This window comes from Streptomyces sp. 2P-4 (assembly GCF_030167965.1).
In the GTDB taxonomy this organism is placed as follows: domain Bacteria; phylum Actinomycetota; class Actinomycetes; order Streptomycetales; family Streptomycetaceae; genus Streptomyces; species Streptomyces globosus_A.
In genome coordinates this window covers 4,449,941-4,561,738 of record NZ_CP095011.1, presented here as the reverse complement: position 1 = coordinate 4,561,738, position 111,798 = coordinate 4,449,941, and the positions used below count along the sequence as shown (strand labels likewise).

Annotated in this window: 100 protein-coding genes, 2 tRNA genes, 1 other RNA gene and 1 riboswitch (2 of these 104 only partly in view); of the genes, 36 read left to right on the top strand and 67 right to left on the bottom strand. The window is 73.8% G+C overall.

Going from position 1 to position 111,798, the window contains the following annotated elements; all coding sequences use genetic code 11:
• Window positions 1-277 carry the 5' portion of a DUF6412 domain-containing protein gene (locus MUK52_RS20155; RefSeq protein ID WP_428985501.1) on the bottom strand. 71 nt of this gene lie to the left of the window's left edge, so the window shows 277 of its 348 coding nt (coding positions 1-277); it begins with the start codon at window positions 275-277; its stop codon lies off the left edge, out of view.
• A 57-nt stretch (window positions 278-334) separates the two neighbouring features.
• The gene (locus tag MUK52_RS20150) at window positions 335-1,150 is read right to left on the bottom strand and encodes a class E sortase (RefSeq protein ID WP_284581739.1); all 816 of its coding nucleotides are present in this window, start codon (window positions 1,148-1,150) and stop codon (window positions 335-337) included.
• A 68-nt stretch (window positions 1,151-1,218) separates the two neighbouring features.
• On the opposite strand from MUK52_RS20150, the gene MUK52_RS20145 reads away from it, so the two are divergent.
• Window positions 1,219-2,217, top strand: a complete 999-nt coding sequence (locus MUK52_RS20145; RefSeq protein WP_284578858.1) for an SEC-C domain-containing protein — start codon at window positions 1,219-1,221, stop codon at window positions 2,215-2,217.
• Between the two features lie 22 nt (window positions 2,218-2,239).
• Here MUK52_RS20145 and MUK52_RS20140 read toward each other — a convergent pair whose 3' ends face one another.
• The 3 genes from MUK52_RS20140 to MUK52_RS20130 form a co-directional block, all read right to left on the bottom strand.
• Complete coding sequence (locus tag MUK52_RS20140) at window positions 2,240-3,421, bottom strand: MrcB family domain-containing protein (protein ID WP_114057690.1); 1,182 nt, start codon at window positions 3,419-3,421, stop codon at window positions 2,240-2,242.
• Between the two features lie 49 nt (window positions 3,422-3,470).
• Entirely contained in the window at window positions 3,471-4,589 is a 1,119-nt protein-coding gene (locus MUK52_RS20135; protein WP_284578853.1) for a hypothetical protein, read from the bottom strand.
• A 142-nt stretch (window positions 4,590-4,731) separates the two neighbouring features.
• Window positions 4,732-5,283 carry a GNAT family N-acetyltransferase gene (locus MUK52_RS20130; RefSeq protein ID WP_246042700.1) on the bottom strand — a complete coding sequence of 184 codons (552 nt, stop codon included), beginning with the start codon at window positions 5,281-5,283 and terminating at the stop codon, window positions 4,732-4,734.
• 148 nt (window positions 5,284-5,431) lie between these two features.
• Here MUK52_RS20130 and MUK52_RS20125 point away from each other — a divergent pair, with 148 nt between their 5' ends.
• Entirely contained in the window at window positions 5,432-5,608 is a 177-nt protein-coding gene (locus MUK52_RS20125; protein WP_162793082.1) for a hypothetical protein, read from the top strand.
• A 96-nt stretch (window positions 5,609-5,704) separates the two neighbouring features.
• Window positions 5,705-6,010, top strand: coding sequence for a hypothetical protein (locus MUK52_RS20120; RefSeq protein ID WP_114057692.1), 306 nt, complete (start codon window positions 5,705-5,707; stop codon window positions 6,008-6,010).
• A 323-nt stretch (window positions 6,011-6,333) separates the two neighbouring features.
• On the opposite strand, the gene MUK52_RS20115 is transcribed toward MUK52_RS20120, so the two are convergent.
• From MUK52_RS20115 to MUK52_RS20095, 5 genes are all read right to left on the bottom strand, one after another.
• Window positions 6,334-7,644 carry a DUF445 domain-containing protein gene (locus tag MUK52_RS20115; RefSeq protein WP_246042899.1) on the bottom strand — a complete coding sequence of 437 codons (1,311 nt, stop codon included), beginning with the start codon at window positions 7,642-7,644 and terminating at the stop codon, window positions 6,334-6,336.
• 173 nt (window positions 7,645-7,817) lie between these two features.
• Window positions 7,818-8,513: a DUF1707 SHOCT-like domain-containing protein gene (locus MUK52_RS20110; protein ID WP_114057694.1), complete on the bottom strand. Its 696-nt coding sequence runs from the start codon at window positions 8,511-8,513 to the stop codon at window positions 7,818-7,820.
• A 165-nt stretch (window positions 8,514-8,678) separates the two neighbouring features.
• Window positions 8,679-9,698: an ABC transporter ATP-binding protein gene (locus MUK52_RS20105; protein WP_502963628.1), complete on the bottom strand. Its 1,020-nt coding sequence runs from the start codon at window positions 9,696-9,698 to the stop codon at window positions 8,679-8,681.
• A 12-nt stretch (window positions 9,699-9,710) separates the two neighbouring features.
• Window positions 9,711-10,616 carry an ABC transporter permease gene (locus tag MUK52_RS20100; protein WP_428985461.1) on the bottom strand — a complete coding sequence of 302 codons (906 nt, stop codon included), beginning with the start codon at window positions 10,614-10,616 and terminating at the stop codon, window positions 9,711-9,713.
• Window positions 10,609-11,436 (bottom strand): ABC transporter permease, encoded by an 828-nt coding sequence (locus MUK52_RS20095; protein WP_246042701.1) that lies wholly within the window; start codon window positions 11,434-11,436, stop codon window positions 10,609-10,611. Before MUK52_RS20095 ends, MUK52_RS20100 begins: the two co-directional genes overlap by 8 nt.
• Before the next feature lie 190 nt (window positions 11,437-11,626).
• Between MUK52_RS20095 and MUK52_RS20090 the strand changes: the two genes are divergently transcribed.
• Entirely contained in the window at window positions 11,627-14,041 is a 2,415-nt protein-coding gene (locus MUK52_RS20090) for a transglycosylase domain-containing protein (RefSeq protein ID WP_284578848.1), read from the top strand.
• A 31-nt stretch (window positions 14,042-14,072) separates the two neighbouring features.
• Here the strand turns inward: MUK52_RS20090 and MUK52_RS20085 are convergent, their stop codons facing one another.
• The 3 genes from MUK52_RS20085 to MUK52_RS20075 form a co-directional block, all read right to left on the bottom strand.
• The gene (locus tag MUK52_RS20085; RefSeq protein ID WP_114057697.1) at window positions 14,073-14,393 is read right to left on the bottom strand and encodes a DMT family transporter; all 321 of its coding nucleotides are present in this window, start codon (window positions 14,391-14,393) and stop codon (window positions 14,073-14,075) included.
• A 31-nt stretch (window positions 14,394-14,424) separates the two neighbouring features.
• A riboswitch (guanidine-III (ykkC-III) riboswitch) is annotated at window positions 14,425-14,491 on the bottom strand.
• A 61-nt stretch (window positions 14,492-14,552) separates the two neighbouring features.
• Window positions 14,553-14,855: a GroES family chaperonin gene (locus MUK52_RS20080; RefSeq protein ID WP_114058937.1), complete on the bottom strand. Its 303-nt coding sequence runs from the start codon at window positions 14,853-14,855 to the stop codon at window positions 14,553-14,555.
• Window positions 14,856-14,951: 96 nt separating this feature from the next.
• Window positions 14,952-15,269 carry a DUF3618 domain-containing protein gene (locus MUK52_RS20075; protein ID WP_114058938.1) on the bottom strand — a complete coding sequence of 106 codons (318 nt, stop codon included), beginning with the start codon at window positions 15,267-15,269 and terminating at the stop codon, window positions 14,952-14,954.
• A gap of 111 nt (window positions 15,270-15,380) precedes the next feature.
• Here MUK52_RS20075 and bcp point away from each other — a divergent pair, with 111 nt between their 5' ends.
• Entirely contained in the window at window positions 15,381-15,848 is a 468-nt protein-coding gene (gene bcp / locus MUK52_RS20070) for a thioredoxin-dependent thiol peroxidase (RefSeq protein ID WP_114057698.1), read from the top strand.
• Between the two features lie 251 nt (window positions 15,849-16,099).
• Window positions 16,100-16,183, top strand: a tRNA-Leu gene (locus MUK52_RS20065).
• 59 nt (window positions 16,184-16,242) lie between these two features.
• Here MUK52_RS20065 and rdgB read toward each other — a convergent pair.
• The 4 genes from rdgB to MUK52_RS20045 form a co-directional block, all read right to left on the bottom strand.
• Window positions 16,243-16,857, bottom strand: a complete 615-nt coding sequence (rdgB, locus tag MUK52_RS20060; RefSeq protein ID WP_284578844.1) for an RdgB/HAM1 family non-canonical purine NTP pyrophosphatase — start codon at window positions 16,855-16,857, stop codon at window positions 16,243-16,245.
• Window positions 16,858-16,898: 41 nt separating this feature from the next.
• Window positions 16,899-17,279 carry a hypothetical protein gene (locus MUK52_RS20055; RefSeq protein WP_114057699.1) on the bottom strand — a complete coding sequence of 127 codons (381 nt, stop codon included), beginning with the start codon at window positions 17,277-17,279 and terminating at the stop codon, window positions 16,899-16,901.
• A 137-nt stretch (window positions 17,280-17,416) separates the two neighbouring features.
• Window positions 17,417-18,142 (bottom strand): ribonuclease PH, encoded by a 726-nt coding sequence (gene rph / locus MUK52_RS20050; protein WP_114057700.1) that lies wholly within the window; start codon window positions 18,140-18,142, stop codon window positions 17,417-17,419.
• 97 nt (window positions 18,143-18,239) lie between these two features.
• The gene (locus MUK52_RS20045; protein WP_281277958.1) at window positions 18,240-18,551 is read right to left on the bottom strand and encodes a PTS sugar transporter subunit IIB; all 312 of its coding nucleotides are present in this window, start codon (window positions 18,549-18,551) and stop codon (window positions 18,240-18,242) included.
• Between the two features lie 162 nt (window positions 18,552-18,713).
• Here MUK52_RS20045 and MUK52_RS20040 point away from each other — a divergent pair, with 162 nt between their 5' ends.
• Window positions 18,714-20,021 (top strand): PTS transporter subunit EIIC, encoded by a 1,308-nt coding sequence (locus tag MUK52_RS20040; RefSeq protein ID WP_114057702.1) that lies wholly within the window; start codon window positions 18,714-18,716, stop codon window positions 20,019-20,021.
• 366 nt (window positions 20,022-20,387) lie between these two features.
• On the top strand, window positions 20,388-21,599 hold the full coding sequence (locus tag MUK52_RS20035) for a PTS transporter subunit EIIC (RefSeq protein ID WP_284581737.1): 1,212 nt from the start codon (window positions 20,388-20,390) through the stop codon (window positions 21,597-21,599).
• 96 nt (window positions 21,600-21,695) lie between these two features.
• Here the strand turns inward: MUK52_RS20035 and MUK52_RS20030 are convergent, their stop codons facing one another.
• Window positions 21,696-22,448 (bottom strand): MBL fold metallo-hydrolase, encoded by a 753-nt coding sequence (locus MUK52_RS20030; RefSeq protein WP_284578840.1) that lies wholly within the window; start codon window positions 22,446-22,448, stop codon window positions 21,696-21,698.
• A 227-nt stretch (window positions 22,449-22,675) separates the two neighbouring features.
• On the opposite strand from MUK52_RS20030, the gene MUK52_RS20025 reads away from it, so the two are divergent.
• Both MUK52_RS20025 and MUK52_RS20020 read left to right on the top strand, forming a co-directional pair.
• Window positions 22,676-23,098: a hypothetical protein gene (locus MUK52_RS20025; protein ID WP_114057704.1), complete on the top strand. Its 423-nt coding sequence runs from the start codon at window positions 22,676-22,678 to the stop codon at window positions 23,096-23,098.
• The gene (locus MUK52_RS20020; protein WP_114057705.1) at window positions 23,098-23,460 is read left to right on the top strand and encodes a DUF488 domain-containing protein; all 363 of its coding nucleotides are present in this window, start codon (window positions 23,098-23,100) and stop codon (window positions 23,458-23,460) included. Before MUK52_RS20025 ends, MUK52_RS20020 begins: the two co-directional genes overlap by 1 nt.
• Window positions 23,461-23,593: 133 nt before the next feature.
• On the opposite strand, the gene MUK52_RS20015 is transcribed toward MUK52_RS20020, so the two are convergent.
• The 7 genes from MUK52_RS20015 to clpS form a co-directional block, all read right to left on the bottom strand.
• Window positions 23,594-24,544: a PLP-dependent cysteine synthase family protein gene (locus tag MUK52_RS20015; RefSeq protein WP_114057706.1), complete on the bottom strand. Its 951-nt coding sequence runs from the start codon at window positions 24,542-24,544 to the stop codon at window positions 23,594-23,596.
• Window positions 24,544-24,822 (bottom strand): MoaD/ThiS family protein, encoded by a 279-nt coding sequence (locus tag MUK52_RS20010; protein WP_114057707.1) that lies wholly within the window; start codon window positions 24,820-24,822, stop codon window positions 24,544-24,546. Before MUK52_RS20010 ends, MUK52_RS20015 begins: the two co-directional genes overlap by 1 nt.
• Before the next feature lie 79 nt (window positions 24,823-24,901).
• Window positions 24,902-25,009, bottom strand: a complete 108-nt coding sequence (locus tag MUK52_RS33190; protein WP_312845931.1) for a putative leader peptide — start codon at window positions 25,007-25,009, stop codon at window positions 24,902-24,904.
• Window positions 25,010-25,086: 77 nt separating this feature from the next.
• Window positions 25,087-25,509, bottom strand: coding sequence for a M67 family metallopeptidase (locus MUK52_RS20005; protein WP_114057708.1), 423 nt, complete (start codon window positions 25,507-25,509; stop codon window positions 25,087-25,089).
• Window positions 25,510-25,618: 109 nt separating this feature from the next.
• Window positions 25,619-27,082, bottom strand: a complete 1,464-nt coding sequence (locus MUK52_RS20000; protein WP_246042702.1) for an amino acid permease — start codon at window positions 27,080-27,082, stop codon at window positions 25,619-25,621.
• A 288-nt stretch (window positions 27,083-27,370) separates the two neighbouring features.
• On the bottom strand, window positions 27,371-27,988 hold the full coding sequence (locus tag MUK52_RS19995) for a DUF2017 domain-containing protein (protein WP_114057709.1): 618 nt from the start codon (window positions 27,986-27,988) through the stop codon (window positions 27,371-27,373).
• Window positions 27,988-28,302, bottom strand: coding sequence for an ATP-dependent Clp protease adapter ClpS (gene clpS / locus MUK52_RS19990; protein WP_114057710.1), 315 nt, complete (start codon window positions 28,300-28,302; stop codon window positions 27,988-27,990). Before clpS ends, MUK52_RS19995 begins: the two co-directional genes overlap by 1 nt.
• Before the next feature lie 80 nt (window positions 28,303-28,382).
• On the opposite strand from clpS, the gene MUK52_RS19985 reads away from it, so the two are divergent.
• Together MUK52_RS19985 and MUK52_RS19980 are read left to right on the top strand one after the other, a co-directional pair.
• Entirely contained in the window at window positions 28,383-29,711 is a 1,329-nt protein-coding gene (locus tag MUK52_RS19985; protein WP_114057711.1) for a nicotinate phosphoribosyltransferase, read from the top strand.
• A gap of 163 nt (window positions 29,712-29,874) precedes the next feature.
• On the top strand, window positions 29,875-30,477 hold the full coding sequence (locus MUK52_RS19980) for an isochorismatase family protein (protein WP_114057712.1): 603 nt from the start codon (window positions 29,875-29,877) through the stop codon (window positions 30,475-30,477).
• Between the two features lie 17 nt (window positions 30,478-30,494).
• On the opposite strand, the gene MUK52_RS19975 is transcribed toward MUK52_RS19980, so the two are convergent.
• Both MUK52_RS19975 and MUK52_RS19970 read right to left on the bottom strand, forming a co-directional pair.
• Window positions 30,495-30,803 carry a hypothetical protein gene (locus tag MUK52_RS19975; RefSeq protein WP_114058941.1) on the bottom strand — a complete coding sequence of 103 codons (309 nt, stop codon included), beginning with the start codon at window positions 30,801-30,803 and terminating at the stop codon, window positions 30,495-30,497.
• Window positions 30,804-30,927: 124 nt separating this feature from the next.
• Window positions 30,928-33,342, bottom strand: coding sequence for an immune inhibitor A domain-containing protein (locus MUK52_RS19970; protein WP_246042703.1), 2,415 nt, complete (start codon window positions 33,340-33,342; stop codon window positions 30,928-30,930).
• A 382-nt stretch (window positions 33,343-33,724) separates the two neighbouring features.
• Here MUK52_RS19970 and MUK52_RS19965 point away from each other — a divergent pair, with 382 nt between their 5' ends.
• Window positions 33,725-33,982, top strand: a complete 258-nt coding sequence (locus MUK52_RS19965) for a hypothetical protein (protein ID WP_114057713.1) — start codon at window positions 33,725-33,727, stop codon at window positions 33,980-33,982.
• A gap of 34 nt (window positions 33,983-34,016) precedes the next feature.
• Here the strand turns inward: MUK52_RS19965 and MUK52_RS19960 are convergent, their stop codons facing one another.
• Together MUK52_RS19960 and MUK52_RS19955 are read right to left on the bottom strand one after the other, a co-directional pair.
• Window positions 34,017-34,772, bottom strand: a complete 756-nt coding sequence (locus MUK52_RS19960) for an RDD family protein (RefSeq protein WP_114057714.1) — start codon at window positions 34,770-34,772, stop codon at window positions 34,017-34,019.
• Between the two features lie 98 nt (window positions 34,773-34,870).
• Window positions 34,871-36,313: an RDD family protein gene (locus MUK52_RS19955; protein ID WP_284578825.1), complete on the bottom strand. Its 1,443-nt coding sequence runs from the start codon at window positions 36,311-36,313 to the stop codon at window positions 34,871-34,873.
• Window positions 36,314-36,571: 258 nt separating this feature from the next.
• Between MUK52_RS19955 and MUK52_RS19950 the strand changes: the two genes are divergently transcribed.
• Window positions 36,572-37,051 carry an SsgA family sporulation/cell division regulator gene (locus tag MUK52_RS19950; protein ID WP_114057716.1) on the top strand — a complete coding sequence of 160 codons (480 nt, stop codon included), beginning with the start codon at window positions 36,572-36,574 and terminating at the stop codon, window positions 37,049-37,051.
• 80 nt (window positions 37,052-37,131) lie between these two features.
• On the opposite strand, the gene MUK52_RS19945 is transcribed toward MUK52_RS19950, so the two are convergent.
• A complete protein-coding gene (locus MUK52_RS19945) occupies window positions 37,132-38,526 on the bottom strand; it encodes an FAD-binding oxidoreductase (RefSeq protein ID WP_284578822.1) in 1,395 nt (464 codons plus the stop codon).
• Between the two features lie 96 nt (window positions 38,527-38,622).
• Here MUK52_RS19945 and MUK52_RS19940 point away from each other — a divergent pair, with 96 nt between their 5' ends.
• Window positions 38,623-40,185: a tetratricopeptide repeat protein gene (locus tag MUK52_RS19940; protein WP_284578820.1), complete on the top strand. Its 1,563-nt coding sequence runs from the start codon at window positions 38,623-38,625 to the stop codon at window positions 40,183-40,185.
• Between the two features lie 93 nt (window positions 40,186-40,278).
• Here MUK52_RS19940 and hppD read toward each other — a convergent pair whose 3' ends face one another.
• A complete protein-coding gene (hppD, locus tag MUK52_RS19935; protein WP_114057718.1) occupies window positions 40,279-41,433 on the bottom strand; it encodes a 4-hydroxyphenylpyruvate dioxygenase in 1,155 nt (384 codons plus the stop codon).
• Between the two features lie 142 nt (window positions 41,434-41,575).
• Here hppD and MUK52_RS19930 point away from each other — a divergent pair, with 142 nt between their 5' ends.
• From MUK52_RS19930 to MUK52_RS19915, 4 genes are all read left to right on the top strand, one after another.
• Entirely contained in the window at window positions 41,576-42,046 is a 471-nt protein-coding gene (locus MUK52_RS19930) for an Lrp/AsnC family transcriptional regulator (RefSeq protein ID WP_114057719.1), read from the top strand.
• Between the two features lie 78 nt (window positions 42,047-42,124).
• Window positions 42,125-42,712, top strand: a complete 588-nt coding sequence (locus tag MUK52_RS19925) for an ArsR/SmtB family transcription factor (RefSeq protein WP_114057720.1) — start codon at window positions 42,125-42,127, stop codon at window positions 42,710-42,712.
• A gap of 136 nt (window positions 42,713-42,848) precedes the next feature.
• Window positions 42,849-43,085 carry a hypothetical protein gene (locus MUK52_RS19920; protein WP_284578817.1) on the top strand — a complete coding sequence of 79 codons (237 nt, stop codon included), beginning with the start codon at window positions 42,849-42,851 and terminating at the stop codon, window positions 43,083-43,085.
• The gene (locus tag MUK52_RS19915; protein WP_114057722.1) at window positions 43,085-44,410 is read left to right on the top strand and encodes an MFS transporter; all 1,326 of its coding nucleotides are present in this window, start codon (window positions 43,085-43,087) and stop codon (window positions 44,408-44,410) included. The genes MUK52_RS19920 and MUK52_RS19915 overlap by 1 nt, the downstream gene beginning before the upstream one ends.
• Here the strand turns inward: MUK52_RS19915 and MUK52_RS19910 are convergent.
• From MUK52_RS19910 to MUK52_RS19885, 6 genes are all read right to left on the bottom strand, one after another.
• Window positions 44,340-45,137 carry a YlbL family protein gene (locus MUK52_RS19910; RefSeq protein ID WP_246042705.1) on the bottom strand — a complete coding sequence of 266 codons (798 nt, stop codon included), beginning with the start codon at window positions 45,135-45,137 and terminating at the stop codon, window positions 44,340-44,342. The genes MUK52_RS19915 and MUK52_RS19910 overlap by 71 nt on opposite strands.
• A 100-nt stretch (window positions 45,138-45,237) precedes the next feature.
• Entirely contained in the window at window positions 45,238-45,879 is a 642-nt protein-coding gene (locus tag MUK52_RS19905) for an IclR family transcriptional regulator (protein ID WP_114057723.1), read from the bottom strand.
• Window positions 45,880-46,285: 406 nt separating this feature from the next.
• The gene (locus MUK52_RS19900) at window positions 46,286-48,073 is read right to left on the bottom strand and encodes a DEAD/DEAH box helicase (protein WP_114057724.1); all 1,788 of its coding nucleotides are present in this window, start codon (window positions 48,071-48,073) and stop codon (window positions 46,286-46,288) included.
• A 1,237-nt stretch (window positions 48,074-49,310) separates the two neighbouring features.
• Window positions 49,311-49,715, bottom strand: a complete 405-nt coding sequence (locus tag MUK52_RS19895) for a type II toxin-antitoxin system death-on-curing family toxin (protein WP_284581736.1) — start codon at window positions 49,713-49,715, stop codon at window positions 49,311-49,313.
• A gap of 23 nt (window positions 49,716-49,738) precedes the next feature.
• Window positions 49,739-49,939, bottom strand: coding sequence for a hypothetical protein (locus MUK52_RS19890; protein WP_114057725.1), 201 nt, complete (start codon window positions 49,937-49,939; stop codon window positions 49,739-49,741).
• 31 nt (window positions 49,940-49,970) lie between these two features.
• Window positions 49,971-51,455 (bottom strand): MFS transporter, encoded by a 1,485-nt coding sequence (locus tag MUK52_RS19885; RefSeq protein ID WP_284578811.1) that lies wholly within the window; start codon window positions 51,453-51,455, stop codon window positions 49,971-49,973.
• A 190-nt stretch (window positions 51,456-51,645) separates the two neighbouring features.
• Between MUK52_RS19885 and MUK52_RS19880 the strand changes: the two genes are divergently transcribed.
• A tRNA-Cys gene (locus MUK52_RS19880) sits at window positions 51,646-51,717 on the top strand.
• Between the two features lie 72 nt (window positions 51,718-51,789).
• On the opposite strand, the gene mycP is transcribed toward MUK52_RS19880, so the two are convergent.
• The 9 genes from mycP to MUK52_RS19835 all read right to left on the bottom strand — a co-directional run bounded on the left by mycP (window position 51,790) and on the right by MUK52_RS19835 (window position 64,141).
• Window positions 51,790-52,950: a type VII secretion-associated serine protease mycosin gene (gene mycP / locus MUK52_RS19875; RefSeq protein ID WP_284578809.1), complete on the bottom strand. Its 1,161-nt coding sequence runs from the start codon at window positions 52,948-52,950 to the stop codon at window positions 51,790-51,792.
• Between the two features lie 20 nt (window positions 52,951-52,970).
• The gene (locus MUK52_RS19870; protein WP_284578807.1) at window positions 52,971-54,440 is read right to left on the bottom strand and encodes a WXG100 family type VII secretion target; all 1,470 of its coding nucleotides are present in this window, start codon (window positions 54,438-54,440) and stop codon (window positions 52,971-52,973) included.
• Entirely contained in the window at window positions 54,440-54,910 is a 471-nt protein-coding gene (locus tag MUK52_RS19865; protein WP_284578805.1) for a DUF2563 family protein, read from the bottom strand. Before MUK52_RS19865 ends, MUK52_RS19870 begins: the two co-directional genes overlap by 1 nt.
• A gap of 217 nt (window positions 54,911-55,127) precedes the next feature.
• On the bottom strand, window positions 55,128-57,512 hold the full coding sequence (locus MUK52_RS19860) for a xanthine dehydrogenase family protein molybdopterin-binding subunit (protein ID WP_472914149.1): 2,385 nt from the start codon (window positions 57,510-57,512) through the stop codon (window positions 55,128-55,130).
• Window positions 57,509-59,884: a (2Fe-2S)-binding protein gene (locus MUK52_RS19855; RefSeq protein WP_284578802.1), complete on the bottom strand. Its 2,376-nt coding sequence runs from the start codon at window positions 59,882-59,884 to the stop codon at window positions 57,509-57,511. Before MUK52_RS19855 ends, MUK52_RS19860 begins: the two co-directional genes overlap by 4 nt.
• 14 nt (window positions 59,885-59,898) lie before the next feature.
• Entirely contained in the window at window positions 59,899-60,783 is an 885-nt protein-coding gene (locus tag MUK52_RS19850; protein ID WP_114057729.1) for an FAD binding domain-containing protein, read from the bottom strand.
• Window positions 60,784-61,201: 418 nt separating this feature from the next.
• Entirely contained in the window at window positions 61,202-62,851 is a 1,650-nt protein-coding gene (locus tag MUK52_RS19845) for a beta-N-acetylhexosaminidase (protein ID WP_284578800.1), read from the bottom strand.
• 416 nt (window positions 62,852-63,267) lie between these two features.
• Window positions 63,268-63,552, bottom strand: a complete 285-nt coding sequence (locus tag MUK52_RS19840; RefSeq protein ID WP_114057731.1) for a DUF3039 domain-containing protein — start codon at window positions 63,550-63,552, stop codon at window positions 63,268-63,270.
• A gap of 28 nt (window positions 63,553-63,580) precedes the next feature.
• Window positions 63,581-64,141 (bottom strand): YqgE/AlgH family protein, encoded by a 561-nt coding sequence (locus MUK52_RS19835; RefSeq protein WP_114057732.1) that lies wholly within the window; start codon window positions 64,139-64,141, stop codon window positions 63,581-63,583.
• 318 nt (window positions 64,142-64,459) lie between these two features.
• Here MUK52_RS19835 and murA point away from each other — a divergent pair, with 318 nt between their 5' ends.
• The gene (murA, locus tag MUK52_RS19830) at window positions 64,460-65,800 is read left to right on the top strand and encodes a UDP-N-acetylglucosamine 1-carboxyvinyltransferase (protein WP_114057733.1); all 1,341 of its coding nucleotides are present in this window, start codon (window positions 64,460-64,462) and stop codon (window positions 65,798-65,800) included.
• A gap of 169 nt (window positions 65,801-65,969) precedes the next feature.
• On the opposite strand, the gene MUK52_RS19825 is transcribed toward murA, so the two are convergent.
• The 8 genes from MUK52_RS19825 to MUK52_RS19790 form a co-directional block, all read right to left on the bottom strand.
• A complete protein-coding gene (locus MUK52_RS19825; RefSeq protein WP_007264399.1) occupies window positions 65,970-66,251 on the bottom strand; it encodes an HU family DNA-binding protein in 282 nt (93 codons plus the stop codon).
• 306 nt (window positions 66,252-66,557) lie between these two features.
• Window positions 66,558-67,991: an NAD-dependent malic enzyme gene (locus MUK52_RS19820; RefSeq protein ID WP_114057734.1), complete on the bottom strand. Its 1,434-nt coding sequence runs from the start codon at window positions 67,989-67,991 to the stop codon at window positions 66,558-66,560.
• Window positions 67,992-68,441: 450 nt separating this feature from the next.
• A complete protein-coding gene (locus MUK52_RS19815) occupies window positions 68,442-70,778 on the bottom strand; it encodes a HelD family protein (RefSeq protein ID WP_284578764.1) in 2,337 nt (778 codons plus the stop codon).
• A 90-nt stretch (window positions 70,779-70,868) separates the two neighbouring features.
• A complete protein-coding gene (locus tag MUK52_RS19810) occupies window positions 70,869-71,441 on the bottom strand; it encodes a CGNR zinc finger domain-containing protein (RefSeq protein WP_114057736.1) in 573 nt (190 codons plus the stop codon).
• 97 nt (window positions 71,442-71,538) lie between these two features.
• Window positions 71,539-72,084: a GNAT family N-acetyltransferase gene (locus MUK52_RS19805; RefSeq protein ID WP_284578761.1), complete on the bottom strand. Its 546-nt coding sequence runs from the start codon at window positions 72,082-72,084 to the stop codon at window positions 71,539-71,541.
• Between the two features lie 59 nt (window positions 72,085-72,143).
• Complete coding sequence (locus MUK52_RS19800; RefSeq protein ID WP_284578759.1) at window positions 72,144-73,379, bottom strand: uroporphyrinogen-III synthase; 1,236 nt, start codon at window positions 73,377-73,379, stop codon at window positions 72,144-72,146.
• 124 nt (window positions 73,380-73,503) lie between these two features.
• A complete protein-coding gene (locus MUK52_RS19795; RefSeq protein ID WP_114057738.1) occupies window positions 73,504-74,874 on the bottom strand; it encodes a nitrate/nitrite transporter in 1,371 nt (456 codons plus the stop codon).
• Window positions 74,875-74,970: 96 nt separating this feature from the next.
• The gene (locus tag MUK52_RS19790) at window positions 74,971-75,945 is read right to left on the bottom strand and encodes a LysR family transcriptional regulator (protein ID WP_284578756.1); all 975 of its coding nucleotides are present in this window, start codon (window positions 75,943-75,945) and stop codon (window positions 74,971-74,973) included.
• A gap of 84 nt (window positions 75,946-76,029) precedes the next feature.
• Between MUK52_RS19790 and MUK52_RS19785 the strand changes: the two genes are divergently transcribed.
• Genes MUK52_RS19785 through MUK52_RS19775 form a run of 3 tightly spaced genes read left to right on the top strand, consistent with a single transcriptional unit; the run spans window position 76,030 to window position 77,987 of the window.
• The gene (locus MUK52_RS19785; RefSeq protein WP_284578754.1) at window positions 76,030-77,400 is read left to right on the top strand and encodes an MFS transporter; all 1,371 of its coding nucleotides are present in this window, start codon (window positions 76,030-76,032) and stop codon (window positions 77,398-77,400) included.
• A 54-nt stretch (window positions 77,401-77,454) separates the two neighbouring features.
• Window positions 77,455-77,727 (top strand): type II toxin-antitoxin system Phd/YefM family antitoxin, encoded by a 273-nt coding sequence (locus MUK52_RS19780; protein ID WP_284578752.1) that lies wholly within the window; start codon window positions 77,455-77,457, stop codon window positions 77,725-77,727.
• Window positions 77,724-77,987, top strand: a complete 264-nt coding sequence (locus tag MUK52_RS19775) for a Txe/YoeB family addiction module toxin (RefSeq protein ID WP_284578750.1) — start codon at window positions 77,724-77,726, stop codon at window positions 77,985-77,987. The genes MUK52_RS19780 and MUK52_RS19775 overlap by 4 nt, the downstream gene beginning before the upstream one ends.
• A gap of 176 nt (window positions 77,988-78,163) precedes the next feature.
• On the opposite strand, the gene ssrA is transcribed toward MUK52_RS19775, so the two are convergent.
• The 5 genes from ssrA to ftsE form a co-directional block, all read right to left on the bottom strand.
• Window positions 78,164-78,553: a transfer-messenger RNA gene (ssrA, locus tag MUK52_RS19770) on the bottom strand.
• A gap of 84 nt (window positions 78,554-78,637) precedes the next feature.
• The gene (gene smpB / locus MUK52_RS19765; RefSeq protein WP_114057743.1) at window positions 78,638-79,123 is read right to left on the bottom strand and encodes an SsrA-binding protein SmpB; all 486 of its coding nucleotides are present in this window, start codon (window positions 79,121-79,123) and stop codon (window positions 78,638-78,640) included.
• A gap of 19 nt (window positions 79,124-79,142) precedes the next feature.
• Window positions 79,143-80,354 carry a S41 family peptidase gene (locus MUK52_RS19760; protein ID WP_284578746.1) on the bottom strand — a complete coding sequence of 404 codons (1,212 nt, stop codon included), beginning with the start codon at window positions 80,352-80,354 and terminating at the stop codon, window positions 79,143-79,145.
• 67 nt (window positions 80,355-80,421) lie between these two features.
• Entirely contained in the window at window positions 80,422-81,354 is a 933-nt protein-coding gene (ftsX, locus tag MUK52_RS19755; RefSeq protein ID WP_284578744.1) for a permease-like cell division protein FtsX, read from the bottom strand.
• A gap of 19 nt (window positions 81,355-81,373) precedes the next feature.
• Window positions 81,374-82,063 (bottom strand): cell division ATP-binding protein FtsE, encoded by a 690-nt coding sequence (ftsE, locus tag MUK52_RS19750; protein ID WP_114057746.1) that lies wholly within the window; start codon window positions 82,061-82,063, stop codon window positions 81,374-81,376.
• A 224-nt stretch (window positions 82,064-82,287) separates the two neighbouring features.
• Between ftsE and MUK52_RS19745 the strand changes: the two genes are divergently transcribed.
• The gene (locus MUK52_RS19745; RefSeq protein WP_114057747.1) at window positions 82,288-82,479 is read left to right on the top strand and encodes a hypothetical protein; all 192 of its coding nucleotides are present in this window, start codon (window positions 82,288-82,290) and stop codon (window positions 82,477-82,479) included.
• A 174-nt stretch (window positions 82,480-82,653) separates the two neighbouring features.
• On the opposite strand, the gene prfB is transcribed toward MUK52_RS19745, so the two are convergent.
• Entirely contained in the window at window positions 82,654-83,769 is a 1,116-nt protein-coding gene (gene prfB, locus MUK52_RS19740) for a peptide chain release factor 2 (protein ID WP_114057748.1), read from the bottom strand.
• A 314-nt stretch (window positions 83,770-84,083) separates the two neighbouring features.
• Between prfB and MUK52_RS19735 the strand changes: the two genes are divergently transcribed.
• Window positions 84,084-85,085: an isopenicillin N synthase family dioxygenase gene (locus tag MUK52_RS19735; RefSeq protein WP_284578739.1), complete on the top strand. Its 1,002-nt coding sequence runs from the start codon at window positions 84,084-84,086 to the stop codon at window positions 85,083-85,085.
• A 68-nt stretch (window positions 85,086-85,153) separates the two neighbouring features.
• Here MUK52_RS19735 and MUK52_RS19730 read toward each other — a convergent pair whose 3' ends face one another.
• Together MUK52_RS19730 and MUK52_RS19725 are read right to left on the bottom strand one after the other, a co-directional pair.
• Window positions 85,154-86,419 (bottom strand): serine/threonine-protein kinase, encoded by a 1,266-nt coding sequence (locus tag MUK52_RS19730; protein ID WP_284578737.1) that lies wholly within the window; start codon window positions 86,417-86,419, stop codon window positions 85,154-85,156.
• A 150-nt stretch (window positions 86,420-86,569) separates the two neighbouring features.
• Window positions 86,570-88,384, bottom strand: a complete 1,815-nt coding sequence (locus MUK52_RS19725) for a serine/threonine-protein kinase (protein WP_284578735.1) — start codon at window positions 88,382-88,384, stop codon at window positions 86,570-86,572.
• A gap of 446 nt (window positions 88,385-88,830) precedes the next feature.
• Between MUK52_RS19725 and MUK52_RS19720 the strand changes: the two genes are divergently transcribed.
• From MUK52_RS19720 to MUK52_RS19700, 5 genes are all read left to right on the top strand, one after another.
• Window positions 88,831-91,734: an FHA domain-containing protein gene (locus MUK52_RS19720; RefSeq protein ID WP_284578733.1), complete on the top strand. Its 2,904-nt coding sequence runs from the start codon at window positions 88,831-88,833 to the stop codon at window positions 91,732-91,734.
• A gap of 136 nt (window positions 91,735-91,870) precedes the next feature.
• Entirely contained in the window at window positions 91,871-93,250 is a 1,380-nt protein-coding gene (locus MUK52_RS19715) for an ABC transporter substrate-binding protein (protein WP_284578730.1), read from the top strand.
• Window positions 93,251-93,254: 4 nt separating this feature from the next.
• Entirely contained in the window at window positions 93,255-94,670 is a 1,416-nt protein-coding gene (locus MUK52_RS19710; protein ID WP_502963586.1) for a carbohydrate ABC transporter permease, read from the top strand.
• The gene (locus MUK52_RS19705; protein ID WP_114057755.1) at window positions 94,667-95,515 is read left to right on the top strand and encodes a carbohydrate ABC transporter permease; all 849 of its coding nucleotides are present in this window, start codon (window positions 94,667-94,669) and stop codon (window positions 95,513-95,515) included. The genes MUK52_RS19710 and MUK52_RS19705 overlap by 4 nt, the downstream gene beginning before the upstream one ends.
• Window positions 95,516-95,578: 63 nt before the next feature.
• On the top strand, window positions 95,579-97,867 hold the full coding sequence (locus MUK52_RS19700; RefSeq protein ID WP_284578724.1) for a bifunctional glycosyltransferase/CDP-glycerol:glycerophosphate glycerophosphotransferase: 2,289 nt from the start codon (window positions 95,579-95,581) through the stop codon (window positions 97,865-97,867).
• A 13-nt stretch (window positions 97,868-97,880) separates the two neighbouring features.
• On the opposite strand, the gene MUK52_RS19695 is transcribed toward MUK52_RS19700, so the two are convergent.
• Window positions 97,881-98,510, bottom strand: a complete 630-nt coding sequence (locus MUK52_RS19695; RefSeq protein ID WP_284578722.1) for a TetR/AcrR family transcriptional regulator — start codon at window positions 98,508-98,510, stop codon at window positions 97,881-97,883.
• A gap of 200 nt (window positions 98,511-98,710) precedes the next feature.
• On the opposite strand from MUK52_RS19695, the gene MUK52_RS19690 reads away from it, so the two are divergent.
• The gene (locus MUK52_RS19690; protein WP_284581733.1) at window positions 98,711-99,598 is read left to right on the top strand and encodes an ABC transporter permease; all 888 of its coding nucleotides are present in this window, start codon (window positions 98,711-98,713) and stop codon (window positions 99,596-99,598) included.
• Window positions 99,591-100,385 carry an ABC transporter ATP-binding protein gene (locus tag MUK52_RS19685; RefSeq protein ID WP_284578720.1) on the top strand — a complete coding sequence of 265 codons (795 nt, stop codon included), beginning with the start codon at window positions 99,591-99,593 and terminating at the stop codon, window positions 100,383-100,385. Before MUK52_RS19690 ends, MUK52_RS19685 begins: the two co-directional genes overlap by 8 nt.
• 87 nt (window positions 100,386-100,472) lie before the next feature.
• On the opposite strand, the gene MUK52_RS19680 is transcribed toward MUK52_RS19685, so the two are convergent.
• From MUK52_RS19680 to MUK52_RS19670, 3 genes are all read right to left on the bottom strand, one after another.
• Window positions 100,473-105,437, bottom strand: coding sequence for an NAD-glutamate dehydrogenase (locus MUK52_RS19680; protein WP_114057757.1), 4,965 nt, complete (start codon window positions 105,435-105,437; stop codon window positions 100,473-100,475).
• Between the two features lie 356 nt (window positions 105,438-105,793).
• Complete coding sequence (locus tag MUK52_RS19675) at window positions 105,794-106,474, bottom strand: HAD family hydrolase (protein ID WP_114057758.1); 681 nt, start codon at window positions 106,472-106,474, stop codon at window positions 105,794-105,796.
• Window positions 106,471-106,971, bottom strand: a complete 501-nt coding sequence (locus MUK52_RS19670) for a DUF6912 family protein (RefSeq protein WP_114057759.1) — start codon at window positions 106,969-106,971, stop codon at window positions 106,471-106,473. The genes MUK52_RS19675 and MUK52_RS19670 overlap by 4 nt, the downstream gene beginning before the upstream one ends.
• A gap of 545 nt (window positions 106,972-107,516) precedes the next feature.
• Here MUK52_RS19670 and MUK52_RS19665 point away from each other — a divergent pair.
• On the top strand, window positions 107,517-107,774 hold the full coding sequence (locus MUK52_RS19665) for an Rv3235 family protein (protein ID WP_502963585.1): 258 nt from the start codon (window positions 107,517-107,519) through the stop codon (window positions 107,772-107,774).
• Window positions 107,775-107,887: 113 nt separating this feature from the next.
• On the opposite strand, the gene secA is transcribed toward MUK52_RS19665, so the two are convergent.
• Window positions 107,888-110,680, bottom strand: coding sequence for a preprotein translocase subunit SecA (gene secA, locus MUK52_RS19660; protein ID WP_114057760.1), 2,793 nt, complete (start codon window positions 110,678-110,680; stop codon window positions 107,888-107,890).
• A gap of 227 nt (window positions 110,681-110,907) precedes the next feature.
• Here secA and MUK52_RS19655 point away from each other — a divergent pair, with 227 nt between their 5' ends.
• Both MUK52_RS19655 and MUK52_RS19650 read left to right on the top strand, forming a co-directional pair.
• A complete protein-coding gene (locus tag MUK52_RS19655) occupies window positions 110,908-111,507 on the top strand; it encodes a GNAT family N-acetyltransferase (RefSeq protein WP_114057761.1) in 600 nt (199 codons plus the stop codon).
• Between the two features lie 9 nt (window positions 111,508-111,516).
• Window positions 111,517-111,798, top strand: partial view of a winged helix-turn-helix domain-containing protein gene (locus MUK52_RS19650; RefSeq protein WP_284578715.1) — the 5' portion only. 894 nt of this gene lie beyond the right edge of the window; the window shows 282 of its 1,176 coding nt (coding positions 1-282); the start codon lies at window positions 111,517-111,519; its stop codon lies off the right edge, out of view.

Here is a 111,798-nt window from a genome sequence, read left to right as displayed (position 1 = left end):
GCGGCAGGAACGCCGTGCGCTGCTCGCGATCACGGATCGCTGTGCGTATTCGGTGCGGCGGCACGGGCCGCACCAGGCGCGCCGCGAGGGCGGCGGCGCCCACGGACACGGCGGCGGCGGTCGCCGCGAGGGCGACGACGACGGCACCCTGCCCGCCCTGCCCGGCGATCAGCCCGAGGACGCCGGCGAACAGCAGCAGGGGCGCGAGGCGCGCGGCGGCGCCGGCGAAGGCCGCGAGCAGCGCCCGGAACGAGCCCGCCCGGCGCGAGCTGTCCAGCCCGTCCACGTCAACCGCCCCCTCTCCCCCACACATGGTGCGTACTGGTGATCGATCCTACCCAGCCGTACCGACAACGCCCCGGCCCCCGGATCGGTTCCCGGCGAGCACCCCCCACACGACGAGCCGGTACCGGGAGCTGTACTCGGGCGTGCAGGTGGTCAGGGTGATGTACGCGCCGGGCTCGGTGTACCCGTACCCCGGCCGGACCGCGCTCCGCGGTACCGGGGCGATCACGCCGGTGTCGCGCGGCGCCGTCTCGGGCAGGATGCGGTCGACGGTGTACGCGTACCGCCGCCCCCGGACCTCGACGACGAGCTCGTCGCCGGGCCGCAGCCGATTCACGTACCTAAACGGCTCCCCGTGCGTGTTGCGGTGCCCGGCCAGTGCGAAGTTGCCCTGCGCGCCGGGCTCGGCGGTCCCGGGGTAGTGGCCGGCGTACCCCTTGTCGAGCACGCTCCGCTTGTCGATCCCGCGCGCGACGGGCACCGCCACCCCGAGCCGCGGAATGCGCAGCACCCCGTACGCCGCCCCGTCCCGCGACCGGTCGGCGGCTCCGCCCGCACCGACAGCCTCCGACGGCGACGGCGACGCCGCCGCCGGCGCCCCGGACGGCTCCGGGGACGCGAGCGACTCCGCAGCCGCCCCGGCACCCGCCCCCGGGCCAGGCACCGTCCGCCAGGCCTCTTCCAGCGCGGCGACCCGCCGCCCTGCGGCCGCCGCGGCCTGCCGGTTCGTCCACCACACCTGGTGCACCACCAGCAACAACAGCACCACACCCACGGTGACGGTCAACTCGGCGGCCGCCCACAGCACCCGCGCGAGACCGCCCCGGCGCGAGCGCCCGCCGCGCCCCTGCACCACCACACGCATGTGATCCCGCACGGGGCGCACCTTAAGACCTCCCCCGCCAACAGACCAGCGGCAGTACGGTGTGAACCATGCGCCCCGACACGCCTGCAGAGCACATCGCCGAAGCCGAGCGCCTGATCCGCACGGCGACCCGCTACCCCGAGGACCAGGAGCCCCTGCTGCTCCAGGCCGCCGCCCACCTGGAACTGGCCGACGCACGCGAACGGGCGAGCGCCCTCTACGACCGCCTCCTCGCGGGCGAGCCGGCCGACCCGTACCTGATCAAGGCGCTCCAGGCGGCAAACCTGTGGGAGTACGGGCACGAGCCGGAGGCCCGCGCCCTCATCCAGGGCATCCGCGCCGCGTCCCCCGCGGACCCGGCGCCCTGGGAGGTCATCGCCGAGGCCCTCGAAGCCCACGACGAGCTGGCCGCGTCCGAGGAGTGCTTCACCCAGGCGGCCACGCTCCTGATCTCGGAGGACGCCCCCCTCACCCCGGCGACGACGGCGCTGCTGACCGGCCGGCACCGCGTCCGCCGCCTCCTCGGACTGCCGCACGACGACTGGGACATGGTCGCGGACACCCGCCACACCGGCCCGATCCCGCTGGACGAACTGCACGACCCCAAGCGCATCTGGGCCCTCGGCTCCGACGACCCGGCCGAGCTCCGCGCCGAGATCGCCCGCCTCCGCGCGGAACTGGGCGACCGCCGAGCGGCCCTGTCCCGCCCGTTCCCGGTGGCGATCCTGCACTGGCCGCAGCGCGAGCTGGCCGAACTCCTGACGGGCTACCCGACGCTGGCGTCGGAGTACCCCTCGCACGAGGCGCACCTGGCCCAGGTGGAGGCCTCGCTGCGCGCCCTGGCCGCCTCGGGCACGACGAACCTCGGCATCGTCACGGCGAGCGTCCCGTCGTACGAGGCGTTCGCGGCGTCGGAGAAGACCTCCCCGGCGTCCCCGTCCCTCCTCCCGGAGTACGCGACGACCCTGGCGGCCCGAGGCAAGGCCACCTCCTGGCCCCCGCCCCCGAACGCCCCGTGCTGGTGCACGTCCACCAAGCCCTACTCGGAATGCCACGGCGCCACGTAGGAGCGCGGCCAGCAGGGGGCCGTCAGTCGACCATGCCCCAGGCGGCTGCGGTTGGGGTGCCGGCCCAGCCGTCGGCGGTCTGCCAGATCGCTGCGATGCCCTGGTCCTCAAGGTAGGGCGCGAACACGCCGATGTCCTCGGAGAAGAGGGCGATCAGGTGAGGTACGGGGAGCTTCTTCTCCCTGTACAGGAAGTAGCTGTATTCGCGGAGTTGCCCGATCGCCTCCCGTACGGCGGCGTCCGCGCGGCCCCTACGCACAACCTTCGCCTCGACCAGCCACTCCGGCCCGTCCGGCGTCGGCGCCTGTCCCGCGTCGGACTGCTGGAGGGTCAGGTCCTTCGGGTGGACGTGCTGGTTGTTCGGCGTGTAGTCCCGCTTGCTGATGTACGCAGCGAAGTCCTTGATCAGTTCTTCGTGCTTTCGGCTCTTCACCTGCTGATGGGCAGCGATGTGGGCGATGTAGTCGCTGCTGTCACGAGGCTTGAAGCCTGCCGGACGCACCCCAGGCGCCGGCGAGGCCGTCGCGGCCCCCGCGGTGCTCGGCTCGGAGGACTGCCCGCCCTCCTCGCCGGATGTCCGCTGCTGCGGCAGGACCGGCACGTCGAGTTCGTCCTCGTCCCGCGCGGCCCGCCACGCGGATTCTGCTGCGGCGGCCCGCTGGAGGAGGCTCGTGGCCACGCGCAGGTCCTGCTGCAACTCCTCCTCCGGCGGCATATTGGCAATCTCGTACCGGCGCGCGGCCACGCTCGCCGCTGCATAGGCCTCCGGCCGCTTCCCACCGCCCAGTGCCGGCCTGTGGTTCCAGTCCTCGGCGAGCGAGGGCGGGAGGGCAGCGGCAAGCCGCGCCGCATGACGCCGCAGGTGCGCCAGGAACGGCTGCTTGTTTTTGATCTTTTCGCTGAGTTCCGTGACCCCCTGCTGGAGTGTCAGGGTCACCGAGGTCAAGTCCGTGCTGAAGATGTAGGCGAGGTACAGGTCCCTCTTCGGGTTGGTGTTGATCGCCTTGTCGAAGACGCCGATCCAGGGCGAGGCTGCGGCAGTCGTTTGTCCTCCGTACCCGGCGACCATGAGCCCCTCAGGCAGTCCCAGGTCAGCACGCTTGGCCACGTCCCGCAAGACCCGCTGGCCAGGCACATGAGTCCGCGTGCCGGCCTTCGGGTCGTACGTGTCGGCCACCTCAAGGAGCAGAGCTCGGATCGTCATGGCATGAAGCTATGCAAATCACAGCACGAGTCAATCCATTTCGATCACTTCACGTCGCCACCTGAACGGGGGCGCCACCCTCCTCCCTGTCAAATAGCAGCAGTTGGTGGTGGCTGCGCAACGCCGCCGTCGGTGGGGTGGGGCGGGGGGTGGCCAGGGTCAGGAGGGTGCGGATCGCCGATGTGACCTGGGTCGGGGTGTCGCGGACCATCGACGGGGTCGCGCTCACCACCAGGATGCCGTGGGCCTCCAGGCGCAGGCGGCGGCGGAGTGTGGCCTGCCAGGCGTCGCGCGTGTAGTGGTACTCCGCGGAGTCGATCTCCAGGGCCACGCCCTCGTCGGGCCAGTACGCGTCCGGAGCTGCGAGGAAGGCGCCGTCCGCGGTGTAGAGGCGGGCGTTCCACAGCGGCGGCGGGAGGCCGGCCGCGGTGAGGGCTTCGCGGGCCTGCGCCTCGGCGGGCGAGCGGACCCCGGCGAGGAGCTCGGCCGCGGCGGCGCGGACCTGCGGGTGGCGCAGGAGGCGGGCGGTGCGGAGTTCGGCGTGCAAATCCTGCGGGTGGCACCAGCCCGACTGGACGACGCGGGCCAGGACCGCGCGGAGCTGCTGCGGGTCGGTGGCGCGGGCTGCGTAGTCGGCGGCGGCCCGGACCGGGCGGGTGCTCGGGACGCCGGCGACCGTGATCGTCTGCGGCCAGCGCGCCGTCGGGAGCGTACGGACCTCCGGGGTCCCCGCCGGGCGGCGCGGGCTGCGGACCAGCACGTCGGCCGGGGTGCGGGGCGCCTCGGGGATGCCGAGCAGGGACAGGGCGGCGCCGCCGGTCAGGGCCGCGGTGTCGCCGGAGAGCGGGTCGGAGGCCGGGTCGGCGGCGTACAGGACGGCACCGAGGGCGCGTTGGCGGTGGTCGGGGGGGCCGGTCTGCAGGAGGTAGACGCGGGGCAGCAGCCGCTGCCAGGGGCCGCCGGGCCGACTGCGGGAGGCGATGGTTCCGGCGGGGATCCCGGACGCCGTGAGCTGCCTCCGGGTGGCCAGCCGGAGCTGGCGGCGGAAGCACGGCGCCGGCGCGGGTGCGGGTGCGGGTGCGTTCGGGGGGCGCCGCCGGGGCTGTACGGGCTTACGGGCCTGGGCGGTGTACGGGTGCGGGTGCGTGGGCGTGTGCGGTGTGATCATGCCGCGGGTATGCCCCGGGGCGGGCGGGCGGACACCGCAGCCGGCGGCCTGTGGTGTGCCCGGGGGGCGGACCACCGCCGTCGGCCGAGGCCGGGCCGTCACGAGCCCGCAGGGCGGCGCCGCCGGCCGCGGCGCGCCGCGGTCACGGCCCGGCGGCGCCCGGGTGGTGCGGCGCCAGGAAGACGACGACCGCGGTGCGCTCCGGCGCCCCCGGCAGCGGGGCCACCTCGTGCCAGCCCAGGCGGCGGTACGTGGCCACCGTGTCGGTGGCGACGCGGGAGGTCAGCAGCCAGGCGCGGCCGTCCGGGGCATCGGCGGTGATCTCGGCGAGGAGGGCGCGGCCGGTGCCGCGGCCGCGCGCGAAGGGGCGTACGGCGAGCTCGTCGACCTCCAGCGCGCCCGTCAGCAGCCGGCGGACGCGGGCCGGGCCGAGCTGGGCGGCGACGTGCCCGTACGCGCGGCCTGCGGGGAAGTCCGCCGGGGTCAGCCAGGCCGTGGCGAAGCCGTCGACGCCCGCCTCGGACTGGGCGAGCGCCGTACGGAAGCCGTGGCGTCGGCTGTCCGCGCGCAGGCGCGGACCGAAGCGGCGAATGGTTTCTGCGTCCTCGTTCCACGGCGGGGCGGAGAACACCTCCGCGTACGCGTCGACCAGTTCGTCGACGAGGTCGAGGACGGCCTCTCCGTAACAGATCACGATGTCCCGGCCTCTCTGGAGGGAGTGGGAGGAGGCGACTGTACGCCCGCGCGGGCCGCGCGACGCGTTCCGTACAGATCCGGAGAGTGTGTGGCAAATCCCCCGGTCCGAACGCGTGTCGGCAGGCCCGGCAGCGCGTTGAGCAGGCGTGGACAGACTGCTGCGGATCGCGGGGCGGTGCGCGCTCGCGTTCCTGCTCGTGCTGGGTGTGGTGGCGCTGCTGCCGCGGACGGTGCAGGACGCCGTACCGGACGGGGTGGTCGGCGGCGCCGTGCTGGTGCTCGGGGCGGTGGGGGCCCGGCGGGCGGTCAAGCCGCCGCGTTAGCCTCGGGGCGGGGCCCGGCTGCGGCTGCGGGCTTCTGCGGGCGTCCCCACGACACGGCGTACGACGGCGTACGGAATTCGAGCGAGGGAGTTGGACATGGCGCGGGTACGGGTACCGAGTGCTGCGATGGCGGCCGCCGGGCTGGTCGGCGGGTACGCCGCCGCCCGCTGGAGCGGGAAGCGGCCGCTGGGCGGTGTCGTCCTCGGCGCGGCCGGGCTGGCGGCGGGGCGCGAGTGGCACCGCAGCGGAGGCGTGCCCGCGGCGGCGGGCCTCGGCGCGCTGTACGTGGCCGGCTTCGCCGGCGCGCACCCGCTGGCGAAGAAGGTCGGCGCCTGGCCGGCGGTCTTCGGCGCGGCCGCGGTCGTCTCCACGGCGGCGTGGCTCGTCTCCGACCGCCACTGACGGCCGACGGCCTGCCCGGGCGAGCCGTGCGCGAGCCGTGGGCGAGCCGTGGGCGAGCCGTGGGCGAGCCGTGGGCGAGCCGTGCGCGGGGTCCGCGGGGCGCAGCCCCGCCGGCCCCGCGGTCCCGGCCGCCGGCCCCGCCGAGCGTCCCCCGCTCGGCCGGCCCCCGACGCGGCGGACGGCAGGGCGGGGCACGTGGGCCGGAAGCCGGGGGCAGTGGGCCGGGGGCCGCTGCGCGGAACCCCTCGCCGCTTCGCCCCGCCCTTCCGCCGGGGCCCGGGCCCCATGCAGCCCCGCCCGCCCCGCCCGCGCCGCCCGCCCCGTCAGGCCCCGAACGCCCGCGACGCCGTGTGGATCAGGAGGCCCGCCAGGGCGCCCACCACCGTGCCGTTGATGCGGATGAACTGGAGGTCGCGGCCGATGTGGGCCTCGATCTTGCGGGACGTGTGTTCCGCGTCCCAGCCCGCCACCGTGTCCGTGATCAGTGACGTGATCTCGGCCCGGTACGTGGTGACCACGTACACGACCGCGCCCTCGATCCAGCCCTCCACCTTGTCCTGGAGCCGCCCGTCCGTGGCCAGGCGCGCGCCCAGGGACAGCAGGGACGCGCGGACGCGCAGCCGCAGCTCGCTCTGCTCGTCCTCCGCGGCGGAGAGGATCATCGCGCGGATCGCCGTCCACGCGGAGGCGATCACGTCCTGGACCTCCTCCCGCTCCAGGATCTCCGACTTCAGGCGCTCCACCCGCAGCCGCGTGTCCGTGTCCGCCTGGAGGTCGGCCGCGAAGTCGCACAGGAAGCGGTCCACCGCCCCGCGTGCCGGGTGCTCGGGCATGTCCCGCATCTCGGTGAGGAAGCGGAGCAGCTCCTTGTAGACCCGCTCGCCGACCTTGCGGTCCACGAACCGGGGGGTCCAGCCGGGCGCGCCGCCCTGTACGGCGCCCATGACGGAGTCCGCGTGCGTGACGAGCCAGTCGTGCGCCTTGGCGCAGACGAGGTCGACGACCCGCCGGTGCCCGCCGTCCGCGACGACCCGTTCCAGGGTCTTGCCGATGCCCGGCGCGATCTCGGCCGTCTCGGCCCGCCGGGTGATCGCCTCGCCCACCACCGCCTGGACGTCGGAGTCGCGCAGCACCGTCAGCGCCCCGCGCAGCGCCGTCGCTAGCTCGGCGGTGACCCGGTCGGCGTGCGCAGGCTCCGCAAGCCACGCCCCGAGCCGGCTGCCGATCCGCAGGGCGTGCAGGCGGGCCCGCACCACGTCCGCGGAGAGGAAGTTCTCGCCGACGAACTCGCCGAGGGACGCCCCCAGCTGGTCCTTCTTCGTCGGGATGATCGCGGTGTGCGGGATCGGCAGGCCGAGGGGGTGCCGGAACAGCGCCGTCACCGCGAACCAGTCCGCGAGCGCGCCGACCATGCCCGCCTCGGCGGCCGCCCGCACGTAGCCGGCCCACGCCCCGGCCCCGGTGTGCTCGGCCCAGGTGGCCAGTACGTACACCACCGCGACCAGGACCAGCAGCCCGGTCGCGGTCGCCTTCATGCGCCGTACGCCGCGCCGGCGCTCCTCGTCCGCCTCGCTGAACACGAAGCCGCCGAGGGCCGGGACGGGGGCCCGGGGCGGCCGGCCGCCGTCGCGCACGGCTGCCGCCCGGCCCGCCGCCGCGCCGCTGTCCGCGCCCGGTTCGGGGCCCCCGGCGGTGGTGCGTTCGTCCACGTGCTCCTGCCTTCTCCCGGGTGCCGGTTTTGTCTCACAGCATCCGACTCCCGGCACGCCCGGGGAGTTCCCGGCGCGCCGTCCTCACAGCGCCGTCCTCACAGCTCCTTGCGCAGGTCGGGGCCGCCACCGAGGCCCGGATACCGCTTCGGCTCCTTCACCTTGATGTCGACGCCGCCCCAGAACGCCAGCCCGGTGACCACCACGCGCGGGGCGCCCGGCGCCACCGGCCCCGTGCTGTGCCGCTGGTCGAAGGCGCCCATGATGCCGATGCCCCGGACGTCGACGTCCACGCCCGGCGGAACGGTGATCTCGATGCCCCCCATGATCGCGATGCAGTTGATGACGACCTCGCGCTCCGCGAAGTGCGCCTCGCGCAGGTCCAGCTCCCCTCCGCCCCAGAACGCCACCGCGTTGAAACGGCCCGGCACCGTCCAGTTCCCGCGGCGCTGAAACCCCGACATGACCGCGACCGCCGTCGCCGACGCCGCCGGCACCCCGCCCCCGATGCGCCCCGCCCACGAGCCGGCGGCCGGCGCGGCGGCTGCACCGGCCGCAGCCGCGCCCGCGGGGGCGGCGCCGGCCGCGGGGAGGTCCCGGGTCAGGGTCTCCAGCTGGGCGTACGTACGCGACGTGTACGCCGCCTCCAGCCGCTCCTCGAATTCCTCCATGTCGAGCCGGCCCTCGGCGAGCGCGTCGCGCAGACGCTCCACGACGCGGTCCCGGTCGGCGTCCGACGCCCGGAGTTCCGGCAACGGCTTCTGCGGCCCCTGGTGCTGCCCCTCGTCAGTCATGGGGCCAGCCTAAGCAGCGGGGGGCCCGCAGGTGTACGGGTTCAACCCCGCCTCCACCCCGGGCCCGAACCCTGATTCATCCCCCATCCCCCCTTTCCCCGCCCCGGCCCGCCCCGGCCGGCCCCGGTTTGCCCCGGCCGGCCCCCCGCCGCCCATACCGCCGCCTCAGTCGCGTCCCGCGTACATCCGCGCGATCACGTCCTCGATGTCCGGCTCGCGCACCGACAGGTCCGACAGCGGGTACCGGGCCGCCACCTGCGCCACCAGCGGCGCCGCCGACGCCCCCGCCGGGAACGCCAGCCACTGCCGCGGACCCTCCACCTTCACCACCCGCGCCCCCTCCACGCTCACCGCCGGAAGCTCCCGCTCCAGGTGCAGTACGAGCATCCGCTCGCTCTCCCCCGCAGCCCCGGCCGCATGCAGCCCGCCCGGCGTCCCGTCGTACACGAGCCGCCCGTGGTCGATCACCATGACCCGCCCGCACAGCTGCTCGATGTCCTGCAGGTCGTGCGTCGTCAGCAGCACCGTCGTACCGCGCTCGGCGTTCAACTGCCGCAGGAACTCCCGCACCTTCGCCTTGCTGACCACGTCCAGCCCGATCGTCGGCTCGTCCAGGTGCAGCACCTCGGGATCGTGCAGCAGCGCAGCCGCGATGTCCCCGCGCATCCGCTGCCCCAGCGACAGCTGCCGCACCGGCACGTCCAGCAGCGGTCCGAGGTCCAGCCGCTCCACGCAGCGCTCCAGGTTCTCCGCGAACCGCGCCCGCGGGATGCGGTACAGCCGCCGCATCAGCCCGTAGCTGTCCTTCAGCGGCAGGTCCCACCACAGCGTGGTGCGCTGCCCGAAGACCACCCCGATGCGGTGCGCGAGCCGCATCCGCTCCCGCGCGGGGTCGATCCCGGCGACCCGCAGCCGGCCCGCGCTCGGGGTGAGGATGCCCGTCAGCATCTTCACCGTCGTCGACTTCCCCGCCCCGTTGGGCCCGACATAGCCGACGAACTCCCCCCGCGCCACCGCGAAACTGATCCCGTCCACGGCCCTGACCTGCCGCTTCTCCCGGCGCAGCAGACCGGCCCGGCGCCGTACGTCGAAGACCTTCTCCACCGCGTCCAGCTCGATCAGCACCTCCGGCCCGCCGTCCACGACCGCATCCACACCCGTGTCCACGCCCACGCCCGCCTTCACGTCCACAACCCCTCAGCTCCCCGTGCTCCGGTACGAACGAAGCCCCGCTCGCCACGCCAGCGACGCGGGGACGAACAGCGCCACCGCCACCGCCGGGCTCGCGAACGCCACCCAGTCCGGCAGCCCCAGCGGATCGGGCCGCCCCAGCACGTACAGCGCGGGCAGCCAGTTGACGAAGGCCAGCGGGACGACGAACGTCACGCCCCGCAGCAGCTCCTTCGCGAACACCGTCGGCGGGTACTGGAGCATCGTGTTCCCGCCGTAGGTGAAGGAGTTCTGCACCTCCGCCGCGTCACCCGCGACGAACTGGAACGCCGCCCCGGCCACCAGCACCGCCGCGAAGATCGCCGCCCCCGACGCCACCATCACCGGCAGCAGCAGCACCTTTCCCGCCGTCCACTCCACATCCAGCCGGGCCGCCGCCCACGCCAGCACGGCGAGCCCCTGCACGACCCGCCCCACCCGGCGCAGCGCGAACCGGTCCGCCGCAACCTGCGCGAGCACGGGGACGGGCCGCACCAGCATGGTGTCGAGCGAACCGTCGCGGATCCGGGCGCCGACCCGGTCGGTGCTGCCGAGCAGCAGGTCGGCGAGCCCGAGGGAGGCCGACGCCGACCCGTACAGCAGGGCCGTCTCGGGCAGGGTGAATCCGCCCAGCGCGTCCACGTGCGTGAACATGATGGAGATCGCCACGAAGTCCAGGAACGTGATCGCCGCGTTCCCGCACACCGCCAGCGCGAACGACGCCCGGTACGCCATCGTCGACCGGACCCACATCCCGACGATCAGCCGGTACCCGCGCAGCCCCGCGCCGGCCCGGCCCCACCACCCGGCCGCGCCCCCACCGAACGCCCGCCGGCCCGGCCGGCCCGGCTCAGCATCCCGCCGCGCCGCCGGTACGAGCACCTCCTCAGCCACCCTGGACCACCACCTTCCGCGTCGCGGCCGACTGCACCAGCCGCCCCACCCCCAGCAGCACCAGCGCCCACACCGCCTGGAAGCCCAGCGCCCGCAGCACCTCCGCGGCCCCCGCATGCCGCCCCAGCAGCACGTCCAACGGCACCTGGAGGATCGCCGCCCACGGCAGCAGCCGCACCAACTCCCCGAAGCCGCCCGGGAACACCGTCAGCGGCAGCAGCATCCCGGAGAAGAAGACCGAGGCGACCACGGCCACCAGGTTGACCCCCGACCCGTCCAGCAGCCAGAACGCCGAAAGGGCCAGCAGCCACCGCAGCGCGAAGCTCACCACCAGCCCCAGCAGCACCGACCCCAGGAACAGCAGCCACCGCTGCGGATCCGCCGGCAGCGCCAGCGGGAAGACCAGCGCCCCCGCCACCAGCGGCACCGCCCCCCGGCCCACCAGCTGGAACGCCGCCCGACCCAAGTCGGCGGCCAGCCACCACAGCTGGAGGTCCGCCGGCCGGTACAGGTCGACCGCGATGTCCCCGGTCCGGATCCGCTCCTGCACCTCCTCCTGGAAGCCCCCGCCGAGCAGCGCGCACGCGGCCAGCATCGACTGGCTCACCCACACGAACGCCAGCGCCTGGCCCAGGTCGTATCCGCCGAGCCCCGGCCGCTCCGTCCACAGCGCCATGTACGTACACGCGACGATGAACCCGAAGACGGTGTTCGTGAACACGCCCGCCGCCGTCGCCGCACCGTACGCCGCGTACCGCCGGAAGCCGCCCGCCGCAACGGCCCCGTACAGCCCCGCTCTTCGCCCCGTCCGCAGGAGCACCGTATCCCTCCGTTTTCCCACGTCGTTCCCACGTCGTCCCCGCATCGGCCAAAGACGCGCGAGCTTAGTGCGGAGGGGCGAACCACTGCGACCGGTTTACGCCCGTCCCGCCCGGAACGACCGGCCATCCGGTAGACACCTTTTTCGGTACGGACATGGATGTTTCGAACGGCCACGAGGAGTCCTGGCGATGAGCGACCCGTCACCCCCACCGGGCTGGCCCCCTCGCGACCCCGACACCCCCCGCCACAACCCCGCAGCCGCCCGCCACAGCGCCGGAACGCCCCCGTACGCCGCCGCCGGCGGCCCGGACCACAGGGGCCGGCACAAGCGGACCGGCTGGCGCCGCCTGGTCCCCGGCTGGCGCCTCGCCCTCGGCACCCTGCTCACGCTCGCGCTGCTCGTCGGCGGCGCCCTCATCGCCGGCTACCTCCTCGTCGACATCCCGCCCGCCAACGCCGCCGCGACCGCCCAGTCGAACGTCTACCTCTACTCCGACGGCACCCAACTCGCCCGCGACGGCGAGGTGAACCGCGTCAACGTCACGCTCTCGCAGATCCCCCGGACGGTGCAGGAGGCCGTACTCGCCGCCGAGGACCGGGACTTCCACTCCGAGCGGGCCGTCGACCCCAAGGCGATGCTCCGCGCCGCCTGGAACACCCTCACCGGCAAGGGCCGCCAGTCCGGCTCCACCATCACCCAGCAGTACGTCAAGAACTACTACCTGGGCCAGGAGCAGACCATCAAACGCAAGGCCAAGGAGTTCTTCATCGCGATCAAACTCGGCCGCGAGAAGTCCAAGGCCTACATCCTGGAGGGCTACCTCAACACCAGCTACTTCGGCCGCAACGCCTACGGCATCCAGGCCGCCGCCCAGGCCTACTACGGCAAGGACGTCGGCCGCCTCACCACCGCCGAGGGCGCCTACCTCGCCACCCTCCTCAACTCCCCCAGCACCTTCGACGTCGTCACCCACCCCCGCAGCCGCGACCGGGCCCTCGCCCGCTGGAACTACGTCCTCGACGGCATGGTCAAGAAGCAGTGGCTCACCGAGGTCGAGCGGGCGGCGACCTCCTTCCCCGAGCCGGGCCGGATCCGCCCCGCCGCCGGACTGTCCGGGCAGCGCGGCTACCTCGTCGAAGCCGTCAAGGACCACATCACCGAACGCGGCATCCTCGACGAGAACACCCTCTCCGCCGGCGGCTACCGCATCACCACCACCATCGACCGCCGCAGGCAGGCCGACTTCACCGAGGCCGTCACCGACCGCATGCTCAACCGGCTCGACCCCGCCGCCCGCCCCGTCGACCGCTTCGTCCGGGCCGGCGGCGTCTCCATCGACCCCGCCACCGGCAAGGTCCTCGCCATGTACGGCGGCATCGACTACACCCGCCAGTACGTCAACAACGCCACCCGCCACGACCACCAGGTCGCCTCGACGTTCAAACCGTTCGTGTTCGCCGCCGCCGTCGAGAACCGCTCCCGCACCCAGGACGGCCGGCCCATCACCCCCAACACCGTCTACAACGGCGACAACAAGCGCCGCGTCACCGGCACCCGCGTCTTCTACGCCCCCGAGAACGAGGGCCGGCAGTCGTACGGCGACATCACCGTCACCACCGCCACCGACCTCTCCGTCAACACCGTCTACGCACAGATGGTCGTCGACGTCGGCACCGACCGCGTGAAGCGGACCGCAATCGCCCTCGGCATCCCCGAGAACACGCCCAACTTCACCGCCGGCCCCGCCATGGCCCTCGGCACCCTCCAGGCCAGCGTCCTCGACATGGCCCAGGCGTACGCCACCCTCGCCGACCACGGCCGCCGCACCCCCCACACCTTCATCGAGAAGATCACCAAGGGCGGCGACATCCTGGAACTCCCCGACCGCAGCCCCGAGCAGGCCATCAGCCGCGAAGCCGCCGACACCACCACCTCGATGCTCCTCAGCGTCGTCGACAACGGCACCGGCACCGCCGCCCTCGCCGCCGGCCACCCCGCCGCGGGCAAGACCGGCACCGCCGAGGAGGACCGCTCCGCCTGGTTCGCCGCCTACACCCCGACCCTCGTCACCGTCGTCGCGATGATGGGCCAGGACCCCGACACCGGCACCCCGCAATCCCTGTACGGCGCCCTCGGCGAGGCCCGCATCGGCGGAGGCGGCTACCCCGCCCGGATCTGGGCCCAGTACACCAGGAGCGCGCTGGAGGGCACCGACCCCGTCGACTTCGACCTCGACCTCCAGCCCGGCGCGGCCCCCTCACCGCCGCCCCCGCCGCTGCCCGAGACGCCCCCGCCGTCCGGCGAGCCCACCGCCCCCGAGCCCGCCGGCCCCACCACCCCGCCCGGCCGGCCCACCGGCGGCCCCGAGGAGGACGGCCGCGAACAGGGCGACGCAGACCAGGACGGCCGGACCTCCGGCGCCAACCCCGGCGGCACCGACGGCAGCGCCCCCGACACCGGCGGCGGCAGCGGCGACACCGGCCCGGGCGGCATCGGCGGCCTGTTCCGCGGCGCCACCGGCGGCCAGGGCACCGCCCGGGACACACCCGGCGGCACCGGCCCCCACAGCAGGCCCCGCCCGCCCTCCGCATACCTGGAATGACACCCGGGGGCCGAACGCCCGCGGGCCCCGCTCAGTGGCCGGACGTCGCCTTCAGCCCCACCACCGCCACCAGCAGCAGCACGATGAAGAAGATCCGGGATGCCGTCACCGGCTCACCCAGCACCGCCATGCCCAGCACCGCCGCGCCCGCCGCACCGATGCCCACCCACACCCCGTACGCCGTACCGATCGGCAGGCTCCGGGCCGCGTACGACAGCAGCAGCATGCTCGCCACGATGCCCGCACCGGTGAACACACTCGGCCACAGCCGGGTGAACCCGTCCGTGAACTTCATGCCGACCGCCCAGCCGACCTCGAGCAGACCGGCGACAACGAGCAGAACCCAGGCCATGACAGGCACCTCCGAGACGAGAACGGAAACCGGTGCGTCGTCTTTTCCCACCCGGTACGGCGCGTCTCGTCGGGGTTCACCACCCACCGTAGCAAAAGGCATGCAGAAGGGCCGGTGACCTCCGCCACCGGCCCCGCACACGGACAAAGAACCCCGAAATCAGAGATACAGACCCGTGGAGTCCTCCGCCCCCTCCAGCCGCTCCGCGGCCACGGCGTGCAGATCACGCTCGCGCATCAGCACGTACGTCGCACCCCGCACCTCGACCTCGGCCCGGTCCTCGGGGTCGTACAGCACCCGGTCGCCCGGCTCCACGCTGCGCACGTTCTGCCCGACCGCGACCACCTCGGCCCAGGCCAGCCGCTTGCCCACGGCCGCCGTCGCCGGGATCAGGATGCCGCCGCCCGAGCGCCGCTCGCCCTCGGGCTTGTCGGACTTCACGAGCACGCGGTCGTGCAGCATGCGGATGGGCAGCTTGTCGTGGGTGGTGGTGTTGGTGTCGTCGCTCACGCCCCGAACCTACCCGCCCGCGCCCGGCCTGTCCGCCGCAGGGGTGGGTCAGCGGCGGCGGCGCGCCGACACCACCAGCAGGCCGATCACGCCCACGGCCACCAGCGCGACCGGCACCAGCCGCTCGATACGCGGGGTGCCGTCCTCGTACCGCAGGCCGTCCCTGACGTCCGTCCACAGGCGGTTCGCCGCCACGACGGCCCGCCCGGCCGTCTCGTCGACCGTGGAGGCGACCCTGGCCTTCGCGTCCCCGACGATCGTCTTCGGGTGCATGCGCACACCGATCTCGTCGAGCGTCTCGGCGAGCTGCTCGCGGCGGCGGACGATGTCCGCCTCGATCTGTGCGGGGGTCCTGGCTTCCTGCACCGCGCTGCCTCCGTCGTCGTGGTCCTGTCCCATGGGGGCGTGATCCGCCGTGGACAGTCTGTCAGCTTAGTCTCGTCTCGTAGCGATCCACCTCCCGAGGAGACTGTCGAGATGAGCGAGCGACTCCAGCCGGGCGACACCGCCCCCGCCTTCACCCTGCCCGACGCGGACGGCAAGGACGTCTCGCTCGCCGACCGCCTCGGCCGCAAGGTGATCGTCTACTTCTACCCGGCGGCGCTGACGCCGGGCTGCACCAAGCAGGCCTGCGACTTCACGGACAACCTGGAGCTGCTGGCCGGCGCCGGCTACGACGTGATCGGCGTGTCCCCGGACAAGCCGGAGAAGCTCGCGAAGTTCCGCGAGAAGGAGAACCTGAAGGTCACCCTCGTCGGCGACCCCGACAAGAAGGTGCTGGAGGCGTACGGCGCCTTCGGCGAGAAGAAGCTCTACGGCAAGACGGTGACGGGGGTGATCCGCTCCACGGTCGTCGTGGACGAGGAGGGCAAGGTCGAGCGCGCCCTGTACAACGTCAAGGCGACGGGCCACGTAGCGAAGATCATCAAGGACCTGGGCATCTGACGGCCCCGCCCTCGGAACGGCCCGCCCCCTCCCGGGGCGGGCCGTTCCGCTTGTCGGACGGATCGACCATGCCGGCGGGCACCTGCCGGACAACCGCCCGGGCAGCCTCCGCTCCCTACGCCCCAACTGCCACGGCCTGACGGACACGTGGCGCCGCAGGCGCCGCCCCAAGTCCTTCACCCCCGCGGGCTCCGCCCCGTTAGACTGGGCACAGCCCAGGCTGACCCAATGTCCGCATTGGGCAAGATGTCGCGGTTGTGGTGGAATTGGCAGTCACGCTGGGTTTAGGTCCCAGTGGGGTAAAACCCGTGGGGGTTCGAGTCCCCCCAACCGCACGGGTACGCAGAAGGCCCTGTACGCAGCCGCGTACGGGGCCTTCGCTGCATCACCGGCCTCAGCCCAGCAGGTCGCGGATCGCCGGGATCAGGGCGCGGAAGGCCTGGCCGCGGTGGGAGATCGCGTTCTTCTCGGCCGCGGTCATCTCCGCGCAGGTGCGGGTCTCGCCGAGCGGCTGGAGGATCGGGTCGTAGCCGAAGCCGCCGCTGCCGGCCGGGGCGTGGCGGAGGGTGCCGGTGAGGCGGCCCTCGACGACGGCTTCGGTGCCGTCAGGCAGGGCGAGGGCGGCCGCGCAGGCGAAGTGGGCGCCGCGGTGCCCGTCGGCGATGTCGGCGAGCTGGGCGAGGAGCAGGTCGAGGTTGGCCTTGTCGTCGCCGTGGCGGCCGGCCCAGCGGGCGGAGAAGATGCCGGGGGCGCCGCCGAGGACGTCGACGCAGAGGCCGGAGTCGTCGGCGATGGCGGGCAGGCCGGTGGCGAGGGCCAGGGCGTGCGCCTTGAGGAGGGCGTTCTCGGCGAAGGTGACGCCGGTCTCCTTGACGTCGGGGACGTCGGGGTACGCGTCCGCGCCGACCAGCTCGTAGGGCAGGCCGGCAGCGGACAGGATGGCGCGCAGTTCGGAGACTTTGCCCTGGTTGCGGGTGGCCAGGATGAGGCGCGGGGGCGTCGAGGTCATGGCGCCCATTATTCCGTCCGGGCCGGTCCCGCCTGCGGGTGTCAGCCCGGGGTGCAGACCTTGGAGATCTCCTTGGCGGCGTCGGCGACGGGGGTGACGTCGGGGGTGGTGTTGCCGCTCTGGAGGGAGGTGCGGACGCTCTGGACGGCCTTGTTCATGGAGTCGATGGCCGTGCCGAGGTCGGTGTTGTCGGTCTGGTCGCCGATCTTCTTCAGGTTCTCGTCGATCTTGTTGAGGGCGTTCTGGGCGTCCTGCGGGCTGTTGCCTGCGTTGGAGACGGCCTCCTGGAGGTCGCCGACGCCTTCGGTGATGGTGACGGCGGTGTTGGCGCAGTCCATGGCGGTGGAGATCGCGTCGCAGGCGGTCAGGGCCGGGATGGCGAGTGCGGCGGCCGCCGCCGCGGCGGCTATGCGGAGCTTCATGCGTGGTCCCTCACGAGGTCGTGCGTCCGGTCGGTCGGCTGCGGGTCTGGGTCGGCTGCGGGGATGTGGACGGGCGCACGGCTGTGACACCGTGCGCCCGTACAGGTGAGGACGCCGTGGGGCGTCCGGTGGTTCTCTCAGAGGCCGAGGGCGGTGCGCTGGATGGCTTCGAGGTCGGCGCAGCCGCCGGCGGCGAGGTCGAGGAGGGCGTTGAGCTCCTTGCGGTCGAAGGGTTCGCCTTCGGCGGTGCCCTGGACTTCGACGAAGCGGCCGTCGCCGGTGCAGACGACGTTCATGTCGGTTTCCGCGCGGACGTCTTCCTCGTAGCAGAGGTCGAGGAGGGGGACGCCGTCGACGATGCCGACGCTGACGGCGGCGACGGTGCCGGTGAGGGGCTTGCGGCCGGGCTTGATGAGCTTCTTGGACTGGCCCCAGGCGACGGCGTCGGCGAGGGCGACGTAGGCGCCGGTGATGGCGGCGGTGCGGGTGCCGCCGTCGGCCTGGAGGACGTCGCAGTCGAGGACGACGGTGTTCTCGCCGAGTGCCTTGTAGTCGATGACGGCGCGCAGCGAGCGGCCGATGAGGCGGGAGATCTCGTGGGTGCGGCCGCCGATCTTGCCGCGGACGGATTCGCGGTCGCCGCGGGTGTTGGTGGAGCGGGGCAGCATCGAGTATTCGGAGGTGACCCAGCCTTCGCCGCTGCCCTTGCGCCAGCGGGGGACGCCTTCGGTGAAGGAGGCGGTGCAGAAGACCTTGGTGTCTCCGAAGGAGATGAGGACGGAGCCCTCGGCGTGCTTGCTCCATCCGCGTTCGATGGTGACGGGGCGGAGCTGTTCGGGCGTACGGCCGTCGATGCGAGACATGGCGTCGAGCCTAGTGGGTGCGGCGGTACGCGAAGACCCCGTCGGGTCGGGTGCGGGGTGACGGGGTCCGGCGTGGTGGTGGCGCGGTGCGCTCAGGTCACATCATGTCTTCGATTTCGGCGGCGATGGGGTCGGCGTCGGTGCCGATGACGACCTGGACGGCGGTGCCCATCCTGACGACGCCGTGGGCGCCGGCGGCCTTGAGGGCGGCTTCGTCGACGAGTTCGGGGTCGTTGACCTCGGTGCGCAGGCGGGTGATGCAGCCTTCGACTTCTTCGATGTTGTCGATGCCGCCGAGCCCGGCGACGATCTTCTCAGCCTTGGTGGCCATGCGTTTCTCCCTGTTCTCCGAAGAACGGTCTCGGCGGTCCCGGGCGGGCGCGGGAACCGTTTCGTCACGGTAGCCCACTGTTGGCCCAGTTTCTCGAGCGCGGTTCCGGCGTCTGCCGAATGATGACGATCAGCAGTGACCTGTCCTCCGGGCGGGGTGTGCGACCGCACCCGGAGTGGTCTACACCAGTGTGCCGCACGGACCGCACGTGCCCAAACGGGCCCGCAGGGGAGGAAGCCGATGAGCGCGAACGGCAGTGCGGCGGCAGCGCCGCCGCAGCAGTGGTGGAGCGGCCTGTTCCAGGGGCTGCAGAAGATGGGGCGGAGCCTGCAGCTGCCGATCGCGGTGCTGCCCGCGGCGGGGATCCTGACCAGGCTGGGCCAGGACGACGTGTTCGGTCCGGACGGCCTGGACTGGGATGTGGTGGCGAAGGTGATGGCCGGGGCGGGCGGGGCGCTGCTCAATCCGGAGTTGGGGCTGCCGCTGCTGTTCTGCGTCGGCGTGGCGATCGGGATGGCGAAGAAGGGGGACGGGTCGACGGCTCTGGCGGCGGTGGCCGGCTTCCTGGTGTACCGGGGGGTGCTGCGGGCGTTTCCGAACGAGTGCCCCGGGGGGACGCGGGTGGTGGGGACGGGCTGCCTCACCGACGACAACAACACGTTCGTGGAGTTCTCGTACCAGAACCCGGGGGTGTTCGGCGGGATCGTGATGGGTCTGCTGACGGCGTGGTTCTGGCAGCGGTACCACCGGGTGAAGCTGGTGGACTGGCTGGGCTTCTTCAACGGGCGGCGGCTGGTGCCGATCATCATGTCGTTCGTGGCGATCGGGTTCGCCGCGCTGTGCCTGTGGGTGTGGCCGGCGGTCGGTGCGGGGCTGGAGGCCTTCTCGGACTGGCTGACGGGGCTGGGGGCGTGGGGCGGCGGGATCTTCGGTGTGGCGAACCGTGCGCTGCTGGTGATCGGGCTGCACCAGTTCCTGAACGTGCCGGTGTGGTTCCAGTTCGGCAGTTACACGACGCCGGAGGGGAAGACGGTGCACGGCGACATCAACATGTTCCTGAACGGGGACCCGGAGGCGGGCCTGTTCCTGACCGGCTTCTTCCCGATCATGATGTTCGCCCTGCCGGGTGCGGCGTTGGCGATCACGCACTGCGCGAAGCCGCAGCGCCGCAAGGAGGTGGGCGGGTTGATGCTGTCGGTGGCGCTGACGTCGTTCGTCACGGGGATCACGGAGCCGCTGGAGTACTCCTTCCTGTTCGTGGCGCCGGCGCTGTACGCGGTCCACGCGCTGCTGACGGGTGTGTCGATGGCGGTGACGTGGGCGCTGGGCGTGAAGGACGGGTTCAGCTTCTCGGCCGGGTTGATCGACTACATCATCAACTGGGGGCTGGCGACGAAGCCGTGGCTGATCATCCCGATCGGGCTGGGCTTCGCGGCGGTGTACTACGCGGTCTTCCGCTTCGCGATCACCCGGTTCGACATCCCGACGCCGGGGCGGGAGTCGGATGAGGAGATCGAGGCGATGCGGGCCGAGAACACCAAGGCGTAGCCGCTCCCGTCCGTTCTGCTGCCGGTCGGCGCAGGCCCTCGTCACTTCGGTGCGGGGGCCTTCCGCTTGCCCGGGTCCGGGCCGTGGGCGCTCCGGCGGTGCGGGGTGTGCCGCGGGACACACGCGGGGGCTGGGAGTGTGGCGCAGGCCACAGAAAATCGAAGGTTCCTTATCTAACCCCGACCGTGCTAAAACTGGTCTACACCACGCATTGGTGTAGACCACGCGGGTCCATCGGGAGTCCGCGTCACCCCCAAATAAGACGTCGCCGTCCCCCTTGCTCCTCTGGCGGCGCCTTGCCCCCTGGAGGAAGTTGTGACCACGGCTGCCGCCCCCGCGGCCGAGAAGAAGAAGGGCGCCGGCGCGATGGCTGTCATGCAGCGCATCGGCCGCAGCCTCATGCTCCCCGTCGCGGTGCTCCCCGCCGGCGCGCTCCTGATCCGCCTGGGCCAGGACGACATGCTGGCGGACAAGGACCTGCCGTCGTTCCTCAACACCATCGGCAGCTACATGGCCGCCGGCGGCGAGGCGATCATCGGCAACATGGCGCTGCTGTTCGCGGTCGGCATCGCGATCGGCTTCGCGAAGAAGTCCGACGGCTCGACCGCGCTCGCGGCCGTGACCGGCTACCTGGTCTTCCAGAAGGTCCTCGCCACCTTCACCGACCCGAACCTGCCCAAGCTGTCCAAGGTCGTCGACGGCAAGATCGTACAGGTCGAGGCCCCGGTCGACGCCAAGGTCCTCGGCGGCGTCGTCATGGGCATCGTCGTCGCCCTGCTCTACCAGCGCTTCTACCGGACCAAGCTGCCGGACTGGGCGGGCTTCTTCGGCGGCCGCCGCCTCGTCCCGATCCTCTCCGCCTTCGCGGGCCTCGCCATGGGCATCCTCTTCGGCCTCGTCTGGCCGGTCCTCGGCACCGGTCTGCACGGCCTCGGCGAGTGGCTGGTCGGTTCCGGCGCCGTCGGCGCGGGCATCTTCGGTGTCGTCAACCGTGCGCTGATCCCGGTCGGCATGCACCACCTGCTGAACTCCTTCCCGTGGTTCCAGGCCGGCGAGTACGAGGGCAAGAGCGGCGACATCGCCCGCTTCCTGGCGGGCGACCCCTCCGCCGGCCAGTTCATGACCGGCTTCTTCCCGATCATGATGTTCGCGCTTCCTGCGGCCTGCCTCGCGATCGTCCACTGCGCCCGCCCCGAGCGCCGCAAGGTCGTCGGCGGCATGATGTTCTCCCTCGCGCTGACCGCCTTCGTCACCGGCGTGACCGAGCCGATCGAGTTCACGTTCATGTTCATCGCCCCGGTGCTGTACGCGGTCCACGCGGTGCTGACCGGTATCTCCATGGCGCTGACGTGGGCGCTCGGCATGAAGAGCGGCTTCGGCTTCTCCGCCGGTGCGATCGACTTCTTCCTGAACCTGGGCATCTCCACCAAGCCGCTGGGGATCGTCGTGGTGGGCCTGTGCTTCGCGGTGGTCTACTACGCGGTCTTCCGCTTCGCGATCATCAAGTGGAACCTGCCGACGCCGGGCCGCGAGTCCGACGAGGAGCTCGCCGAGCTGCAGAAGGCGGAGGCCAAGTAAGGGCCGCCGCCTCAGCCGGATACGACCGGAGCCCCTGCCCTCCCGTGACGGGAGGGCAGGGGCTCCGCCGTATGCGGGCGCGGCGGCGGCCCCGGTTCAGACCTCGTACACGGCGCCCGCGTACGCCAGGTCCACCGGACCGCCGTACGCCGCGCGCGCGTCGGCGAGGTTCCGGCGGGCGTCCGTCCACGGCGGGATGTGGGTCAGCACGAGCCTGCCGACGCGGCCTTCGCGCGCGCACTCGCCCGCCTCGCGGCCGTTGAGGTGGAGGCCGGGGATGTCCTCCTTGCCGTGCGTGAACGACGCCTCGCACAGGAACAGGTCGACGCCCTCCGCGAGCGCCCCCAGTTCCGCGCAGACCCCGGTGTCGCCCGAGTAGGCCAGCGAGCGGCCGCCGTGCTCGACGCGGATGCCGTAGGCCTCCACCGGATGGCTGACCCGCTCGGTGCGGACCTGGAACGGGCCGATCTCGAAGGCACCGGGCTTCAGCGTGCGGAAGTCGAAGACCTCGCTCATCGAGCGCTCGTCGGGGACGTCCTCGTACGCGGTCGTCAGGCGCTTCTCGGTGCCCTCCGGGCCGTACACGGGGAGGGGGCCGCAGCGGCCGCCCTCGTGGCGGTAGTAGCGGGCCACGAAGTACGCGCACATGTCGATGCAGTGGTCGGCGTGCAGGTGGCTGAGGAAGATCGCGTCGAGGTCGTACAGGCCGCAGTGGCGCTGCAGCTCGCCGAGGGCGCCGTTGCCCATGTCGAGGAGCAGCCGGAAGCCGTCGGCCTCGACGAGGTAGCTCGAGCAGGCCGATTCCGCGGACGGGAACGACCCCGAGCAGCCGACGACGGTGAGCTTCATGGAGTGACAACCTCCGGGACGGTCCGTGGACGGAGTGCGGGCCGTGCGTGGGTCGAGCGTAAGGCGCGAAACGTCGGGTCGCTCCTCCGCGGCAGGCCGTTGTGGGGCGAATCACCTGTGGTGTCACCCGGCAGAGCGATGCGGGGCCCGGGAGTTGCCGCTGCGGGGCGGCGCGGGCGGCGGTGCACTGCCGCGCCGGGGCGTGCGGGCGCGACTACCGTCGGACTATGGACACGTCCTGGTGGCCGGCGGCCGCGGCGGTGGTGGCCGTGCTGCTGCTGGTGCTGGTCGCGGGGGTGCGGCCGGGCGCCGGCCGGCGGGCCCCGCCGCCGCACGGCCGGGGCCCGGCGCCGCAGCCGCGGCCGGGCGAGCTGTGGTGCCTGGCGGACGGGCGGCCGTGCCTGGTGCTGGCGTCCCGGCCGGTACGGGCGCACCGGGCGCGCGTCGCCTGGATCAGCGGGAAGTACGACGACCGGCGGGCCGGGGTGGTCCCGCTGCCGCCGGGGACGGTCGGGGTGACGCCGGGCCGGGTGGGGTACCTGGAGGCGGACCGCCCGTCGGAGGTGTGGGTGTGGGAGTTCCGGCGCCGGCTGGGCACGCTGGACCCGGCGGTGTGGGACGAGGTCAAGGGACTGGGAGGAGGACGCTGATGGTGCGGGCGGCGGTGCGGGTGCGGCGCGTCTACGACCCCCCGGAGCCGGGGGCGGACGGGGTGCGGGTCCTGGTGGACCGGCTGTGGCCGCGCGGCCTGGCGAAGGCGGACGCGGCGGTGGACGAGTGGCCGAAGGCGGTCACCCCGTCCGCGGAGCTCCGCAGGGATTACCACGCGGGCGGCGTCGGCGCGGAGGAGTTCCGCGAGCGGTACGAGGCGGAGCTGGCGGAACCGGAGCCCGCGGCGGAGCTGGACCGGCTGCGGGCCCTGGCGGAGCGGGGTCCGCTGACCCTGCTGACCGCGGTCCGCGAACCGGACTCCAGCCACGCGGCGGTGCTGGCGGCCCTCCTGGCGCGCTGACCGCCGGGGCCGTCCGCCCGCGCGGGCGGACGGCCCCGGGCCTCGGGCGGAGGCCGGCGGGCTGGTGGGCCGGCGGGCTGGTGGGCCGGCGGGCGCCTCGGGCGGAGCCCCGCCCGCCGGCCTCCGGGGGCCGTCAGGCCCAGAGTTGGCCCTGGAGGACCTCGACGGCCTCCTCCGTCGTCGCCGCCGTGTAGACGCCGGTCGACAGGTACTTCCAGCCTCCGTCGGCCACGACGAAGACGATGTCGGCGGTCTCGCCGGCGGCGACCGCCTTGCGGCCGACGCCGATCGCCGCATGGAGGGCGGCGCCGGTGGAGACGCCCGCGAAGATGCCCTCCTGCTGGAGGAGTTCGCGGGTGCGGGCCACCGCGTCCGCGGAGCCCACCGAGTAGCGGGTGGTGAGCACCGAGGCGTCGTACAGCTCGGGCACGAAGCCCTCGTCGAGGTTCCGGAGGCCGTAGACGAGGTCGTCGTACCGCGGCTCGGCCGCGACGATCTTCACGCCGTCGACGTGCTCGCGCAGGTAGCGGCCGGCGCCCATCAGGGTGCCGGTGGTGCCCAGGCCCGCCACGAAGTGGGTGATCGAGGGGAGGTCCCGCAGGATCTCGGGCCCGGTGGTGGCGTAGTGGGCGCCCGCGTTGTCGGGGTTGCCGTACTGGTAGAGCATCACCCAGTCCGGGTGCTCGGCCGCCAGCTCCTTGGCGACGCGGACCGCGGTGTTGGAGCCGCCCGCCGCGGGCGAGGAGATGATCTCGGCTCCCCACATGGCGAGAAGGTCGCGGCGCTCCTGGCTGGTGTTCTCCGGCATGACGCACACGATCCGGTAGCCCTTGAGCTTCGCCGCCATCGCCAGGGAGATGCCGGTGTTGCCGGAGGTGGGCTCCAGGATGGTGCAGCCGGGGTGGAGCCTGCCGTCCTTCTCGGCCTGCTCGACCATGTGGAGCGCGGGGCGGTCCTTGATCGAGCCGGTCGGGTTCCGGTCCTCCAGCTTGGCCCAGATGCGGACGTCCTCGGAGGGCGACAGCCTGGGCAGCCGGACGAGCGGGGTGTTGCCGACCGCGGCCAGCGGGGAGTCGTAGCGCATCAGGCGGCGCCGCCGGCGACCGCCGGGAGGATCGTCACGCTGTCGCCGTCCTTGAGGGGGGTGGCGATGCCGTCGAGGAAGCGGACGTCCTCGTCGTTGAGGTAGACGTTCACGAAGCGGCGCAGCTTGCCGCCGTCGACGATGCGCTCCTCAATTCCCTTGTGGCGCGTCTCCAGGTCCGCGAAGAGCTCGGACAGGGTGCCGCCCTCGCCGGTGACGGCCTTCTCGCCGTCGGTGTAGGTGCGGAGGATGGTCGGGATGCGGACCTCGATGGCCATGGCAGGCTCCAGTCGGATGGGTGCGGGGAGGAGAAGGGGCGCGCGGCTTGACGGCCCCGGCGCGAGGGGGCTGCGGTGCTCAGGCGGCAGGACAGATACTGCTGGCGAGGCGGCACAGGTCGACGTGCAGCCGTGCCACGAGCAGGGGCCTGCCGGGCTTCTCGGTGCTCACGTCGGGGAAAACCATGCGGTCATGTTAACGATTCCCGGTCGCCCGAATGGAGTGTGATTCCGCATCGTGGACGGAATCCGCTCACATGTCGGTCAGTAGGCCTCGACGACCTGCACTTCCTCCTCCGTGATCACGCCGTCGACGATGCGGTAGGAGCGGAACTGGAACTCGCCGAGGGCGTCGGTGTCGGCGGTGGAGACCAGGACGTAGTGGGCTCCGGGCTCGTTGGCGTAGGCGACGTCGGTGCGCGAGGGGTAGGCCTCGGTCGCGGTGTGCGAGTGGTAGACGATCACGGGCTCCTCGTCCCGGTCGTCGAGCTCGCGGTAGAGCCGCAGCAGGTCCTTGGAGTCGAACTCGTAGAACGTGGGCGAGCGGGCCGCGTTCAGCATGGGGATGAACCGCTCGGGCCGGCCGGTGCCCGCGGGGCCGGCGACGACGCCGCACGCCTCGTCGGGGTGGTCCTTGCGGGCGTGCGCGACGATCTGGTCGTACAGGGCCTGGGTGAGGGTCAGCATGACCGACAGGATAAGCAGACGGGCCCTCCCGTACCGAGGTGTGGTACGGGAGGGCCCGAATGCCGGACAGGGGGTGCGCGGGGCGGGGCCCCGGGGCTGCCCCGCGCGGTCAGGCGCCGGTGCCCGCGGAGGCCTTGGCGACGGCCCGGGCCCCGCGGCCGCCGCCGCTGCCGCGCCGGATGGCGAGGTAGGCGAGGCCGAGGGCGAGGCCCCACAGCGGGGCGCAGTACAGGGAGACCCGGGCGTCCTTGTCGGCGCCCATCATGACGACGACCATGCCGATGAAGAGCAGGGCGAACCAGCTGGTCCAGGGTGCGCCGGGGGCGCGGAAGGCGGAGCCGGGGAGTTCGCCGCGGTCGGCGCGGGCGCGGTAGCGGATCTGGCAGACCAGGATCATGATCCAGGCCCACATGCCGGAGATGGTGGCGAAGGAGACGACGTAGTCGAAGGCCTTGCCGGGGGCCACGTAGTTGATCCAGACGCCCACCAGCATCAGCGAGGCCGAGAAGGTGGTGCCGATCAGCGGGGTGCCGTTCCTGGTGAGCCGGGTGAACAGCCTGGGGCCCTGGCCGTTGAGGGCGAGGTCGCGCAGCATGCGGCCGGTGGAGTACATGCCCGAGTTGCAGGAGGACAGGGCGGCGGTGAGCACCACGAAGTTGACGATGGCGGCGCCGACGCCGAGGCCCATGCGCTCGAAGGCGGCGACGAACGGGGAGACGCCGGGCTGGAAGTGCGTCCACGGCACGACCGACAGGATCATGATGAGCGCGCCGACGTAGAAGACGGCGATGCGCCACGGCACGGTGTTGATGGCCTTGGGCAGCGTCTTCGCCGGGTCCTTGGACTCGCCGGCGGTGACGCCGACGAGTTCGACGGCGAGGAAGGCGAACATCACGATCTGCAGGGTCATCAGCGTGCCGCCGATGCCCTTGGGGAAGAAGCCGCCGTCGTTCCACAGGTTGGCGACGGAGGCGGTCTCCGCGGCGTCCGAGAAGCCGATGGTGAGGATGCCGGCGCAGATGAGGATCATGCCGACGATGGCGGTGACCTTGACCATGGAGAACCAGAACTCCAGCTCGCCGAAGAGCTTCACGGAGATCAGGTTGGCGCCGTAGAGGACGACGGTGAAGACGAGCGCGTACGCCCACTGCGGGAAGCTGTCGCCGGTCCAGTACGCCATGTACTGGGCTGCGGCGGTGACTTCGGTGATGCCGGTGACGACCCAGAAGAGCCAGTAGGTCCAGCCGGTGGCGAAGCCGGCGAACGGGCCGACGAACTCCCGGGCGTAGTCCGAGAAGGAGCCTGCGACGGGCCGGTACATCAGGAGCTCGCCCAGGGCGCGCATGATGAAGAAGATGACCAGGCCCGCGAGGGCGTAGGCCAGGATGAGGCTCGGTCCCGCCTTCGAGATGGCCTTGCCGGCGCCGAGGAAGAGCCCGGTGCCGATGGCGCCGCCGATCGCGATCATCTGGATCTGGCGGGCGCCGAGTGTGCGGTGGTACCCCTCGCCACCCTCGGCCGCGGCGCCCTCCCCGGACGCCTTGTGGTGCTGCTCGACCTGCACAGAGGTCATGGTGTGGTGCGCCTTTCTCCACGCCGACCCGCGCCTGGAGCGGCTGCGGATCGGGTCCTCGATCCCCCCGGATACGGATGGAGTTGCACGCCGGCGGTCAGCCGGTCCCGGCAGGCCGCGGGAGCATGGGTGGCGCCCCGTCGGCGATCGGCAAGATCTATCACGGGCGTACAGATCATCAAAGGTCGCACATGTGATGCAGGGCACGACAAAATCGGGACAAGTGGAGATAAGCCCGCCAGATCATTTCATGGCGGTTATCTGATCGTTATCCGGATTTGAGCGTTGTCAGAGGGTTTCGACGAGGGTCTCCTGGAGCCCGCCGAGCCACAGGTAGGCCATCACCATCGGCTTGCGCGGATCGTCGTCCGGCAGCCGGAACAGCGCCGCACTCTCGTCGTCCTCGGCGATCTCCAGGCGGGCCGCGATCGTCAGCCGCAGGTCGTTGAGCGCGCCGAGCCAGCGCAGCGGCTGCTCCCCGGTCAGCTCCAGCCGGGACGCCTCCCCGCCGCCGGCCGCGGCGAGCCCGTCCAGGCTGCGGACGACGGCCAGTGCGTCCTCGCGCTTGCGCGCGCGCAGGTCGTTCTCGGTGTAGCGGCGGAACTCCGCCGACCAGTCGTCCAGCCGGGCCCGGTCCGCGCCCTCCGGGGTGCCGGGGCCGCCGTACGCGTCGGGGAAGAGGCGGGCCAGCGCGGGGTCGGCGGGCCGCTCCGTGGGCCCCTGGCCCGCCTCGGCGAACAGCACGGCGAGCGGATCGGCGTCCGCGTCCGGCTCGGGGGCGCCCGGCCCGATCAGCTCCAGGAGCTGGACGGCCAGGGAGCGCAGGATGGAGACCTCGATCTCGTCCAGCGCGATGGCGGCTCCGCCGCCCTTGAGGGGCTCGAACATGCCCGCGGTCCGCCCCATCAGATCCGGTCCTGGGAGAGGGTCGCCCAGAGGCCGTAGCCGTGCATGGCCTGCACGTCGCGCTCCATTTCCTCGCGGGTGCCGCTGGAGACGACGGCCCGCCCCTTGTGGTGGACGTCGAGCATCAGCTTGTGCGCCTTGTCCTTCGGGTAGCCGAAGTACGCCTGGAACACGTACGTCACGTAGCTCATGAGGTTGACGGGGTCGTTGTGCACCAGGGTCACCCATGGGACGTCGGGTTCGGGGACCGCGGATACCTCTTCGGCGGACTCGGTGCGTTCGATCTCAATGGGAGCAACACTCACCCGTCCCATGCTGCCACTGTGACGGGCCCGTCGCACAAACAGGCCCCACATTTCGTCACTCTGACGAAATGTGCGCTAGCATCCCTGCCATGAACCCTGCGGACCTGGGCCTGCCGGTGGACGTGCCGTCGACAGCGCTCTTCACGGACCATTACGAGCTCACGATGCTGCAGGCCGCCCTGGCGAACGGCACCGCCGACCGCCGCTCGGTCTTCGAGGTCTTCACCCGGCGCCTGCCCGAAGGACGCCGCTACGGAGTCGTCGCCGGCACCGGCCGCGTCCTCGACGCGGTCGAGAACTTCCGCTTCGACAGCGCCGTCCTCGAATTCCTGCGCGAACGCGCCGTCGTCGACATGCGCACCCTCGACTGGCTCTCCTCCTACCGCTTCTCCGGCGACATCTGGGGCTACCCCGAGGGCGAGGTGTACTTCCCCGGCTCGCCGGTCATGCGCGTCGAGGGCAGCTTCGCCGAATGCGTGCTGTTGGAGACCGTCATCCTGTCGATCCTCAACCACGACTCGGCGATCGCCGCCGCCGCCTCCCGGATGGCCTCCGCCGCCGGCGGCCGCCCCCTCATCGAGATGGGCGCCCGGCGCACCCACGAGCTCGCCGCCGTCGCCGCCTCGCGCGCCGCGTACGTCGGCGGCTTCACCTCCACCTCCGACCTCGCCGCCGGATTCCGCTACGGGATCCCCACCGTCGGCACCTCCGCCCACGCCTTCACCCTGCTCCACGACACCGAGCGCGACGCCTTCACCGCGCAGGTCGCCTCCCTCGGCAGCGGCACCACCCTGCTGGTGGACACGTACGACGTGGCCGAAGCCGTCCGCACCGCCGTCGAGGTCGCCGGCACCGGGCTCGGCGCCGTCCGCATCGACTCCGGCGACCTGCTCCTCGTCGCCCACCGCGTGCGGCAGCAGCTCGACGAGCTCGGCGCGGAGCAGACCCGGATCGTCGTCACCTCCGACCTCGACGAGTACGCCATCGCCTCGCTCGCCGCCGCGCCGGTGGACGCGTACGGGGTCGGGACGCAGCTCGTCACCGGCAGCGGGCACCCCACCTGCTCCATGGTCTACAAGCTCGTCGCGCGCGCCGAGTCCGCCGACCCGAAGGCGCCGCTCGTGCCGGTCGCGAAGAAGTCCGCGAGCGGGAAGACGTCCCTCGGGGGCCGGAAGTGGGCCGCGCGGCGGCTGGACGCGGACGGGGTCGCGGAGGCGGAGGTCGTCGGGACCGGGGCCGTGCCGGCCGCGCTGGCCGGGCAGCAGTTGCTGGCACCGCTCGTGAAGGGCGGGGAGGTCGTCGCGCGGGAGCCGCTCGACGCCGCGCGGGAGCGGCACGTGCGGGCCCGGGGCGGTCTGCCGCTGTCCGCGACGCAGCTGTCGCGCGGCGAGGCCGTCATCCCGACCGAGTACGTCTGACCCCGGCCCGGGGCCCCGGCCGCCGCGACCCCCGCGCCGCAGACGCCGGCGGGGCGGGATCCACAAACCCCGGCGGGGCTGCATTGTGTGGCGCCGGACGGGGGAAGAGGCCCCGTGCAGGGGCCCGCCGCAGCACACCGACACAAGCCGAAGGGCATGCGACATGCACCGCGCACTGATCGTCGTCGACGTACAGAACGACTTCTGCGAAGGCGGCAGCCTCGCGGTCGCCGGCGGGGCCGAGGTGGCCGCCGCCGTCACCGAGCTGATCGGCCAGTCCACCGCCGTGTACCGGCACGTCGTCGCCACCCGCGACCACCACGTCGACCCGGGCGCCCACTTCGCCGCGCCGCCCGCCGAGCCGGACTACGAGACCTCCTGGCCCGTGCACTGCGTCGCCGGGACCGAGGGGGTCGGGTTCCACCCGAACTTCGCGCCCGCCGTCGCCTCCGGGGCCGTCGCCGCCGTGTTCAGCAAGGGCGCGCACGAGGCCGCCTACAGCGGCTTCGAGGGCGCCGACGAGAACGGCACCCCGCTCGCCGACTGGCTGCGCGAGCGCGAGGTCGGCGAGGTCGACGTCGTCGGCATCGCCACCGACCACTGCGTCCGCGCCACCGCGCTGGACGCCGCCCGCGCCGGCCTGCGCACCCGCGTCCTGCTCGACCTCACGGCGGGCGTGGCCCCGCACACCACGGAGCGGGCCCTGGAGGAGCTCCGGAAGGCGGGAGTGGAACTCATCGGCACGCCCGTCGTGCGGGGCGCCTGAAGGCCCTGTGCCGCCGCTCAGGCCCCGCGCAGCAGGGCGCGTATCGGACGCCACAGGTCGCCGCGGTCCGGGAGGGCCCGCCACAGCAGCCCGTCCGGATGGTGCAGGACCGCGGTGACCTCGTCCGGAGTCGGCGGCTCCGTGTTGCCCCGCAGGTACACGGCGCGCATGCCGAGGTTGCGCAGCCTGGTCAGGGCGCGGGCCCGGTTCGCGGCGTGGACCAGGACCCGGACGGGCCCGGCCTCGCCGTTCCCGGCGGGTCGCGGCAGGGTCAGCGCCACGACGACGCTCCCGTTCGGGAGCCTGGTGAAACCTCCTGCGGGCATGCGCTGCGTCTCCCCCGTCAGCTGGGCGTCGGTGCGGTGGTCGTTCCGCATCAAACCGCGATCGGCCGCCGCCCGCTAGTGGGCGACGGCCGATCATGGCGTGACCTGCTGTTTTACCGGATCACTACTTGGAGGGGCCGACCTCGATCGTCATCTGGAGACCGTCGTAGGTCTCCCGCTTGATCTTGATCTTGGTGTTGGTGTCGGACACCTTCACCGAGCCGGTCGGGTTCTCGTCGTAGTAGTACTTGCCCTTGTGGTCGTCGAAGACCATGTTCGCCCGCTTGGGCTTCAGGAAGAGCGACTCGCCGTTCTTGTGCAGCGTGAACGCGTCCGTGGAGTACGCGCTGAAGGTCGCGTCGTACGGCTGGATCTTGTTGCGCAGCAGCGTGCCGTCCGACCACTTCATCGGCTTGGCGTTGGCGTCGATCGGCAGGATCAGGCCCTGGCCGGGGTGCTGGCTGGTGTTGTTGTCCTTCTGGGAGGTGTCCCAGAGCCAGATCAGCAGGCCGTCCTGGTACGGGTAGTGCTCGACCCAGTTCGGGCGGGTGTTCGCCCAGCCGAAGTTGTACGGGCCCACCTTGAGGGTGGAGTCGTACGAGACGTAGCGGCGGTTCTCCGCGATGTAGTACTGCGCGTAGTCCTTGGTGAAGCCCGCGCCGATCCGGGAGAAGCCCTTGCCGGTCCAGCCGTTGTCGCCGTTCTCGGCGCCGTCGGTGAACAGCGCGGACCCGTCCGCGGTCAGGGTGACGGCGTCGGCCGTGAAGCCCTTGCCGCCCGCGCCGCCGTCCGTCTGGTAGCGGAAGCGGAGGTCGAACTTCTTGCCCGCGTAGGCGTCGAGCGGGAAGTTCAGGTCCTGCCAGCCGCCGGAGACGTCGGTCAGCGACGGCGAGCCCGCGGCGTCGACCGGGATGGCCTTGCCGTTGGCGGTACCGGCGAGGGCGGTCCAGGTGGCGCCGCCGTCGGTGGACACCTCGGTGTAGAGGTAGTCGTAGTCCTTCTCGATGTCCCACCAGCCCTTGAGGGACAGGGCGGCGGACTTCTTGCCGGTCAGGTCGACCGAGCGGGTCAGGGTGTTCTTGAGGTCGTCACCCATGCCGCTCCACCACTGCGAGGAACCCTCGGCAGGGGCGGTGATGTCCGTCTTGACCTGCTTCTTCGGCAGCTCGACGACCAGCGCCTGCTTGTCCTTGGTGTTGTACGCCGACACACCGAGCGTGTGGGTGGACTTCGTCGCGGCCTTGGCCGTGTCGTAGTTCAGCCAGCCCAGCTGGAGCTTGTCCCAGGCGGTCATGTCGCCGGGCATGTCGCCTATGGAGTCCTTGCCCTCGCCGAGCCAGGAGCCGGCGGACATCAGGGACCAGAAGCCGACGCCGTTCTCGCCGCCGCCGGAGGTGTCGTACAGGTCCGGCAGGCCGAGGTCGTGGCCGTACTCGTGGGCGAAGACGCCGAGGCCGCCGTTCTCCGGCTGCATCGTGTAGTCGCCGACCCAGATGCCGGTGTCGCCGATCTGCGTGCCGCCGGCCTTGTTGTTCTCCGGGCCGGTCTTGCCCGCGTTGGTGCCGTAGGCGTACCAGCGGTGCGCCCACAGGGCGTTGGCGCCCTCCTTGCCGCCGCCGGCCGACTCGTCCTCGCCCGCGTGGACGATCTGGAAGTGGTCGATGTAGCCGTCGGACTCGTTGAAGTTGCCGTCGCCGTCGAAGTCGTAGCGGTCCCACTGGTCGTACTGGGACAGCTGCGCCTTGATCTGCTCGTCGGTCTTGCCGGCCTTCTTCTGCGCCTCGGTCCAGGCGGTCACGCCGTCGCGGACGGTGTCCCACACGTTGGAGCAGTTGCTCTGGCCGCAGTAGTTCGAGCCGTAGCGGGCCTCGTTGTACGGGACCTTGACCCAGTCGGAGACCTCGCCCTCGACCGAGTAGCGGCCCGAGGAGGCCCGCTCGTAGTAGGTCTTCAGGGAGTGCTTGCCCTCGCCCGTACCGAAGTACAGCTCCTGGAAGTACTCGCGGCTGAAGTCCTTGCGCCAGGCGGTGCTGTTGTTGTCGGCGCGGTCCGGCTGGGCGATCGTGTTGTGCAGCGGGCCGGGCGTGCCGCCGTACTTCACGACGGGCGGCTTCGGGCCGTCCGGGCCGTCCGGGTCGAAGGTGGTCTCGTTGTCGACCTGGTCGCCGAACTCGACGAGGATCGTGAAGATCTTGTCGGTCTTCTCGCGGCCGAGCTCGACGTACTTCTTGTCGTCGAGCTTGACGACCTTGGAGGCGCCCCGCTGCTCGACGTTCTTCTTGCCCGCCAGCACCTGGTCCAGGGCGGCCTCGCGCTGCTGGGCCTGCTGGTCGCTGAAGGGACCCTTGAGGTCGTGGTCGACCTTCGTCTTCGCCGGGGCGGTGGGGTCCTGCTTGTCGGCGGCCGGCGCGCCCGCGGCCGGGGCCGGCGCGCTGTGGGCCTGGGCGGTGAAGGCGGTGCCGGTCGCGGCGCACGCGGCGATGGCCACGCCGATGGCAGCGGCGCGCAGCGCGCGCCGCCGGACAGAGTTGCTCGTCACTTGATGTGTTCCCCTCCCGCGGCCGCATGGATGGTCGGAACATCTCCATAGGAGTTGGGGGGTCCCGCGCGGCGCGCGTCTCAAGTGACGACATTTGACCGGAGAGTCTAAAGAAAAGACAGACCTTGACTTCTTCCTTACAACTGCACTATGCGGTGGGCGAGTTCCGCTATCCGGACGTTCCTCGGCCTTCCGGGACGAACGGCGCGTCCCGACCGGCATGTGAGACGGGGGTGTGAGCCCGTGCGCCCCCCGCGCACCGGCAACCGTGGGTCAGGTCACGCTTACGGCCCGTTCCGTACGGGCATCCCTCGGCGTAGAGTCACCTGCGCGCGACCCAGCCCAGCCGCCTCCCCCCTCCCGCCCCCGAGGACGGATACCCATGCCGCCGCGCCCGACCGCCGCCCAGCTCGTGTACGGGTCCGCCGCCGTCGTCGTCTCGACGCTCGTCCTGCTGCTGCTGACGCAGGCGCGCTCCGTGGCCGGCGTCGGGTTCGTCGCCACCGCCGCTCTCGGCCTCGGCGTGCTCGTCGCGGTCGCCGCCGCCGACCCGCGGCGCGGGGGCCGTCCGCACGGGGCGGCGGCCGCCCGGGAGTCCGAACCCCGGCCGGCCGCCGCCGAACAGCCTGTGCACCGCTAGTGCTGTGACCGGGTGAACCTTCCCGGCCACAGCACTAGGGGGCGGTGACGACCACCGTCTTGGCCACCTTGTCGTGGAGGCCCTGGCGGTACGGCTTGTCCACCAGGATCGACACGATGAGGGCGAGCGGCCACAGGCAGAGGCAGCAGATGAGCGTGGGCAGCCAGAGCATCGCAGCCCGCCCGAGCGCGGGACCGGACTGCGGGACGCTGCCGTCGTTGAGCATCGCCACCCGCAGGCCCATCGCCTTCTTGCCGGGGGTCTTGCCGTCCTTCTTGGTGAAGAACCAGTCGTAGCCGACGTAGGCGATGATCGAGATGAGCGTCATGGCGAGGCCGGTGCCGCTGTAGGACCTGGTGATGACCTCGGTGACGTCCTCGCCCCGGTCCGTCTCGACGACGTACCGGTTCGTGCCGAGCGCCAGCTGGATCAGGAACAGCGGGACGAACACGATGACCAGGTCGATGATGCGGGCGGCGAGCCGCCTGCCGAAGTCGGCGAGCGGCGGCATCCCGGCCAGCGGGTCGGGCATGCCTGGGCCGCCGCCTGAGCCGTACGGGTCGCTGCCGTACGGGGGCGGCGGGGGCGGGTATCCGCCGGGGCCGCCCGGGCCGCCCGGGGGCGGGCCTCCGGGCGGGGTGCCTCCGGGCGGGGGCCCGCCGGGGGGCGTGCCGCCGGTGGGCGGGGTGTCGTACGGCGAGCCGCCCGGCGGCGGCGTCGGGTCGTGGGGCCTCTTGAGGAAGGGGTCGTCCTCGGGCGGCTGGCCCTGCGGCGGCTGGTCGGAGCTCATGCCCCGAGTCGAACCCGGGGGCACCGGGGCCGCAACGCGGGGGCGTCCGTTGGGGGGAGGGCGCGCAGAGCGGGGCCGGGGAGCCGTCCGACGGGGCGTCAGCGGGCCGCGTACGTGCCCGCGGCCCGGTCGTGGGCGCCGCGGCGGCGGGGGCGGTCGCCGAGGCACCAGAGCCAGCCGACGGGCCCGAGGAAGGCACCGACGAGCCAGCGGGAGAGCGCCGCGCCGAAGCCGGGCGGGCGGAGCGTCGCCGAGGACAGCACCCGGACGCCGCACAGCCTCTTGCCCGGGGTGCGGCCCCAGCGGGCGGTGGGCAGCACCTCGTAGCAGAGCGCGAACACGACGAGGACGGCCAGGACGACGCCCAGGTATCCGGCGATGGTGGCGTCGAACAGCCACACGGTGGTGGCCTCGTCGGCGCCGCGCGCCGCGTCCACCTTGGCCTGGAGGTGGGCCGCCACCGCCGGGAGGAGCGGCCGGGCGGCGGCCGCGGCGACGGCCGCGAGCACGAGCGTGTCCAGGGTGCGGGCGGCGGCCCGGCGGACGAGCCCGGCGGGGCGGACGGCCCGCTCCGCCATCTCCTCGAACACGGCCCGGGCGGTGGGCCGGACCTCCCCGGCAGGGGCAGACGGGGACGGGGCGGCGGACGGGGCGGACCGGTCCTCCCAGCGGGTCCGGCGCTCGGGAGCGGGGCGGGGGGCGGCGGAGGGCGCGGGCGCGGCGGCGGGGAGGGGCGCGTCGTCGAGGGGGCGCCGGGCGCGCGGCGGGGCGGCCGGCGCGGCCTCCGGGAGGGCGGCTCCGGCCTCCCGGCGGGCGGCTTCCGCGGCGGCCGGCGGGTCCTCCCGGCGCGGGGCGGGCGGGGCGGGGTCGGGCGCGGGGGCGGGGAGGACGGTCGCCTCGGGCCAAGAGGAGGTGAGCCCGGACCCGGCGGTGCCGCCGGGGACGCTGGGCCAGGCAGGGGCGGCGGGGGCGGCTGCCGCGGCGGGTGAGCGCGCCGACAGGATCCCGATGCCCTCGGAGGACCGCGCGGCCGGGGCGGGGGCCGCCGCGGCGGCCGGCGTACGGGCGAAGGAGACGCCCGGCCCGCGCTCCGCCGCCCCGGCCGGGCCTCTGCCGTCCGGCGGCTCCGGGTGCGGCCCGCGGCCGAGGGAGGCACCGGCCTGGCGGGCGGGGGCGTGGCCCGCCTCGGGCTCCGGCCCGTCCGCCGGGCTGCCCCAGGAGACCCGGTGGTCGTGCGGGCCGCCGAAGCCCGCCTGGTGCTGGGGGTCGGCCTGCCAGGCCGGGGCCTCGGAGCCCCCGGAGGCGCCCGGACCCGCCGGGTCCGCCTCCCGCTCCCCCGCGGCGCCCCGCTCCGGCTCCGGCTCCGGCTCCGGTTCGGGCCGGGAGCGCCGCGGGCCCACCGGGTCGCCCGGTCCGGCGGGGCGGGCCGTGCCGGGCACCCACGAGCGGCCGTTCCAGTACCGGACGTAGCCGGGGATGGACGGATCGGGGTAGTAGCCCTCGCGGGCCGCGTGCTCGCCGTCACCAGGGGAGGCCGTCATGTCCCCAACTCCGATCGTGGCTTGAGGCTTGTGCAAGGGGAGGACCATAGCCAAGAACCTCCTCCCGGCCGGTCCGGTAACGGGAGAATCCAAGCCTTCGGGCGAACACCGCCCCGCCCACCTGTTTCAAGCCAACCGAAAATTTCAGGCCATTCCGCGATCGGGGGCCCGAAGTCGCGTCACATCCGGCCGCCTCGGCGCTCTCTGCGGGTGCGGGGCCACACGCCGGCCCCCGGATCCGACCGAAGCGAGGCCTCCATGCACCACCCCGTCATCGAGCGCGAGCTGGAACTGAAACTGGTCCTGTCACCCGAGCGCAGCGTCCCGGTGCCGGCCCGGCTGCGCTACCTCACCGACGACCCGTACGCCGTCCACATCACCTTCCACACCGGCTCCAGCGCCCCGGTGGACTGGACGTTCGCCCGCGAGCTGCTCGTCGAGGGCGTCTTCCGCCCCTGCGGGCACGGAGACGTCCGGATCTGGCCCGTGAAGGCGGCGGACCGGGCGGTGGTGTGCATGGCGCTCAGCTCCCCCGACGGCGACGCCCTGCTGGAGGCCCCCTCGGGCGCCGTGTCCTCGTGGCTGGAGCGGACCCTGCGGGTCGTCCCGCCGGGGACGGAGGCCGAGCGGCTCGGGCTGGACGCGGCCCTCGCCGAGCTGCTCACCCCCACCCCGGCCGACGAGCTGTGGATGCGCGATCCGTGGCCGTCCGACGAGGCGGGGGACGCAGAGCTGTGAGCCGCCGCACCCGAACCGGCCGGCGCCCCGCCCGCCACCTGTACCTCATACGCACCGGGGGCGCGGGGCCCCGCCCGGAGTCAGAAGAGCTTTCCGGGGTTGAGCAGGCCGAGCGGATCGAAGGCCTTCTTGACCGCCTGCTGCACGTCGACGCCCACCGGCCCGAGTTCCCGCGCCAGCCATTCCCGCTTCAGGACGCCGACCCCGTGCTCCCCGGTGATCGTGCCGCCCAGGGACAGCCCGAGCGCCATGATCTCGTCGAAGGACGCCCTGGCGCGGCGCGCCTCGTCCTCGTCCGCGGGGTCGAAGCAGACCACGGGGTGGGTGTTGCCGTCGCCGGCGTGGGCGCAGACCCCCACGACCAGGTCGTGGGCGCGGGCGATGGCGGCGGTGCCGTCCAGCATGTCGGCGAGCCGCGAGCGGGGGACGCACACGTCGTCGATCATCGTCGCGGGGCGGAGGGCGTCGAGGGCGGGCAGGGACATCCGGCGCGCCTGGAGCAGCAGTTCGGACTCCGCCTCGTCCTCGGCGGGTACGACGGCGGTGGCGCCGGCGGCAGTGCAGAGCCGGCCGGTCTCGGCGAGCTCCTCGGGGGCGTCCGGGGTGTCGAAGGCGGCGAGGAGGAGCGCCTCGGTGGTCTCGGGGAGCCCCATCCGGCCCAGGGCGTTGACGGCCCGCACGGTGGTGCCGTCCATCAGCTCCAGCAGGGACGGGGTCAGGCCGGCCTCCATGACGGCGCAGACGGCGGCGCAGGCGGCCGCCGCGGAGGGGAACTCGGCGGCGAGCACGAGCTGCCGGGGCGGTGCGGGACGCAGCGCGAGGATGGCGCGGACGACGATGCCGAGGCTGCCCTCGGAGCCGACGAAGAGGCGGGTGAGGTCGTATCCGGCGACGCCCTTGGCGGTGGTGCGGCCCGTGCGCAGGAGCCGGCCGTCGGCGAGGACGACATCGAGGCCGAGGACGTACTCGGCGGTGGTGCCGTACTTGACGCAGCACAGGCCGCCGGAGCCGGTGCCGATGTTGCCGCCGATGGTGCACTGCTCCCAGCTGGAGGGGTCGGGCGGGTAGGTGAGGCCCTTTTCGGCGACGGCCCGGGAGAGCACGGCGTTGACGACGCCCGGTTCGACGACGGCGGTGCGGTCGACGGTGTTGATCTCCAGGATGCGGTCCATCTTCACGAGGGAGAGCAGGATGCAGCCGTCGGTGGCGTTGGCGCCGCCGGAGAGTCCGGTGCGGGCGCCCTGGGGGACGACGGGGACGCGTAGGGCGGTGGCGGTGCGCATGACGTGCTGCACCTGCTCCGCGGTGCGGGGCAGGACCAGGGCGGCCGGGGTGCCGGCCGGGCAGAAGGCGGCCATGTCGGCGGCGTAGGAGGCGGTCACGTCGGGGTCGGTGGCGAGGGCCTCGGCGGGGAGTCCTGCGAGGAGCGCCGTGTGCAGCCGTGCGGTGCGCTCGTCGTGGTCCTTGGGATCCATGCGCCCAGCGTGGCATCCGCACCCATCGGTGTGAACACGGCCGCGCGCGGCTCCGGGCACGGCGGCATGCTCTTCATATTGACGCACAGTGAGCGCATGGACCGTATCGACAACGAAGCGCGGCAGGACGCGCCGTACGCGGCCTTCACCGGACGCAAGACGCTCGTGGCCGCCGCGGTCGCGGTGGTCCTCATCGCCGGGGCGCTGCTGGTCCGGCCGGCCGGCCAGGGCGACGACGCCCGGCCGCCGGGGCCGACGCAGCGGGCCGCGTCGGCGGTCGGCAGGGGCGCGCCGGCGGCGGCGGTCGACCTGTCGGCGCTGATCGCGGACCGGGAGCAGTGGCTCGGATCGCATCCGCGGGACGACGGGGCGTGGTCGGTGCTCGGGTCGGCGTACCTGGAGCAGGCGCGCCGCAGCGCGGACCCGGCTTGGTTCCCGAAGGCGGAGAAGGCGCTGAAGCGGTCGCTGGAGCTGCGGCCCGCGGAGAAGGGCAACCACGACGCGATGACGGGCATGGGCGCGCTGGCCAATGCCCGGGGGGACTTCGGGACGGGGAAGCGGTGGGGCGAGCTGGTGCGGGCGCAGGCCCCGCAGCGGTGGACGGCGTACCCGGTGCTGGTGGACGCGTACACGGGCCTGGGCGACTACAAGGCCGCGCAGCAGGCGATGGAGCGGCTGGTGGAGCTGCGGCCGGGGCTGGCGGCGTTCATGCGGGCCTCGCAGGTCTACCGGGACCGGGGTTGGCGCGAGGACGCGGCGCTGTCGATGGAGCACGCGGCGGGGGCGGCGAAGACCCCGGCGGAGAAGGCGTACGTGATGTACCGGCTCGGGGAGCTGGCGTGGGAGCGGGGTGAGGCGGCGGCGGCGCTGCGCCAGTTCGAGGCGGCCCTGCGGGCGGATCCGGGCCGGGCGGACGCGCTGGGCGGCCGGGCCAGGGCGCTGGCCGGGCTGGGCCGCAGCGGGGAGGCGGTGCGGGACTACCGGATGGCGCTGGGGCGGGGCTCGGCGCCGCGCCTCGCGCTGGAGCTGGGCGAGCTGCTGGAGTCGCTGGGGCGGGACGACGAGGCGAAGGAGGCGTACGCGGTGCTGCAGGCGGCGGCGTCCCGCGGGTCGGTCCGGGCGGCGGAGGACCAGGTGGTGCTGGGGCTGTTCGAGGCGGACCACGGGGACCCGGCGGACGCGGTGCGGCGGCTGACGGCGGAGTGGTCGCGGCACAAGAGCATGCAGGTGGCGGATGCGCTGGGGTGGGCGCTGCACCGGGCGGGCGACGACGAGGGGGCCCTGGAGTACGCGAAGAAGGCGACGGAACCGGGTTTGCGCAGCGCGGACTTCGCCTACCACCGCGGGATCGTCGAGCAGGCCCTGGGGGACGGCGCCTCGGCGCGGCGGCACCTGGAGGAGGCACTGCGGACGAACCCGGTGTTCTCGCCGGTGCGGGCGCCGCTCGCGAAGCAGGCGCTGGCGGCGGTCGGCGAGCCCCCGCCGGGCGGACCGGAGAACCTGCGGCCGCCGACGCCGTGGGTGGCGCCGGAGCTGCCGGAGCCGGTGCGCAAGCCGACGCCGACGCCGAAGCCCGGGGCCGCCAGGCCCGGGGCGGAGCCGAAGCCTTCGCCGTCTCCGTCGGGCTCGCCTTCGGCGTCGGCCGCCGCGAAGCCGTAGCCGGCCCTGCGCGGCGCGCTCCCGGCAGGCCGGGGCCTGCCGGGAGCGCGTCCGGTGTGCGGGCGCGGTGCGGTGCGGTGCGGTGCGGTGCGGTCAGAGGTTGCCGCGCTTGGCCTGCTCGCGCTCGATCGCCTCGAAGAGGGCCTTGAAGTTGCCCTTGCCGAAGCCCATCGAGCCGTGCCGCTCGATGATCTCGAAGAAGACGGTCGGGCGGTCCTGCACCGGCTTGGTGAAGATCTGCAGCAGGTAGCCGTCCTCGTCGCGGTCGGCGAGGATCTTCAGCTCGCGCAGGGTCTCGATCGGGACGCGGGTGTCGCCGACCCACTCGCCGAGGGTGTCGTAGTACGAGTCCGGGGTGTCGAGGAACTGCACGCCGGCGGCGCGCATCGAGCGGACCGTGGCCACGATGTCGTTCGAGGCGAGGGCGATGTGCTGGACGCCCGGGCCGTTGTAGAACTCCAGGTACTCGTCGATCTGCGACTTCTTCTTCGCGATCGCCGGCTCGTTGATCGGGAACTTCACCTTGAGGGTGCCGTCCGCGACGACCTTCGACATCAGGGCCGAGTACTCGGTCGCGATGTCGTCGCCCACGAACTCCTTCATGTTCGTGAAGCCCATGACCTTGTTGTAGAAGCCGACCCACTCGTTCATGCGGCCGAGTTCGACGTTGCCGACGCAGTGGTCGATGGCCTGGAAGGTGCGCTTGGCCGGCGGCTCGACCATCGGGTCGACGGCGACGTAGCCGGGCAGGTACGGCCCGGTGTAGGCCTTGCGCTCGACCAGGGTGTGGCGGGTCTGGCCGTAGGTGGCGATGGCGGCGAGGACGACCGTGCCGTGCTCGTCGGAGACCTCGTACGGCTCGTCGAGGCCGCGGGCGCCCTGCTCGACGGCGTAGGCGTAGGCGGCGCGGACGTCGGGGACCTCGATCGCCAGGTCGATGACGCCGTCGCCGTGCTCGGCGACGTGCTCGGCGATGAAGCGGCCGCGGTCCGTGCTCGCCTTGATGACCGAGGTCAGCACGAAGCGCGCGGAGCCGTTGGTGAGGACGTAGCTCGCCGTCTCGCGGACGCCGTTCTCCGGTCCGGAGTAGGCGACGACCTTCATGCCGAACGCGGTGGAGTAGTAGTGCGCGGCCTGCTTGGCGTTGCCGACGGCGAAGACGACCGCGTCCATGCCCTTCACCGGGAAGGGGTCCGCCTCTCGCGCGGTGTGCGGGGTGGTTTCCAGGTTCACCAAAGACTCAGTCATGAGCGCAGAGTCCCGCCGATCCACAAGCTGCGCAATAGTTTCCTGATCTGCTGTACACATTGCCCAGCTATGGCGCAGCATGGCTGAGACATCTGTGCAGGATGACCACTCCCGCGCAGTACCGAGCAGACAGGGACGGGTCATGGGCATCGACGGACTCGACGGCCGCCTCATCGTGCTGCTGGCCCGCGAGCCGCGGATCGGCGTACTGGAGGCCTCGCGCCGGCTGGGCGTGGCGCGGGGCACGGTGCAGGCGCGGCTGGACCGGCTCCAGTCGAGCGGGGTGATCCGCGGCTTCGGCCCGCAGGTCGACCCGGCGGCGCTGGGCTACCCGGTGACGGCGTTCGCCACGCTGGAGATCAAGCAGGGGCAGGGTGCCGACGTACGGGCGCACCTGGGCGGGGTGCCGGAGGTGCTGGAGCTGCACACGACGACCGGTCACGGGGACATGCTGTGCCGGCTGGTGGCCCGCTCGAACGCCGACCTCCAGCGGGTGATCGACAAGGTGGTGGGCTTCGAGGGGATCGTGCGGGCGTCGACGGCGATCGTGATGGAGAACCCGGTACCGCTGCGGGTGATCCCGCTGGTGGAGCAGGCGGCGCAGGAGGGCTGAATCCGGAGGCAAAGCCTCCAAAGAGAACGTTGCAAAGAAATCCTTGCACAGGTTTCTTTGCATGCTTAGGGTGGGGGCATGCCCGAGAAGCCCGAGGCCCCCCAGCTCCAGAACCGCACCCTCGACGCCCGCTCCCTGCGCGGCCTCGCCCACCCTCTGCGCATCCGCCTGCTGGGCGCCCTGCGCCAGGACGGGCCGGCGACCGCCTCCGGGCTGGCCGAGCGGCTCGGCGAGTCCAGCGGCGCCACCAGCTACCACCTGCGCCAGCTCGCCGCGCACGGGTTCGTCGAGGACGCCCCGGGCCGCGGCAGGGGGCGCGAGCGCTGGTGGCAGGCGGCGCACGACGGCACCGTCTTCGACGAGCAGCTCCTGTACGACGAGGACCCCGCCACCCGGGGCGCCGCCGACCTCTTCCTGCACGAGGTCGCGACGATCCACACGCAGGAGGTCGGCACCTTCCTGGGCAACGCCCACACCTGGTCCCCGCAGTGGCGCCGCAGCTCGGACATCAGCGACTTCACCCTCCGGCTCACCCCCGAGCAGGCGGCCGAACTCGTGGCCCGGATGCACGACCTGGTCGAGTCCTACCGGGACGCACCGCAATCCGCGGACACCGAGACCGTACGCGTCCACACGCACATGCTCCCGCGCCGCTCGGCCGGATAGCCCCGCCCGGCGGCGCCGCACCGGCGCCGCCGACCGCATCCCGCCACCGCCCCGGCGCCGCGACTGCCCGCCCTGCCGTGCCGCGGTCCGCCGCACCCTCCCCCGCGCCTTCCCACCCCACAGAGGGAGATTTGTCATGCACACCTTCGTTCATACCGAGATCGCCGCCGGCCTCGCCACCCGCGCCCACGCCGCCCGCACCGCCGAACTCGCCGCCGCGGCCGCCGCCGCACACCTCGCCCGCGGGGCGGCCCGCCCCCGCACACCCCTCGCACCCGCCCTGCGCGCCCGCCTCGGCGAGGCCCTCGTACAGGCCGGCACCCGACTGCTGGAGCCCGTCGAGGCCGCCCGCCTCCCCACCCGGCCCGCCTGATGAGCAGGCGCCCCCTCGCGGCCGTCCTCGCCGCCAACACCGTCTCCACCGCCGGGAGTTCGCTGACCCTGATCGGCGTCCCCTGGTTCGTGCTGCAGACCACCGGCAGCGCCGGACGGGCCGGCGTCGTCGCCTTCTGCGCCACCCTGCCCGTCGTCGTCGCCGCCCTCGCCGGCGGTCCCGTCATCGACCGGATCGGCCGCCGCCGCATCTCCGCCGCCTCCGACCTCGTGTGCGCGCTCGCCGTCGCCGCGATCCCGCTGCTGCACCACGCACACCTGCTGGAGTTCTGGATGCTGTGCGCGCTGATGGCCGTCACCGGCCTCGTGCACACCCCGGGCCTGACCGCCCGCAGCGTCCTCCTGCCCAACCTCGCCGAGCACGCCGGGACCACCGTCATCCGCGCCGCGAGCCTCTACGACGCCGCCTCGCGCGGTGCCCGCATGGTCGGGGCCGCCGCGGCCGGCGTCCTCATCGCGGCCCTCGGCGCGGAGGCCGTCCTGCTGGTGGACGCCGCCACCTACGCCGCCTCCGCACTGCTCGTCGCCGCGCTGGTCCGCGGCATCCCCGCCGCGGACCCCCAACCCCGCTCGGGCGAGGCGTCGTTCGCCCGCTACCGGGCCGAACTCGCCGAGGGCTGGGCCTTCCTGACCCGGTCCCGGCTGCTGCTCGGCATCACCGTGATGGTCATGGCGACCAACGGCCTCGACCAGGGCTGGGCCTCCGTCCTGCTGCCCGTCGACGGCCGCGACGACCTCGGCGGCGCCACCGCCGTCGGCCTGCTCATGTCCCTCTTCGGCGGCTCCGCGCTCCTCGGCGCCCTCCTCTACGGGGCCTGGGGCGAGCGGTTCCCCCGCCGCACCGTCTTCGCCGCCGCGTTCCTCCTCTGCGGCGCGCCCCGCTACGCCGTCGCCGCCCTCACCGACACCGCGCTGCCGCTCGCCGTGACGATGGCGCTCGCCGGACTCGGCGCCGGCATGCTCAACCCGGTGCTGACGACCGTGATGTACGAGAAGGTCCCCGAGGAGCTGCGCAGCCGGGTCGCCGGCGTCGGCACCGCCGGCTGCGAGCTGGCGATGCCGATGGGCGGCCTCGCCGCGGGCCTGCTGGCCGCCGCGTACGGCGCGCCCACCGCGCTGCTCGCGTTCGGCGGGGTCTACCTGCTGGCCACGCTCTCCCCGCTGGCCTTCCCGTCCTGGCGGTCCATGGAGCGCACCCTGCCGCCGGGCGGGGAGGACGAGTCGGCCGGCGCCGTCAGCAGGACGGGGGCTCCTCGCCCCGGTTCAGCGAGCGCAGCGACTCCACCGCGCCCTTCAGGGAGCTGACGGGGACGAGCCGCAGCCCCTCCGGCGCCTCGGCCTTCGCGTCCGCGCACTCCGCCTGCGGTACGAGGAAAACGCTCGCGCCGTCCCGGCGGGCCGCCTGCGTCTTGAGGGCCACCCCGCCGACCGGGCCGACCCGGCCGTCCGCACTGATCGTGCCCGTCCCGGCGACGCTGCGGCCGCCCGTCAGGTCGCCGCCGCTGCCGTCGCCGTCGAGCTTGTCGATGATGCCGAGGGAGAAGAGCAGGCCGGCGGACGGGCCGCCGACGTCCGCCAGGTTGAGGTCGACCTTGACGTCCTTCGGGTCGAGGCGCAGGTAGCCGAGGGCCGCCGAGGTCGCGTTCGTCTGCGAGGCGGTCATCTGCTTCAGGTTGTGCGCCTCGATCTCCTCGTCGCTGCCGCCGGAGGGGTAGACGGCCTCCTTCGGCAGCACCGACCGGCTGCCGTCGAACCAGTCGTCCAGGAGCTGCGGCAGGCGGACCACCGCCGACGGCCCGGTCGCCTGGATCGTGGTCATGCGCAGCTCGCCCCTGGTCGGCCGGGTCGGAGCGCCGCTGACGGTGATCACGGGCTTTCCGTCGCGGTCGCCCAGCACGTCGGCCGTGAGCCCGGGCTGGGCGATCACGAACGGCAGCGGTGCCAGGGCCGCCACGGCGAACAGGCCGAGCACGGGCACGGCGCAGACGGCCAGGGCGGCGGGACGCGAGAGGCGTGAGAGGACGGAGAGCACCCGGCCAATCTATCGGGCCCGCCGGGCCCGCCCCCGCCGGCCGGGCGGGGCAATGGCCGGAGGCCGGCGCAGGCGGGGCTCCCTGCGCCCGCCCCGGCCGTCAGCGCAGGGCGTCGGCGACCTCGCGGGCCGCGTCCACGACCCGCGGGCCCACCCGCTCGGGCACGGCGTCCGAGAGCATGACCACGCCGACGCTGCCCTCCAGTCCGGTGACGCCCGTCAGCGGGGCGGCGGCGCCGCTCGCGCCCGCCTCCAGCTCGCCGTGCGTCAGCGTGTACCCGGGCTCGATGAGGGTGCCCTGGCGGGCCGCGAGTATCGCCCGGCCGGCGGCCCCCCGGTCCAGCGGATGCCGGAAGCCGGCCCGGTAGGCCACGTGGTAGTCGGTCCAGGTGGGCTCCACGACGGCGACGGCCAGCGCCTCCGTCCCGTCGACGAGCGTCAGGTGTGCCGTGGCGCCGATGTCCTCGGCGAGGGACCGCAGCGCCGGCAGCGCGGCCTCCCGTACGAGCGGGTGGACCTGCCGGCCCAGCCGCAGCACTCCGAGCCCGACGCGGGCCCGGCCGCCGAGGTCGCGGCGGACCAGGGCGTGCTGTTCGAGCGTCGCCAACAGGCGGTAGACCACGGTGCGGTTGACACCGAGGCGGTTGGAGAGCTCGGTGACGGTCAGACCGTGGTCGGTGTCCGCGAGCAGCTTGAGGACTCGGAGCCCCCGGTCGAGAGTCTGTGAGGTTTCCGCGGTCACGACGCCCCTCCCTCGTTGGTGAGCGGCGGTGACTCTCTTCGGTTGAGCGGCGCCGGTCCCACGGCGACGCACGGAGAGGCCGCCGGTAGCGGCCATGGCACCGGCTGCGCTCCCGCGGCGGCGCTGCCACGGGGCGTTTCGATGCGGGGACAGTAGCGAGCGGGTCCGCTCAGCGGAAGTCCTCGTCCAGAATCCGGGCACGAACGGGTCTTTTGTGTCGGTTCACGACCGCTTCCGGTCCGGGAATGCGCCCCATGCGCCCCGGAACCCCCGTCGCATCCCACGAGTTGGGCGACAACCGGCCGCCTGTCGAAACGGCGGCGGGGCGGACCGGCGCAGCCCCGTACGAAGCTCTGCACCGGCCCGCCCCGCCGCGCGGGAGGACCACCGCCCCCGCGGGGGGGGGTCACCGCATCCGGGTGGCCCACTCCTGGACCTTCTTGATCCGCTCCTTCAGCTGCCCGGCCGTCGCCTCCGCGCTCGGCGGGCCGCCGCACACGCGGCGCAGCTCGGTGTGGATCACCCCGTGCGGCTTGCCGCTCTGGTGGACGTACGCGCCGACCATCGTGTTCAGCGACCGGCGCAGCTCCAGCAGCTCCTTGTGCGAGACGACGGGCCGGCGCTCCGCCGGCAGCTCCAGCAGGTCCGCCTCCGCGTCCGGGCGGCGCCGGCTGTGCGCGATCTGCCGCGACTGCCGCTTCTGCAGCAGCAGCTGCACCTGCTCCGGCTCCAGCAGCCCCGGGATGCCGAGGTAGTCCTGCTCCTCCTCGCTGCCCGGGTGGGCCTGCATGCCGAACTCGGCGCCGTCGTACAGGACCCGGTCGAAGACGGCGTCGGACTCCAGCGCCTCGAAGGACATCTGCTCGTCCTCGCCGGTGTCCTCGTCCTCCTGCCGGTTGGCCTCCGCCATCTCCTTCTCGGACTCGGCGTACGGGTCGGCGTCCTCGCCCGCCTTCTTCGGCCGGTCGAGTACGTGGTCGCGCTCGACCTCCATCTCGTTGGCGAAGCCGAGCAGGTAGGGGATCGTCGGAAGGAACACGGAGGCGGTCTCGCCGCGCCTGCGCGAACGCACGAAGCGGCCGACGGCCTGCGCGAAGAACAGCGGCGTCGAGATCGTCGTCGCGTACACGCCCACGGCGAGGCGGGGGACGTCGACGCCTTCGGACACCATCCGGACGGCGACCATCCACCGGTCGTCGTTTCCGCTGAAGGTGTCGATGTGCTTCGAGGCGCCGGCGTCGTCGGACAGCACGAGCGTCGCCTTCGTACCGGTGATCTCCCGGATCAGCTTGGCGTACGCGCGGGCCGAGTCCTGGTCGGAGGCGATGACGAGGCCGCCCGCGTCGGGGATGCTCTTGCGGACCTCCGACAGCCGCCGGTCGGCGGCCCGCAGCACGTTCGGCATCCAGTCGCCGCGCGGGTCGAGCGCGGTCCGCCAGGCCTGGCTGATCGCGTCCTTCGTCATCGGCTCGCCGAGGCGGGCCTCCAGCTCGTCGCCGGCCTTGGTGCGCCAGCGCATGTTGCCGCTGTACGAGAGGAAGATGACCGGCCGGACGACGCCGTCGCCCAGCGCGTTGCCGTAGCCGTACGTGTAGTCGGCGGCGGAGCGGCGGATGCCGTCGTTGCCCTCCTCGTACGTGACGAACGGGATCGGGTTGGTGTCCGAGCGGAACGGCGTCCCGGTCAGGGCCAGGCGGCGCGTCGCCGGGTCGAACGCCTCCAGGCAGGCCTCGCCCCAGGACTTCGAGTCGCCGGCGTGGTGGATCTCGTCGAGGATCACGAGGGTCTTGCGCTGCTCGCAGCGGTTGCGGTGCAGCATCGGCCGTACGCCGACACCCGCGTAGGTGACGGCGACACCGTGGTACTCGCGGCTCAGCGGGCCCGCCGAGTACTCGGGGTCCAGCCGGATGCCTATGCGGGCGGCGGCCTCCGCCCACTGCTTCTTCAGGTGCTCGGTCGGCGCGACCACCGTCACCTGCTGCACGACGTGGTGGTGCAGCAGCCAGGAGGCGAGGGTGAGCGCGAAGGTGGTCTTGCCGGCGCCGGGGGTGGCGACGGCGAGGAAGTCACGCGGCTGGGTCTGGATGTACTTGTCCAGCGCGCCCTGCTGCCAGGCACGCAGCTTGCTGGCGGTACCCCACGGCGCACGGCCGGGGAAGGCGGGTGAGAGGTGGTGGGAGGCGGTAGTAGTCACGGTCTCCGGTTCGGGCTCTCGGCGGCGGTCGTTCGAAGGACAACCGGGCCACCCTACCGGGGTCGGCGAACCCCCGCCGGTGGGACGGGGCCGTGACCTCGGGCGGTGCGGCGAGCGTCACATCGGAGGGAGCGGGGGGCTCCTGCGGGGTTGGCCAAAAGGCGGGGGCCGGAGGGGCCGGGGTGAAAGGCGCACCGGTGCTGCGCGGGATGGCGGCGGAGTAGCCGAGGGTACGGGGAGGCGCGGGCGGGCGTCCCGCGCAGTCCGATCGTTTCCGGGGCGGGCCGGTCCCTCAAGGGCGCTCCTCCTTCGTCGTCGCGTCGCTGCGCGATGGCCCTCCGGGCCACCCTTGACCGACCCGCCCCGGAAAGCAAGGACTGTCGGGAAGCCCAGGGGGAACGGGAGGGGGACGGGACTCCGGCCCAGCCATGGCGAGCCGTTCCCAGCAGCCGCCACTGCCCACCTCGGCCCTCGGAAGCACCATGCCAAGGCGGAGTCGGCCCTGCCGCCACCGATCGCTACGTGCGCACCCCACGACGGCGACTGCTGGCGAGTGAGACCCCTGCCGCCACCGATCGCCACATGCGCACCCCACGACGGCGACTGCGGCTGCCGCAAGCAAGCCGGGAGGGAGGCAGGAAGGCGGGAAGGCGGGAAACGATGCGTCGCACGTCATTTCGTGCGCACTGGACGACGGCGAGCGGTGGATGGCCGGCCACCACACACGACACGGCCATATGGCGATCAACCGCACCCGGCACAGCGGCCGGCCGCCGGCCCCGCGGAAGCACGTGGCGATCAGTGGCGGCCTGGCGCTCGGACGGCGGGCAGCCGCCACACAACCGGGGCACGCAGCGATCGGCGGCGCCCCGGTGCCCGGACGGCGGGCGGCCGCCACCCAGCCGGGACCACGTAGCTATCAGCGGCGCCCTGCGAAAGGGATCGGGCTGCGTGACGCGGGCGGGTGGCGGAGGTCCCTCCAGGCCGCTCCCCCTCCTGGGGGCTTCCCGGCAGCTCTTTGTCTTTCCGGTGCAGGTCGGCTTGTCAAGGGTGGCCCGAAGGGCCATCGCGCAGCGACGCGACCAGCGGGAGCGCCCTTTACAAGCCGACCCGCACCGGAACGACAATGGGCAGCCGGGAAGCCCCCAGCACGCCACCGATCCCGCCCAGGGACACCTCCGCCCCCGCCTCGGCGGGATACCGCTTCGCCGTTCGGGCGGCGCCCGGGCTCAGGCCGTCAGGCCGTCAGGCTCGGGCACAGCCGGCGCAGGCGGGCCGCGATCTGCGGCACGTCGTCGGCCGTCCCGCTCGCCGTGTCCACGACGAGTTCGTACGCGGCGTCCTGGTCCGCGTCGGCGAGGTCGATCCCGTTCACGGCGAGGAAGACCGCCGCCGCGAGCCAGGCCGTCCGCTTGTTCCCGTCGACCAGCGGGTGGTTCTTCGCCAGGCCGTGCAGCAGCGCCGCGGCCTGCTCGAACGGGTCCTCGTACGCCGGCGTCCCGAACATCCGGGCCCGCGGCCGGTGCACCGCCGACTCCAGCAGCCGGGGGCTGCGCAGCACGACGGGCTGGCCGTGGGCCAGGCAGGCGTGCCGGGCCACGTCGAGCACCTCCGCGACGGTGAGGTGGCGGGTGCCGCGCATGCCCTGGCCCGTGCGGGGCGCGCTCACTCGCCGAGCCGCTTCAGCAGGGGCGCGTGCCGCTCGGCGAGCCGGGCCGCCGCCTCGCCGACCTGCTGCCGCTCCCGGCGCAGATGCGCCCGTACGGCGGCGAGGGCGTGCTCCTCGGGCGTGGAGGCCGTGGCGTCGGCGAGGTCCGCGAGGTCCGCGTATTCGGCAGCGGAGAGCCGGATGGTCACGTCGTCCATGGGCCGAGGCTAGCGACGGCGGGCCCGCCGGTCAGGCGGTTTTCGCGTCGGGCACGGGCCGCTCGTGCAGCCGGGTGGCGACCCAGGCGCCGACCAGGGCGACCGCCGCCATCGGCAGGAAGACGACCACGAACGCGGCGGGGTGCGAGGCCCCCGCGGCCGCCGCCCCGCCGGCCGCGTGTACGGCCGCGCCGACCGAGCCGCCGCCCAGCGCGGCGAACGCCGCACCGCCGACGGCCAGGAGCACCACGTTCGCGAGGGCGTCGGAGATCTGCAGGGCCGCCGAGTTCGCCCCGGCCTCCTCCGGCGCCGACAGCTTCAGCAGCAGCACGCTCGTCGAGCCGAGGACCAGCCCCATCCCGAGGCAGCCGACGCCCCACGCCAGGGCCAGCGACCACACCGGCACCCACGGCACCAGCACGGCCGGCGCCGCCGCGATAGCGGACGCCACCAGCAGCATGCCGAGCACCATGAGCCGCTCCCGGTACGGCTCGGCCCAGCCGCGGGCCTGCAGCCACGACCCGCCCGCCCAGGTCAGACCGCCCAGCGCCAGCGAGAACCCGGCCAGCGTCGGGCTCAGCCCCCGCTGTGTGACCAGCATCAGCGGAACGAAGCTCTCCGCCGCGATGAACGAACCCGCCGCCAGCCCGCGCAGCAGCACCACCGACGGCAGCCCGCGCCGCGCCCGGTACGTGCCGCGCGGCAGCAGCCCCAGCACGGCCGGCACCAGCAGCGCCGCCCCCGCCGCACCCGGCAGCAGCGACAGCCACCGCAGGTCCTGGGCGGCGTACTGGAGCAGCCCCGCGCCGACCGAGATGGCGAGCGCCAGCCGGATCCGCCGCCGGTCGAACGCCGCGGGCGGTCCCTGCGGGTCGACGGGCCCCGAAGCGCTCCGCCGGATCGCCGGCAGCGCCACGGCGAGAGGGACGACGACCAGCACGGGGATCCCGAGGAACACCCACCGCCAGCCGAGGTGCTCCGTCACCGTCCCGGCGGCGAGCGGGCCCACGATCGACGGGACGACCCAGCTCGCCGCGAACGCCGCCATGATCGCGGGCCGGAGCCGCTCCTCGTAGGCCCGGCTCACCACCACGTACAGGGCGACGATGACGAGCCCGCCGCCGAAGCCCTGCACGGCCCGGCCCAGCACGAACACCCACATCGCGCCCGCCGTCCCGGCCAGCACCAGGCCGGCCGCGAACGCCCCGATGCCGAGCCCGAGCGGGCGCAGCGGGCCCTGCCGGTCGGACCACTGGCCGGCGAGGACCATGCCGAAGAGGCTGGTGGTGAAGTAGGCGGAGAACGCGAACGCGTAGAGCCCGATCCCGTCGAGATCGCGGGCGGCGACCGGCATGGCGGTGCCGACGGCGGTCGCCTCGAAGGCGATGAGGAAGATGACGGACACCATGCCGACGCTGAGCGTCCGGTACGACGACGAGAGGATCCCGCCCTCGGGCGGGGGCGGGACCGGTGCGGTGGACTGCGGCTCCGACAGGCCGGGTTCGAGGGCGCTCATCGCCCCAGCGTAAGCCGCGAAGCGGGGTTTCGCCCCTGTCCGGGCGACGGATCCCGACTCGTCCGGAGGTCCTACGCCGGGGGCGGGGGCGGGGAGCGTGAACGGCGTGTGACAGTCGTATGGCGGCCCGGGCCGGGGCCTTCCGGGGCGTACGGAGCCGCCCGTACGGTCGTCGGTGTCAGCACATCCCGGCCGTGTGCCCGAGTGGTTCAGGGACCCGCCTGCAAAGCGGAATACGCCGGTTCGAATCCGGTCACGGCTTCTCCCGGAGCCCCGGGGCCAGGCGCATCCACGCCGGCCCCGGGGGCCGCTCTACCGCCACACGCGCCCCCGGTCAGCCGTTCCGACGGCGGACGATCACCGCCGTGACCGCACCGCCGACCAGCACACAGGCACCGAGCCCGAGCGCGATCCACGTCATGCCGCTGACGCCGTCGGCCTTCGCCTCGGCTTGCGGAGCGGGGGACTCTGGGGCCTTGGCGGCAGCCGACGGCGCGGGCGAGTTCCTCGCGTCAGCCGCAGCCAGGTCGGGCAGCGGGAACACATCGGCGGGCCCGGGATCCCCGGGCGTCGGCAGAGCCACCTTCGGCCGGACGACGCCATAGCCGATGTAGTCGTTGCGCTCCTTGCCGTCGTCGGCCTTCCCAGCGGTGTTCAAGAGAACACGCAGAACCTGGTTGTTGGTCCATTCCGGGTGCGCCGACCACAGCAGCGCCGCGGAGGCTGAGGCGAGGGCAGTGGCGTGGCTCGTCCCGTGAGCCTTACACAGGGTTGTCCCACCGGCGCATGCGGACACAATGTCGACACCAGGAGCAGTGAGGTCTACCTGCGATCCGTGCTGGGACTCGTCCGTCGCCGCACCGTCGGGGCCCACTGCACCCACTCCCACGATGCCGGGCGTTGCGGCCGGGTACTTGACATCGTTCGTGGTATCTCCATCATTGCCCACTGCCGCGAATATCAACTTTCCCTTGGACAGGGCGTACTTGACGGCGTCGAGCCGGGCAGGGTCATCCTTATCGGGCATCCCCATCGAGATGTTGATGACCTTCGCCTCCGAATCCGCCGCGTAGCGAATGGCCTCCGTCCAGGAAGGAGCCAACGCGTCTTCCTCATGAGGGACACGAATGGGCAGGATCTTGGCCCCGGGAGCAAGGCCGAATGCCCCGCCGCCCTGCCGCTTGCCTGAACCAGCGATGATCGCGGCCATGCTGGTGCCGTGTTTGTTGTAGTCAGTGCGCTCGTCATTGCCGTACGACGTGGCCAAGTCCTTGCCGGGCAGGACTTGGCCCTCAAGCTCGGGGACCCGCTCAACCCCACTGTCAATCACGGCAACGATAACGCCTTTGCCCGTACTGATCTTCCAGATGTCGTCGGCCTTCATGGCGTCGAGATGCCATTGCTGATCGCGAATGGTCTTCGCGTGAGCTGGGGTCGCGGCGACCCCGGCCAGCAGGAGGCCCACCAGGACCGAGGTCGCCTTGCGCATGCGCATCTCGTGCAACGTCCGTTCTGTCAGTCGATCACTCGCGGAACGACACGGTCGTTGCTCCGCCAGGTCTCTTCATCCTCCGCCAGGTAGTCGGGACGCTCTCCGCCCTGGCGCTCGTTGCGGCTGCCCGGGACGTGGGCGCCTGCACCAGCGTGCCCTATCGCCCCACGGGCGGACTCACCGGTTGGGGTATTACGCACCAGGCCGGAGCCGCCGTGCGTAAACGGCTGCCCGGTAGGGGCTGCGCGGCCCACCATGCCGGGCGGAATCGCGCCCCCCTGGCGGGGGCCGCCGATCACTCCTCCCGGCTCCATGGCCAGTCGACGGCCAGCCGCGGTACTTCCGGGAACGCCCGGGTGTGCTCCGCCCGTGCCGGGGTGCATCCCCATGCCAGCGGGCGGACGGGCGCCGGGGTGTGCTCCCTCGGAGCCGACCACGAGTCCGCGGGGAAGGCCCGGAGTGGGCCCCGTCGCGCTGGGCACCTGGCGGCCGCCGATGATGCCCGTGTCACGCGGCATTAGGGGCGGCATGCCGAGCTTGCCGCCGCCGGGAGGACCCGCCACGGGCGGGACCTTGCTGAACGAACCGCCTCCGCCGCCCAGCGTCGGACCGGTACCCGGCGGAAGAGGTGCCACCGGCGGCATCGGACCAACAGGCCCGGGAGCGACCGGCCCAGGACCCGAGGTGGGCGGCATGTTGGTGACCGGCGGCATCGTCTTGTCCGGGAGAACGGCGACGTTATCGAGGTCCACGTTTACGTCGCGGTCCGGCAGGCCGGGGGCTGGGGTAGGTCCAGTCGTCGGCGGCAGGGAAGGATCCGGCACTCGCGGGGTGTAGCTCGAGTCACCCGAGGGGCCTTCACGGTGAGACGACGGGCCGTAGGTGGTGGCGCTCCCACCACCGCCGTACGATCCGACTCCCCCAGGACCTTGGACATACCCGTTACCGCCCGCGTACCCCTGCGGCACGAATTCCCCCGGCATCTTGGGGAACGTCGGAATCGGCTGCTTGGCGATCTGCGTCTTCGACTGCTCATACGACTGGGCGAGCTTCGTCAGGGCATCGATGGCCTTAGCGTGGTCACCCGACAGCTTGGCGTGGGCTTCACGCCCCATCTGCTGCGCGTCCGGGTCGTTGCGGAAATCCTTGGAGACCTCGAGGTTCTTGGCCGCCTGCGCGTCGTACGCCGGAATGTTGTTCCGGACCTCGATCATCGTCCCGGCTGCGTGCTGCATCCACGTTCCGGCGGCCTCGCTGTAGTCGGCCAGAGCTCCGGTCGCATTGCCTGCCTGGCGAGCCCACTGCTCAAAGGCCAGAGCTGCCTTACCTTCCCAACCCGTGACCTTGTGCTTCCTCAGAGCTGTGCCGATCCCGTCAATCACCTTCGCGGCATCGATCAGTTGCGCGCTGCGCGTCTTTACCAGCTCTGGGTTCAGAGTCTTCACCATGGCCAGCAGCTGCTGGTGGGTGTACCCCTCGAAGTTCGTCGCCATCAGACCTTGCCCTTCGGCTTGGTGGGCCCGCCCGTCGGCTCCTGCTGGGCGTCCTGTGCCTTCTTCTCCTTGACCAGCGGGTCCCGCTCCTCGCGGTACGCGTCCTTCGCCTGCTTGGCGATCGCCGCCAAGCGGTACTTGGTCTCCTCGTCCACCGTGGCGAATCCCTTGCCCGCGGTCTGGATCGCAAGGCCCAGCGCCTCGATGTGCCCCGCCAGGCCCTTCGAGAGGTTTTGCAGCTCCTGCTGGACCGTCGTGTACGCGCTGAACAGGTCCACCGCCTCCGCGAAGCCCGTGCCCAGAGTGCCCTCGGGGAGGGTCGTGTGGGCCAGCTTCTTGTCGGATGCCTCCGAGTTGCCGAGCTTCGTCAGCAGGTCGTCGACGACCTTCTTGTAACCGCTGATCGTCTCGTAGTCGACCTCAAGGGCCTTGGCCTGCGCCCTGATGGCCGCCGCTTGGCTCTTCGCCATTTCGGGCCCAAAGACGCTGAACACCGACTCCTCTGCCACGATGGCCTCCCCGTTTACCCGTTCCCCGTGGGAGGGCGGCGTCGCCGCCGCTTCTCCAACCCCGTTCGCTCCTGTGAGTTGCCGTTCGCGCGGGCGTGCCACAGGGCTTACCGATCACTCTAGCGACCGGCAGCGACAGCCCCAACCTCGGGTTGCACGTGCAATGCGGGTCACATGGTCAGGAGTTGGCCGCCGCGACCGCCGCCGACGGGCGGATCGGGAGTCTGTTGACCGGCCGGCCCGTGGCTGCACGGACCGCCGAGGCCACGGCTGCCGGGGTCGTCACCACCGGGACCGCGCTTGCCGCCTTCGCGCCGAACGGTGCGACCACGTCGCGCTCCTCGACCAGCTTGACGATCCGGACCGTCGGCGCGTCCAGCGACGTCGGCAGTGCGTAGCCCGTCAGGTCGGGGTGGCGGACCAGGCCGCCGACGGAGCGGAGGTTCTCCGTGAGGGCCGCGCCGACGCCCTGCGTGACGCCCGCCTCGATACGGGCCTCCAGCTGGCGGGGGTTGAGGACGCAGCCGACGTCCTGCGCGACCGCCAGTTCGACCACCCGCACCGTGCCCAGCTCGATGTCGACGTCCACGACCGCGCGGATCGCACAGAAGGCGAGGCCGACGAACGCGTCGCCCTGCCCGTCGCCGTCCAGCGGCTCCGTGGGGTGCGGGCGGCACTGGGCCGTCGCCCACAGTTCCTTGCCGGCCATCGCCTCCGCGACCGTCGTCGAGAACGCGCCGTCGTACGACGTGATCCGGCCGTCCTTGACCTGGAGGAGCTCCGTGGACATGCCGAGCTTGTGGGCCATCGGCTGGAGCAGCTGGGTGCGGACCATCTTCGCGGCCCGCTCCACCGCGCCGCCCGACACCCACGTGTGGCGCCCGTGCGCGGCGGGGCCGGCCGGCGGCTGGTCGGTGTCGACGGGGGCCGTCGCCACCTCCTCCACGCCGAGGACCTCCTGGACGATCTGCCGGGCCAGGGTCGCGAAGCCCTGGCCGGTGTCGACGGCCGCGCAGATGACGGTCGCCACGCCGTCGACGACCTTCACCGTCGCCGTCGAGACCTCGTCGGTGCCTTCCGCGCCGAGCATGTGCACCATGCCGACGCCGTACCCGACGCCGCGCCGCACCGCACCCGGCTCGCCCGCGCCCTCCGGCCCGCCCGGCAGCAGCCACTCCTCCTCCGGGGTGTCCTTAGGCAGCGGCGGCAGCTCGAAGTCCCGTACGGCGCGCAGCAGTTCCGCGACCGGAGCGGGGCAGGTGACGGTCTGCCCGGTGGGCAGCAGGTCGCCGGTGGCGAGGACGTTGCGCAGCCGCAGTTCGGCGCCGTCCATGCCGAGGGCGGCGGCCAGCTTGTCCATCTGGCCCTCGTACGCGGCGCACACCTGCATGGCGCCTTCGCCGCGGACGTGGCCCGACGGCGGGTTGTTGGTGCGTACGGCCCAGCCTTCGACGAAGGCGTGCGGGACGACGTACGGGCCGCAGGCGAACGCCACGGCCGCGGCGAGCGATTCGGCGGAGGAGTCGGCGTAGGCGCCGGCGTCCATGAGGATCTGCGCCTCGACCTTGACGAGGCGGCCCTCCGCGTCGGCGTGGTGGCGGTAGCGCAGCAGCGTCGGGTGGCGGTGGGTGTGGCCGAGGAAGGATTCCTCGCGGGTCGCGGCGAGTTTGACGGGGCAGCCGGTCCGCAGGGCGAGCAGGCCGAGCGGGAGCTGGAACGCGGCGTCCTCGCGGTCGGCGGTCGCGCCGGGCACGCCGGTGACGACGATGCGGACCCGGTCGGGTTCGAGGCCGAAGCAGGCGGCGGCCAGGTCGCGGTCGAGGTGGGGGTCGGTGGAGGCGGTGTAGATCTCGACGCCGCCGTCGGGGCGGGGCACGGCCAGGCCGGCCTCGGCGCCGATGGGGGCGGGGTCCTGGCGGCCGATGCGGTAGAGGCCTTCGACGACGACCTCGCCGGCGGCCTCCGGGTCGCCGTAGCGGAGCGGGATGTGCCGGATCAGGTTGCCGTCGGGGTGCAGCGGCGGGGCGGCGAACGCCTGCTCGGGGTCGGTGACCGCTTCGAGGAGCTCGTACTCGACGGTGATCGCGGCGGCCGCGAGGCGGGCCGTGTCGGGGTGGTCGGCGGCGACGGCGGCGATGGGCTCGCCGTGGTGGCGTACGACGTCGTGCGCGAAGACGGGCCGGTCGGCGATGCGCCGCCCGTGGGTGGTGGCGCCGGGGACGTCCGCGTGGGTGACGACGGCGCGGACGCCGGGCATCCGCTCAGCGGCGGAGGTGTCGACGGACAGGATGCGGGCGTGAGCGTGCGGGGAGCGCAGCACGGCGGCCCACAGGAGGCCCTCGGCCCACAGGTCGGCGGCGTACGGGAAGGTGCCCTCGGTCTTGGCGCGCGCGTCGGCGGCGGGCACGGATGCGCCGATGCCGCGCGGCACGGCCGGGGCGGCCTGCTCGGCACCCGGGCCGGGTGCGGCTCCGGGGGTGCCGGCGGCGCCGCCTGCCGCGGTGGTCGTGGTGAACGTCACGGTCGTCGTCGACGTCGCCGTGGCCGCGTCCTGCCCGCTCACGCCATGCCTCCGTTGTGGATGCCTCCGCCGTGGACGCCTCCGTCGTGGGCGCCCCCGCCCGGGTGGATGCCGCCTTCGCCCGGCTGGGCCTGGTGCGGGATGTACGGCTCCCCCGGCCCGGCGGCGTACGCCTGCGCCTGCCCCTGCCCCTGGGCCTGCGCCTGCTGCTGTCCCTGCGCCTGCGCGGCGGCCGCCTCGGCCTCCGCCGCCTCACGCTCGGCGACGACCTCGCGGACGGCCTCCAGGACGCCCTTGTAGCCGGAGCAGCGGCACAGGTTCCCGCACAGCGCCTGGCGGGTCTCCAGGTCGCTGGGGGCGTGGTTGCCCTCCAGCAGGTCATGGATGGTCATGGCCATGCCGGGTACGCAGAATCCGCACTGCACCGCACCCGAACGGCACAACGCCTGCTGCACGTCGGAGAGTTCCCCGCCCGCGGCGAGCCCCTCGACGGTGCGGACCTCGCTCCCGGCGGCCGTGGCGGCCGGGACCAGGCAGGACGCGACGAGCCGGCCGTCGACCTGCACGGCGCAGGCCCCGCACTCGCCCTGGGAGCAGCCGTCCTTGGCGCCGGCGAGGCCGAGGCGCTCGCGCAGCACGTACAGCAGGGACTCGCCGATCCAGGCGCCGGTGACGGGCCGGTCGGCGCCGTTGACGCGCAGCACGTACGAGGACAGCGGGTGCTCGTGGTGGGCGACGGCCGGAGGCGTTTCCTCCGCGTACGGGGCCTCCCCGCCCGGGATCCCTTCCCCGGTGTCCGCACCCGGCGGTGCCGCGGCAGGGTCGGCGGTGTCCGCAACCGGCACGGGCGCACTGCCCGCTTCGGCCGCGGGGGCTGCGGCGAACCCGCGGCCGTCGGTGCCGGCCGGATCCGCCGCCGGGTCGGGGGCGGCTCCGGTGAAGGCGTGCCCGTGCGCCGCCGGCCCGGATTCCGCGGCGGCCTGCGGGCCGGGCTCCTGCCCGGGCCCGGCCCCGGTCCCGGTCTCGGCCTCGGCCCCGGTCTCCGCTGCGGCCCGCGCCGCCGGGTCGGGGGCGGTCGGCTGCACCGCGGCGTCGGCGGCAGGCTCCGGCTCCGGCTCGGGGGCAGGGGCGGGCGCGGGCTGCGCCGCGGCCGCCTCGTGGAGGCCGTGGCCGTGGCCGTCAGGTCCGGCGTGCCCGGCGGGAGTGCCCGCGGGGGCGTACTCCGCGGCGGCGTGCTCCCCGGCGTGCGCCTCGCCGTGGCCGTGGCCCCCGTAGGACGCGGGTCCGCCGTGCGGGGCCTGGCGGTCGTGGCCGTCGTACTGCCCGTGCGCGTCGTACTGCCCCGTCCCGTCCTGCTGCGGCGCCTCGCCGTGGCCGTGGCCGTACGGCACGCCGTGCGCGGGCGTCTGGTGGGGCGCCTGGGGCGCGTGCGGGTGGCCCGACAGGTCGGCGGCGTAGGGGTGCGCGTGGCCGCCGTCGTGGCCGTGCGCGTACGCGGCCGTGTGCGGCATGGCGGTGCCGGCCGCCGGGGTGTCGGTGGGGCCGCCCGTCTGCGCCACTCCGTGGCCCGCGCCGTGGCCCGCCCCGTGGGGCTCCCCTTCGGGGAGGGTGCCGACGCCGGGGCCGCCGAGCACGCGCGGGGCGCCGGCGGGGCCGCCGACGCCCGGCCCGCCGAGCCGGCGGCGGCCGCTGCCGGAGCCGGTGCCGTCGGTCCGGTCGTCCGGCAGGACGCCCGAGCTGAGCGGGGCGTCCGCGGGCGCGGCCGCCTCGTGGTGGGGCTGGGCCGCCCAGGGGGCGGAGGCGCCGCCCGGCAGGGTCGCCGGGGCGCCGCGGAAGTCCGCGTCGACCCCGCCGGTGTGGAACTCGCCAGTGTGGAACTCGCCGGTCCCGTCGTGGAGTTCGGGCAGGGTCCACTGGCCGGTCGCCACCGGCTCCGCGGCGCGCACCGCGTCGGGGAAGTGCCACTCCGCGGTCTCGGCCGGGTCCTCGCCCTCCGCGCCGTCCGGCTCCGCCTCGGCGGGGACGTGGCCCGCACCGGGGTCGGTGAACGCCGCGGCGACCGACGCCGGGATCGGGACCGACGCCGGGATCGGCGCACCGACGGGAGCCCCGCCGCGCGCACCGCCGGCGCCCGCGGCGGGGTCCGCGTCGGCCTCCGGCCACTGCACCGGCATCGACCAGGTCCCCGTCGCCGCCGGGTCGGCGGTGCCGGTGCCCAGCGGGACGATCATCGGCGGGGGCACGTAGCCGTGCCCGGGCGCGGCCAGCGGCTCCCCGGAGCCGAGGCCCTCCAGCATGTCCGGGGGCAGGCTCACGAAGGCCGTGGCGTCCGAGTCGTACTCGCCGCCCTGCGGCACCGGCTCCCAGCCCCAGCCGGGCCCGGCCGCGCCCGGGTCGCCCGTCGTTCCGCTCACGTTCTCGTTCCCACTCATGAGGTCAGCGCCCTCCCCAGGGCCCTCCGTGCCAGCACGGCCACCGTCCGCCGCAGGTGAAGTACGCCGGGGGCGACCGGTTCCCCCTGGTCGGGGACGCAGGCGGCGGCGACGTACTCCCCGAAGGCCTCCAGGGCCTCGGGGGCCAGCTGCCGCTCCCCGTCCCAGTCGATCAGCGACGCCACCCACTGCTCGGCGTCCAGCGGCCGCAGCGGCATCGGGGCGACCGCGCCGACCGCGATGCGCACGCCCCGGCGCGCGGGATCCAGTACGAGTCCCACGGACGCCACGGCGCGCCCCGGGCCCGTCCGCCCGGTCGCCTTCAGGAACACCTGCGGGGCGTGCAGCAGCGGCACCCGGACGAAGCCGATCAGCTCGCCGGGCCGCAGCATCTCGCGGCCGGCCAGCAGGTACGAGACCGGGATCTCCCGGCTGCCGCCCGGGCCGACGACGACGAGGGCGGCCTCCAGCGCGGCCAGGACGGGCAGCGTGTCGCCCGTCGGCGCGGCGCCGGCGATGTTGCCGCCGAGGGTGCCGGCGTTGCGGATCTGCGGCGGCCCGGCGGCGCGCGCGGCCGCGGCCAGCGCGGGCATCAGCGCGGCGAAGTCGGGGCGGCCCATGCGGGCGTGGGTGAGGCCGGCGCCGAGGAGGGCGTGGCCGTCCTCCTGGTACTGCCAGCCGCGGATCTCGTTGATCCTGCCGAGGCTCACCAGGCCGGCCGGCCTGAGCAGTCCCGCGTTGACGGCGGCCATGAGGTCGGTGCCCCCGGCGACCGGCACGGCGGCGGGCATGGCGGCGAGAGCCGCCACGGCCTCGTCGAGCGAGGCCGGCAGCATCACGGACTGCGCCGCCTGAGGTGTGTGCGGTGCGTGCGTGGTCAACCCGCTGCCCCTTCCCGATGTCCCGGTCCCGGCGCTCACGCCTGTCCGCCGTACGGTACGTGCTCACCGCCGGGACGTGGCAACTCTGGCACATCATCCGCCCCGCCCGGCGCGAGGGTCGGCCGGGTGCCCCCTCGACCCCGAGCCGCCCGTTTTCCCCCGTATCAACCGATAGGAACGGAAGAGCGGAGGAAGAGCCGAATTCGCCGTCAAGGGAGGTAAGTTCCCGACGGCACCCAAGGTCGTAGGACGCCCCGGAATCCCCTGCGGTTCCCCACACGTCCCGCAGATCACGAGAGTCCCGACGCTCCCGCGACCTCCCGGATCCGCGGCGCCCGGCACGCCGGCCCGGGGCGCCGCGCACACCCCCGGCGCGGGCCGCCCGCTGCACCCCGTACGGCACCCCGGGCCGCCCTCCTCACACGTTCGGGGGTTCCCCGTCGAGCGGCCGCCCCAGCACGCCGGGCCGCCGCTGCCACGGCAACGGGCCGCCGGGCGGCCGGTGTCGGACGCCCATCGCGTCCAACCGCAGCCGGTGCGCGGCCATCCGGGCCTCGAAGCCGGCGTAGTCCCGCTCGGCCGGGCCCGGCAGCGGCGACCACACGGCCTCGGCGAACGCGGCGAGCCGCGGGAACACCTGGTAGTCGACCCGCCCCTGGTCCTCCATCACCTCGGTCCACACGTTGGCCTGCGCCCCGAGGACGCGCGCCGCCGCCTCCCCCGACAGCTCGGCAGGAACCGGCTCGAACCGGTACACGTCCTCCAGGGTCCGCACGTACCCGATCGGCACCGGCTCGTCGGGGCCCGGCGCCTGACGGTGGTCCAGGTACACGTACTGCTCGGGGCACATCACCACGTCGTGGCCGGCGCGGGCGGCGGCGATCCCGCCCGCATAGCCCCGCCACGACGACACCGCGGCGCCCGGGGCGAGTCCGCCCTCCAGGATCTCGTCCCAGCCGATGAGCCGCCGGCCGCGCTCGGCGAGCCAGCGGTCGAAGTGCCGGACGAACCAGGCCTGGAGGCCGTCCTCGCCGTCCACGCCGAGTTCGCGGATCCGCTGCCGGGCGGCCGGGGAGGCCCGCCACTGGCCCTTCGGGCACTCGTCGCCGCCCACGTGGACGAACGGGGACACCTCGGCCGGGAAGAGTTCCAGGACCTCCTCGAACACGCCCTCGTAGAACCGCAGGACGGCCTCGGTGGGCGCGAGCACGTTCTCGCTGACGCCCCAGTCGTCCCACACGCCCAGCACGGCGGTGTCGACGACGTCGGTGTTGCCCAGCTCCGGATACGCGGCGATGGCCGCCTGGGAGTGGCCCGGCAGGTCGATCTCCGGGACGACCGCGACGTGCCGCTCGGCCGCGTACGCGACGATCTCGCGGATGTCGTCCTGCGTGTAGAAGCCGCCGTGCGGGGTCTCGTCCCACAGCGGCGAGGCCCGGTGGCCGCGGCGGCTGCGCGGCCGCCAGGCGCCGACCTCCGTCAGCCGCGGGTGGCGGGCGATCTCGATGCGCCAGCCCTGGTCGTCCGTCAGGTGCAGGTGCAGCACGTTGAGCTTGTGCGCGGCGAGCAGGTCCAGGTGGCGCAGCACGCCGTCCTTCGGCGTGAAGTGCCGGGCCACGTCCAGCATCATCCCGCGCCACGCGAAGCGGGGGCCGTCCTCGACGGTGCCGCGCGGCAGGCTCCACGTGCGGCCGCGGCCGAGGGGCGCGGCGCGGCGGTAGGCGTCCTGGCCGAGCAGCTGCCGCAGCGTCTGCGCGGCCCAGAACAGCCCGGCGGGGGATGCCCCGGCGAGGTCGGCGCCCGCGTCGCCGGCGGTGAGGGCGTACCCCTCGGGGCCGAGGCGGGCGCCGAGGCCGGGGTCGAGGCGCAGCCGGATGCCGGCGCCGCCCGCGTCGGCGGCGTCCGGCGCGGGCAGGTCCCAGCCGGTGGCGGCGCCGAGCTCCCGGCGCAGCCAGCGCGCCGTGCCGGCGGTGCCGGGGCCGGCGTCGAGCCACGGCCGCGGCCCGAGGAGGCAGGGCGGCGCGCCGGGGCGGAAGGAGTGTGTGCGGGGTGCGGGGATCAGGTCCATGCGGCGGCCCTTCGCAGCGGCGCGTTGCGCCCGGCGGGGCAGCCGGCCCCGGGGCGCTCGTAGCGGCCGGCCCTGGTGCGGCGGCCGCGGGAGGTCAGCGGGCCGCGGCCCGCCCGGTACGGATCCCGCGGCGCCGGCGGCCCGCGCAGGGCCGCCCGGGGCCTTCCGCCGTACGGGGCAGCGGACGGGGCCGGCGCACCGCGGCGGCCACCCCGGGCCCCGGGCCGCGGGCCGCACCCTACGGCGAAGGCCCCCGGGTACGCGGAAGCGCACCTCGGGGGCCCCGGGCCCCGCGGGGCGGGGCAGGTCCGGTCCGTACGGCGGGCGCCCGGGGCGGCGCGCCCGCGCGCGGCCGCGCCCCGGGCTCCGGGCCCGTACGCCGCCGCGCGCCGGGAGCCGCCCCGCGCCGGGCCGGCCTACTTGTCCTTGTCGCCCTTGCCCTTGTCGCCGCCGGGGCCCATGGAGTCGTAGATCTCCTTGCACATGGGGCAGACCGGGTACTTCTTCGGGTCGCGGCCCGGAACCCAGACCTTGCCGCAGAGCGCCACGACGGGGGTGCCGTCGAGGGCGCTCGCCATGATCTTGTCCTTCTGGACGTAGTGGGCGAAGCGCTCGTGGTCGCCGTCGCCGTGGGACACCTGCGGCGTCGGCTCTACGAGGGTTCCCGTACCAGTCCCGCGCTCGGGCTCAAGAGTGCTCATGCAGCCAGGGTACCGATCCGTGTCCGGCTCAGTTGAGCGACGGGTCGTCGGCGTACGTGGCGACCATGGCGAGCTCACTGCGCTGCCGCCGCAGCACCGCCCGCCAGAGCCGCTCCGGGTCGGGGAAGGAGACGTCGCCGGGCTCGGAGTCGACCACGTACCAGGCGCCCTCGCCGAGCTCGGCCTCCAGTTGGCCGGGCCCCCAGCCCGAGTACCCGGCGAAGATCCGCAGCGAGCCGAGCGCGGAGGCGAGGAGCTCCGGCGGGGCCTCCAGGTCGACGAGGCCGATCGCCCCGTGCACCCGGCGCCAGCCCAGGGGGCCCTCCTCGCCGGGGATGACGGCGATGCCCAGCGCCGAGTCCAGGCCGACCGGGCCGCCCTGGAAGACGACGCCGGGGTCGCCGGCCAGCTCCGCCCACGGCAGCAGCACGTCGCCGACGCCGACGGGGGTGGGGCGGTTGAGGACGACGCCGAGCGAGCCCTGCTCGTCGTGGTCGAGCAGCAGGACGACCGCGCGGTCGAAGTTCGGATCCGCGAGCGCGGGGGTGGCCACCAGCAGCCGCCCCGTGAGGGAGGACACCTCGGTCATGCCGACATGATCCCGCACATTCGCCCTTCGGGGGGAGCGGGCGCGGGCATCGGATCGCGGGCGGGGGCGGGCGCACGGCAGCAGCGCCGAGCGCGTGTTCCGGTTCCGCCCGGCGCACGGCGGCGCCGCGCCGCACCGACACGACGGAATGCGACACTCCGCCATGGGGCGGACACGGTGGGTGTTGTGGCCAATTCATGACAGTCCCACGGCCGCGTCGGCCTTACGAACAGGCCCCCCGCGCCCCTTACCCTTTTCCCTGGCCCCTGCCCGTCTCCCCCGGCCCCGCCGGTGGACCCCCTCCGGAACGCGAGATTCATGACCGGCACAGACGATGTCCTGCTTGTCCACGGCGGTACCCCGCTGGAGGGCGAGATCCGTGTCCGCGGTGCGAAGAACCTCGTGCCCAAGGCCATGGTCGCCGCTCTGCTCGGCAGCGAACCCAGCCGGCTCCGCAACGTTCCCGACATCCGCGACGTGCGGGTGGTGCGCGGGCTGCTCCAGCTGCACGGCGTGACCGTGCGCCCCGGCGAGGAGCCGGGCGAACTGGTGCTCGACCCGACGCACGTCGAGAGCGCGAACGTCGCCGACATCGACGCCCACGCGGGATCCTCCCGCATCCCGATCCTCTTCTGCGGCCCGCTGCTGCACCGCCTCGGCCACGCCTTCATCCCGGGCCTGGGCGGCTGCGACATCGGCGGCCGGCCGATCGACTTCCACTTCGACGTGCTCCGCCAGTTCGGCGCGACGATCGAGAAGCGCGAGGGCGGCCAGTACCTGGAAGCCCCGCAGCGCCTGCGCGGCTGCAAGATCCGCCTGCCGTACCCGTCCGTCGGCTCGACCGAGCAGGTGCTGCTGACGGCCGTGCTGGCCGAGGGCGTCACCGAGCTCAGCAACGCCGCGGTGGAGCCCGAGATCGAGGACCTCATCTGCGTCCTGCAGAAGATGGGCGCCATCATCTCGATGGACACCGACCGGACCATCCGGATCACCGGCGTGGACCGCCTCGGCGGCTACAACCACAAGGCGCTCCCGGACCGCCTGGAGGCCGCCTCGTGGGCCTCCGCGGCCCTGGCGACCGGCGGCAACATCTACGTGCGCGGCGCCCAGCAGCGCTCGATGATGACCTTCCTGAACACCTACCGCAAGGTGGGCGGCGCCTTCGAGATCGACGACGAGGGCATCCGCTTCTGGCACCCCGGCGGCCCGCTGAACGCCATCGCCCTGGAGACGGACGTGCACCCCGGCTTCCAGACCGACTGGCAGCAGCCGCTCGTCGTGGCGCTGACGCAGGCCGCGGGCCTGTCCATCGTCCACGAGACGGTGTACGAGTCCCGGCTCGGCTTCACCTCGGCGCTGAACCAGATGGGCGCGCACATCCAGCTGTACCGCGAGTGCCTGGGCGGCTCGGCGTGCCGTTTCGGCCAGCGCAACTTCCTGCACTCGGCGGTCGTCTCCGGCCCGACCCGGCTGCAGGGCGCCGACCTGGTCATCCCCGACCTGCGCGGCGGCTTCTCGTACCTGATCGCGGCACTGGCCGCCGAGGGCACCTCCCGGGTGCACGGCATCGACCTGATCAACCGCGGCTACGAGAACTTCATGGAGAAGCTCGTCGAGCTCGGTGCGAAGGTCGAGCTGCCGGGCGGCGACCTCGTCTGAGGCGTACGGGGCCCCTGCGGGGGCCCCTGCCGCGCCGGACCGGGCAGCAGGCGGGCCGGGCGGCAGACAGGCCGAAGGGCGGCCACCCCCGCGGGGGGTGGCCGCCCTTCGGCGTCCTCCGAACCCTGCCGTCCCGAGCGCCTGCGCGGCGCTCGGCACAAGGGCGGACTTACTTGCCCTTGGCGGCTTCCTTGAGCTTGGAGCCCGCGGAGACCTTCACGCTGTAGCCGGCCGGGATCTGGATCGGGTCGCCGGTCTGCGGGTTGCGCGCGGTGCGAGCGGCACGGTGGGTGCGCTCGAAGGTCAGGAAGCCGGGGATGGTGACCTTCTCGTCGCCCTTGGCGACGATCTCGCCGACGGTCTCGGCGAGCGCGGCCAGAACGGCGTCGGCGTCCTTGCGGGTCACCTCGGCGCGCTCGGACAGAGCGGCCACCAGCTCACTGCGGTTCATGTTGTACTCCCGTGTTCAACTTGCCTTGGAGGCGTGAGATCGAAGCCGATGCTGCCAGGGCCCTCGGACAGTGCCCGGACCCGGGTCTGAACGTCAGACCCTCGCGCCCGGTTACGCATCCTGCCCCCACCAGCGGCGGGAACGCCAATCCGGCACCCGCCAGGGTCACACGAAAAGCGCCACAGTCACGCCCCGGTGACGCTCCGTCCGCACTGGTGGGTTTGCGCGTCCCGGTCCTCGTGGGCATCCCCGCAACACTAGAGGGGGCCCGCCCGGCCTGCATCCCGCGACGCGCCGGGACGCGCCTCAGACGGACGTGGGCGTCGTCACAGCGGCGGCCGCGCCCTGGGCGGCCTTGCGGACGGCGCCGGCGACCGCGCCCGCGACCTTGTCGTTGAAGACGGACGGGATGATGTAGTTCGCGTTCAGCTCGTCCTCGCCGACGACGTCGGCGAGGGCGGTGGCGGCGGCGAGCATCATGTCGGTGTTCACGGTGCGGGACTGCGCGTCCAGCAGGCCGCGGAAGACGCCCGGGAAGACCAGCACGTTGTTGATCTGGTTCGGGAAGTCGGAGCGGCCGGTGGCGACGACGGCGGCCGTCTGGCGGGCGACGGCCGGGTCGACCTCCGGATCGGGGTTCGCGAGCGCGAACACGATCGCGCCGTCGGCCATCGCGGCGACGTCCTCGCCGCTGAGCACGTTCGGGGCGGAGACGCCGATGAACACGTCGGCGCCGACGACGGCCTCCTTCAACGTGCCCGTGTAGCCCTCGGGGTTGGTGTTCGCGGCGATCCAGCACAGCGGCGAGTCCTCGGCGGCGTCGACCAGGTCCGGGCGGCCCGCGTGCACGACGCCGTGGATGTCGGCGCTGACGACGTTCTTCACGCCGGCGGCCAGGAGCAGCTTCAGGATGGCCGTGCCGGCCGCGCCGGCCCCCGACATGACGACCTTCACGTCCCCAACTGCCTTGCCCACGACGCGCAGTGCGTTGGTGAGGGCGGCGAGGACGACGATCGCGGTGCCGTGCTGGTCGTCGTGGAAGACGGGGATGTCGAGGGCCTCGCGCAGGCGGGCCTCGATCTCGAAGCAGCGCGGCGCGGAGATGTCCTCCAGGTTGATGCCGGCGAAGCCGGGGGCGATGGCCTTGACGATGGAGACGATCTCGTCGGTGTCCTGGGTGTCCAGGCAGATCGGCCAGGCGTCGATGCCGGCGAACCTCTTGAAGAGGGCGGCCTTGCCCTCCATGACCGGCAGGGCGGCCTTCGGGCCGATGTTGCCGAGGCCCAGCACGGCGGAGCCGTCCGTCACGACTGCGACGGAGTTGCGCTTGATGGTGAGGCGGCGGGCGTCCTCGGGGTTCTCGGCGATCGCCATGCAGACGCGCGCCACACCGGGGGTGTAGATCATCGACAGGTCGTCGCGGTTGCGGATGGGGTGCTTGGACGCCATCTCGATCTTGCCGCCGAGGTGCATCAGGAAGGTGCGGTCGGAGACCTTGCCGAGGCTGACGCCCTCGATGCCGCGCAGCTTGTCGACGATCTCGTCGGCGTGGGCGGTGGAGGTCGCGGCGATGGTGACGTCGATGCGGAGCTTCTCGTGGCCGGACGCGGTCACGTCGAGGCCGGTGACCGACCCGCCGGACGACTCCACGGCCGTGGTGAGCTGGGAGACCGCGGTTCCGCTCGCGGGCACCTCCAGGCGGACCGTCATCGAGTACGAGACGCTGGGCGCCGTTGCCATGGCCGTGTTTCCTCTTCTGTCCCTGTTTCCACGTCTGTGCACAGGCCCGCTGCATTTGGGTGCGGCGGGGCCTGTTGTCCGATCGTCCCACCTACTGACCGGTAGCCGGTAACCAGCTACCAATTTCGAAAGAACTCTTCCACCATACGAGATGAGCAGGGGGTGGTGGAACCCGCCGGGACGCGAAAAAGGGTCCGCGCCCCTCGTGGTGAGGGGCGCGGACCCTGAAGCTGCGACACCGACCCGCCATGCTCGCCTCGCGGCAAGTGGTCGCTCGAAGCGACGAAGGTTGGGCCCGGGGGCTTGGATCGAGCCGGTGTCGTACCCAGGCTAACAAAGGATCCGCCGGGGCGGTCCCCCCTCCGGTCGAGTCCCGCTCGCGCCGCCACGCGTCTGGCCTACGTCCGCAGGACGGCGCCTCTCCGGGCGCCGGGCCGGCGGGCGCGGCCCCTACGGGCGCAGCAGGGACGGCAGGCCCGACGCGTCCGGGGCGTCCCGCTCGGTGGAGACCACCGTCAGCTGCTGCGTCGCCCGGGTGAGCGCCACGTACAGCACGCGCAGGCCCGCCGGGAACTCGCCCGCCTCGACCTCCTCGCGGCTGCTGCCGCCGGCGATCTCCGCCGGGGAGACCACCACCGTCGCGTCGTACTCCAGGCCCTTGGCCTCCAGGCTGCCCAGCGCCACAGCCCGCTCGCCGAGGTCGGCGAGCCAGCCCGCCGCCTCCTCGCGCCGCTCCATGGAGACGACCACGCCGACCGTGCCGTCCACCTGCTCCAGCAGCCGCCGGGCCTCCTCCCGCACCGCCGCCCCCAGGTCGTCCCCGGCGACGGTGAAGCGCGGCCGGAGCCCCGTCGAGCGCACCGCGGACGGCGGCTCCATCCCGGGCATGGCCAGCTTCAGCACACGCGCCGCGATCTCGGCGACCTCGGCCGGGTTGCGGTAGTTCACCGTCAGGGTGAACCGCCGCCGCGGCCGGGTGCCCAGCGCCTCGTCGCGGGCCGCGGCCGCCTCCTCCGGGTCGATCCAGGAGGACTGCGCCGGGTCGCCGACCACCGTCCAGGTGCCGTGCCGCCCCCGGCGGCCCACCATCCGCCACTGCATCGGCGTCAGGTCCTGCGCCTCGTCCACGATGACGTGCGCGTACTCGGTGCGCTCGGCGGCGATCCGCTCCGCCCGCTCCCACTGGCTCTCCTCGCGCACCGGCATCAGCTCCTGCAGGCCGGTGAGCTGGTCCAGCGGGTCCGCCTCCCGCTTCCGCCTCGGCCGCGCCGGAGCGCCGAGCAGCTGCTGCAGCTCGTCCAGCAGCGCGACGTCGTGCACGGACAGCGGGCCCTGCCCGGCCGGCCCGACCCGGCGCAGCGACCGGGCCAGGCGGCGGACCTCGCGCGGGGCGAGGACGCGGCGCGCCCAGCGGCCCAGGCGCCGCTCGTCGGCCATCGCGGCGAGCACGGCGCGCGGGGTGAGCTCGGGCCACCAGGCGCCCAGGAAGTCGATGAAGGCGTCCTCGGTGGAGACGTCCTCGTCGAAGGCCTGCCGCAGCTCGGCGGCCAGCTCCGGGTCGCTGTGCCGGCCGGCCGCGCCGGTCTTCGCGTACAGGGCGTCCAGCAGCAGCTTGCGGGCGCGCGGGCGCAGCAGGTTGACCGGGGCGGTGCCGCCGAGGACGTTCTGCCGGATCCGCTCGAGCTCCTCCGCCTCCAGCTCGACGCGGCGGGAGAAGGCGACGACGCGCAGCCGGTCGGGGGCGCCGCCGAGTTCGAGCGCGCCCCGGACGGCCTTGCGGAGCACCTTGAGCATCCGGGAGGAGCCCTTGACGCGGGCCACGGCGTGCTCGTCGTAGGCGGTCGCCTCCGCGCCGTCGACGAGCGAGCCCAGCGCGCGGATGGCGACCTGGCCCTCCTCGCCGAGGGACGGCAGGACCCCTTCGGTGTACGCGACGAGCAGCGGGGTCGGCGAGACGATCAGGATGCCGCCGGAGTAGCGGCGCCGGTCCTGGTAGAGCAGGTAGGCGGCGCGGTGCAGGGCGACGGCGGTCTTGCCGGTGCCGGGGCCGCCCGCGACCTCGGCGACGGACGCGGCGGGCGCGCGGATGACGAGGTCCTGCTCCGCCTGGATGGAGGAGACGATGTCGCGCATGGAGTGGGTGCGGGCCCGGCCGAGGGCGGCCATCAGGGCGCCGTCGCCGATCGCGGGCAGCTCGCGCCCGTCGAGGAAGGCGGCGACCTCGGGGCGCATCAGGTCGTCCTCGACGCCGAGGACGCGGCGCCCCTTGGAGCGGATGACGCGGCGGCGGACGACCCGGCCCGGCTCCTTGGGGGTGGACCGGTAGAACGGGGCGGCGGCCGGCGCCCGCCAGTCGATGACCAGCGGCGAGTAGTCGGCGTCGAGGACGCCGATGCGGCCGATGTGCAGGGTCTCGGCGATGTCGGCGGTGAGGTCCTCGCGGATCGCGTCGTCGGCCGGCTCGACGGAGGTGTAGGCCCCGTCGGGGCCGCGCTCGCCGTCCTTGCCGAGGAGCAGGTCGATGCGGCCGAAGAGGAAGTCCTCGAACTCGTTGTTCAGCCGGTTGAGGTGGATGCCGGCCCGGAAGACCTGGGCGTCGCGCTCGGCGAGCGCGCCGGGCGTGCCGACCTGGCCCCGCTTGGCCGCGTCGTTCATGAGGAACTCGGCCTCGTCGATCTTCTCCTCGAGCCGCCGGTACACCTGGTCCAGGTGTGTCTGCTCGATCGCGATCTCCCGATCGCGGACGGAATCCGCCGTGTTGTCGACAGCGGCATCCTGCGCGGCCACCAAGGCCCCCTTCTGACGTGCGTGGGCGACCGTCAACCGTACGCGAAGCCGCACCCTGTCCGCACGCCCGTTCCGGTGGCCGGGGGAAGATCACCGCCCGGGCCGGGCGGAGGCCGTGCGGCGGCGGTGGCGGGCGACGCGCTCCCGGTTGCCGCACAGCTCGCTGGAGCACCAGCGGCGCCGGTGCCCGCGGGAAGTGTCCAGGTAGATGCGGGTGCAGCCGGCCGAGGAGCAGCACCGCAGCAGGGCCCGGTCGCCGGGGTCCGTCAGCAGTTCCACCGCGTCGCGGGCGACCGCGGCGAGCAGCGCCCCGCACTCGACGCCGCCGCACAGCTCCCGTACGAGGTGCCCTTCGCGGTCCTGGACCGCGCACAGACCCGGGGGTGGGCCGGCGGCCAGCGCGTTGACCCGGGCGAGTGCGCCCCCGTCGGGGGAGCCTCCGGTGAGCGCGGCGCGCACGAGGCTGGCGACGTCGGCCCGCAGGGCCCGGAAGGCCGCGACCCAGTCGGGGCCGACCCGGGCGAGCGGCGTCCGGTCGGGCACGAGCCCGGCTCCGGCGAGCCACAGCCGCAGCTCGTCGCCGTCGTACAGCTCCTCGGCGCCCGCAGGGGCGGAGGAGGTGGCCACCAGGTCCAGGCACACGCGCCCGGAGTCGAACCACATGCCCGTCACCGCCTCGTGTCGAGGGACGCGCCTTTCAGAGTGCCGCGCCCGCGGTGGATGCGGAACCCCCCGTACGGGCGGCGGGCGCGGCCCCGGGCTACGGCGGCGGGTCGTCGTGCAGGAGGCGCTGGAAGAGGACGTGGTCGCGCCAGGCGCCGTTGATGTGCAGGTAGCCGGGGGCGAGGCCGATCCGGCTGAAGCCGGCTTTGGCGAGGACCCGCTGGGAGGCCGGGTTGTCGACGAGGGTCGACGCCTCCACCCGGTGCAGGCCCAGGTCCTCGCGGGCGATCCGGCAGACCTCCTGCAGTGCCGCGGTGGCGGCGCCGCGGCCCGTGTGGGCCTGGTCGAGCCAGTAGCCGACGCCGCCGCTGCGGAAGGGGCCGAGGGAGACGCTCCCCAGGTTGATCATGCCGATGGGCGTGTCGGCGGCGGCATCGGTGATCACGAACGGGTGGAGGCGCCCCGCGTCGCATTCGGCGAGCAGTCCCTCGATGCGGGCGCGCTGGCCGGCCTCGGTGTAGAACACCTCGGACCGCCACGGCTCGAAGGGCGCCATGTACGCCCGGTTGCGCGCGAGTACGTCCGCCAGCGCGGCGGCGTCGCCCGGCTCGGCGTACCGCATCCCCACCCCGTCGATGATCATCCGGGCACGGTAGCCCGGCCGGCCGCCGTTTCCAAGGGCCGGGCGCCGGGTCGGGCGGGTCAGCGGGCCGGTGTGCACTCGCCGGCGTCGAGGGCCAGCCGGTAGCCGCGTTTGACGACGGTCTGGATGAGGTTGGGGGTGCCGAGGGCGCCGCGCAGGCGGGCCATCGCCGTCTCGACGGCGTGCTCGTCCCGGCCGGCGCCGGGCAGGGCGCGCAGCAGCTCGGCGCGGGCGACGACCCAGCCGGGCTGCCGGGCGAGGGCCCGCAGCAGGGCCATGCCGGCCGGGGGAACGGGGCGCAGCCGACCGTCGACGAGGGCGGCGTGGCCGCGGATCTCCAGGCGGTGGCCGGCGACGGGCAGGGTCGTGGCCCGGCCGGGCAGTTCCCGGCACAGCAGCTGCACGAGGGGGCCGAGGCGGTACCGGTCGGGCTGCACGGTGCCGATGCCGCGGGCCTGGAGCGGTACGGCGGTCACGGGGCCGACGCAGGCGGGCAGGACGGGCCCGCGCAGGGCGCCGAGGACCTGCTCGGACAGGCCGCGCTCCTCGGCGCGGGCCAGCAGCGAGGCGGCGGCGGGGGCGGAGGTGAAGCTGACGGCGTCGACGCCGCCGGCGGCGACCGCGTCCAGCAGCCGGTCGAGCGGCGCCGGGTCTTCGGGGGCCATCCAGCGGTAGACGGGGACGACGACGACGTCGGCGCCGCCGGCCCGCAGCGCCTCGACGAACCCGGGGAGGGGTTCGCCGTGCAGCTGGATCGCGATGCGGCGGCCGGCGACGCCGGCGGCGAGGAGCCGGTCGAGGACCTCGGCGAGGGATTCGGACTGCGGGGACCAGGCCTCGACGAGCCCGGCGGCCCGGATGGCGCCCTTGACCTTGGGCCCGCGGGCAAGGAGTTCGGCGGCCCGGAGCCGGCGCAGCAGCTCCTCGCCGATGCCCCAGCCGTCGGCGGCCTCGATCCAGCCGCGGAAGCCGATCGCGGTGGTGGCGACGACCGCGTCGGGCGCCCGGTCCAGCAGCTGCTCGGTGGCGGCGAGGAGTTCGCTGTCGTCGGCGAGCGGGACGATCCGCAGGGCGGGGGCGTGCAGGACGGCGGCCCCGCGGCGGCGCAGCAGGGCGATCAGTTCGTCCGCGCGGCGGGCCGCGGTGACCCCGACGGTGAACCCGGCCAGCGGCCCGGGCCCGGCCCCCGGCCCCGCGGGCGCGTCGGCGGCGGGGCCGGCCGGGGCGGCGGAGGCGGGGGCGGGGGCGGCGGGGATGGGGGCGGCGGTGGCGGCGGGGTGCGTGTCGTCGTCCATGGTGACCTGCCTCGGCGGTGGCTCTGTAGCACGTTCGCGGCGCGGGTGCCGCGTGACGGAACCGAGCCTGTCAACTCTGCGTGTCAGGGCCGGTTCCGCCGTATTTCCGGGCCGTTAACCGCCGTTACACGGAGGTGAGCTGCGGCTTCGCCTCGACCTCGGGCTCCGGGCCGGCCGGTCCCGCGGGCCGGCGAAGGTATACCGCCCAGGTGACGGCGCAGCACACCGCGTAGCAGGCGAGGAAGGCGGCGAAGGCCCCGGTTCCGGACCCGGTGGTGCGGAACGCCTCGCGGAAGGCGAGGTTGATGCCCAGTCCGCCGAGCCCGCCCACCGCACCGATCAGGCCCATGGCGGCGCCGGAGAGCCTGCGCCCGTACGCGGCGGCGGCCTCGCCGGACATGCCGCGGGCCAGGGCCTGTGCCTGGAAGATCCCCGGGATCATCTTGTAGGTGGAGCCGTTGCCGATGCCGCTGAGGGCGAACAGCGCGGTGAACCCGACGAGGAAGAGCGGCAGCGACTCCTGCAGCGAGGCGTGGATGACCACGCCGGTCGCGGCGGCCATCGCGACGAAGCTGCCGAGCGTGATGCGGGCCCCGCCGAACCGGTCGGCGAGCGCCCCGCCGACGGGCCTGACCAGCGAGCCGAGGAGCGGCCCGATGAAGGTGATCGAGGCGGCCTGGAGCGGGGTCCGGCCGAACTGCGTCTGCAGCACCAGCCCGAAGGCGAAGCTGTAGCCGATGAAGGAGCCGAAGCTGCCGACGTACAGGAACGCCACCAGCCAGGTGTGCCGCTCGCGCGCGGCCTCGCGCAGCGCGCCGCCGTCGTTGCGGAGCGGTGCGAGGTTGTCCATCCGCAGCAGGGCGAGGACGGCCGCGAGGACGATCAGCGGCAGGTAGCAGGCGAGGAGCACCCGCGGGTGGCCGGCGCCTGCCGTCCCGATGACGAGGAGCGCGGCGAGCTGCACGACGGGCACGCCGATGTTGCCGCCGCCGGCGTTCAGGCCGAGCGCCCAGCCCTTCTTCCGCAGCGGGAAGAAGGCGTTGATGTTCGTCATGGAGGAGGCGAAGTTGCCGCCGCCGATGCCGGTCAGGGCGGCCACGGCGAGGAACACGCCGTACGGGGTCCCGGGCTCCATGACGACCAGCGCGGCCGTGGTCGGCACGAGGAGCAGCAGGGCGCTGACGACGGTCCAGTTCCGGCCGCCGAACCGGCCGACGGCGAAGGTGTAGGGGATGCGGACGAGGGCGCCGACGCAGGTGGCGGTGGCGATCAGGAAGAACTTGCCGGCGGGGTCGATCCCGTATTCGGGCCCCATGAACAGCACCATCACCGACCACAGCGACCAGATGGAGAAGCCGATGTGCTCGCTGACCACCGACCACAGCAGGTTGCGTCGGGCGATCCGCTCGCCGGTCTCCTTCCAGAACGCCTCGTCCTCCGGGTCCCACCGCTCGATCCAGCGGCCCCCCTTGCGCGGTGCGGTCGTACGGGTCATCACAGGCCTCCACTGCCGTCGGTCCGTGCGGACGACGTTAGGAACGGCGCGTTTCGGCCCCGGTCCCCGCCGGATGACCGGCGGGAAACCTTGCACTCACCCGCTGCCGGGCGCCCCTGTGAGCGCTGCGGCGGGCAGCCAGCTGCCGGGGGGCACCTCCAGCCAGCCGCGTTCGGCGGCGAGGCCGCGGGCGGCGCGGCGCAGCGCGTCGAGGCCCGGGTGGGCGAAGCCCTTGCGCCACGCCATCGACAGGGGGGACAGGGGCAGCGGTTCGGCCAGCGGGCGCTTGGTGCAGGCGGGCAGGTCGGTGAAGTCGACGGTGACGAGGACCGGGGTGCGGGTCTTGGCCATCACCCGGCGGAACTCCTCCTTGCCGATGGCGACCGGGGCGGGCGGGGCGAGGGCGATGCCGCGGCCGGCGAAGAGCTCGCGGGCCAGCCGGGTCCACTCCAGGGTGCGCGGGTTGCCGGCGCCCGCGTACACGTGCTCCCCGGCGAGCGCGCCGACCGGCAGGGGGGCGCCGGGCCGGCCGGCCAGCGGGTGCCCGTCGGGCAGGAGCGCGGCGAGCGGCTCGTAGCGTACGGGCATGTGGTCGAGGCGGCTGCGCAGTGCGGGCTTCAGGCCGTGGACGTAGCCGAACGCCACGTCCAGCCGGCCTGCGGCGACCTCGGCGGCCGCGTGCGTGAGGCCGCTCTCGAAGCGGGCCATCAGCTCGCAGTCCGGGGCGAGTTCGCGGGCCCGGTCCAGCACGGTGCGGGCGCTGCTGGGGCCGTCGGTGTTGACGTCGACGAGGAGCGGGCGGGGGCCGGTGAACGCGGCGGCGAGCTCCTCGTGGGCGGCGAGCACCCGCCGGGCCAGCGGAAGCAGCCGCTCGCCGTCGGCGGTCAGCTCCACGGCGCGGGTGGTGCGGGTGAACAGGGCGGTGCCGAGGCCCTGTTCGAGGCGGCGCACGTCGCGGCTGAGGGCCTGCTGGGCGGTGTAGAGGCGGGCGGCGGCGCGCGTGAAGTGCAGCTCCTCGGCGACCGCGAGGAAGCCGCGCAGCAGCCGGGGGTCGACGTCACGGGGATTCACGCGCCGAGACTAACAACAGGAAGCGGTGAGTGGGCGGGGAAGAGGTGTTGGACCGGACGGCCCGCCGCCGCGGAACCTGGGTGCATGCCGCACACGACCACCGCCCCCGACCGCGCCCTGCCCCCTTCCCCCCGCCTGCCCTCCCCCGGGCGGACGCCCTCCCCCGCGCCCTTCCGCCCGGCCCGCGCCCACCGCCCCGCCGCGGCGGACGCCCCGCGCCTCGCCGTCACCGGCTCGACACTGGTCATCGCCCGCGCCCCGGGCCCCGCCCGGCGCCGCAAGGCCCCCGGCCCGTACGGGCGGCTGTTCGCCCTCCCCGGCACCCGCGCCTTCACGGCCGGGAACCTGCTGGCCAGGCTGCCGATGGGGATGTTCGCGGTGAGCGCGATCATGATGATCGCCGGGCAGCGCGGCTCGTATGCCCTGGCCGGCGCGGTCACCGCCACGGGCCTCGGGGCGACGGCCCTGGTGGCGCCGTGGACCGCGCGGCTCGTCGACCGGTACGGGCAGGCCCGGATAGCCGTCCCGGCGACGCTGGTCGCGGTGGCCGGCTCCCTCGCGCTCGTCGCGTGCGTCCGCACCGGCGCCCCGGCGTGGACGCTGTTCGCGAGCTACGCGGCCACCGCGACGACCCCGAACATCGGCGGCATGTCGCGGGCCCGCTGGACCCACCTGCTGAAGGACTCCCCGGCCGCACACCACACCGCGATGTCCTTCGAGCAGGCCGCCGACGAACTGTGCTTCATGCTGGGCCCGGTCGTGGCGGCGCTCCTGTGCTCGGCGGTCTTCCCCGAGGCGGGCACCCTGGCCGGCGCCGTACTCCTCCTCGCCGGGATGCTGCTGTTCACCGCGCAGCGCTCGACCGAACCGCCTGCCTCGCCCACCCTCCGCGCGCCCGTCCCGCTCCGCGCGCTCCGCCCCCTGCTGCTGCTGTTCGTCCCGCTGGGCGCGGTGTTCGGTGCGATGGAGGTGGCCTCCCTCGCCTACCTCGACGGGCACGGCCTGGGCGCGGCCGCCGGCCCGGTCCTGGCCCTGCAGGCGGCCGGCTCCTGCGCGGCGGGCCTGCTGTACGGCACGCGCAGGCCGCTGGACCTGCGGCTGTGCCTGGCGGCGACGGCCGCGGCGATGGCCCTGCCCTGGGCGGCCGCCGCCGCGGACTCGGTGGCCCTGACCGGCTGCGCCCTGCTCCTGGCGGGCATGTCCACGGCCCCGACGATGGTCACGGCGATGTCCCGCGTCCACGCGTCCGTCCCGCCGGAGCGCCTGAACGAGGGCATGACCCTCGCGGTCACGGCCACCCTGGCGGGCATCGCAGCGGGCTCCGCGACGGCGGGCGCCCTGGTCGACCGCTTCGGCACGACCCTCCCCTACGCCCTCCCGGCAGCCGCCGCCGCCACGGCCCTCCTCCTGTCCGCCACGGCCCTCCGCCACCGAGCGGCTTTGCCGGTACCGTAAGCGGGTACCAGACTGGTACCTCTTTGTCGTACCAGTCGACAGGAGGTGCGCCCCGTGCCCATCAGTGCGAGCGAAGCCCGCAAGACCCTGTTCCCCCTCATCGAGCGCGTCAACAACGACCACACACCCGTCCGGATCAGCTCCAAGAACGGGGATGCGGTCCTGATGTCCGCGGACGACTACGACGCCTGGCAGGAAACGGTGTACCTCCTGCGCTCGCCGGCGAATGCCCGGCGGCTCATGGAGGCCGTGGAACGGGACCGGGCCGGTACGGCCACCGTCGCCAAGAGCATGGAAGAGCTTCAGGCGCTGGCCGGTGAGGAGTGAGGAGTATCCACTTCGACCCGGCAGCCTGGGAGGACTTCCTCTTCTGGCTGGGGGCGGACCGGAGGATGGCGAAGCGCATCACCCGCCTGATCGGCGAAATCCAGCGGTCTCCTTTCACGGGGATCGGGAAGCCCGAACCGCTCAAGGGCGACCTGACCGGCTATTGGTCCCGCAGGATCGACGACGAGCACCGCCTCGCCTACCGGGCCGACGACAAGGAAGTGAAGATCCTCAAGGCCCGGTACCGCTACTCCGACTGACCCTGGTCCGACAGAACGCGGGACAGCACACCGAACGCCGCACCCGCGCACCTGACGCGCCACCGCGCCCCTCGCACTCCCCGAAGGCTGGTGCTCCCGTCGTGCTCCCACATGACGAAGACCCCTCGACCTCGCGAAAGTTTTCGCAGGTCAAGGGGCCTTCGCCCACATGGGATGAGTGGAGATGGCGGGAATCGAACCCGCGTCCAACGGTGCAGAAGGAGGGCTTCTCCGAGCGCAGTCCGCTGCGCTTTTCTCGGCCCCGGAGATCACGCGGACAAGTCTCCGACGGGCTCAGTCACTGTTTGATTTCCCTCCAACCCCCGTGACCGGGGCTAGAGGTTTAGATCCCTAGTCGACGCCAGGATCCGGACCGGGACCACTTCCGGGCTGACGCTCCTCACAGAGGCTTCAGCTCACTGCTATCAGGCAGCGAGGGCGAAGCGGGAGTTATCGCTCTTGGAGTTGGCGATTATTTTTTTGCGACATGTGGTTAGCGAGATCATTGCCGCTTCCTCGGCTCGCTTCCCCTACATCGACATCCGCTGTCGAAACCGATCATCCCCATGTTGATTTTTCAAGGTGCGCCCTCCCCGCGGGGTGGGTGCGCAGCCCATGGTACGCGAAGCGGGCCACCGCGTGCCAGGTGATTAACGCTCGCCGCGCTGGCGCCGCCGGGCGGCCGCGATCGCACGGTTCGTCTCCCGCGTGTCCTGCTTCTCGCGCAGCGCCTGCCGCTTGTCGTACTCCTTCTTGCCCTTCGCCAGCGCGATCTCGACCTTGGCCCGGCCGTCCTTGAAGTACAGCGCCAGCGGCACCAGGGTGTGGCCGCTCTCCTGCGCCTTCGACTCCAGCTTGTCGATCTCCTCCCGGTGCAGCAGCAGCTTCCGCTTGCGCCGGGCGCTGTGGTTCGTCCACGTGCCCTGGCTGTACTCGGGCACGTGCACGTTGTACATCCAGGCCTCGCCGCCCTCGACCGACACGAAGCCGTCGACGAGGGAGGCCCGTCCCTGGCGCAGGGACTTCACCTCGGTGCCGGTGAGCACGATCCCGCACTCGTAGGTGTCGAGGATGGCGTAGTCGTGCCGCGCCTTCTTGTTCTGGGCGATCAGCTTGCGCCCTTTTTCCTTAGCCATAGTGCTGGTCATTTTTGCACTACGGGCCCACCCCGAGGCCACCCAATACCGTGCGGGCCCGCTCCTCGGCCCGGTCCCGGGCGGGCAGGTCGGGGGTGACGCCGGTGCCGTCGAGGCTGCGGCCGCCCGGGGTGCGGTACGTGCCCACCGTCAGCTCGGCCACCGAGCCGTCGGGGAGCTGCGTCGGCATCTGCACGGACCCCTTGCCGAAGGTGCGGGTGCCGACGGCGACGGCCCGGCCGCGGTCCTGCAGGGCGCCGGCGACGAGCTCTGCGGCGCTCATGGTCCCGGCGTCGACGAGGGCGACGAGCGGCCGGGCGGTGTCGCCGCCGCGGTCGGCGTAGAGGGCGCGCTCCTCGCCGCGGACGTCGTACGTGGCGACGAGCCCGCCGTCGAGGAAGGCGGAGGCGGCGGCGACGGCCTCGGTGACCAGCCCGCCTGGGTTGCCGCGCAGGTCGAGCATGACACCGCCGCCGGGCGGGGCGGCCCGTACGGCGTCGCGGACGCGGGCGCCGGAGCCGCGGGTGAAGGCGGTGACCTTGATGACGGTGACCCCGCCGGGCAGCGCGCGGACGGTGACGGGCTCGGCCCGCAGCTGCTCGCGGTGCACGGTGCGGGAGGCCTCGGTGCCGTCGCGGGCGGTGCGCAGGGCGACGGGGGTGCCGGCCTCGCCGCGCAGCAGGGCGACGACCTCGGCGGTCTTCAGGCCGGTGACGGGCCGGCTGTCGACGGCGACGAGGCGGTCCCCGGCGGTGATGCCGGCGCGGGCGGCGGGCCCGCCGGGCTGGACGCGGGCGATCCCGATGGCGCCGTCGGCGCCGCGTTCGGGCCAGAGGCCGACGCCGGTCCAGCGGCCGTCGAGGCCGTCGGCGAAGTCCTGGAACTCGCCGCGGTCGTAGACGACGCCCCAGCGGTCGCCGCTGCGGCTGACGACCTCCTGGGCGGCCTTCTTGCCGGACTTGCCCTCGGCGACGGCTTCTGCGGCGGCGCGGGCGACGGCCTCCCGGTCGGCGGTTCCGGGGGCGGGGGCGCCGCCGCCGGGGGCGGGCCCGGCCTCTCCGGGCGGCGCCGCGGCGGCCGTTAAGCCGCTGCCGGGGCCGGCGGCGGCGCCGGCCCCGTCCCAGCAGCCCATGGCGGCTGCGGCGGTGACGACGCCGGCGAAGGCGAACGTGAGGACGGCCCCGCGACGCAGGTCGCGGGGCCGCGGACAGAAGCTGGGCAGACCCTGCATGCGCCCGAGTCTAGGACAAGGCCCCTTCCGCCACGGCGGGTTGGACCCGGCTCACAGGGGGCGCTCGTCACACCCTGAGGTACTTGCGCAGGGCGAGGAACGCCGCAAGTGAGGGCATCAGCACGCCGATTGCCAGCACCAGCGGCAGCTTGGTCAGGACCTCGTCCCAGCCGATGAAGTTGATCAGCTCCATCTTGGTGCGGAGCGAGGCGCCGTGGTCGATGACGAAGTACTGGCCCGCGCCGAGCATCAGGCAGGCGAACACGGCGCCGATCAGGCCGGCGAACGCGGCCTCCATGATGAACGGCACCTGGATGTAGAAGCTGGAGGCGCCGACCAGCCGCATGATCCCGGTCTCGCGGCGCCGGCTGAAGGCGGACACCCGCACCGTGTTGACGATCAGCAGCAGCGCCACGACCAGCATGATCAGCATGATGCCGAGGGCGGCCCAGTTGAGGTAGCCGAGCATCTGGAAGAGGTTGTCCAGCTCGGTGTGCTGGTCGGCCACCGACTGGACGCCGTCGCGGCCCGCGAAGGCCGTCGTGATGACCTTGTACTTCTCCGGTTTCGTGAGCTTCACGCGGAAGGAGTCGGGCATCTGGTCGGGCGTGATCACCGAGGCGAGCGCCGTGTGCCCGAAGCGCTCCTTGTAGTGCTTGTAGGCCTCGTCGGAGGACTCGTAGTGGACGGTCTGGACGAGCTCCATCTTCTCCAGGTCGGTCTGGATCTGCTGTTTCTGCTCGGGTGTCGCCGCGCCCTTGGCGCAGGCCCGGCTGCCGAGCTCGCTGCTGTCCTCGGCGTCGCTCTTGTTGCAGAGGTAGATGGAGACGTTGACCTTGTCGTACCAGTAGCCCTTCATCTTGCTTACCTGGTCGCGCATGAGCAGGGAGCCGCCGAACAGGGCGAGGGAGAGGGCCACGGAGATGACGACCGCGAAGGTCATGGTCAGGTTGCGGCGGAGACCGACCCCGATCTCCGACATGACGAACTGGGCGCGCATGACGTCTGGGTGGGCCCTTTCAGTGCTGGTAGCCGTAGACGCCGCGCGACTGGTCGCGGACGAGGCGGCCCTGTTCGAGTTCGATGACGCGCTTGCGCATCTGGTCGACGATCTGCTGGTCGTGCGTGGCCATGATCACGGTGGTGCCGGTGCGGTTGATGCGGTCCAGCAGCTTCATGATGCCGACGGACGTCTGCGGGTCGAGGTTGCCGGTGGGCTCGTCAGCGATGAGCAGGGCGGGGCGGTTGACGAAGGCGCGGGCGATCGCGACGCGCTGTTGCTCGCCGCCGGAGAGCTCGCCCGGCATGCGGTCCTCCTTGCCGCCGAGGCCGACGAGCTCCAGCACCTGCGGGACGGCCTTGCGGATCTCGCCGCGGGGTTTGCCGATGACCTCCTGCGCGAAGGCGACGTTCTGCGCCACCGTCTTGTTGGGCAGGAGCCGGAAGTCCTGGAAGACGGTCCCCAGCTGGCGCCGCATCTGCGGGACCTTCCAGTTGGAGAGCTTGCCGAGGTCCTTGCCGAGGACGTGGACCTGTCCGTGGGTGGCCCGCTCCTCCCGCAGGACGAGGCGCAGGAAGGTGGACTTGCCGGAGCCGGAGGAGCCGACCAGGAAGACGAACTCACCCTTCGCGATCTCCAGGGAGACATCTCTGAGTGCGGGGCGGTTCTGCTTCGGGTAGGACTTGGAGACGTTGTCGAATCGGATCACGGGTGCACCACGGTCGCCGGGAGTAGGTGTGCGTGACCATACGCGAACGGGCCCCGGGTGGGGACCCGGCGCCCACAGTTGCCCGATATGTCCCGCGGGACGGGGGAGGCGGTGCGCGATTGCCCGGACGGGCCGCGCCGAAAGCCTCCGAAGCTGGCACAGTGGTAGGGGGAACGGACTCGTTCCCGCACGCGTTGTTCAAGGGGACGAGAGGAGGAGAGCGCATGACATATGACCGGCTCGTGTGCGCGAACTGCGCCGCGCCCGTCAGCCAGGGCCGCTGCCCGGTATGCCGGGCGAACCGGGAGCGCCTCCAGCAGGAGGGCCCCTTCGCAGGCCTGAACCCCATGGCGCTCATCGCGCTCCTGGTGGTCCTCGTGGCGGCTCTGGCCCTCGTGGCGCAGCACACCGCGTAGGGCCGGCGGGCGCCGGCGGCTCCGCCGCACGTCCCGATCATGCGTCGCCCCGCCCCCGCTGGGAGCGGGCGGGAGGAAACGACGGCGGGGCCCGGACACCCTCGGTGTCCGGGCCCCGCCCAGCGTTCACGTGCCGCGCGCCCCGCCCGGGGCGCGCGGTCCGGCGGCCGGGGCTCAGGCCGTCGTCTGCTCCTGCTGCTTGCGCCAGCGGATGCCGGCCTCCAGGAAGCCGTCGATGTCGCCGTCGAGCACCGACTGCGGGTTGCCGACCTCGAACTCCGTCCGCAGGTCCTTGACCATCTGGTACGGGTGCAGCACGTAGGAGCGCATCTGGTTGCCCCACGAGTTGCCGCCGTCGCCCTTGAGGGCGTCCATCCTGGCCTGCTCCTCCTGGCGGCGCCGCTCCAGCAGCTTGGCCTGGAGGACGTTCATGGCGCTGGCCTTGTTCTGGATCTGGCTGCGCTCGTTCTGGCAGGACACCACGATGCCGGTCGGGATGTGCGTGATGCGCACCGCCGAGTCGGTGGTGTTGACGCCCTGGCCGCCGGGGCCCGAGGCCCGGTAGACGTCGATGCGCAGCTCGGTCTCGTCGATCTCGACGTGGTCGGACTGCTCGACGACCGGGAGCACCTCGACGCCGGCGAAGGACGTCTGGCGGCGGCCCTGGTTGTCGAAGGGGGAGATGCGGACCAGGCGGTGCGTGCCCTGCTCCACCGAGAGGGTGCCGTAGGCGTACGGCGCCTTGACGACGAAGGTCGTCGACTTGATGCCGGCCTCCTCCGCGTACGAGGTCTCGTACACCTCGGTGGAGTAGCCGTGCCGCTCGGCCCAGCGCAGGTACATGCGCTGGAGGCGCTCGGCGAAGTCGGAGGCGTCGACGCCGCCCGCCTCGGCGCGGATGTTGACCAGCGCCTCGCGCTCGTCGTACTCGCCGGACAGGAGGGTGCGGACCTCCATCTCGTCCAGCGCCTTGCGGACCGCGGCGAGCTCCGCCTCGGCCTCGGCGCGGGTGTCCGCGTCGTCCATCTCCTCGGCGAGCTCGAAGAGGACCGCGAGGTCGTCGATGCGGCCGCGCAGCGCCTCGGTCTTGCGGACCTCCGCCTGGAGGTGGGAAAGCCGGCTCGTGATCTTCTGGGCAGCCTCGGGGTCGTCCCACAGGGACGGGGCCGCGGCCTGCTCCTCGAGCACGGCAATGTCTGCCCTCAGCTTGTCGAGGTCCAGGACGGCCTCGATCGACCCCATGGTCGAGGAGAGGGACTTCAGCTCTTCGGAAACATCGACGACTGCCACGGGTCCAGCGTAGCCGGTCCCCGGGCGCCCCCGTCCGGCCAGTCCGGTTCACCCGTTCTGGTGGACGCCGGTACGGGCGTACGCTCACGGTATGACTCTCCTCCTCGTCAAGCGCCGCCATGTGGACCACATGCGTGTCACGACGACGAGCTGTCAGCCGCCGGACCGAACACAAGCCTGATCCACCCGATCCGACTTGGTCCTGTACGCGGCTCATGCGGCTCCGGCGCCACCCCTGCCGGCGAGCCCCTCCCCCTCCGCTGCCCCGCCACCACCGGGGAACAGGACCCCGTGACATCCGAAACGGAGCCGTCATGCCGTCCGCGCACTCCCTCCCCGTCATCGATCTCTCCCAGGCCGACGACCCCGCCCTGCGGCCCGGGTTCCTGAAGGAACTCCACGGCGCCGCCCGGGACACCGGCTTCCTCCACCTCACCGGGCACGGGATCTCCGAGGCGGAGAGCGCCCGCATACTGGACGTGACCAGGGCTTTCTTCGCCCTGCCCGAGGCCGACAGGCTTGCCGTCAGCAATCTGCACTCGCCGCACTTCCGCGGCTACACCCGCATCGGCCACGAGCTGACGGGCGGCGCGTCCGACTGGCGCGACCAGCTCGACGTGGGCGCCGAGCGCCCCGCCCCGCAGCTGGGCCCGGACGACCCGGCCTACCTGTGGCTGGAGGGGCCCAACCAGTGGCCGGCCGCGCTGCCCGAGCTGCGGACCGTCATCCTGGACTGGCAGAGCCGGCTCGCCGGGGTGGCGCACCGGCTCCTCCAGGAGCTGCTGGCCTCCATCGGCGCCCCGCACGACTTCTTCGACGCCGCCTTCGCGGACCGCCCGCACCTGCACACCAAGCTGATCCGCTACCCCGGGTCCGCCCCGTCGGGCGCCGACCAGGGCGTCGGCGCGCACAAGGACTACGGGTTCCTGACGCTGCTGCTCCAGGACTCGGTCGGCGGGCTGCAGGTCGTCAGGGACGGCGCGTACGTGGACGTGCCGCCGATGCCGGGGGCGTTCGTCGTGAACCTGGGCGAGCTGCTGGAGATCGCGACGGAGGGGTATCTGACGGCGACCGACCACCGGGTGGTGAGCCCGCCGGGCGCGGTGGAGCGGTTCTCCGTGCCGTTCTTCTACAACCCGCGGCTCGACGCGGTCGTGGAGACGGTGCCGGGTGACTACCTGCGGTCCGCGCCGGGCCTCGTGCACGACGCGTCGAACCCGCTGCACGCGGAGTACGGGCGCAACGAGCTGAAGGGATGGGTGCGGGCGCACCCGGAGGTGGCCCGCCGCTGGCACCCGGAGCTCGTCGGCGCCTGACCGGCGGCCCGGCGGCCCGCCGCCGGGCGGGGCGGCCGCCGGGCGGGGCGGCCGCCGGGCGGGGCGGCTCAGGGCTTCGGCGGGGCCGAGTTCTTCGACGCCGGCGGCTGGGGGCGGTCGTCGCCGTCCGAGGAGGCCAGCCAGCCGCCGACCCCGACCGCGGCGGCGAGGGCGACCGCCCCGGCCGACAGCACGAGCCGCCTGCGGCGCACGGTGTCGGCCCGGTGCCGCGCCGACCCCGGCCGGTGCCCGCCCGCGGGCCGCGGCACCCGGGCGGTGCCGAGCGCGCCCCCGGCCAGCTCCTCGGGCCCGGGCACGCGCATCGAGGTGTGGGTGTCCCGGTTCGAGTCCGTCGCCGAGCCGGGCACCAGCGGGACGGCCCCGCGCCGCCGGGCGGGCGCCGCGGGCGCCTCGCGGGCCTGCTCTGGCTCGGGCTCGGCGTCGTCGGGCTCGTCCACGTCCAGCGGGGGCATGCCCGCCAGCATCGGCAGCAGGTCCCGCAGGCGGGCGGACAGCTCGGAGGCGCGCAGCCGGGACGCCGGCCCCTTGGCCAGGCACTGGACGATCAGCTGCCACAGCTCCTCGGGAATGCCGGGCAGCGGCACCACGGTCTCGGTCACGTGGCGGCGCAGCACGGCGCCGGGGTGTCCGCCGCCGAACGGCGTGAACCCGGCGAGCAGCTCGTACAGCACGGTCGCGAGGGCGTATATGTCCACGGCCGCGCGCGGCGGCAGCCCCTCGACGATCTCCGGCGCCAGGTAGTCGGGGGTGCCGATGATCCGGGTCGCGGTGGCGGAGGCCCGCCCGCTCGCGCCCGCGGCGGCCCCGATCCGCTTCGGGGTGTCGATCAGCTTGGCGACGCCGAAGTCGGTGAGGAGGGCCGGGTGCGCCCCGCCGGGCCCGAGGGGGCCCTGCATGTCGAGGAGGACGTTCTCGGGCTTCACGTCGCGGTGGACGACCCCGGCGGCGTGTGCTGCGGCGAGCGCGTCGGCGACGTCGGCGGTGATCGCGACGGCCGCCTCGGGGGCGAGGCGGCGCTCCCGGTCGAGCCGGGTGCGCAGGTCCGTGCCGCGTACCAGGTCCATGACCAGGGCGAGGTCGTTGCCGTCGACGACGAGGTCGCGGACCGAGACGATGTGCGGGTGGTCCAGGCCGAGCAGCGCGCTGCGCTCCTGGACGAAGCGCCCGACCAGATCCTGGTCGGACGCGAGGTCCTCGCGCAGCAGCTTGACGGCGACGGGCCCGTCGGGCCCCTCGCCGAGCCACACCGTGCCCGCGCTTCCGCGCCCCAGGATCTGGTGCGCGGTGTACCGGCTGCCGATTTTCCGTGCCACGACTGCTCCCTCAGCGGCTGGCGTACGGCACCAAAGCTATGCGGTCGCGCGGGCGCCCGGCGCCGCGGAACACGGTGACCTTCACTTCTGCGGGCGAAATCACGTCCTGGATGTCGACAAATCCACGAAGTCGGGGCTCCGCGGGCCCGTTCAGGGGGTGCCCGCGCCCGTTCCGCTGCCCGTGCCCGCGGCGTCGCCGAGGGAGGTGACCCAGTCGACGATGCCCGTGCCCCAGCTCCAGAGCTGGTCGAACCAGCCCTTGCCGGTGCCGATCCACGACTGGAGCGGGGTGAGCTCCCAGACCAGCCAGCCCGCGACGACGAAGACCAGGATCATGACCAGGCAGCCCTTGAGGCAGCCGAGGCCGGGGATCCGGATCGGGTTCGCGCTGCGGCGGCGCGGCTCGCGGGGCTCCCGGGCCTCGCGGGCGGGCCGCTGCGGCGGAGGGGCCTGCTGCGGCTGCTGCGGGGCCTGGGGCTGCCGGTACGGCTGGGCCTGCGGCGCCGGCTGCTGCTGGTAGGGCTGCGGCGGCGGGGGCGCCTGCTGCGGCTGCGGGTAGTACGGCTGCTGCGGCGGCTGCTGGTACTGGGGCGCCTGGGGGTGCTGCTGCTGCGGGTACTGCGGCGGCGGCGCCTGGCGGTACTGCGGGGGCTGCTGCGGCCGCTGGGGCCGCTGCTGCGGAGGCGGCGGCGGGGGCGCCTGGCGCTGGGGCCGGCGGCGCAGCGGGTCCTCGCTCGGGTCGAGGTAGTGCACCTGCGTCTGCTCGTTGCGGTCCCGGGCGGCGCGCATCTGCGTCTGCCAGGGGTGCGGCTGGTCCGGCCGCTCCACGGGCGGCATGACCGAGGTGGCGGCCGCCTCCGGGACGCCGTCGCCGGGGCCGCCCGTGCCGGGCAGCACGGTCGTGGCGTCGGCGGCGCCGACCGGCGGCAGCACGCTCGTCATCGCGTTGGGGTCGTACGCGCCCTCGGGCCCGGCGGCGGCCCTGCCGGGCAGCACCTGCGTGGCGTCCGCGGCCCCGGGGGCGGCCGCGGGGGCCTCAGGGACGGGCGCGGGCGAGGGGTCGGGGGCGAGCAGCGCGCCGACGCCGAGGGCGGCCTCGACCTCGGCGGGGGCGCTGTGGACGCCGATGCCGGAGGCGACGACGCGCAGCCCGCGGGCCAGGTTCTCGGCGCTGGGGCGCTCGCCCGGCTCCTTGCGCAGGCAGCGCTCGATGACGATCCACAGCGGCTCGGGCAGGCTCGGCGGGCGCTGCGGGTCCTCGCTGAGGTGGCGGTGGAGGACTTCGAGCGCGGTGGCGCCGGCGAACGGCGGGCGCCCGGTGACGAGTTCGTACAGCAGGATGCCGGCGCCGTAGATGTCGACGGCGGAGGTCTGCGGGCGGCCCTCGGCGGATTCGGGGGCGACGTAGGCGGGGGTGCCGACGAACTCGTGGGTGCGGGTCAGGCCCGGGGAGTCGGCGAGGCGGGCGATGCCGAAGTCGGTGAGCATCGGCTTCATGCGGCCGTCGCCCTCGTCGAGCAGGACGTTCGCGGGCTTGAGGTCGCGGTGGACGACGCCGTCGGCGTGGCTGGCGGCGAGCGCGTCGGCGATCTGGGCGGTCAGCAGGGCCGCGGCGACCGGGGTGAAGGGGCCGTTCTCCCGGATGTAGCGGTGCAGGTCCGGGCCTTCGACGAGGTCCATGACGAGTGCGAGGAGGTCGCCCTCGACGACGAGGTCGCGGGTGCGGACGATGTTGGGGTGGGTCAGGCGCAGCAGGACGGAGCGCTCCCGCAGGAAGCGCATGACGATGTCCGGGTCCTGGGCCAGCTCCTCCTTGAGGACCTTGATGGCCAGGGTCTCGCCCGGCCGGCCGGCCACGGCGGCCTCGGCGCCGGCGGTCTCGCGCTGGCGGGCTCGCCAGACGGTGCCCGTGGCGCCGCGCCCGAGCGGCTCCTCGAGCAAGTACTTGCTGCCGACTGGCCGCACGTCTCGCGCTCCCTGCTGTCGTGGTGGGTGGTGCATGTCGTTCGGTTTTGCGGCCCACTCTAGGGGGTGTCCTCCGCAAAGACGCCGGACGACGGCGGTTGGTTGCCGTACATATGTACGAAGTGTGATGTTCGCGGCGTATGCCGGAGGCGATTTTCCGCGGCGGGGAGCCGCTCTCCTCGGGTTTCCCCGGGGAGGGCGTCCGTATGTGTGCACCCCTTGCACCGGACCCCGGTCATTCAAGATCATTTATCGGCGGGTGCCGGGCGTGTTGTCCGCAACAGGTGCGAGGATGCACCCGTGCGGAAGCGGGGGCGGGGAGCCCGCGCTCCCGCGCAGACCTGACCGGACGACGCGCCGTGCCGGGTGGGGGGCCGGGCGGGCTCGTCCGCCGTCCCCGCCGGGCGCGCGCACCGCGCACCGCGCAGAAGGGACCGCTGACGGCGATGCAGATCCGGCTGACCGTCCTCGGGTCGCGCAGCGGCCACCAGACCGTGCCCGCCGGCTGTGACGTCCTCGTCACCGCGCCCGCCGGAACGCCGCTCTCCGCGGTCGCCTCCGGGCTCGCCGCGACCGTCGGCGGCCCCGACACCGGCGGCACGGCGGTCCTGTACGCGGGCGAGCGCCGCCTCGACCCGCAGCGCCACGTCCTGGGCGAGCCGCCGCTCGTCGACGGCGCCGTCCTGGGCCTGCACGGCCCCGTCCCGGACGCCGCCCCCGACGCTGCGGAGGGCGCCCAGCTGCACGTGGTGGCCGGGCCCGACGCGGGCGGGGTGCACCTGCTGCACCCGGGCATGATCCGGATCGGGCGCTCGGCCGACGCCGACGTCCCCCTGGACGACCCGGACGTCTCGCGGCTGCACTGCACGGTCACGGTCCTGCCGGACGGCCGCGTCGCCGTGGCGGACCTGGACTCGACGAACGGGACGACCCTCGACGGCGCCGAGGTCGGGCGCCGTCCCGTGCCGCTGGCGCCGGGCGCGCTCCTGCGGATCGGGGAGTCCACCCTGCGGCTGGCGGAGGGGGCGGCGCCGCCGCTGCCCGTGGTCCCCGACCTGGAGGGCCACCTCCGCCCCGCCGGACCCGCGTTTTCCGCGGGGCCCGCCGCGCCTGCCCCGGCCGGCCACCGCACCGCCGCGCCGGCGCCCGCGCAGCCTTCCGGCCCCGCGCACCCCGCCGCACAGCCCGTCCCTGCCGTCCCGGCCGCCCCTCCGGCGCCGCCCGCCGCCGGGCCGGCCTCGGCCCCCCGGCGCCCCCTCGGCGGCCTCGGCGCCTGGGCCCGCAAGTGGGTGCGCGGCGAGGAGGAGCCCGCGGAGCACGCCCCGGCCGGGCCGCCCGCCCCCGCCGTGCCCGACGCCGACGATCCCGCCGGCCTGCTGCTGGCCGCCCTCGGGCCCACCGCGCGGCTGTGGTCCCGTCCGCCCGGCCGCCTCGACGTCGGCCTCGGCGCCGGGAGCCGCGTCGCCCTCCAGGACTGCGGCTCCCTCGCCCTCGCCGGGCCGCGCACCCGCCTCGCGGGGGTCGCCCGCTCCGTCGTGGCCCAGCTCGCCGCCCTGCACGCGCCCGCGCAGCTGGAGATCGTCCTGATCAGCGCCGACCGGGCCCGCACCGTCGTCCAGCGGCGCGAGGAGTGGGGCTGGCTGGGCTGGCTCCCCCACGTCCGCCCCGCGCACGGCCAGGACTGCCGGCTCCTCCTCGCCTACGACCGCGACCAGGCCGCCGCCCGCACCGGCGAGCTGACCCGCCGCCTCGGCGCCGGGCCGCTCGGCGCCGACTGGGCCGCCGCCGACCCCTCCCTCGTCCGCGAGGCGGCAGCCGCGCACACCGGCCCCCGCACCCTGCTCGTCGTCGACGGCGACCCCGGCACCGCCGCCCTGCGCGACCTGACCGGCCGCCTCGCCTCGCACGGCGCGGCCGCCGGGATCCACGTCCTCGTCCTGGCGGAGACGTCCCCCGCGACGCCCGCCTCCCCGCTCGCCGAGACGTACGAGGCGGCCTGCGCGGCCGCCCCCGCCTTCCGGGACTGCGGCGCCGCCGCCCTCCTCAGCGGCGACGTGGCCACGGCGGTGCGGACCTTCGCCGTCGCCGGCGGCCGGCCGTGCCCGCCCGGCACGACCGCAACCGCGGACGCCGTGTCCGCCGCGTGGGCCGAGCGGTTCGCCCGCGCGCTCGCCCCGCTGAAGGCCGAGCCGGCCGGCGGGAAGCCGCAGCGGCCGACCGCCGCGGCCCTCCCCGCCGCCGCGCGGCTGCTCGACGAGCTGGGGCTGGCCCGGGCCACCCCGGCGTCCCTGATGGCCCGCTGGGCCGAGGCCACCGAGCAGGGGCAGGGCGTCGGCGGGCTGGTCGAGCTCGTCCTCGGCAGCGGGCAGGCCGGGCCGGTCGGGGCCGAGCTGGTCCACGACGGACCGCACCTGCTCGTCACCGGCCCCGCAGGCAGCGGCCGTACGGAGCTGCTGCGCTCGGCGGCCGCCTCGCTGGCCGCGGCCGCCCGGCCGGACCGGCTCGGCCTGGTCCTGGTCGACGGGGCCGGCGGCGAACGCGGCGACGGCCTCGCCCCGGCCGCCGAACTCCCCCACGCCTGCGCCCACCTGGTGGCCTCCGACCCGGTCCGGATGCGCGAGTTCGCCCAGGCCCTCGGCGGCGAGCTGAAGCGGCGCGCCGAGCTGCTGGAGGGCGTCCCCTTCGCCGAGTGGCACGCCCGCCGCGAGGTGTCCGACCGGATGGTCGCCCCGCGCCGGCCCGCCCCGGGCGAGCAGCTCGGCGGCGACCTGGACCCGCCGCGGACCGGGACGCTCCGGCTGCGCGCCTCCGCCGTGCGCACCGGGCCCGCCCCCGGCCCCGGCCCGCTGCCCCGCCTCGTGGTCCTGGTCGACGACTACGACGCCCTGGTCGCGCCGGCCCTGGGCAGCGCGGGCCGCCCCGCCGCCGGCTCGGTAGTCCGCGCGCTGGAGGCCGTGGCACGCGACGGGGCGGCCCTCGGCGTGCACCTGGTGGCCTCCACGGCCCGCCCGGAGCTCACGGCCGACACCGAGCTCGTACGCGGCAACCCGCTGCGGGTCGAGCTGGAGCCGCCCGACCGGCCCGGGCCGGGCCGCGGGCGGCTGCACGGCGCCGACGGGCGGCCGGTGCCGTTCCAGGGCGGCCGGGTGACCGGCCGGATCCCGCGGACGGCGACGCAGCGGCCGACCGTCGTCCCCCTGGAATGGGACCGGATGGGTGATCCGCCCGCCCGCCGGCCGGTGCGCGAGCTCGGCAACGGCCCCACTGACCTCGCGCTGCTGGCCAGCGCCCTGGACCGGGCCTCGCACCTGGTCTCGGCGGCGCCCGTGCCCTTCCCGGCCGCGCCCTGACCCCGGCCGGGCCGCGGCACCTCCCGCGGCCCGGGCCCCGTACGGCGGAGTGCGCGCGGGGAGGCGGTATTGCGGGGCGCGCGGCTCGGGCGTAGACCTGTGGGTCAGGTCACACCACGGGAATCGGGGGCAGACCATGAACGGGCAGGGAACGAGCCGCACGCGGCAGCGCAGGAGGAGCGCCCCGGCCGCCTGGACGGCACTGGCCGCGGCGGGAGCCCTCCTGCTGGCCGGCTGCGGGGACGGCGGTGCGGACAGGGCCGACCCGCCGGGCGGGCCGTCGGCCGCGCCGCGGGTGGAGTTACCGCGGCTGGACGGGGAGAAGCTGGCGGTCTCGGCGGTCTGGACGGGGCCGGAGCAGGCGAACTTCACCAAGGTCCTGGAGGAGTTCGAGAAGCGGACGGGCGCGTCGGTGGCGTTCGTCCCGGCCCAGGACCCGATCGTCACCTTCCTCGGTACGAAGATCGCGGGCGGGCAGCCGCCGGACGTCGCGCTGCTCCCGCAGGTCGGGGCGCTGACGGCGGCGGTGCAGAACAAGTGGGCGCAGCCGGTCGGCCCGGAGGCGAAGGCACAGCTCGACAAGAACTACTCGCAGGGCTGGAAGGAGCTCGGGGCCGTCGGGGGAACCCAGTACGGCGTCTACTACAAGGCCGCGAACAAGTCGCTGGTCTGGTACAACGCGAAGGCCTTCGAGGCGGCGGGGGTGCAGCCGCCGAAGACGTGGAAGGAGCTGATCGCCGCGGCGGACACGCTCTCGGCGTCCGGCACGCCGGCGGTGTCGGTGGCCGGCGCGGACGGGTGGACGCTGACGGACTGGTTCGAGAACGTCTACCTGTCGCAGGCGGGCCCGGAGAAGTACGACAAGCTCGCCAAGCACGAGATCAAGTGGACGGACGACAGCGTCCGGCAGGCCCTGGCCACCCTCGCGGAGCTGTTCGGCCGGAAGGACTTCCTGGCGGGCGGCCCGAGCGGGGCGCTGGCGACGGAGTTCCCGAAGTCGGTGACGCAGACGTTCACCGGCGGGGACCGTCCGGCGGCGGCGATGGTCTTCGAGGGCGACTTCGTGGCGGTGAACATCGCCCAGACCGAGGCGAAGATCGGCGAGGACGCCCTGGTCTTCCCGTTCCCGGCGGTCGGCGCGAAGGCGCCGGTGGTGTCGGGCGGGGACGTGGCGGTGGCGCTGAAGCCGTCGAAGGGCGCGCAGGCGCTGCTGACGTTCCTGGCGTCGCCGGACGCGGCGGAGATCCAGGCCCGGCAGGGCGGGTTCGTCTCGCCGAACAAGGCGGTGGACCCGGCGGCCTACCCGAACGCCATCCAGCGCAGCATCGCCGAGGCGCTGATCGCGGCGGGCGACGACTTCCGCTTCGACATGTCGGACCAGGCGCCGGCGGCGTTCGGCGGGACGCCGGGCGCGGGCGAGTGGAAGGCCCTCCAGGACTTCCTGGCGAACCCGTCGGACGTGGCGGGCACCCAGGCCAGACTGGAGGCGGACGCGGCCAAGGCCTACGGGAACTGACCCGGTGGCGGCCTCGGACGGCACGGCGGCACCGGCCGCCGTGCCCGCGCCGGCGGCGCGGTCCGGGCGGGGCGGGGACCGCGGGCGGGAGCGGCCCGGGGGCACCGGGCGCACCTCCCTGTCCCGGCAGGCCCGGCGCCGGCGCCTGGTCGCGGCGGCGTTCCTCCTGCCGTCGCTGGTGCTGCTCGGCGCGCTCGTCGTGCACCCCATCGGCTACTCGGTGTGGCGCAGCCTCTTCGACCGCTCGGGCGAGGTGTTCGTCGGCGGCGGCAACTACGCCGAGCTGCTGCGGGACGACGCCGTCCGCACGGCCGTGGAGAACACGGCGGTGTGGGTGGTGTTCGCGCCGGCCGTGGCGACGGCGCTCGGCCTCGTCTTCGCGGTCCTGACGGAGCGGGTGCGCTGGGGGACCGCGTTCAAGCTGCTGGTCTTCATGCCGATGGCGATCTCGATGCTGGCCGCCGGGATCATCTTCCGGCTGGTCTACGACCACGACCCCGACCGGGGTGTCGCCAACGCGGTGTGGGTCGGGGTGCACGACACGTTCGCCCCGGCCTCGGCGTTCCCGCGGGCCCGCCCCGGCCGCGACTCGCCGCTGGTCCCGGAGGAGGGGGCGGCCACGGGCGGCTTCGCCACGCGGGAGCCGGTGCGGGCGGGCACGCCGGTGCTGCTCCCGCTGGTCGGTGTCGCCCCGGACGCCCTCCCCGAGGGGACGCGCCCGGCCCGTACGGCGCCGGCCGAGCCCGGGAAGGTGACGGGGACGGCCTGGCAGGACTTCACGCGGGGCGGCGGCGGCCGGCCGAACGCGGTCGACGCCTCGGAGTCGGGCTTCGCGGGGATGCGCGTGGAGGCGGTCCGCGACGGCCGGGTGGTCGACTCGGCGACGACCCGGGCCGACGGCACGTTCACCCTGTCGGGGAAGGCGGACGGGGCGCTGCTGCGGCTGCCCGCCTCGAACTTCCGCGAGGCGTACGCGGGGGTGGAGTGGCTGGGCCCGGCGCTGGTCACGCCGGCGGTCATCGGGGCGTACGTGTGGATGTGGGCCGGGTTCGCGATGGTGCTGATCGCGGCGGGGCTGGCGGCCGTGCCGCGGGAGCTGCTGGAGGCGGCCCGGGTGGACGGGGCGTCCGAGTGGCAGGTGTTCCGCCGGATCACGGTGCCGCTGCTGGCGCCGGTCCTGGCGGTCGTCCTCGTCACGCTCGTCATCAACGTGATGAAGATCTTCGACCTGGTCTTCGTGATCGCCCCGGGCTCGGTCCAGGACGACGCGAACGTGCTGGCCCTCCAGCTGTACCGGACGTCCTTCGGCACATCCGCCGACGCGGGCCTGGGCAGCGCCATCGCGGTGCTGCTGCTGGTGCTGGTGGTGCCGGTGATGCTCTACAACATCCGCCGGATGCGCCGGGAGGCCCGCCGATGAGCTTCGTGCATGCTGCGGCGTCCAAGGCGGCCGGCGGGGCGGTCCGCGTCTTCCTGGTCCTCGCGGGCCTGTTCTGGCTGCTGCCGACGATCGGCCTGCTGGTGTCCTCGCTCCTGGACGCCGGCGAGCTCGACCGGGGCGGCTGGTGGCGGGCGCTGACCGCCCCGGCCCGCCTGACCACCGCGAACTACGAGCGGCTCCTCGCGGACGAGGCGATCACCGGCTCGCTGCTGAGCACGGTCGCGATCGCCGTCCCGGCGACGCTGCTCGTCCTCGTGCTGGGCTCCTGCGCCGGGTACGCGTTCGCCTGGCTGGAGTTCCCGGGCCGGGACGCCCTGTTCCTCGCCGTCGTCGCCCTGCTGGTGGTGCCGGTGCAGGTGGCCCTGATCCCGGTTTCCGAACTCTTCGGTGCGGTCGGCCTGTTCGAGACCACAGCCGGGGTGGTGCTGTTCCACACCGCCTTCGGGCTGCCGTTCGCCGTGTTCCTGCTGCGGAACTTCTTCGCGCAGATCCCGCGGGAGCTCCTGGAGGCGGCCCGGCTCGACGGGGCGGGCGAACTGCGGCTGTTCGCGCAGGTGGTGCTGCCGCTCGGCGGCCCGGCGATCGCCTCGCTCGGCATCTTCCAGTTCCTGTGGGTGTGGAACGACATGCTGGTCGCGCTGGTCTTCGCGGACTCCGCGAACCCGCCGATCACGGTCGCCCTCCAGCAGCAGGTCCGCCAGTTCGGCAACAACATCGACGTCCTCGCCCCGGGGGCGTTCCTGTCGATGGCCGTCCCGCTGGCCGTGTTCTTCGCCTTCCAGCGGCAGTTCACCACGGGGGTGATGGCAGGTGCCGTGAAGTGACGGCGTCATCCGATCGGTGCACGGCCCGTAACCCGGTCGCCGCATCGGGGGTTCCCGGGCCATATGCCCGCGCCGACCCCTGGATGTGCCGTGCCCCGGTTCAGTGTCATCGTGCCCGCGTACGAGGTGCAGGCGTACCTCCAGGAGAGCCTGGAGTCGGTGCTGTCCCAGTCGTACCCGGACTTCGAGCTGATCGCCGTGGACGACGCCTCCCCGGACGGCTGCGGGCAGATCGCCGACGAGTACGCGGCCCGCGATCCGCGCGTCACGGCCGTCCGCCTGGCGCACCCCCTGGGCGCGGGCCCGGCCCGCAACGCCGGGCTCGCCCGGGCCCGCGGCGAGTACGTCGTCTTCCTCGACGGCGGCGACACCCTCGCGCCGGGCGCCCTGCGGGCCGTCTCCGACCGGCTCGACGCCGCCGGCTCCCCCGACGTCCTCGTCTACGGCCACGCGTGCACCCACTGGACCGGCGAGGTCGTCCGCGACCGCCTCACCCGGCTGCTGTCCGAGGAGGGGCCCGCCTGCTTCCGGCTCGCGGACCGGCCGGAGCTCCTCGGCCTGCCGACGGCGGCCTGGAACAAGGCCTGCCGCCGCGAGTACGTCGAGCGCGAGGGCCTGTCCTTCCCGCCGGGCCTGTACGCGGACACGGCCTGGACGTATCCGGCGCTGCTGGCGGCGGAGTCCGTCGCCGTCCTGGACCGGGTCTGCGTGCACCACCGGCTGCGGCGCACCGGCTCGCCCGCCGCCCCGCCGGACCGCCGCCACCTGGACGTCCTCGACCAGTACGAGCGCCTCTTCGGCCACCTCGCGACCCGGCCCGGGCTGGAGCGCTGGCGGCCCGCCGTGCACCGGCGGATGGCCGAGCACCTCTGCGCCGTGTACGCCGACCCCGGCCGCCTCCCGCGCGCCGCCCGCCCGGAGTTCCACCGCCGCGCCTCCGCCCTGCTGCGCCGGCACCGGCCGTCCGGGGCGCCGGCCGCCCCGGCCGCACCCGCGCCGGCGCGCGCCGACCGGCTCCGGCACGCCCTGATGCTCCTGGGGCTGCGCCGCACCCACCGCGCCCTGTCGCTGCTGCGCACGGCGGCGGAGGCCGCCGGCCGGGCGGGGGCGGCCCTGGGGCGGGGGCTTCGGGAGAGCGCGCTGCGCCTGCACTACCGCATCCAGCGGCTGCTGCCGCTGCACCGGGAGCTGGCGGTGTTCTCCGCGTACTGGCACGGCGGGTACGCCTGCAACCCGGCCGCGATCGAGGCGAAGCTGCGGGAGCTGGCCCCGCACATGCGGACGGCGTGGATCTGCGACCTGCGGCACGCCGCCACGCTGCCGCCGCAGACGGCCTGGCTGCGGCCGGGTTCGGCCGCGTACTGGTCGGCGCTGGCGCGGGCCGCGTACCTGACGACGAACGTCAACACCGACCGGGCGCTGGTCAAGCGGCCGGGCCAGGTCCTCCTCCAGACGCAGCACGGCACCCCGCTGAAGCGGGTCGGCCTGGACCTGCGGGACCGGCCGGCGGCCCATCCGACGACGGACTTCGCGGGCCTGCTGCGCGGCGCCGACCAGTGGGACTTCCTGCTGTCCGCGAACCGGCACTCCACCCTCGTGTGGCAGCGGGCCGTCCCGTCCCCGTACGAGGTGCTGGAGTACGGCCATCCGCGGAACGACATCTTCCACCGGGCGACGGGGGCGGACGTGGCCGCGCTGCGCGAGCGCCTCGGCATCGAGCCGGGCACCACGGCCGTGCTGTATGCGCCGACGCACCGCGACTACCGGCGCAGCCGCCCGGACCACCTCGACTTCGAGCGGGTGCTGCGGGACCTGGGCCCGAGGTTCACGCTGCTGGTGCGCGACCACCTCACCTACGCGGAGTTCGGCCCGCGGGCAGCGATCCGGCACCCGCGGCTGCTGGACGTCTCCGCGCACCCGTCGGTGGAGGAGCTGTGCCTGGCATCGGACGCGCTGGTGACGGACTACTCGTCCCTGATGTTCGACTACGCGGTGCTGGACCGGCCGATCGTGGTCCATGCCGACGACTGGGAGGCGTACGAGGCGGCCCGCGGCACCTACTTCGACCTGCGGGCCTTCCCTCCGGGGGCGATCGCGCGGACCGAGGACGAGCTGGTCGACATCTTCACGACCGGGCACTGGCAGGGTTCCCGCTCGGCCCAGCTGCGGGCGGCGTTCCGGGCGCGCTTCTGCCCGTACGACGACGGGAACGCGGCCGAGCGGGTCGTCCGCCGGGTCTTCCTCGGCCGGCCGGGCCCGGTGCCGGAGGTCGTGCCGATGGCGGAACGCCGCCCGGCCCCGGCGGCCCGGCCGGACGAGCCGGCGGCGCTGTCGCCGAGCCCGTGGCCGTGACGGCGGCCGAGGCTCAGCCGGCCGCGGGGGCCGCCTTCAGGCCCGCCACCACCTGGCGGGCCAGGACGTCGAGTTCGGGGCCGGTGAACGGCTGCCCGATGACCGTCTGGCGCCAGTAGAGCGGCCCGGCCACCAGGTCCATGGCGGCGGCGGGGTCCGCGCCGGCGGGCAGTTCGCCGCGCTCCTGCGCCGCCGTGACGACGGCCTCGGCCATGCGCCGGCGGCCCTCCAGCAGGGCCCCGCGGACGGCGTCCGCGAGCTCCGGGTGGCGGGCAGCCTCCACGAGCAGGTCGGGGATGACGGCCGAGGCCACGGGGTGGCGCAGGAGGTGTGAGAAGACCTCCAGCAGGGCGCGGACGTCCCCCTGGAGGGAGCCGGTGGAGGGGGCGGGCAGGCCGTCCGCCGCGAAGGCGCCGATCAGGTCGAGCACCAGGTGGAGCTTGGACTTCCACCGCCGGTAGACGGCCGTCTTGCCGACGCCGGCCCGGCGGGCGACGCCCTCGATGGACATCCGGGCGAACCCGACGGCGGCGAGCTCGGCGAGCACCGCCTCCCGGATCGCCGCGGTGACGTCCTCGCGCAGGACGGCTGCGCCGGCCGGGGCGCGGCGGGCGGGGGCGGGGGCGGTGGGATCCGTGGCCATGGGGCAGAGCATAGCCGCGCACGCCACCCCTTCCACGTCACGACGATACGGTTGCGTCCCGACGCATGCGGCCGTAACCTCCCCGTAGCGACGATACGGATCCGTTCCGTCGTCGAGTGCCGCGCGGCGACACCCGCGCGGCCCCGCCGCCGCACACCCCGCGAAGGACCCGTCGAAAGCGACCACCCGTGACCCCAGCCATGACCGCCCCGGCCGCCGCCCCCACCCCGGCGGAACTGGCCGCCGCCCACGGCCTCACCCTCAGCGGCGCCCGCCCGCCCCTGCCGCGGTACCTCAGGCTCCTGTGGGAGCGCCGCCACTTCGTGACCGCGTACGCCACCGCCCGCACCCGGGCCTCCTACAGCACAGCCCGCCTCGGCGGACTCTGGCAGCTCGCGACCCCGCTGCTGAACGCCGCCGTCTACTACGCCGTCTTCGGCGTCGTCCTGCGCCAGAGCCACGGCGTCCCCGACTACCTGCCGTTCCTGCTGACCGGCGTCTTCGTGTGGGACTTCATCGGCAGCACCGTGAACGCCGGCACCCGCGCCGTCCACGCCAACCTCGGCCTCGTCCGCGCTCTGCACTTCCCCCGCGCGAGCCTGCCGCTGGCCGCGGTCGTGCAGCACTTCCAGCAGCTGCTGGTCAGCATGGGCGCCCTGCTGGCCCTGCTCACCGCCCTCGGCCGGCCGCCGCAGGCCCGCTGGCTGCTGGCCGTGCCCGCCCTGCTCCTCACGGCCCTCTTCTGCACCGGCTGCGCCCTGGCCATGGCCCGTATCGGCAGCCGCGTCCCCGACACCGCCCAGCTCATGCCGTTCGTGCTGCGCACCTGGATGTACGCCTCGGGGGTCATGTGGTCCATCGGCCACGTCGTCGGCCAGGGGCACCTGCCGCACTGGGCCGGCACCGCGCTCGGCGCCAACCCGGCCGCCGTCTACATCGGCCTCGTCCGCCACGCACTCGTCGACGGCTCCGCGGCGCAGCCGCTCCCGCCGCACGCGTGGGCGCTCGCCGCCGGCTGGGCGCTGGCCGCCGCGGTCGGCGGGTTCGTCTGGTTCTGGCGGGCGGAGGAGGAGTACGGCCGTGGCTGACATCCCCTCCCCCGCATCCGGCGGCGCCCGTGTCCCCACCGTCATCGCCGACGGCGTCCACGTCGTCCACACCGTCCGCGCGGGCGCCCGCCGGGGCGGCGCGGCCGCCGCCCTGAGCCGCCTCCTGCGGCGCGGCGGGCCCGCCCCGGGCGCGTACCGGGTGCACGCCGTGAAGGGCGTCACCTTCACCGCGTACCGGGGCGAGGCGATCGGGCTGATCGGCTCCAACGGATCGGGCAAGTCCACCCTGCTGCGGGCCGTCGCCGGCCTCCAGCCCCTCACCCGGGGCACCGTCCACGCCCTGGGCCGGCCCTCCCTGCTCGGCGTCAACGCCGCCCTGATGAACGACCTGACCGGTGAGCGCAACATCGTCCTCGGCGGCCTGGCCATGGGCATGTCGCGGGAGGAGGTCCGCCGCCGCTACCGGGGCATCGTGGACTTCTCCGGCATCGACGAGCGGGACGCCTTCAGCTCCCTCCCGATGCGGACCTACTCCTCCGGGATGGCCGCCCGGCTGCGCTTCTCCATCGCCGCCGCCGTGGACCACGAGGTGCTGATGATCGACGAGGCGCTGGCCACCGGCGACGCCGCCTTCCAGCGCCGCAGCCAGGCGCGCATCGAGGAGCTGCGGGAGCGGGCCGGGACGGTCTTCCTCGTCAGCCATGCGATCGGCACCGTCCGCGACACCTGCGACCGGGCGCTCTGGCTGGAGGCGGGCGCCCTGCGCATGGACGGGCCCGCCGCCGAGGTCTGCGAGGCGTACGAGCGTTCCGCGCGCGGCGGCTGAACGGCCGGCCCTGCAACACCCCTGGTAAGGGCCGGGCCCGGAACCCCCCAAGGGGTCCGGGCCCGGCCCTCCGGCACGGCGGCGCGGTTACGCGTGCGCCCTCAGCAGCGAGCGCATCGTCCGCATGGCCACGGACAGGTTGGCCAGGTCGAAGTCGTCCGAGCCCCGGATCTCGTCCAGGGTCGTCCGCGCCCGGCTGATGATCGCCGCGTTGGTCTCCTCCCACGCCTTGAAGCGCTCCTCGGGCGTGGCGTCCCCGCCGCCCGCCGCCAGCACGTCGGCGGTGAGCGCGGCGTGCGCCGCGAAGAGGTCCTCGCGGATCGAGGCGCGGGCCATCGACTGCCAGCGGTCGCCCCGCGGGAGCTCGATGATCCGGTCCATCAGCTGCGTGATCTCCAGGCGGTCGGCGAGGTCGTAGTAGACCTCGGCGACACCCAGCGGGTCCACGCCGGTGCGGTCCGAGATGGCGACGATGTCCAGCGTCGGGAAGGCCGAGGAGAAGCCGGCGACCTTCGCCGCCAGCTCCACCGGCACGCCCTCGCCGGTCAGCTCGTCCATGACCAGCTGGTACCACTCCAGGTCCGCGCCGCGCACCAGCTTCGGCAGCTCCTCCCAGACCCGGGTGACCCGCTCCTGGAACAGCTCGATCGTCTCGGTGATCTGGAGCGGCTGCGGCCGGTTGTTCAGCAGCCAGCGCGTACCGCGCTCGACCAGGCGCCGCGAGTGCAGGCGCACCCGGGTCTGGACGTCCGCCGCGACCACGTTGTCCAGGGCCTCGACCGCGTCCCACACCTCGGCCAGGCCGAAGATCTCGCGGGCCGCGAGCTGCGCCCGCACGATCTCCTCCGTGGAGGCGCCGGTCTCCTCCCGCAGGCGGTGCAGGAAGGTCGAACCGCCGGTGTTGACGGTGTCGTTGACCAGGAGCGTGGTGATGATCTCCCGGCGCAGGGCGTGCGAGGCGATCTGCTCCGGGAACCGGGCGCGCAGCGGGGCCGGGAAGTAGGCGTCCAGCAGGCGGCGCAGGTACGGGTCGTCCGGCAGCTGCGTGTGGATCAGCTCGTCCGCCACCGTGATCTTGGTGTAGGCGAGCAGGACGGCCAGCTCCGGCTGGGTCAGGCCGCTGCCGCCGCCGAGCAGCTCGCGGATGTGCCGGTCGGCGGGCAGGAACTCCAGGCTGCGGTCGAGCTGCCCGGCCTGCTCCAGGCGGCGCATGAAGCGCTGCTGGGCGTGGAGCAGGCTGTGGGCCTGGGCGCTGCCGTTGGCCAGGGCCGTGTTCTGCGCGTAGTTGTTGCGCAGGACGAGCGTGCCGACCTCGTCGGTCATCTCCGCCAGCAGGGCGTTGCGCTGCTTGACGGTCATGTCGCCGTCCGCGACGACCGCGTTGAGCAGGATCTTGATGTTCACCTCGTGGTCGGAGGTGTCCACGCCGGCGCTGTTGTCGATGGCGTCGGTGTTGACCCTGCCGCCCCCGCCGCCGGCGCCGCTGCGGGCGAACTCGATGCGGCCCAGCTGGGTCAGGCCGAGGTTGCCGCCCTCGCCGATGACCTTCGCGCGGACGTCGGCGCCGTTGACGCGGATCGCGTCGTTGGCCTTGTCGCCGACCTCGGCGTGCGTCTCGGAGGCCGCCTTGACGTACGTGCCGATGCCGCCGTTCCACAGCAGGTCGACCGGGGCGTGGAGGACGGCCTGCATCAGCTCGGCCGGGGTCATCTTGGTGACGCCCGCCTCGATCCCGAGGGCCTCGCGCATCTGCGCGTTGACCGGGATGGACTTCGCCGAGCGCGGGTGGACGCCGCCGCCGGGCGACAGCAGCTCGGTGTTGTAGTCGGCCCACGAGGAGCGCGGCAGCTCGAACAGGCGGCGGCGCTCGGCGTAGGAGACCGCCGCGTCCGGGTTCGGGTCGATGAAGATGTGCCGGTGGTCGAACGCGGCGACCAGGCGGATGTGCTCGGAGAGCAGCATGCCGTTGCCGAAGACGTCGCCGGACATGTCGCCGACGCCGACGACGGTGAAGTCCTGGTTCTGGGTGTCGTGGCCCAGCTCGCGGAAGTGCCGCTTGACGGACTCCCAGGCGCCGCGGGCGGTGATGCCCATGCCCTTGTGGTCGTAGCCGGCCGAGCCGCCGGAGGCGAAGGCGTCGCCCAGCCAGAAGCCGTACGACTCCGCGACGCCGTTGGCGATGTCGGAGAAGGTCGCGGTGCCCTTGTCGGCGGCGACGACGAGGTAGGTGTCGTCCTCGTCGTGGCGGACGACGCCCTTGGGCGGCACGACCTCGCCGCCGACCATGTTGTCGGTGATGTCGAGCAGCGCCGAGATGAAGATCTTGTACGCGGCGACGCCCTCGGCGAGCCAGGCGTCACGGTCCACGGACGGGTCCGGTAGGTTCTTCGCGACGAAGCCGCCCTTGGCGCCGACGGGCACGATGACGGTGTTCTTCACCATCTGCGCCTTGACCAGGCCGAGGATCTCGGTGCGGAAGTCCTCGCGGCGGTCGGACCAGCGCAGGCCGCCTCGGGCGACCTTGCCGAAGCGCAGGTGGACGCCCTCGACGCGCGGCGAGTACACCCAGATCTCGAAGGCCGGGCGCGGGGCCGGCAGCTCCGGGATGGCCTGCGGGTCGAACTTCATCGACACGTAGGAGTGCTGCTCGCCGGCCGCGTTGAGCTGGAAGAAGTTCGTCCGCAGCGTCGCCTTGATCAGCGTGAGGAAGGAGCGCAGGATGCGGTCCTCGTCCAGGGAGGCGACCTGGTCCAGGGCTCCGTCGAGCTCTTCGAGCATGGCGTCGACGAGCTCGGTGCCGGCGGCCTGGCGGCCGGGCGACATGCGGGCCTCGAACAGCGAGACCAGCAGCCGGGTGGTGTGGACGTTGTTGCGGAGGGTGTCCTCCATGTAGTCCTGGCTGAAGGTGGAGCCGGCCTGGCGCAGGTACTTGGCGTACGCGCGCAGGACGACGGCCTGCCGCCAGGTCAGCCCGGCGCCGAGGACGAGGGTGTTGAAGTTGTCGTTCTCGGCGTCGCCGCGCCAGACCGCCGCGAAGGCGTCCTGGAAGCGCTCGCGGGCATCGTCGCCGAGGTAGGCGTCGCCGGTGCCGGAGACGGGCATCCGCAGGCCGAAGTCGTAGATCCAGGCGCTGGTGCGGTCGCTGCGGCGCAGCTCGTACGGGCGCTCGTCGGTGACCTCGACGCCCAGGCGCTGGAGGACCGGCAGCACCGCGGACAGCGAGACCTGGTCGCCGGTGCGGTAGATCTTGAACCGGCGCTCGCCGGGGCCGGCGCCGACCGGCTCGTACAGCGACAGCGCGAAGTCGCGGTCGCTGGCGTCGAGCCGCTCCAGGTGGACCAGGTCGGAGACGGCCATGCGGGCCGTGTGGTCGGCCTTGTAGCCCTCGGGGAAGGAGCCGCCGTACTTGCGCAGCAGCTCGGCGGCGCGCTCCTCGCCCAGCTCGGCGGTCAGGGCCTCGCCGAAGCCGTCGGCCCAGGAGCGGGCGGCCTCGACGAGGCGGCCCTCCAGGCGCTCGACGTCGGAGTCGGTCAGCGCGGGCAGCTCGGTGCCCTGCGGGACGCGGACGACGAAGTGGATGCGGGAGAGGATCGACTCGGTGTTCCAGGCGGTGAAGTCGACGCTGGTGCCGCCGAGCTCGTCCCGCAGGATGTCCATCAGGCGCAGCCGGACGCCGGTGGTGAAGCGGTCGCGCGGCAGGTAGACGAGGGCCGAGTAGTAGCGGCCGTACTCGTCCTGGCGCAGGTACAGGCGCAGCCGGCGGCGCTCCTGCAGGTAGAGGACCGAGGTGACGATCTCGCGGAGCTTGTCGACCGGGGTCTGGAACAGCTCGTCGCGCGGGTAGGTCTCCAGGATCTGGAGCAGGTCGCGGCCGTCGTGGCTGGACGGCGAGAAGCCGGCGCCCTCCAGCACCTCGGCGACCTTGCGGCGGATGACCGGCACGCGGCGCACGGACTCGGTGTAGGCGGCGGAGGAGAACAGGCCGAGGAAGCGGCGCTCGCCGACGACGTTGCCCTCGGCGTCGAACTTCTTGACGCCGACGTAGTCGAGGTACGAGGGGCGGTGCACGGTGGCGCGGCTGTTGGCCTTGGTCAGGACCAGCAGGCGGTGCTCGCGCGCCTTGGCGCGGGCGTCGGCCGGCAGCCGGTTGAAGGACGGCGAGACGGGGTGGGCGTCCTCGCGGGAGTCGTGGCGCGGGTCGGAGCGCAGGATGCCGAGGCCGGTGCCGGGCACGGCGGCGAGGGCGTCTCCGTCGACGAGGTTGTACTCGCGGTAGCCGAGGAAGGTGAAGTGGTCGTCGGCGAGCCAGCGCAGCAGCTCGCGGGCCTCTTCGGGCTCGTACTCGTGGAGGTCGGGGGCGGCCGGCTCGTCGGGCAGGCCGTCGGCGATGCGCAGCGCGGTGTCGCGCATCTTCTCCCAGTCCTCGACGGCCTCGCGGACGTCGGACAGGACGCGCAGCAGGTCGGCGTTGATCTGCTTGAGGTCGGCGCGGTCGGTCTCGCGGTCGATCTCGACGTGGATCCACGACTCGACGAGGGCGTCGTGCGGGCGGGCGGTCCGGGGGCCGTGGGCGTCGCAGTCCGGGCCGAGGATCTCGATCAGCTTGCCGGTGACGTCGCGGCGGACGACGACCTGCGGGTGGATCACGACGTGGATGCCGCGGCCCTGGCGGGAGAGCTCGTTGGTGACGGAGTCGACCAGGAAGGGCATGTCGTCGGTGACGACCTCGACGACGGAGTGGCTGGAGGTCCAGCCGTTCTCCTCGACCGTCGGCGTGTGGACGCGGACGTTCGCGGTGCCCTGCGGCCGGTTCTCGGCGAGCCGGTAGTGCGACAGCGCCGCCCCGAACACGTCGACCGGGTCCCGGTCCACGAGGTCCTCGGGAGCGGTGTGCAGGTAGTAGCGCTGGAGATAGGCGAGAGTGGTGTCCGGGTCGGGCCGCCGGCCCTGCTCTGCCCCAGTCGGAAGTACCCCCCCGGCCGGGCTGTGCTCAGCTACCCGGGCCGCCCGCGCGAGCAGCTCGGCCTTTGCTTCGTCCAGCTTGGTCTGCATGTCCTCTGGCTCCTGTCGCGCGCCATTGCGTGACGTAGGTGAAGGAAGGAATGACGTAGCGCCGCGAAGCGGGTGGTCCGTCCGGAGTCGACGCTATGTCGTCGTGAAAGCCGTCCGGGAGGGATTCGGCCAAGATCGGCACGTCGTCCCGGCGGCGGGGACCAGCGAAGGCCCGGGCACGGTCGTGCGCCGGGCGCAGGCCGGGGGCTTCGGCGCCCCCGATGGATATCGCGCTGATCACGGGTACCAGGCTATCTCGCCGCACCCCCACCGCGTCACGGTCCGGATCTGTACAAAAGCAGGTAGGGAAGTTTGACGATGTGCGCAGTGACGCGGCCCACGGGCCGTGCCAGTGCCTATTCGGCCAGCTCGCGAGCAGTGCGTACGGCCTCTGCCAGGCTGTCCACGACGGGGACACCGGCTGATTCCAGACTGGAGCGGCTGTGCGAACCACCCGTGTAGAGGACGGCCCGAGCGCCTACGTGGGCGGCGGCCGAGGCATCGTCGACCGCGTCTCCGATGAGGACCGTGTGCTCGGGTGCCACGCCGCGGGCGGCGAGGGCCTCCATGTGGCGCACGAGGTGGCCGGCCTTTGAGGTGTGGGAGGGGCCGGTGCGGCCGTCGACGCGCAGGAAGTGCCGCTCGATGCCGTACCGGCGCACGAGCGGGACGAGGCGGTCGTGGGGCGCGAGCGACAGCAGGGACTGGGTGAGGCCGTCGGCCTCCCACTCCGCGAGCAGCCCGCGGGCCCCGTCGGTGAGCCCGGCCTCCTCGGCGGCGGCCCAGTAGTGGCGGTGGAAGGCCTCGTCCATGACGGCCCACTCGGTGTCGGTGGGCAGCCGGCCCATGAGGCGCTCGTAGAACTTCGGCACCGGTACGACGTACAGCTCCCGGTAGCGCTCCAGGGTGATGGGCGCGAAGCCGAACTCGGCGAAGGAGGCGTTCGTCGCCGCGATCACGGCGTGGATGTCGTGCAGGAGCGTGCCGTTCCAGTCCCAGACGATGTGGCGGCGCGCGGACGCCGGGCCGCCGGTCATGCCAGCAGTCCCGGGATCTCCTGCACGCCGAACCACAGCAGTTCGTGGTCCTCGGCGCCGTCGAGGGCCGGGCGGGCGGCGTCGTCGCCCGCGTCGGCGGCGCCCACGGCCTCGGCGGCGGCCGCCACGTCGGCGACGGCGTCGTCGGCGTCGACGTGCACGGCGGCGGCAGCGGCGAGGCGCACCGGCCCGGACAGGGCGACCTGGCCGAGCGCGGGGCCGTCGGAGCCGGGGACGGGGGCGGCGGCCTGCTCGGCGACGTCGAAGGCGACGACGACGCGCTTGCGCGGGGCGGCGGCGTCCTCGGCGAGCAGCCGCAGCGAGGCCTCGGCGGCGCGGCCGAGGGCCGCGTACTCCAGCTCTTCGAGGTCGTCCGACACGTACCACTCGCGCAGGCCGGGCGTGACGGCGTACCCGCGCAGCGGGTCGCCGCCCAGCTCACCCGCCTGGTGCACCTCGGCGAGCCCGGGCAGGGTCAGGGGGACGTACACGCGCATGGCCGGCCGCTTTCGGTAGTCGGAAACCCATCCAGGATACGGCCGCCATCCCGCAGGCGTCCCGCCCCCGGCCTCCCGCGGGATCCCGCCCCGGGCGGGGGAGCCGGCTGCACGGGGTGACGACCGGTGTCCCCGATCGGGGGCCGCTGCCGCGCCCGGCCGGGGGCGGGCGGGCAGGCGGCCGCGCGCGGTGACGGGCGTAGCCGCCCCTCTGCGCGGCCGGGCGGGGGCGTAAGGGGCGGGAGGGGTGCCCCGGCCACCCGGATAGGTGAACCCGCGGGGTGCCCCTCCGGGGCGCCGCCGGGCGTTGCGGAGCGTGGCGGGGCGGACATAGAAGATCACCGACCAGGTTACCGCCCGGTACCCGCCGGGCCCGGCCACCACGGGGACACCATGACCGCACGGACCGCGCACACCACCAGGCCGCCCGCCCGCCGCGACCGGCGCGGCCCCGCCCCGCCCGCCCCGCACGGCCCGTACGGCCCCGCGGCCCGCACGACTGGTTCGCGGAGCAGCTGCTCGCCGTCGTCTCCGGCCAGCGCCCCGTGCACTCCCTGCTCGGCCTGACCGTCGGACCGGCCTACGACCAGCTCGTGAGCCTCGCCCCCAGCGGCCCGCTGCGCCGCCGCTTACGGCCCGTCCTGCGCCACTGCGGCCGCTTCCACCCCGGGCCCGGGGTCATCGAGGCCTTCGCCCGCATCGCCACCGGCGAGCGGGTCTCCGCGATGGCGTTCCGCCTGGAGCAGGGCCCCGACCTGCGCTGGCGGTGCGCCGCGGTGGAGATCCGCGGCCCGCGGCCGTGAGCCCCGCAGGCCGGCCGGCGGCACCCGCCCGCCCCCGGAACGCCGCCGGGGCCGGACTCCGCGCGTACGCGGTGTCCGGCCCCGGCGGGAGCCGCCCCTGTCGGGCGGCTCCCCTACTTCTTGCGGCGGCGGCCGCCGGCCGCCTTCTGCGCCTTGCGGCGCTCGGCGCGCGTCATGCCGTCGCCCGCCTGGCCGTCGGAGTCGAAGTCGCCCTCGACCACACCGCCCTCCCCGTCGACCGTCGGCGCCGAGAAGTGCAGGCGGTCCGGCCGCTGCGGGGCGTCCAGGCCCTTCGCGCGGATCTCCGGGCGGGCCCCCGCCGGCTCCTTGGCCAGGGACGGCGCCGCGTCCTGCACCGGCACCTCCTCGACCTGCTGCTCGACCTGGACCTCCAGGTTGAACAGGTAGCCGACGGACTCCTCCTTGATGCCCTCCATCATGGCGTTGAACATGTCGAAGCCCTCGCGCTGGTACTCGACCAGCGGGTCCTTCTGCGCCATGGCCCGCAGGCCGATGCCCTCCTGGAGGTAGTCCATCTCGTAGAGGTGCTCGCGCCACTTGCGGTCCAGCACCGACAGCACCACGCGCCGCTCCAGCTCGCGCATGATGTCCGAGCCGAGCGCCTTCTCGCGCGCCGCGTACTGCTCGTGGATGTCGTCCTTGACGGACTCGGCGATGAACTCGGCGGTGATGCCGGCCCGGTCGCCCGCCGCGTCCTCCAGCTCCTCGATCGTGACCTTGATCGGGTAGAGCTGCTTGAACGCACCCCACAGCCGGTCCAGGTCCCACTCCTCGGCGAAGCCCTCGACCGTCTCGGCCGCGATGTACGCGTCGATCGTGTCGTCCATGAAGAAGCGCACCTGCTCGTGCAGGTCCTCGCCCTCCAGGACGCGGCGGCGCTCGCCGTAGATGACCTCGCGCTGGCTGTTGAGGACCTCGTCGTACTTCAGGACGTTCTTGCGGGTCTCGAAGTTCTGGGTCTCGACCTGCGACTGCGCCGAGGCGATGGCGCGCGTCACCATCTTGTTCTCGATCGGCACGTCGTCCGGCACGTTCGCCATCGCCATGACGCGCTCCACCATCTGCGCCTTGAACAGGCGCATCAGGTCGTCGCCCAGCGACAGGTAGAAGCGGGACTCGCCCGGGTCGCCCTGACGGCCGGAGCGGCCGCGCAGCTGGTTGTCGATACGGCGCGACTCGTGCCGCTCGGTGCCCAGCACGTACAGCCCGCCGAGCGCCTTGACCTCCTCGAACTCGGCCTTGACGGCTGCCTCGGCGCGCTGGAGGGCGGCGGGCAGCGCGGCCGCCCACTCCTCGATGTGCTCCTCGGGGTCGAGGCCCTGCTGGCGCAGCTCGGCCTCGGCGAGGTCGTCGGGGTTGCCGCCGAGCTTGATGTCGGTGCCGCGGCCGGCCATGTTCGTGGCGACGGTGACGGCGCCGCGGCGGCCCGCCTGGGCGACGATCGCGGCCTCGCGGTCGTGCTGCTTGGCGTTGAGGACCTCGTGCGGGATGCCCCGCTTGGACAGCTGCCGCGAGAGGTACTCGGACTTCTCGACGGAGGTGGTGCCGACGAGGATCGGCTGGCCCTTCTCGTGCTTCTCCGCGATGTCGTCGACGACGGCGGCGAACTTCGCGACCTCGGTCCGGTAGATCAGGTCGGCCTGGTCGACGCGCTGCATCGGCCGGTTCGTCGGGATCGGGACGACGCCCAGCTTGTAGATCTGGTGGAACTCGGCGGCCTCGGTCATGGCCGTACCGGTCATGCCCGACAGCTTCGAGTACAGGCGGAAGAAGTTCTGGAGGGTGATCGTGGCGAGCGTCTGGTTCTCGTCCTTGATGTCCACCCCCTCCTTCGCCTCGATCGCCTGGTGCATGCCCTCGTTGTAGCGGCGGCCGGCGAGGATACGGCCGGTGTGCTCGTCGACGATCATGACTTCGCCGTCGATGACGACGTAGTCCTTGTCCTTCTTGAACAGTTCCTTCGCCTTGATGGCGTTGTTCAGGTAGCCGACGAGCGGGGTGTTCACCGACTCGTAGAGGTTGTCGATGCCGAGCCAGTCCTCGACCTTCGCGACGCCCGCCTCGTGGATGCCGACGGTGCGCTTCTTCTCGTCGACCTCGTAGTCGCCGGTCTCCTCGATGCCCTTGAGCGGGTTGCCCGGCTCGCCCTTGGTCAGGCGGGTGACCAGCTTCGCGAAGTCCCCGTACCACTTGGTGGCCTGGTCGGCCGGGCCGGAGATGATCAGCGGGGTGCGGGCCTCGTCCACGAGGATCGAGTCGACCTCGTCGACCACGGCGAAGTTGTGGCCGCGCTGCACCAGCTCGTCCTTCGACCACGCCATGTTGTCGCGCAGGTAGTCGAAGCCGAACTCGTTGTTCGTGCCGTAGGTGATGTCGCAGTTGTACTGCTCGCGGCGCTGCGCCGGCGACATGTTCGCCAGGATGCAGCCCACGCTCAGGCCGAGGAACTTGTGGACGCGGCCCATCATCTCGGAGTCGCGCTCGGCCAGGTAGTCGTTCACCGTGATCAGGTGGACGCCCTTGCCGGACAGTGCGTTCAGGTACGCGGGCAGGGTGCCGACGAGGGTCTTGCCCTCACCGGTCTTCATCTCCGCCACGTAGCCGAGGTGCAGCGCCGCACCGCCCATGAGCTGGACGTCGTAGTGCCGCTGGCCCAGGACGCGCTTCGCGGCCTCGCGGACCGTGGCGAAGGCCTCCGGCAGCAGGTCGTCGAGGCTCTCGCCGTCCTGGTAGCGCTGCTTGTACTCGTCCGTGAGCGCCCGCAACTCGGCGTCGGAGAGGTTGACGAAGTCCTCTTCGATGGAGTTGACCTGGTCCGCGATTCGGTGCAGTTTGCGCAGGATCTTGCCTTCGCCTGCACGCATGAGCTTGTTGAAGACGGACACCGAGGTTTGTCTCCTTGCCGGTCGGGCCTGGCACTGGTTCGTACGCGGGCACGGAGGGTGGGCCCCACCGCACCGGCCATCGTAAGCGAGGACCCGGTCGCGTCGGGAGGTCCGCCGTGGCCGCGGGGCTGCAAGCGCCCGGAATGAGAACGTACGGGGGAGCCGGAAGGTGCCGCAGCACGGCAAAACTGGTCGCCACGGCGCGGCGGCGCCAGCAGAATCCGGTCATGGAACCCATCACCCTGAGCACCGACCGGCTGGTCCTGCGCCCCTGGGAGCCCGAGGACGCCGACGCCGTCCACCGCGCCTGCCAGGACCCCGGCATCCAGCGCTGGACCTCCGTCCCCGCCCCGTACGAGATCGGGCACGCCCGCGCCTGGACCGGCGAGATCGCGCCGGCCGGCTGGCGGGAGGACACCGAGTACTCCTTCGGCATCCGCCTCGCCGGCCCCGGCACCCTCGTCGGAGCGGTCGGACTGCATGTACGCGGCCCCGCCGCCTACGAGGTCGGCTACTGGACGGCCGCCGGGCACCGCGGCCGCGGGTACGCCGCCGAGGCCGTCGGCGCGGCCGCCCGCTGGGCCTTCACCGCGCTCGGCGCCGGCCGGGTCGAGTGGCGGGCCGAGGTCGGCAACGCCGGCTCCCGGGCCGTCGCGGAGAAGGCCGGATTCCGCGTCGAGGGCGTCCTGCGGGCCGCCCTGGCGGTCCGCGGCACCTGGCGCGACTGCTGGGTGGGCGGCCTCCTCCCCGCCGACCTCGGCATGGAGTCCGCGCTCCCCCACCTCCCGGCCCGGGGCCACGGACCCGCTGTCAGTACCGCGTCCTAGGCTGCGGCCATGACCACCCCCGCCGCAGCAGCCGTGTCCCTCTCCGCCGACGAAGCCCGCAGGATCGCCCTGCGCGCCCAGGGGTTCCTCGGGGCCCCCGACCGGCGGGCCGGGGTGCGGGGCGTGCTGCGCCGCCTCGGCGCCGTCCAGCTCGACACGATCTCGGTCCTGGCCCGCTCGCACGAGCTCGTCCCGTACGCCCGCCTCGGCGCGGTCGGCCGCGGGACCGTCGAGGCGGCGTACTGGTCGCAGGGCCACGCCTTCGAGTACTGGTCGCACGCGGCCTGCATC

Excerpts from the sequence above, each read along its gene's own strand:
- MUK52_RS19805 (WP_284578761.1), bottom strand. The coding sequence starts at position 72,084 with ATGATCATCGACGGGGTGGGGATGCGGTACGCCGAGCCGGGCGACGCC.
- MUK52_RS19965 (WP_114057713.1), top strand. The coding sequence starts at position 33,725 with ATGCCGCCGCGCCCGACCGCCGCCCAGCTCGTGTACGGGTCCGCCGCC.
- MUK52_RS20010 (WP_114057707.1), bottom strand. The coding sequence starts at position 24,822 with ATGGCCATCGAGGTCCGCATCCCGACCATCCTCCGCACCTACACCGAC.
- MUK52_RS19925 (WP_114057720.1), top strand. The coding sequence starts at position 42,125 with ATGCCCGAGAAGCCCGAGGCCCCCCAGCTCCAGAACCGCACCCTCGAC.
- clpS (WP_114057710.1), bottom strand. The coding sequence starts at position 28,302 with ATGGGACGGGTGAGTGTTGCTCCCATTGAGATCGAACGCACCGAGTCC.
- MUK52_RS20120 (WP_114057692.1), top strand. The coding sequence starts at position 5,705 with ATGGCGCGGGTACGGGTACCGAGTGCTGCGATGGCGGCCGCCGGGCTG.
- MUK52_RS19865 (WP_284578805.1), bottom strand. The coding sequence starts at position 54,910 with ATGGCGAAGAGCCAAGCGGCGGCCATCAGGGCGCAGGCCAAGGCCCTT.
- MUK52_RS20135 (WP_284578853.1), bottom strand. The coding sequence starts at position 4,589 with ATGATCACACCGCACACGCCCACGCACCCGCACCCGTACACCGCCCAG.
- MUK52_RS20145 (WP_284578858.1), top strand. The coding sequence starts at position 1,219 with ATGCGCCCCGACACGCCTGCAGAGCACATCGCCGAAGCCGAGCGCCTG.
- MUK52_RS19700 (WP_284578724.1), top strand. The coding sequence starts at position 95,579 with ATGCCCGCGCCGACCCCTGGATGTGCCGTGCCCCGGTTCAGTGTCATC.
- MUK52_RS19975 (WP_114058941.1), bottom strand. The coding sequence starts at position 30,803 with ATGCCCGCAGGAGGTTTCACCAGGCTCCCGAACGGGAGCGTCGTCGTG.
- MUK52_RS19985 (WP_114057711.1), top strand. The coding sequence starts at position 28,383 with ATGAACCCTGCGGACCTGGGCCTGCCGGTGGACGTGCCGTCGACAGCG.
- MUK52_RS19675 (WP_114057758.1), bottom strand. The coding sequence starts at position 106,474 with ATGACCGGCGGCCCGGCGTCCGCGCGCCGCCACATCGTCTGGGACTGG.
- MUK52_RS19940 (WP_284578820.1), top strand. The coding sequence starts at position 38,623 with ATGGACCGTATCGACAACGAAGCGCGGCAGGACGCGCCGTACGCGGCC.
- MUK52_RS19825 (WP_007264399.1), bottom strand. The coding sequence starts at position 66,251 with ATGAACCGCAGTGAGCTGGTGGCCGCTCTGTCCGAGCGCGCCGAGGTG.
- MUK52_RS19945 (WP_284578822.1), bottom strand. The coding sequence starts at position 38,526 with ATGGATCCCAAGGACCACGACGAGCGCACCGCACGGCTGCACACGGCG.
- MUK52_RS20005 (WP_114057708.1), bottom strand. The coding sequence starts at position 25,509 with ATGCTGACCCTCACCCAGGCCCTGTACGACCAGATCGTCGCGCACGCC.
- MUK52_RS19890 (WP_114057725.1), bottom strand. The coding sequence starts at position 49,939 with ATGGACGACGTGACCATCCGGCTCTCCGCTGCCGAATACGCGGACCTC.
- bcp (WP_114057698.1), top strand. The coding sequence starts at position 15,381 with ATGAGCGAGCGACTCCAGCCGGGCGACACCGCCCCCGCCTTCACCCTG.
- MUK52_RS20080 (WP_114058937.1), bottom strand. The coding sequence starts at position 14,855 with ATGCTGCACGACCGCGTGCTCGTGAAGTCCGACAAGCCCGAGGGCGAG.
- MUK52_RS19895 (WP_284581736.1), bottom strand. The coding sequence starts at position 49,715 with ATGCGCGGCACCCGCCACCTCACCGTCGCGGAGGTGCTCGACGTGGCC.
- MUK52_RS19705 (WP_114057755.1), top strand. The coding sequence starts at position 94,667 with ATGAGCTTCGTGCATGCTGCGGCGTCCAAGGCGGCCGGCGGGGCGGTC.
- MUK52_RS19920 (WP_284578817.1), top strand. The coding sequence starts at position 42,849 with ATGCACACCTTCGTTCATACCGAGATCGCCGCCGGCCTCGCCACCCGC.
- MUK52_RS19845 (WP_284578800.1), bottom strand. The coding sequence starts at position 62,851 with ATGGACCTGATCCCCGCACCCCGCACACACTCCTTCCGCCCCGGCGCG.
- hppD (WP_114057718.1), bottom strand. The coding sequence starts at position 41,433 with ATGACTGAGTCTTTGGTGAACCTGGAAACCACCCCGCACACCGCGCGA.
- MUK52_RS20090 (WP_284578848.1), top strand. The coding sequence starts at position 11,627 with ATGAGCGACCCGTCACCCCCACCGGGCTGGCCCCCTCGCGACCCCGAC.
- MUK52_RS19870 (WP_284578807.1), bottom strand. The coding sequence starts at position 54,440 with ATGGCGACGAACTTCGAGGGGTACACCCACCAGCAGCTGCTGGCCATG.
- MUK52_RS19720 (WP_284578733.1), top strand. The coding sequence starts at position 88,831 with ATGCAGATCCGGCTGACCGTCCTCGGGTCGCGCAGCGGCCACCAGACC.
- MUK52_RS20020 (WP_114057705.1), top strand. The coding sequence starts at position 23,098 with ATGGTGCGGGCGGCGGTGCGGGTGCGGCGCGTCTACGACCCCCCGGAG.
- MUK52_RS19670 (WP_114057759.1), bottom strand. The coding sequence starts at position 106,971 with ATGCGCGTGTACGTCCCCCTGACCCTGCCCGGGCTCGCCGAGGTGCAC.
- MUK52_RS19735 (WP_284578739.1), top strand. The coding sequence starts at position 84,084 with ATGCCGTCCGCGCACTCCCTCCCCGTCATCGATCTCTCCCAGGCCGAC.
- MUK52_RS20110 (WP_114057694.1), bottom strand. The coding sequence starts at position 8,513 with ATGACTGACGAGGGGCAGCACCAGGGGCCGCAGAAGCCGTTGCCGGAA.
- MUK52_RS19835 (WP_114057732.1), bottom strand. The coding sequence starts at position 64,141 with ATGACCGAGGTGTCCTCCCTCACGGGGCGGCTGCTGGTGGCCACCCCC.
- MUK52_RS19955 (WP_284578825.1), bottom strand. The coding sequence starts at position 36,313 with ATGACGGCCTCCCCTGGTGACGGCGAGCACGCGGCCCGCGAGGGCTAC.
- MUK52_RS20030 (WP_284578840.1), bottom strand. The coding sequence starts at position 22,448 with ATGAAGCTCACCGTCGTCGGCTGCTCGGGGTCGTTCCCGTCCGCGGAA.
- MUK52_RS19690 (WP_284581733.1), top strand. The coding sequence starts at position 98,711 with ATGACCGCCCCGGCCGCCGCCCCCACCCCGGCGGAACTGGCCGCCGCC.
- MUK52_RS33190 (WP_312845931.1), bottom strand. The coding sequence starts at position 25,009 with ATGGTTTTCCCCGACGTGAGCACCGAGAAGCCCGGCAGGCCCCTGCTC.
- MUK52_RS20040 (WP_114057702.1), top strand. The coding sequence starts at position 18,714 with ATGAGCGCGAACGGCAGTGCGGCGGCAGCGCCGCCGCAGCAGTGGTGG.
- MUK52_RS20140 (WP_114057690.1), bottom strand. The coding sequence starts at position 3,421 with ATGACGATCCGAGCTCTGCTCCTTGAGGTGGCCGACACGTACGACCCG.
- ftsX (WP_284578744.1), bottom strand. The coding sequence starts at position 81,354 with ATGCGCGCCCAGTTCGTCATGTCGGAGATCGGGGTCGGTCTCCGCCGC.
- MUK52_RS19960 (WP_114057714.1), bottom strand. The coding sequence starts at position 34,772 with ATGAGCTCCGACCAGCCGCCGCAGGGCCAGCCGCCCGAGGACGACCCC.
- MUK52_RS19950 (WP_114057716.1), top strand. The coding sequence starts at position 36,572 with ATGCACCACCCCGTCATCGAGCGCGAGCTGGAACTGAAACTGGTCCTG.
- MUK52_RS20150 (WP_284581739.1), bottom strand. The coding sequence starts at position 1,150 with ATGCGTGTGGTGGTGCAGGGGCGCGGCGGGCGCTCGCGCCGGGGCGGT.
- MUK52_RS19760 (WP_284578746.1), bottom strand. The coding sequence starts at position 80,354 with ATGCAGGGTCTGCCCAGCTTCTGTCCGCGGCCCCGCGACCTGCGTCGC.
- rdgB (WP_284578844.1), bottom strand. The coding sequence starts at position 16,857 with ATGACCTCGACGCCCCCGCGCCTCATCCTGGCCACCCGCAACCAGGGC.
- MUK52_RS20025 (WP_114057704.1), top strand. The coding sequence starts at position 22,676 with ATGGACACGTCCTGGTGGCCGGCGGCCGCGGCGGTGGTGGCCGTGCTG.
- MUK52_RS19695 (WP_284578722.1), bottom strand. The coding sequence starts at position 98,510 with ATGGCCACGGATCCCACCGCCCCCGCCCCCGCCCGCCGCGCCCCGGCC.
- MUK52_RS19785 (WP_284578754.1), top strand. The coding sequence starts at position 76,030 with ATGCCGCACACGACCACCGCCCCCGACCGCGCCCTGCCCCCTTCCCCC.
- MUK52_RS19680 (WP_114057757.1), bottom strand. The coding sequence starts at position 105,437 with ATGCAGACCAAGCTGGACGAAGCAAAGGCCGAGCTGCTCGCGCGGGCG.
- MUK52_RS19995 (WP_114057709.1), bottom strand. The coding sequence starts at position 27,988 with ATGGGGCGGACCGCGGGCATGTTCGAGCCCCTCAAGGGCGGCGGAGCC.
- MUK52_RS19820 (WP_114057734.1), bottom strand. The coding sequence starts at position 67,991 with ATGGCAACGGCGCCCAGCGTCTCGTACTCGATGACGGTCCGCCTGGAG.
- murA (WP_114057733.1), top strand. The coding sequence starts at position 64,460 with ATGACCGGCACAGACGATGTCCTGCTTGTCCACGGCGGTACCCCGCTG.
- MUK52_RS20085 (WP_114057697.1), bottom strand. The coding sequence starts at position 14,393 with ATGGCCTGGGTTCTGCTCGTTGTCGCCGGTCTGCTCGAGGTCGGCTGG.
- MUK52_RS19800 (WP_284578759.1), bottom strand. The coding sequence starts at position 73,379 with ATGGACGACGACACGCACCCCGCCGCCACCGCCGCCCCCATCCCCGCC.
- MUK52_RS20015 (WP_114057706.1), bottom strand. The coding sequence starts at position 24,544 with ATGCGCTACGACTCCCCGCTGGCCGCGGTCGGCAACACCCCGCTCGTC.
- rph (WP_114057700.1), bottom strand. The coding sequence starts at position 18,142 with ATGTCTCGCATCGACGGCCGTACGCCCGAACAGCTCCGCCCCGTCACC.
- MUK52_RS19915 (WP_114057722.1), top strand. The coding sequence starts at position 43,085 with ATGAGCAGGCGCCCCCTCGCGGCCGTCCTCGCCGCCAACACCGTCTCC.
- mycP (WP_284578809.1), bottom strand. The coding sequence starts at position 52,950 with ATGCGCATGCGCAAGGCGACCTCGGTCCTGGTGGGCCTCCTGCTGGCC.
- MUK52_RS19655 (WP_114057761.1), top strand. The coding sequence starts at position 110,908 with ATGGAACCCATCACCCTGAGCACCGACCGGCTGGTCCTGCGCCCCTGG.
- MUK52_RS19745 (WP_114057747.1), top strand. The coding sequence starts at position 82,288 with ATGACATATGACCGGCTCGTGTGCGCGAACTGCGCCGCGCCCGTCAGC.
- MUK52_RS19810 (WP_114057736.1), bottom strand. The coding sequence starts at position 71,441 with ATGTGGTTCGACTCCGGGCGCGTGTGCCTGGACCTGGTGGCCACCTCC.
- MUK52_RS20055 (WP_114057699.1), bottom strand. The coding sequence starts at position 17,279 with ATGAAGCTCCGCATAGCCGCCGCGGCGGCGGCCGCCGCACTCGCCATC.
- MUK52_RS20035 (WP_284581737.1), top strand. The coding sequence starts at position 20,388 with ATGGCTGTCATGCAGCGCATCGGCCGCAGCCTCATGCTCCCCGTCGCG.
- MUK52_RS19885 (WP_284578811.1), bottom strand. The coding sequence starts at position 51,455 with ATGAGCGCCCTCGAACCCGGCCTGTCGGAGCCGCAGTCCACCGCACCG.
- MUK52_RS19795 (WP_114057738.1), bottom strand. The coding sequence starts at position 74,874 with ATGACCCGTACGACCGCACCGCGCAAGGGGGGCCGCTGGATCGAGCGG.
- MUK52_RS19930 (WP_114057719.1), top strand. The coding sequence starts at position 41,576 with ATGGGCATCGACGGACTCGACGGCCGCCTCATCGTGCTGCTGGCCCGC.
- MUK52_RS19840 (WP_114057731.1), bottom strand. The coding sequence starts at position 63,552 with ATGAGCACTCTTGAGCCCGAGCGCGGGACTGGTACGGGAACCCTCGTA.
- smpB (WP_114057743.1), bottom strand. The coding sequence starts at position 79,123 with ATGGCTAAGGAAAAAGGGCGCAAGCTGATCGCCCAGAACAAGAAGGCG.
- MUK52_RS19715 (WP_284578730.1), top strand. The coding sequence starts at position 91,871 with ATGAACGGGCAGGGAACGAGCCGCACGCGGCAGCGCAGGAGGAGCGCC.
- MUK52_RS20000 (WP_246042702.1), bottom strand. The coding sequence starts at position 27,082 with ATGACCTCTGTGCAGGTCGAGCAGCACCACAAGGCGTCCGGGGAGGGC.
- MUK52_RS19980 (WP_114057712.1), top strand. The coding sequence starts at position 29,875 with ATGCACCGCGCACTGATCGTCGTCGACGTACAGAACGACTTCTGCGAA.